This is a genomic window from Pseudidiomarina piscicola (assembly GCF_902806985.1).
Taxonomy (GTDB): Bacteria; Pseudomonadota; Gammaproteobacteria; order Enterobacterales; family Alteromonadaceae; genus Pseudidiomarina; species Pseudidiomarina piscicola.
In genome coordinates, this window is sequence record NZ_CADCXY010000003.1 from 57,672 (window position 1) to 171,686 (window position 114,015).

Sequence of the window (114,015 nt, forward strand, 5' to 3'; positions counted from 1 at the left end):
GTGCGGCCCAAGGCGATGACGGTGATCACGATTATCGCGGGCTTGTTACCGATTATGCTAACCCAAGGCACGGGTAGTGAAGTCATGCAACGCATTGCCGCACCAATGATCGGCGGCATGATTTTAGCGCCGCTATTATCGCTGTTGGTATTACCGGCGGTTTACTTGCTCTGGCACCGCCGGCACTTGCGTTAGTCGTTGCTGTGATGTACGCGCATTACCAGCGCGTACATCACTGGTACCACGATCAAGGTCAGTAGGGTCGCAAACCCAAGGCCGAACATGATCACCACTGCCATACTGACAAAGAAGTCATCAAACAACAGCGGCACCATGCCTAATATCGTGGTGACCGCTGCCATAACGACCGGGCGTACCCGCGACACCGCCGCGTCTTCGAGGGCCACTAAAGCCTCTTTGCCTGCGGCTAATTCGGCGCGTACTTGCTCTAATAACACCACCCCATTTTTGATCAGCATGCCCGACAGGCTTAAGAAGCCTAACAGAGCCATGAAGCCAAAGGGTTGCCCGGTGCTGGCAAGGCCTAAGGTGACCCCAATCACACTGAGCGGGACGGTCGTCCAGAGCACAGCCGCTTGACGAATCGAGCTAAACAGCAGCACGGTAATAACGAACATCACCACGAAGGCAAAAGGTAACGCTTGAAAGACTGCATCGGTGGCCTTTTTTGACGCTTCGTGCTCACCGCCCCAGGTAAGGTCGTAGCCTAGGGGCAGGTCGATGGCTTCAATTTCGGGTCGAATGCGAGCAAGGACCATGGCCGCGGTTTCTTCGCCAAAAATATCATGGTCGGCCATAACAGTGAGCGTACGTTTACGATCGCGCCGCAAAATTAAATTATCTTCCGCGACCAATCGCATATCGCTCACCACCTGCGCTAATGGAATATGTTGCTGCAGGGCTTGGGAGTAAATCTGTAGTTCCTGCCAATCGGAAATATCACGGCGCTCGGGCAACGGTGCTCGCACGACAATCGGCATTAAATTCGTACTATCGCGAAACACACCGACGGTTTGCCCATTGAAGTTACGCTTCAACACACTATTCACATCGGCCTTAGTGATACCAAGTCGGCGTGCCGCGGGTTCATCGAATACCGGTTGCAATACCTTGGTGCGCTGCCGCCAGTCGTTGCGAAGGTTACGAATACCTGAGTCTTGCGCCATGATGGTTTCCGCTTGCGCGGCTAATTGGTGCAGCACCAACGGATCAGGGCCACTAAAACGCGCCTCTATTTTGGCGGTTTGTGAGGGCCCCATTTCGACCGGCTTCATTTTAAATTCCACATCCGGTTGATGTTGCCTGATATAGGCTTCAAGGCCTTCGTGGACACTCGCCAGTGCTTCATTGTTGGCGGCGCGAAGAATCAGTTGGGCGTAGCTTTCGTACGATTTTTCCACCATGTAGGTGAGGGTAAAGCGCGGCGCGCCACGGCCAATGGTGCTGGCGACGTACTCTAGCTCAGGGTAATTTTGCTGTAGATAATCTTCCAACTCGGTGAGCTGAGTCGAGGTGGCGCGAATATCCGTTCCTTGTGGGTACCAAACATCGACAAATAGCATCGGCGTGGTTGATGGTGGAAAGAACGACTGCTTAATAGTGGTGAAGCCACCGACTGCGACCACCAGTAATACCAACATGCCGAGCATTGTGGTTTTGCGCCAATGTAAAAAACGCCGCAAAAGCTTACGGTAGCCACGAAACACCCAGTGGTGGTAAACGTGATCGTCGTCTTCGGGCTGTTCTTTGGCGCTTTTCGCTCGCGCATCACGACGATAAAGTATGTTACCGAGGAAGGGGGTTAAGGTAATAGCCGTAAACCAGCTCAAGAACAGTGAAATAAACAACACCCAGAACAGCGAGTTGGCATACTCACCACTGGCATCTTTCGATAGGCCAATAGGGGCAAAGGCGATGACCGCAACGGCCGTCGCACCAAGTAGTGGCCAGATATTTTGTTGTACGATGACACTCGCTGCTTGCAAGCGCGACAAACCTCGTCGCACACCAACCAGCATACCTTCGGCAATTACAATGGCGTTGTCGACCAGCATACCCAAGGCAATAATCAGTGCACCTAGCGACACCCGTTGCAGTTGAATATCCATCAGGTACATGAAAATAAAGCTGCCGAGTACAGTAACTAACAGTACGCTGCCAATCAGCACGCCACTGCGCAGGCCCATGGTTAGCAACAATGCCACCACTACAATAGCAACGGCTTCGGCGAGGTTCAGCAGAAAGCTCTGCACCGATGTCTCAACTTCAGCGGGCTGGTTATAAATATAATCGACATTGATACCCACCGGCTGCGCGTACTTAAGTTCAGCAAGTCGTTGTTCGACCTTTTGACCTACTTCGACCACATTCACATCTGAGCCAAAAGAAACCCCTAGCCACAGCGAGCGTTGACCGTTGAAGCGTACTTTGTGATCAGGTATTTCTTGGTAGTCGCGACGGACGGAAGCGACATCGCGCAATAAAATTCGCTCATCGGCACCCGGGTTACTGATCATTAAATTGGCAAGGTCTTCGACCTTTTCAAATTCACCCGTGGTATGCATCCGAATGCGTTGCGTACCACTGATGACACGGCCCGCATCGGCGACGGTATTTTGCGTTTGCAGCAAATTGATGACTTGTTGCGGCGGAATACCGACGTTGGCAAGTTTATTCCGTGAGATCTCAACGATGACTTGTTCCTGTTGTTCACCGTCTACCAAAACCTTACCCACGCCCTCGACCAACACCAGCTCGCGCCTTAGAAAGTCAGTGTAGTCTTTAATGTCTTCATAGCTGTAGCCGTCACCTGTGATGGCCAACATGATGCCGTACACGTCGGCAAAATCGTCGCGCACGATAGGTTGCTGTGCACCAGGTGGCAGGCGCCTTGTCACATCGTTGACTTTACGTCGTAGCTCATCCCAGATCTGGGGCATATCTGCAGCCCGCAAAGTGGTCTTCATATCGACGGTGACTTGGCTCAAGCCGGGTTGTGAAATAGAACTAATATGATCGATGTTACCGAGCTCTTGAATCGCATTTTCTAGCCGATAGGTGACTTCTTCTTCGACTTGTTGTGCGGTGGCACCTGGGTATGCGGTGATCACCATGGCTTTTTTCAGGGTAAACTCGGGGTCTTCTAGGCGGCCAATGTTAGTAAGCGCCAACACACCGCCAATCATTAATATGACAAGTAACAACCAACTGGTGGTACTACGACGAATACTATAACGAGCGATATCCATTACAGACCTCGCTCTTTCGTCCATGGGCGTACGGTTTGACCGTCGTGTAACGAATGCACGCCGGCAACGACAATTTGCTCACCATTAGCTAAGCCTGACGTGATTTCGATACTGCTATCAGTGACACGGCCTACGGTTATTTCGCGTTGGCTTACCGTACCTTGGTTTACCGTACCTCGGCTACCAGTACTTTGGCTACCAGTGCCGTTTGGCTCTGGCGTAAAGACCCACACGCGGTGTGCGTCGGTAACGGCGGTGGTTGTTTCGGAGAACACCGCCGCGGTTGGAATCAATACGCCTGCAGCAGGCCCAGTTGACACGGCTAAGGTGTCGACACGGACGGTTGCCGACATGCCCGGAAGCACATTAAATTGCTTGGGCGTGGGCATGGTAAACACGACTTTGTAGGTGTTGGTTGCCGGGTCTGCGGTGGTATCCCATTCTTTTAACTTGGCGCGAAAGCTTTGTTCAGGAGCTGAGGCGAAGATAACTTCCGGCTGGTAGTCGAGCTGGCGCTGTACCCGGGCAAACAGCTGCTCCGGCACACGGATACTGATATCTATGGCATCGTCCATCTGCAAGGTGGCAATGGGGCGTTGCGGTTGCACTGTTTCAAAGGCTTCAACAAATTTATGGGCAACAGTGCCAGCAAAAGGCGCGCGTAGCTCGGTGTAACGCAAGTTGGCCTTCGCGGTTTCTAAATTTGCCCGCGCGACGTCTAAATTGGCCTTCGTTTCATCAAACTGTTGTTGCGAAATAACGCCTTGCTCGACCAAGCTTTCGGTTCGTTCGAATTGCGCTTGGGCGAGTTCGTAGCGCGCTTGTGCTTGATCCAGCACCAACTGATAGTCGGTCGGATCTAATTTAGCGATCAGTTCACCTTGCTCGACAGCGGTGCCCGGTTTAATGGGAAAGGCACTGATCTCGCCGCCAACCCGAAATGCCAGTTGTGCCACCTGCGCCGCTTCAATGACAGCGGGAAATTGTCGATAGCGTTGTGTCGCCAGACTGCCCACCGTATGTAGCTTAACTGGCTGAACTGCGGTGTGCGCCGTGGTTCGCTGGGCAGGTGCGCTATCGCATCCCGTTAGCAGTACTATCAAACATGCGAGCCCTAAAGTTTGCCACTTAAACATCTCGACCCCTTGAATTGAACAACTGAAATAGTGTGTAGCCTATTATTGTAAGAGTAAAATATATAAAGTAATACTGAATTAAAATGAAAAACAACATAAGTAAAGCTAATCGTTATTCGTGCGTGCTGCGCACTTTTCGTACGCTGTGCTGTTCGTACGTGCTCCGCACTGCTCGAGCAGGAAGCAAAGCGACCGTACGAATAACGCGTAACGAACAACGAATTTGGCGTTAATATGAAACTAAATCAGTTGGAAATGCTCGTGCATCTTGCCGAGACAGGTTCCGTACAGGGCGTTGCCGAGCGTATGCACAGGACTCAGGCGGCGGTGAGCATGGGCTTAAAGCAACTCGAAGAGAACACCGGATTTGAGCTGTTCGATCGTAGTGGCTATCGCTTAACGCTGTCGGCCCGTGGCCGTCAATTTTTGCGGCAGGCGCGTGAGGTGATTCGTCAACAGCAACGGCTGCAGTCGCTAGTACAGCAGCTACAGACCGGCGCTGAGCCACAGTTGCGGATTGCCTATGACTACACCTGCGCCCCCTCGGCGTTATTTCCGGCCATGCATGAGGTGCAACAGCAGTACCCAGCGACGGAGTTGTTGCTGAGCGGCGATTCGCAACTGCGGGTGTTGCGCAAAGTAAGTAGCGGCGAAGCTGAATTGGCGCTCTCGCCCTGGTTACCGATATTCCGCCAGCACGGCGATTTCGAGACCATACGCGTGCGACCGTTCGAACTGTTGGTGGTATGTGCCCCAGCATTACTGGCAGGGCGCAATTTAAAGCAGTTACAGCGGCATGACTTACTTGAGTTGCCTATGCTGATCCCACAAAATCAGGACGTCGGAATCGATCTGGACAGTATTATTCGAATGCCAAGTAAACAGCGTATCCGAGTGAATGACTCGATTACGCAGCGTGAGTTATTGTTGGCTGGCATGGGCTGGGGCATTATCCCCAGTGATTTAGTCGGGGATGCTCTGCAACGCAAAGCGCTACAACGCATCGACATCCCCGGCTTCATCAATAATGTGAACTTAGAGGTGCACTTGGTACGATCGGCTGAACGGATAGCTGGCCCGGCCGAAGAGTTGATCTGGCGCTCGTTCACTGCGACCAGCTGAAGTGGTTTGCGCGAATTGCGTTAAGCCACTCAGTTGGTTGGCACTCGTTGCCAGTGCTTGCTCTGCATTGCGCACATTTTCGGCACTCACGTTTGCCATGAGTGATTGCTGCATTAATTGCATTTCGTGCTCGATGCTACCGTTGAAGTTATCCGGTTGATAGGTGTAGCGGTAGACCTGCATCGCCTGCACCTTCGCCGTTGCCTCTGTTTCAACTTGCGCCGCTGCTGGCGCGCTGATGGCGGCTAAAACAATAACCGCCGATAGTGCTGTTACAGTTTTCAATGTTGCAGTTTTCATAATAAGGCCCCCCAGTTGGCCTATCTATTAAGATAGAAGCTAGGTGTAAAAGGTTTATTGCTGGCAGGTGTTTTTAAGCAACCAAGTGTAACCAGATGTGAATGACAGAGGGCCGTTGTTCGTTATTCGCTGTTCGTACGCTCACTTCGTTCGCTGTTGGTAACGACGAAAAACGAGAAACGAACAGCGAGGCAACGCCGAGCGTACGAATAACGAATCTGTATTCACCGGATTTATGCTAAAGATTACCTTTTATGCGGTCAGATGAATTTTAATTAGCACCTAAACCCCCTATAATTGCGCCACATTTTTCACCCGTATAGCAAAGTAGAGGTAATCTGTGCTGCAAGACTATCGTAAGCATGTTGAAGAACGCGCTGCTGAAGGCATTCCACCTAAACCACTCACCGCAGATCAAGTTGCTGATCTTGTCGAGTTACTGAAAAACCCGCCCGCCGGAGAAGAAGACTTCTTGGTCGAGCTACTAACTGAACGTGTACCTCCAGGTGTCGACGAAGCGGCTTACGTTAAAGCTGGCTTTTTATCAGCGATCGTCAAAGGCGAAGTTGCCTGCCCTGTGATCAGTAAAGATGCGGCTGTGGCGTTGCTTGGCAACATGCACGGCGGTTACAACATCGTTACCTTGGTCGAGTTGTTAGACGACGCTGAGTTGGGTGAGCTTGCCGCTGAAGAACTGAAACACACGCTGTTGATGTTCGATGCCTTCCACGACGTCGAAGAAAAAATGAAAGCTGGCAACGCGCTGGCGAAAGAAGTTGTTGAGTCTTGGGCCGATGCAGAATGGTTCACTAGCCGTAACGAAATGCCTGAGCAAATTAAAGCGACGGTCTTCAAAGTAACTGGCGAAACCAACACCGATGACTTGTCACCAGCACCAGATGCTTGGTCACGCCCTGACATTCCATTGCATGCCAAAGCCATGTATAAAATGCCGCGTGAAGGCGTTACTGATGCAGCCAAGCAAATCGAAGAACTGAAAGAAAAGGGCCATCCGGTCGCCTTTGTTGGCGACGTTGTGGGTACCGGTTCTTCACGCAAATCAGCCACCAACTCAGTATTGTGGTTCATCGGTGAAGACATGCCAGGCACGCCAAACAAACGTGCTGGCGGTATCTGTATTGGTGGCAAAGTAGCACCGATTTTCTTCAACACCATGAAAGATGCTGGCGCTTTGGTATTTGAAGCCGATGTCGAAAAAATGGACATGGGTGATGTAATCACTATCTACCCGTATGCCGGTAAAATCGAAAATGAAGCGGGTGACGTGTTAGCACAGTACGACTACGCTTCACGCGTGATCCTTGATGAAGTACGCGCCGGTGGCCGTATTAACTTGATCATCGGTCGTGGCTTAACAGAAAAAGCCCGTGAATCACTAGGTATGGGCCCGTCAGACCTGTTCTTGACCCCAGAGCAACCGAGCGATAGCGGTAAAGGCTTTACCTTAGCGCAAAAAATGGTGGGTAAAGCCTGTGGCATCGACGGCGTTCGCCCCGGTACCTATTGCGAGCCGAAAATGACCACCGTAGGTTCACAAGACACCACCGGACCGATGACGCGTGACGAACTGAAAGACCTTGCTTGCCTTGGCTTCACCGCCGATTTAACCATGCAGTCGTTCTGTCACACTGCGGCGTATCCAAAGCCGGTCGACATCGACACTCAGCACACCCTGCCGGACTTCATTATGAACCGTGGCGGTGTGTCGTTGCGTCCAGGCGACGGCATCATTCACAGCTGGTTGAACCGTATGTTGTTACCAGACACAGTTGGTACCGGCGGTGACTCGCACACGCGTTTCCCATTAGGCATCTCATTCCCAGCGGGTTCAGGCTTAGTTGCTTTCGCTGCTGCCACAGGCGTCATGCCGTTGGATATGCCGGAATCAGTCTTGGTGCGTTTCAAAGGTGAAATGCAGCCGGGTATCACCTTGCGCGACCTAGTACACGCGATTCCAGCCTTTGCCATCAAAGAAGGCCTGTTGACCGTTGAGAAGCGTGGTAAGAAAAACGCCTTCTCTGGCCGTATCTTAGAAATCGAAGGTCTTGATCACCTTACCGTTGAGCAAGCATTTGAGCTTTCTGATGCTTCAGCCGAGCGTTCAGCTGCCGGTTGTACCATCAACTTGTCGGAAGACTCAGTCGGCGAATACCTACGTTCGAACATCACCATGTTGCGTTGGATGATCAACGAAGGCTATGGCGACGTGCGTACCCTTGAGCGTCGTGCTCAGAAAATGGAAGAGTGGTTGGCCAACCCATCGTTGATGCGTGCCGATGCTGACGCCGAATACGCCGAAGTGATCGAAATCGACCTGAACGATATTAAAGAGCCAATCGTTTGTTGCCCGAACGACCCAGACGACGCCAAGTTCTTGAGCGAAGTCGCCGGCGATAAAGTCGACGAAGTATTCATCGGCTCGTGCATGACCAACATCGGCCACTTCCGTGCCGCAGGTAAGTTGCTCGAGAAAAACACCGACGAGCTCAACACCCGCTTGTGGATTGCACCACCGACCAAAATGGACGAAGCGCAATTACGTGAAGAAGGGTACTACAACATCTACGCCAACAGCGGTGTGCGTACTGAAATGCCAGGTTGTTCACTGTGCATGGGTAACCAAGCCCGCGTTGAGCCAGGTGCAACAGTACTGTCGACCTCAACCCGTAACTTCCCGAACCGCCTTGGTGACGGCGCCAACGTCTACCTCACCTCAGCGGAACTTGCTGCGGTAGGTGCGATTTTAGGTAAGTTACCAACGCCAGCAGAGTACCTTGACTACGCCGCCGACATTAACGCAATGGCCGGCGAAGTGTACAAGTACCTCAACTTCGACCAGATCGACGCTTTCCGCGACGCAGAAAAAGCCGCCAAAGCAAACATCATCCCGAGCATCGAAGTGGCCTAATATATCTATTCCAATATAGATATATCACTTTAAATATAAAGCGCGACCCAGTCGCGCTTTTTTTATATCCCCACCCACCAGAGGGGGCAGCCCTTACAATGTAAAGACCCTTTTCGCAGAGGGGGCAGCCCCCCTGTTAGAAATCATCTTTACATTGTAAGGGCTGCCCCCTCTGGTTATGGGGTGGTGGCGAGTGTGGGGGTGGCGGCGGTGGGGCGTTTTAGTGGTACGCCGGCGCGTGATGGTGGTGCGCAAAGGCCGCAAACGAATTGGTCGTTGAGGGAGTAGCTGAGTACCACAAAGGGTAACTGGCAGTTCGAACAAGTACAGAGTTCTAGCTGCTTGGACTCGATAAAGCGGGTTAGCATCCAGGCTCGGGTAAACGACAACACAACGCCGTCGTCTTCGTCTTCGATCATCAGTACCTGTTCGCTGTAAAGCTTGTAAGCTGAGGCCAAGGCACGTGAGTAGGTGATGTCTGGCAGGTTTTTAATTCGGTTAAAGAACGATAAAAACAAGGTGGAATGATAGTTGGGTTTCCACGTTGCGTACCAATCGGTCGAGTAGGGCAGCTGCCCTTTGGCGGGTGCTTCACCACGTACTTCTTTGTACAAACGCACCAATCGGCAACGATTAATTTCCGTGACATCTTCCAGGGTTTGCACACGGGCGCCAAGCTCGATGAGTTCAATCGCGGTTTGTACTTGCTGATATTCACTTAATAAATCAAGGCGAGACATGAGTTAAACAGCCTCTTTATTCAAGAGTGCAATCGAAAGATGCGCGGCTTTAGTCATTGAGTTACTGCCACGCCCGGTCGATAGCGAACGCTCAACTTCGTCGCCGGAAAGCTCGAAGGAAAACAAAAATTGGTTGCGTTTCGACAGTGCAATGATGTCTGAGGCTGACAATTTCTCGATGACGTTACATTGCTCATCGGTGATATTCATTTTCGCAATGGCGGCAAAACGATCATCAGCGATGAGGCGTTGGGCAAGCATGAGAAATGTCATGTTTAACTCTTGGACTTCCTCAAGTAGGGACTTCAACTGCTTTCTCCAATGACTAATTTTGTCTAACAAATGCTATTGTTATACAGATCTTAACATTGAAAAGCAAAGTAAAGATATGACATGTCTCATATATTAATAGTTATTAACAAATGGGTAGAAAGAAGGGGTTTTAAGCTGACAACAGGTTGAATTTCACTCTAAAAAACACTAAGCACTGGAGTTTAATCGCCGCACTTGTGCGGTTTGATCGCCTTTCTCTGAATAGGTGGGCGCGAACTTCGCAGAACTTTCGCGCAGCATATTAAGCATTTGCTGATTGTGACGCAAGCGATGATTGATAAGCTCGCCATTTAATTCGTTAAGTTGCTTCACTCGTTGCGCAAGACTGCGCATTTGTAACCAAGCGTTAAGGCAACCTTGCTGCTGTGCAATGCGTTGCATGGTTTGTGGTGAGTCGGTTAGCTGTTGCGCCGTTAGGCTAGCTATTCGCTGGTTTTCAAGCGCTTCAATTTGTTGGTAAATAGGCAATTTGGCTTGGGCATGTGCTTGTAACTGCTCACCGTCGATTTGGCCTTGGCTAAGAGCGCCTTGCTCACGTTTGAGCACCTCGAGTAATTGCGCTAACAAATCAGTTTCTTGCTGCACTATTGACTGCACTGGTTGCTGCACGGTTCCCCCTAAGGTCATTAGAGTTCGCCCTCATCGGTCATTTCACTCAGCAGCGCATCGGCAATTTTATCGGCACGCACAGCCAACTTTCCTTCGCGAATCGCTTCGCGCAGTTCGTCGACGCGAACTTGATTAATATCCATGCTGTCGTTGGTCGGCATCGCCTCAAGATGAGTCACCACCTCGGCACTCGTCGACGCCTTTGTGTCAGCCGCTTTACTCGGCTGCGCATCGCGCTTTTGGTCAACCTGGTTGAGGTTGTTAGGAGTGTTCAAACCGTTAATTTTCACAGCAGTTACCTTTTAAATCTGGCGTTCATAGTGTTTTATCGGCCGCAGCTCAATTATCTTTAGTACGAAAAGCTATTTTATAACTTCCGCGATGCCATGCCCAACTATTTTCACTTCAACGCGATGTCGATTCTGCATTTGTACTGTCAGCGTATCGCCGATATAGCCGCGGCCCAGTGCTGCCCCTATTTGCTCAACCTGAAAGCCATTGCCCTGATAGAGCACCCGCACTTCGTCACCGTGTTGCACCGCATAAGCCCGTCGCAAGGCATGCTCGGGTACCGGCGTGTTGGCGGTCAGCGAGCGTGTCACCACTGCATCGGTAAGTATGGCTTCGCGCTGTTGTGATGGGTTCAGTAGGAGCGTTTGTCGCGGCAATTCCGATAACTTGGCGGTGCGCACCTTAAAGTCAGCAGTGGCGACCGCCGTGCCGGGCAATAGGTCGCGGGTTGCAGTTAAATAGCGCACTGTGGCGTCAACCTCTACCTGCACAAACAGCGGCCGCTGCCGTGTCGCCAAACAGTTAGCTCGCACCACCACTCGACCAGTAAGCCGGCGCGAACTCTGCGGTACGGTAAATTGATAGTCCGAACAGCCTTGCAGCCATTTTTCCACCGCTGCTGGGTTCAGGTAGTGGGTTTCGATGGCGCTATAAGTTGCCGCTGTTTGCGTTGCGATCAGGTCATCAACTTTGCCTTGCCAAGTGGCCGCAAAAGCATTGTTCGAGGCAAGCACCATCAGGCTTGCAAGCAAGATCATTACGCTACTAGCTGGGTTCATAACCTGAGTTCATAAGCCGACCACTCCATTTTTGCATTGCGGATTATGCGTTAATCCAAGGTCAATGAAACCCATGAAATACCGAAAAAAAATAGCCCTATTCTTAGCTTTGTCTTTCGTTGAATGCGATTACTCTCCATTGTGTGATGGAGGGTTTATTGATGATTGATAAATTAAGTAGTGCGTTGCAGTTCCAACAACAAGTGATTTCGCTTCGCGAGCAACGCCAACAGGTACTGACCAATAATATCGCAAATGCGGATACGCCGAACTATCGCGCCAAAGACATCGACTTTAGCGCTCAACTGCAGCAAGCCAGTATGCAAATGAGTGCTCCGCTGGGTGTTGCCCAAACTCATCAAGGGCATCAATCACTGCCGGGCTCGGCGGCGCAAAACGCGCCAGTTCAGTACCGTGTTGCAAGCCAAAATTCGTTGGATGGCAACACCGTTGATATGGACCTCGAGCGCGCTGAGTTTTTAAAGAACTCGCTGCGCTATCAAGCTGATATTCAATTCATCGATGACAAAATTAGTGGCTTACGCAAAGCCATGCAACCGGAACAATAGGACTAACCTATGGCTGACTTTTCGCTCCTTGATATTTCCGCTTCCGCACTTCGTGCCCAGTCACAGCGCATGAATGCAAGTGCCAGTAACCTAGCGAACGCAAATAGCGTGGCTGGGCCAGACGGTGAACCATACAAAGCAAAGCAGGTCATTTTTGAACAACAGCTCGCCAGTGGCGGTGTGCGTGTCAAAGAAGTGGTTGAGTCGCAAGCCGAGGCACGAATGGAATACAACCCCGGACACCCGCTGGCAAACGCCGAAGGTTATGTCGCCAAGCCGAACGTTGACCCCGTTGCCGAAATGGTCGATATGATTGCCGCGAGTCGTTCGTATCAAGCCAACATTGAGGTCATGAACACCAGCAAAGACCTGCTGCAACGTACTTTAAGCATTGGTAAAGGATCGTAACCGCTATGGCTAACGCAATAAGTCCAAATGTACTCAATCAGCTCAATCAGACGTCAGCCGCAGCGCAACCGGCTTCAAATAGTGAAGAAATGCGCAACAACTTCATGACGCTGTTGGTGACGCAGTTGCAAAATCAAGACCCGTTAAATCCGATGGAAAATAACGAGATGACGTCGCAGCTGGCACAGATTAACACCGTCAGCGGCATTGAGTCACTCAATGACACCATGCAGAACATCAATGGCCAAATTGAAGCGAATAAGGCTATGCAGGCGTCTAACATGATCGGCCGTGCGGTATTAGTACCGGGCCAACGTATTTTGGTGGGCGGTGAAGGTACTGAGATCACGCCTTATGGCTTCTCGCTCGATCAACCTGCTGACGATGTCAAAGTGAACGTGTTCAATGCCAGCGGCATGCTGGTGCGCCAAATTGATCTAGGTAGTGTTGGTACGGGAACCCAAACCTTCACATGGGACGGCCAAATGCTTGACGGCAACGCCGCGCCCGAAGGTATGTACACCTTCGCCGTAGAAGCCAAACAAGGTGACCAAGCGGTGACCTCAGAAACATTTAATTACGCGCAAGTTATCGCCGTCAGCACCAGTGCTGAAAACGGCGTACGTCTCGACTTGGGCGGCATTTTTGAACCTGTGCGTCTTGAAGACGTGCGGCAAATTATTTAAGGAGTTTTACCATGGGATTTTCTCAAGCATTATCAGGGTTACGCGCTGCGGCCACCAATTTAGATGTTGTGAGCAATAACATTGCTAACTCTCAAGTGGCCGGTTTTAAATCTGCACGCGCACAATTTGCCGATGTCTACGCCAGTGCCGAAGTTGGCTTAGGAACGCGTGTTGCCGGTATTTTTCAAGACTTCAGCGAAGGCAACCTTGAATCAACTGGGCGCAACATGGACCTGGCCATTTCCGGCAAAGGTTTCTTTCGTTTTGAACAACAAGACCAGATCACTTACTCGCGGAACGGCCAACTGACCATTGATAAAAACGGTTATATCGTCAATTCCAGCGGTGCGCGTTTAACAGGCTATGACGGTAATGCCGAACTTGGCGGTCAGCCACAAGTGCTGCAAGTACCTTCAACTGCGATGGCGGCGAACGCCACCACTGGCGTCGAAGGTATCTATAATCTCGATGCCAATACGCCAATTCTTCCAGCGGGTGGGTTCGATAGAACGAACCCAGATACCTATTCGTATGCCAACTCCATCACCATGTATGACTCGCTTGGCAACCCGCACCCGAGCACGATGTACTTTACCAAAACTGCAGATAATGCTTGGGAAGTGCGCGTCGCACGTGGCGACGATGTAGCGCCTGAAGTGGGCACCCTCGAGTTTGATACAAATGGTCTGTTAGTGAATCAAACCGCGATGGATAGCTTCACGTTAACGCCAGGAGCGGGCGCTGCGCCAATGGACATCGGCCTTGACCTAAGTGGTACAACGCAATTTGCAAGTGCCTTTGAGCAAACCCAAATTGCTCAAGACGGCTACGTTTCTGGCTCACTAATGCAAGTCAGTGTTGATGAAAATGGCGGAGTTATCGGTACCTATTCGAACGAGCAAAAAGTAACGCTTGGTACCATCGCACTTGCGAATTTCAATAGCCTTGAAGGGCTGAAGCCTGCCGGCGGCAATGGTTGGGCTGAAACCCAGGAATCAGGTATTGCGATTCTATCGCGCCCTGGTGAAGGACAGTTCGGTTCATTGATGTCCGGTACCATTGAGTCGTCAAACGTCGACTTAACTCAAGAACTGGTGTCGATGATCATTGCGCAGCGTAACTATCAAGCCAATGCACAAAGCATTAAGTCACAAGACGAAGCGCTACAGACAACCATGCAGTTGAAGTAGGCTTTAGGGAGCTAGAGCAATGGACTCAATGATCTATACCGCACTCAATGGCGCCCGCCAGACGCTAGATGAGCAAACGGTGGTCACCCATAACTTGAGCAATGTATCGACCACGGGCTTTCGCGCACAGTTTGCCGCGGCACGTGCGGTGCCGGTCAATGGCCCGGCCGAGAACGCCACCAATGTGGCAACTGTTGCTGTTGCTGGGGCATTTGATAATGCCTCTGGCGCCTTACAAACCACCGGCCGCACCCTTGACGTTGCCCTTGGGCAGCAAAACTGGCTTGCGGTGCAAACTCCAGCAGGCGAAGCCTATACCAAACGCGGCGACTTACAGGTTGATGCCAATGGGCAGGTAACGGTAAATGGTATGCCGGTGCTTGGTGAAGGCGGGCCTTTAGTGGTTCCTATGGGCTCTGAACTCAGCATTGGTGACGATGGCACCATTAGCGGTATTAATTTAGGAAGCTCATCCAACGAGTTAGTCCCGTTAGACCGAATGAAACTGGTACGGGTTGAGCAGCCAACGGAGTTGGTACGCCGTGATGATGGGCTGTTCGAGGCCGCCAATGGAGGCGCCTTGGCCCAAGACGAAAACGCAAGTTTACGTTCCGGTGTCCTTGAAGGCAGTAACGTGAATGCCGTGGATGCGATGGTGGCAATGATTGATACCCAGCGCCGTTACGAACTCAATATGAGCGTGATTAAAAAAGCAGACGAATCTGCACAGCGAGCCAATAGCTTGCTGTCTATGAAAGGATAATTAGCACCATGATTAAGTCTTTATGGACCGCGAAAACGGGCTTAACCGCCCAACAGCAACAACTCGATGTGATCACCAACAACTTGTCGAACGTCAATACCTCTGGCTTTAAGCGTTCGCGGGCGGTGTTTGAAGACCTGCTGTATCAAAACATGCGTCAGCCTGGGGCCATGAACAATGCCCAAGACACGCTACCTTCTGGGCTGCAGGTTGGCTCGGGTGTACGGGCTGTGGCCACCGAGCGTTTACATACCCAAGGCGCTTTAAATAATACCGGCAACTCACGTGACCTTGCGATTAACGGTAAAGGCTATTTTCAAGTGTTACAGGCCGATGGCTCACGCGCTTATACCCGCGACGGTAGTTTTCAGGTGAATCAAGACGGACAAATGGTCACGGCCAATGGGTTACCCCTCGAACCGGCTATTTTCCTGCCGGCCAATGCCTTGAGCGTGACTATCGGTGAAGACGGTATTGTTACTGTGACCCAGCCTGGCAACACTCAGGGCAACCAAGTGGGACAAATCACCCTGTCTACCTTTATGAATGACGCTGGTTTAGAGTCACGCGGCGGTAATTTATACGTTGAGACTCAAGCTTCTGGGTCACCCGTTGAAGCTCTGCCTGGCAATAACGGTGCCGGCACTTTATATCAGGGGTATGTTGAGGCCTCCAACGTGAATGTGGTTGAAGAAATGGTCAATATGATTCAGACCCAGCGCGCTTACGAAATTAACAGCCGTGCAATTTCAACCAGCGACGAAATGCTGGCGCGTCTTGGCCAACTATAATATTTAAGGTTGTTAAAATGCTTCGCGTCGCTCTTCTAGCTATCAGTATCGGCCTTTTTCTCAGCGGGTGTGCAGGTGCGCCTGCGCCAATTGTGGTTGAGCCTTATACACCAATTGAAGTGCCACAACGGCCTGAAGGCCAAGCCAATGGTGCTATTTTTCAGGCGCAGCAAGGCTATATTCCGTTGTTTGAAGACCAGCGTCCGCGCCTAGTTGGCGATGTGATCACCATAGTGCTAGATGAACAGGTTAATGCCACCAAATCGTCGTCGTCGAATGCAAGCCGTATCAGCAACGTCGGTGTCGACCTCGAGGGCTTACCCGATGCGCTCGATGAACTTGCCAAATATGGTTTCTCGGTTGGTAGCGCCAACGACTTTAACGGCTCTGGAGGCTCCAGTGCATCGAATCAGTTTTCGGGCATCATCACGGTGCAGGTGACGCAGGTGCTACCCAACGGCAACTTGCGAGTGCGCGGCGAAAAGCAAATGGCGATTAACCAAGGAACGGAATTCATTCGCTTCTCGGGCATTGTCAATTCACGCATGATTAGCGGACAAAATACCGTGCTCTCCACTCACGTAGCAGAAGCACGGCTCGAGTACATCGGCGATGGTTACATCGCTGGCACGCAACGCATGGGTTGGTTGCAGCGCTTTTTTAACTACATTTCACCACTTTAACGGAAGCTAGCATGCAGCGTTTTCTGACTCATTTGGTTTTTATCAGCGCACTGCTCTTCGGTTCGAGCACTGCAGAGCCCATTAAGCAGCTCGCTGACTTCGCCGGCGTGCGCGATAATAGTTTGGTGGGCTACGGCTTAGTGGTCGGCCTCGATGGCTCGGGTGACCAAACCATGCAAGCCCCCTTTACCGGACAGAGCATGGTCAACATGTTGTCACAGCTGGGTGTCAGCATACCGCCGGGCACCAATATGCAATTGCGAAACGTGGCCGCGGTGGTGGTCACCACTGATCTACCCGCGTTCGCTCGCCCCGGACAACGTCTTGACGTGGTGGTGTCATCGATTGGTAACGCCAGAAGCCTGCGCGGTGGAACCTTGCTCATGACGCCACTTAAAGGCGCCGATGGCAACGTTTATGCGTTGGCCCAAGGCAACCTGCTGATCAATGGCGTAAGTGCCGAATCACAAGGCTCATCGGCCAGTATTAACCAACAGGCTGGCGGACGTATTAGCGGCGGTGCCACGGTTGAACGTTCTGTTGGGCTAGAGTTAGGCCGCGATAACGGCATGCTGCAATTGAATTTGCGTCAGCCCGACTTTGCCACCGCGCAAAATGTTACCGACGCCATCAACCTTGAGTTTGGCTTGCAAACCGCCGAAGCACTCGACGGCGGTACCATCGCCATTCGCGGCCCAGAAGAGGCGCGCGACAGAGTTCGTTTCATGGCACAAATTCAACAACTTGAGGTGACGCCTGCAACTGCATCGCCGCGCGTGGTGCTTAACTCGCGTAGTGGCTCTGTGGTGATAAGCGGACCGGTTACCTTGCAACCGGCGGCAGTGGCCCACGGTAATCTTTCAGTTACGATCAGTAGTCGCCCCTTTGTCAGTCAGCCTGGGCCGCTAAGCGACGGTGACACCGTGGCCGGACAAACAGCCGATATTTCCATAGAGCAACAGCAGGGCACGTTGCGCACCGTGCAGGGTGTTGATCTACTCGATGTGGTAGATGCGCTCAATAGTCTCGGCGCTACCCCCAACGACTTAATGGCAATTTTGCAGGCGCTACATTCATCCGGTGCGTTACGCGCCGAGCTGGAGATCATTTAATGAGTGATTTACCGCCCTTACAAGGCGTGGCGATGGACGGTCGCCACCTGAGCCAACTAAAAAACTTAGAGCGTGAAGCGCCCGATCAAGCTGCCGCTGAAGCGGCCAAACAGTTTGAAGCCTTGTTTATTCAACAGATGATGAAAACCATGCGAGAAGCCGGCGGCAGCTCAGAGTTTTTTGATAGTAACGCCATGCGCACCTATACCGAGATGCTCGATCAGCAATTCTCAAGTGACCTAGCGCAGCGTGGTATCGGGCTTGCCGAGCAACTGCTTGGCGAATTGCAGTATGGTGCGAAATAACCTTCAAGTTTTCTTACTTGCAGCCGATAGTAAAGCCAGCTGCAGAGGAATTTAACAATGAGCATATTTTCAATTGGGTTGAGCGGAATACGAGCTGCGCAAGCCGGACTTTATACCACGAGTAACAACATTAGTAATGTCGGTACCCCAGGGTATAACCGCGAAATTCTTCAACTATCTGAAAATAAAGCGCAAGGTGTGCAAGTTGATGGTATGCAACGGCAGTTTAATCAACTGGTTGCCAACCGTCTCAATGCCGCCAGCGGCAGCCTTGAGTCCCTCGATACCTATTTCACGCAGTTGCAGCAAATCGATAATGTGCTTGCCGATGAGCGCTCCGGCTTAAACGTTGTGATGGAGAAGTTTTTCGCCTCGTTAAGCCAAGTGGCCGGCAACCCAGCTGATTCCGCCGCACGTGAAGGCGCAATGGGCTCTGCCAAGGTTCTCACCGCACAGTTTCGCTCGTTTGATAGCTACCTAAGCGACATCGGCGCTAGCGTTGATCGTCAATTAGCCTTTGAAGTAAACAGCGTGAATACCTTGACGGAACAAGTAGCAGCCTTAAATAAAGAAATTTTAATGGCGAAAGCAACCGTCGATGGCGCCCCCAACAGCCTGCTTAATCAGCGCGACCAACTGGTGCATGAGCTGAGCCAAAAAGTCGATATCCGTGTGAATCAGCAAGACTCAGGATCCTACAGCATCGCCCTAAGTGATGGCTCACAACTTGTGGCGGGTGATCTTGCTTCGCAGTTAAAGGTGGTGACCGACAAAGCCGATCCGTCGCAGGTGAGCATTGTACATACCGACATTACTGGCGCCGAGAAGCCGTTGGCCGAATCGGTCTTTAATCGTGGTGCGGTAGCAGGGCTACTGGAGTTTCGCAGTGATAGTTTAAGTAAACTAGAGAACCAAGTAGGGCAAATGGTGGTGGCCTTCACCGCCGCCTTCAATGAGTTGCATAGCACGGGCGTTGACCTCAATCGTCAGCCGGGACAAGCAATGTTCTCAGCGGGCCAGACGGTAACCTATCCCCACGCCGACAACCAAAGCGCAACCACTGCAACCACCACCATCAGCGATGCGAGTGCCGTGTTAGCGACCGATTATCAAGTTCGCCAAACCGCAAGTGGCTTGCAAGTAACCCGGCTCGATACGGGTAAAGTGGTTGCCGCGAATTATGATGCCGCTACCTCGACACTTGCCTTTAACGGGTTAGAAGTCACCTTTGACGGCGCTCTAGCCGAGGGCGATAGCTTCAAGTTAAAGCCTCTTGCAGAACAAGCGGCAAATTTTGAATTGCTGCTGTCTGATGGCGACCAAATTGCAGCTTCAGAATCAGGCGCCAGTGGCGATAACCGAATTGCGTTGGCGTTGACCCAATTACAGAGCGAACCTTTGGTGCAAGGCAACCGCAGTTTGAGCCAAGCCTACGGTGCCATTATCAATGGGGTTGGTAATCAAATGAACATTGTGCAGGCAAATAAGGCCGCGCAACAGGGGCTCACCGAGCAGTTGCAAGGGCTGCAGCAATCAGAGTCGGGGGTTAACCTAGACGAAGAAGCAGCAAACCTTATTCGCTATCAACAGTATTACCAAGCAAATGCCAAGGTCATTGAAACCGGCACCACCTTGCTTGATACCATTCTTTCACTAAGGTAGGGGCTGACGCATGCGTATTAGCACTATGAGTATGTACAATCAGAGCGTTGCATCGATGAACCGTCAACAATCTGATTTCGCCGATATCAGCCAAAAGATCGCCAGCGGTAAACGCGTGGTATCCATTGCCGATGATCCGCAGGCAATGACTAAAGCCATTGATGTGCGTCAATCACAGGCGCTCAACGAACAGTTTTCCGCAGCGCGTGTCGGTGTACGCAATAATCTGTCGCAAGAAGAAAGCCTGTTGAACTCTGTGACGGATACCTATAGCCGCGCCAAAACCTTATTAGTGCAAGCGGCCAGTGATTCGTTGTCTGATCTTGACCGTGCCTCGGTCGCCAGTGAATTGAAAGGGTTGTATCAATCCCTTGAGGGGCTGGCAAATACTCGTGATGCCAATGGTCAGTACCTATTCGCCGGCTATGCCGACGACACCGCACCTTTTGCCAAAGACGCCAACGGCTCGTTGAATTATATTGGCAGTACCGACGTGCGCGAGCAACAGGTCGATAGTGAGCGACGCATGGCGGTTGGCCATAGCGGTGACGAGATTTTTGCCGCGGTACACCCAAGCGCGAGTTATGGCTTTCAAGCCGCGCAAGATAATCAAGGTTCGCTGAAAGTTGGTAACCTAGCGATTATCGACCCAAACCATGTAAATTTCGGTCAAAAATATGATATTAGCTTTGAAACGAATGCCGGTCAGCTGCAGTACCGTGTCAATAATGGCCAAGCCCAAGACTATGCCTCACCTATGACGCTGGCGCTTGATGGCGTTGAAGTTGAACTTACCGGCACACCAACGGCGGGTGATAGCTTAAGTGTTGGCCGCGGAGCCGACTTACCCACCAACATTTTCAAAACGATGGAAAATGTCATTGCAGTTCTCGACAAACCAGCAGCAGATGATGCCAGTAAAGCGCAGCGCGCGAACCAGATCCGTTCGGCCATGCAGCAGTTTGATAATGGCCTCGATAATGTGTTGACCAAGCGCGCTGAATTAGGGGCGCGGTTAAACGAACTTGATAGCCTGGATGTGATCAGCGGCAACCAAACCTTGGCGAATGCACAAACCACCTCTGATTTGACGGACCTTAACTATGTTGAGGCAAGTGCTGAATACAGTCTGCGCATTGTTGGTTTGCAAGCAGCACAACAGACCTTTGCCTCAATGAAAGATATGAGCTTATTCAAATTTCTCTAGGCGCTAGACTAAGAATAAACTATCAAGAAACTGAAAACCGAGCTGGAACAGGGCTTGTAAATAAGCCCCTAGCTCGGTCATTAACACCACCAACAACACCATTCCCAGCGTTAGTGACATCGGAAAACCGACCGAGAACACGGTTAGCTGCGGCGCTGAGCGATTCAGTATGCCTAAGGTTAAATTGACGATAAGCAGCGCGCCAAACACCGGCAACGCCAGCAATATACCTGAACTAAAGACCACGCTACCAAAGCGTACGATGGCCATGAAAATATCACTGGGTAAACTTGCCACACTGGCAATCGGTAGCCACGCGAACGAGCGAACGAGGGTTTCAATGAGTAGTAAATGACCATCGATAGTGACAAACATTAAGCTCGAGAAGACAAAGAAAAAGCGCGATAAAATCATCGTGTTGGTGCCACTGTCGGGCGAGAAAAAGCTCGCAAAGGCAAGCCCCATCTGTAAGCCAATGTACTCACCAGCAGCTTGAATCGCAGCAAAAATAATCTGCATCACCACACCGATAGCAGCGCCTATCACTAGTTGCTCAACGATAATGCCAAAGCTGGCCCATGAGAACAGCGGTACCTCGGGCATCGGTGGTAACAACGGGCCAACCAGAATGCTAAGAATAGCGACCACCGCTAGTTTGACGCGATTAGGAATGCTGGAGTGGCTAAGAATGGGCGCACTGATAAAAAGTCCAGTAAAGCGACAGAAGGGCCAAAAAAATAGGCTTATCCAGCTTTCAAGTTCGGCGAAAGTGACCGTTACCATACCCGCACCTACTGAATCATATTAGGAATATTGGTAAATAAACGAGTGGTAAAGTCGATAATAAGCTGCAACAGGTAGGGGCCAAGTATTACCAGAACCGTCAGTACGCCAAGAATTTTCGGAATAAAAGACAGGGTCATTTCGTTGATTTGCGTTGCCGCTTGAAACAAGCTTATCAGCAACCCCAGCCCCAACGCGGTAAGCAATAGCGGGCCGGCTAAATGCAATGAGACGAGCATGCCTTGATAAGCGATGGTCATTACGGTTTCGGGCGTCATAGGCGGCTCTAAAAGTAGAAACTGTTAGCAAGTGAACCGATCAGCAACTGCCAGCCATCGACCAACACGAATAACATGAGTTTAAAGGGTAGCGAAATAGTCGCTGGCGGTACCATCATCATACCTAGCGCCATCAGTACACTGGCGACCACTAAGTCGATAATTAGAAACGGAATAAAAATAGTGAAGCCGATTTGAAAGGCGGTTTTTAGCTCACTGGTGACAAACGAGGGCACCAGCACCTGAAAAGGCACATCTTCAGGGCCAGCAAGGGGCCCGACCGCCGCCAGTTCGGTAAACATGGCTAAATCAGATTCACGGGTTTGGGCCAACATGAACTCACGCAGTGGGCCGCCGGCTGTTTCCAGAAACTGTTGAAAGCCAATGGTGTCTTGACTAAATGGCAGCCAAGCGAGCTCATAAATCTCAGTAAATACCGGGCCCATAATAAAGAACGTAAGAAACAGCGCTAACCCCAAAAGGACTTGATTCGGCGGCGCCGATTGGGTGCCCATCGCGGTACGCAGCAGGCTAAAAACAATGACGATTCGAACAAAGCAGGTCATCATTAACAGCACTGCAGGCAGAAAGGTTAGGCTGGTTAAAAATAATAGGGTTTGCAGCGGTAACGACCATTGCTGTCCGTCGGCCGTTTGTTCGATGCTGGGGCCGGGAATACTTTGTGCCCATAATGTTTCAGGCATCAGCAACGCAAGTAACGCTAGCAGAATAATGACACTTCTAATCACCGCAAATCCTTACTTACTTGAGTTACTTAGTTGCTGTTTAAAGGCCGTTTGAAAGCGTTCCGCAAACGAGCCTGAGGGCTTAGCGGGGCGCTCTTGTGGCGCCATTTCATGTACTTTTGAAATACTCTGAGGGGTAACGCCAAGGACGATCCATTTATCGTCAATTTCCACCACCAACAAGCGCTCTTTCGCGCCAAGATGGGTGGTACTCACCACTTTCGCGACACGATGGGCACCTTGCGGTGACAGCGCGAGCTTACGAAACAGCCAGCCGCAGATAAAAATCACCGCCACGATCAAAATTAATACGCCGGCCACTTGGCCAAACATGGCTAAGCCGCTGGAAAGTTCAAGCGCAGGGGCCTGTGTCGCGTTGGTGGTCATCGGTTTAGCTTCTGCACACGCTCTGCTGGAGTTACAATTTCGGTAATACGAATGCCGTATTTGTCGTCCAGCACCACTACTTCGCCTTGGGCAATAAGGTAACCATTAATATGGATGTCCATTGGCTCACCGGCGAGTCCGTCTAATTCAACCACTGAGCCTTGCGCAAGCTCAAGCAACTGTTTAATGGTCACCTGGGTGCGACCCAGCTCAACGCTCAGTTTTACCGGAATATCCATGATCATATCGAGATCGTTGGCCGCTGCGTCGGTAGCCGAGCCTTGCTTGTCGTTGTCTTGCATTTCTTGCAACGCATCATCCCATGGGTTCTGGTTCTCATTACTCATTATCTGATTCCTTCGCTTTTAGTGGGGAAAACCCAGATTGCGTTCTTGCTTGTAAAATAGCTTCGGGCACGCGATGGTTATTTAGTATGCGCTGTACCTTCAGTGCCCGTTTGTGTTCGGTATTACCAAATTCACACTCGAGCATCGGCAAATTGTTGACCGTGGCGACGACCTTTTCTGGTAAGTCAATCGGCACCACATCTCCGGGCTTGAGCGACATCACCTGCGGTATGCGTAAGTTGAGTTCGACAAAGTTCGCCACCAGCTCAACCTGTGACTGCTGGACTTCTTCTTTGATGCGGTTATGCCAGATTTTATCGTTGCCACTACCACCTAGGTCGGCGCGCAAGTTGGAAAGCTTCTCGCGTAGCGGCTCTACCATCGCGTATGGCATACAAATGGTGAAATCGCTTTCAAGCTGGCCAATTTCAACATGAAAGCTGGTGGCAACCACGATCTCGCTCGGTGAGCTGGTTATGGTGGCAAATTTGGAATGCATTTCCGAGCGAATATAGCGGATCTCAATGGGGTGCACCGCACGCCAAGATTCTTGGTACGCGTCTATGGCAAGGTTGAGCACTCGATTGATAATGCGTTGCTCGGTGGCCGTGAATTCGCGCACTTCATGCCGTGTTACAAAGCGCCCGTCGCCGCCAAACAAGTTCTCAACGATCACCGAAACCAAGCTATGTGGAAAGGTGATAAGTGCCGTTCCACGCAAGGGCTTCATTGATACCATGTTGATGTTGGCCATCGCAGGGGCTTCTTTGGCAAACTCGCTATAGCGCTGATAGCGTACCGATTGCACACTAATATCTGCGTTGCGCCGCAACAAATTGAAAAGGTTCATGCGGAACTGACGCGCAAAGCGCTCGTTAATGACCTCGAGCGTATGCAAGCGATCGCGCACGATGCGTGCTTGCGTCGCCGGGTCAAAAAACTGACTGTCGCTGCCTTTCAGGCTCGTGCTTGAACCCTCATCGGCTTCAGTTGATTCCTCTGAAGCATCCGAGAGCAAGGCGTCGAGCTCTTCTTTTGAAAGTTCATTGCCGTCGCTCATGTTGCTACCTTACTGCACAATAAATTCGGTAAACAAAACTTTGTTAATTTCAATCGACTCGTCACCATTGTAAGGCTCGCTCAGGGTGTTAGCGATGCTCTGGGCCAGCAGCTGTTTACCTTCTGATTGCGCAATTTGTTCGGCATTCTTACCCGACAGTAGCACTAACAAACGGTTACGTACCTGTGGCATGTTTTTATCAAGTAACGCCCGAACATCGTCATTGGGTAGTTCGAGGGTTAAACCTGCATAAAGTAGACGTGGGCCAAATTGATCGTTTTCTAAATTAACCGTAAAGGGCTTAATGGTCAGGAACACCGGCTCATAAGGCTCTTTCTCCTCGACTTCAGCCGTGCCTTCAGGGTTCGCTGTGACCGCCGTATTGGCGCGCGTGTCCCATAGCAGCCAAGTATTAATGGCTATCAAACCAAGCATGAGAAACATCAATACATACATTAGCTTAGAGGTTGAAGCAGGTTTCTTTTCGTCGGCGTTCTTGGCCATTTATTGATTCCTTTATTGGTTGTCTTGACGCTAGGCGTACAAATCGACTCTAGTATTTTGCGGCTGTGGTTCGCTAGGTGGTTGGTCTTGCACCGGTGTCTCGGCAAGCTCGTCAGTTCGGCGCTCTGTGCCTGAACCTTGTTCGCCACCCTTAGAGTGTTGAGATGTGCCTTGCTGAAATTCTTGTCGTGTTTCATTTTGCTGATGAAATTCGGCATCGGCAAGGGTTAGCCCTTGCGCATTCATCGCTTCACGCAACTGTGGCAGTGCCGCCTCCAATGCCGCACGTACATGATGGCTATGGGTAAAAATGGCCAATTGTGTTTTGCCGTCGTCTTGATTCATTTGAATCTGAATTGGACCAAGCTCGGCGGGCCGCACCTTAAGTACTAATTCATTTTGATTGCGTGTCACCATTTGGAACATGGCATCGTTCATTTGCTTCTGCCAGGCTTGTGAGCCCACGCTTGCGGGTAGCGTCATGCTAGGCGCTGAAGTTGCTACCGGTGCTGGCGTTGGCGCGGTGTTTAAAGGCCGAGCGCTATCCTGTATCGATTGTTGCAGTAGCGCATCTGCCGTGTGCCGCATAGGTTCAGCGTGCTCTATTGGTAAACCAGTAGTAAGTGACGTTCGCTTGGTCTGCCATACCGTTAACTGAACTTCTGGGGCCGCTTTTAACTGTACCTTCGGCTGCAACTGCACCGGTTGTGTCGCTACTGGCGGCGCCACTTGGCTGGCTTGCTTGCTCGCCTGTTTGCTGGCTTGTTGGCTGGCCTCAGTTATCACGGCCGTCAGCATCGGCTGCGCCGTCACCTGAGTTTTACTGTCAAGGTTGGTAACTGGCTGCGGTGGGCGAGTTTTCGGTTGATTGTAGTGTTGAATGAGTTCATTGGCCGCCGGCTTGGTGGCTGCCGCAGTTGTTTGTAACGGTGGCTGCAGTGCCGCCATATTTAGGCCCAAAGTATTTGCAACCGTATCGGCCACAGTATCAACAACCGTATCGGCCACAGTATCAACAACCGTATCGGCCACAGTATCAACAACCGTATCGGCCTCATCGTTTTTCCGAAAAACCGACGCAAGTTTGATTTCAGCCGTCTTGTCTGTGCTGTCATCAGCCGTTAATGCGTCATTTAAGGTCGTCGGCAACGCTGGGTTTGCGCCTTGCTTGATGTGGGAACTGGTCGCTGCAGTCAGGCGAGCAAACATCTCCGTGAACCCGCCGCCGATAGCATTAGGTGCAGATTGTTCATTGCTCGGCGTTGCCGCAAGAGCGGTCACAGCTTTAAAGTTCGCCACATTCATCATCGCTGTTTAAGCCTTTTTTTGCTGACGTAAATACGACGCCATCGATAACTCGTCTGTTAGGTTTTGCTCGCGTCGTTCTGCGCGTTGCCGAATTTGTTGCTGCTGTCGTGTTTGCAATAAATCAAACGATTGCCAACGCTGTTGTTTGTCGCGCCATGTTTGCTGGCTCGATGACACTTTCTGCTGATGCTGAGCAAGGGTTTGTTGAGCTTGCAAAATCGCATTATCCAGACTTACTAAAAAGCTTCGATAGGTGCTTAACATCGAAGGTTTCATGCCCGCCATGAGTTGCAACTGTAATTGCTGTGCATACTCGTTGCGGTAGTCTTTAAGCACCTTTAGCTGCTGTTCAATTTTTTGTGTATTGTTGCGATCGTCGGCCAGCACTTTGGCGGCCTGCGTGCGCGCCTGCTCTGCTTGTTCAGTTAAATGCGCTAAAGTACCATTGTTCATTATGCCAATCCTTATAGCGATCCTAAGCCTTCAATAGCGGCATCAAAATGGGCTTGTTCATCCATTTGCTGCTGCAAGAAGTGTTCAATTTTTGGGTACTTCTGTACCGCTTGATCAAGTAACGGGTCGTGCCCGGGGCTGTACGCACCCACGCTCACTAAGTCACGATTACGCTGATACACCGAAAACAGTTTTTTCATGCGCCGCGCGGCTTGCAGTTGCTCGCTGCTAACTACCGATGACATGACGCGACTTATCGATGCTTCAACATCAATTGCGGGGTAATGCCCACTCTCTGCTAGCTCCCGCGAAAGCACGATATGTCCATCGAGAATGGCGCGCGCTGAATCGGCGATGGGATCTTGTTGATCGTCACCCTCGGTAAGTACTGTGTAGAACGCCGTGATAGCACCACCATTGCGTGGCCCATTGCCAGCCCGCTCAACCAAAGCGGGTATTTTCGCAAACACACTCGGCGGATAACCTTTGGTCACCGGCGGCTCGCCAATGGCCAAGGCTATTTCTCGTTGCGCCATGGCGTAACGCGTTAGTGAGTCCATTAGTAGCAGTACATGCTTGCCTTCGTCGCGAAAGGACTCTGCTAGCCGGGTCGCGTACGAGGCACCCTGTAAACGCTCCAGCGGTGAAGCATCCGCCGGAGAGGCCACCACCACAGAGCGTTGACGGCCACTTTCACCGAGTATATTTTCAATAAATTCTTGCACTTCGCGTCCGCGTTCGCCGATTAAACCCACCACTATGACATCGGCTTTGGTGTAGCGGGCCATCATGCCCAGCAGTACCGACTTACCCACACCAGAGCCGGCAAATAAGCCGATGCGTTGCCCTCGACCTATGGTTAACAGGGCATTAATGGCGCGAATGCCGACATCAAGTGGCTGCTGGATAGGGGCCCGTGACAGCGGATTTAAAGCTTTGCTGGTGAGCTCACCATAGGGGGTGTCTTTACTGATTTTACGACCATCGATAGGGTTACCAGCGCCATCGATAACGCGCCCAAGAAGTTGTTCGCCTAACGGGAAACGACGCTGTTGAGCTTGCCCTGCCAGAGGCATCACTAGGGCCCCAGGGGCGAGATTACGTACTGAGTCGAGGGGCATGAGGTAGGTCACATTATCGGCAAAACCTACCACCTCAGCTTCTGTTTTGCTTGCGCCGTTGGCAATCAAGCAGGCACTGCCAACGGGCAATTGAATGCCTACCGCTTCGAGCACCATGCCGGTGGCGCGCACAAGTTTGCCGCACAGGGTCCATTTGGGTTGCTGTTGAACATCACCGTTCACGCGGTCAATGGCGGTTTGCCAGTTGGCTAGGTGGCTATTAGTTGCCTCCATGTGAACCTCGCAGCTGTTCCGTGATACGTTGCCAACGAGTTTCTAGGGTGGCATCAAGTTCACCATGCTCACTCACCAACCGACAGCCACCACGACCAACACGTTCGTCGTGACGAAGCTTCCAACCGGCCTGTTGTAGTTCTGTGGCAAGGTGTTCTGCCACCAACGTATGATCGTCGGGGTGCAACAGCAGGGTCGGGCGATCTTTAATAAAGGGGTCTTCATGTAAGATCTCGCGCACTAGGGTAAGAATCTGCTCCGGATGTACCTCTAACGCCTCACCGGCAAGTTGCTTGCCGACGGTTAAGGCCAGTTGTACTAGGCTTTCGGCAAACTGTTCGTCGAGTTTGGCAACCGCTTGGTTAAAGTGTTCGACCATGCTGCTCAGTGGTGTCAAAGTTTTGCTGCAGCGTTCTGTAAAGGCCTCTTCAGTGGCTTTTTGAGCTTGCTCTTGGCCGTCTTTGTAGCCTTCCGTAAAGCCTTGCTCTCGGCCTTGCTCGAGCCCTTGTTGAAACGCTTCCGCGCGGGCTTTTTCGCGTAGCTGCTTGAGCTCACTTTGCGGTTCAAAGGAGGCGCTCTCTTGCGCATTCGCAGCCTCATCGGTTGCCGCTGTTGAACGTTTTGGCAAACGCTGGAAGTCCCATGAGGTCCACTCCTGATCAGCGGTGGCTGCGGTCTCGTGGTTGTTTGCGTTTAGCTCAAAGGGTTTAAATGTAGGCATCTTCACCACTGCTTAAAACAATTTCGCCAGAGTCCGCTAATTTACGCACCACCTGTAGAATGGCTTTCTGCTCAGACTCAACCTGAGATACCCGCGTAGGGCCACGTGTTTCCATATCATCACGCAACATTTGTGCGGCGCGTTGCGACATGTTTTTAAGAAACTTATCGACCAGTTCTGCTGGCGCACCTTTAAGGGCAACCACCAATGAAGGCGTTTCAATTTGCCGCATGAGCACTTGTATGCTGCGGTCATCCAGATCAAGCAAGTTCTCGAATAAGAACATTTCATCGATAATCTTTTGTGCCAGCTCATCATTAAAGGCGCGAATGTTTTCCAGTGCCGTATCTTCATGGCCGGCACTGAGCAGGTTAAGAATTTCAGCGGCGGTACGTACACCACCCATTTTGCTGCGCTTCAACGACTGCCCGTCGAGCATGCCACCGAGAACTTCGGTAAGTTCCTGCAACGCAGCAGGTTGTACGCCAGAAAACGATGCGACTCGCAATACCACATCGTTACGCAAGCGCTCTTCGAATAACTCGAGCACACCGGCGGCTTGGGCGCGATCTAAGTGGATCAAAATAGTGGCAATAATTTGCGGATGCTCGTCTTTAATCATTTCTGCGACTTCTGACACTTCCATCAGGTTCAGTGCGTCCATACCAGCGCCGCCCACCTTGTGCTCTAGGATGTCTTCGATCAGGGTATTGGCGCGGTCTTCGCCCAGAGCCTTGGTGAGCACCGAACGCACGTAGTCGTCGTTTTTGTCTAAGCTAGGGGTTTGGCTGAAGTCGTTATGAAAGTTGTTAAGTACTGATTCGATTTCCGCCTGGGTGATGCCATTTAACTTAGACATTTCTTTACTGATCTTTTGAATCATATTGGCGGGAAAATGCTTCAGCACCTCGGCCGCGGCCTCTTCTTCAAGCACCAAAAGAATGAGCGCGGCTTGTCTGATACCCGCGGCGTTTGCATGAGACATGGTGCCAGTATTATTGGTCATTGTGTTCCTCAGCGATCCAGTTCTGCAAAACTTGTGCAACTTGACGAGGGTGCTGCTGCGCGGCCGTTTTCGCTTTCGTTAAGGCGGCGTCATAATTGTTATGCGAAGGGCTTAAGTTGGCGGTACTGTTAGCCGCACTGTTGGCCACAGTAGTGGCCTCGGCAGAGGACGTGCCGTATGGCATGTTGTCGTCTTCGTCGCCGACAACTGCGCGCAATTGGCCTTTTGAGGTGCTAGGCTCTTGTCTCCCTTGGGTCGGAACAGCATCACGTCGGCGCTTCAGTAACGGGCGCAAAATAAGCCAATAGAACATCAGTCCTACGATACCAACCACCGCATATTTCAGCAGCTGTGAAATTAGGTCAATGATATGTTGTTGCTCATACCAAGGGCTTTCAACCACTTCATGGGTCTCGGTAACAAAGGGCGCATTGACAATCTCAAGCTGATCGCCGCGCGCATCAGAATACCCCATCGCTTGTCGGACTAAGCGATTAATATGATCAAGCTCTTCGGGGCTGCGCGGTTCAAGCTGTGGCTCACCGTTTGCATCGAGGGTCACGCGATGATTGACCACCACTGCCACCGACAAACGCTGCAGCACACCTTGTTGGTGCTGGATATGTTCGACGGTGCGGTCGACTTCATAGTTCACAACTTGGTCTTGCTGCATTTGCAGGTTTGCCGTGGGTTCGGTATCGGCATCGTTGTTCGCAGGGTCAACAATCGGTGAGGCAGCGACCCCAGGTGGGGTGTTGCTAACGGCACCAGGAATTCCTTCGGCCGCTGCGCCATTACCGTTAACATTCAGATTACGCTGAATGCTGCGCACCGCTGCAGTATCACTGGTTTGGTTTGGGGTATAGCGTTCGGCCGTGGCTTCTCGAATGGCGAAGTCGACGTCGGCAACCACTTGTGCTTGAACGTTCTCGGGCCCTAAAAAGGGCGTTAAAATCGATTTGATACGTTTTTCGTAGGTGCTTTCAACTTGCTTTACGTAGTCAAGTTTACTGCCGTTGAGTGACTCATTGTCAGACTGGCTTGAAAGTAGGCTGCCGTGTTGGTCAACCACGGTCACGTTGTCAGGGCTGAGGTTGGCAACACTACTTGAAATCATATGTACCACCGACTGCACCTGACCTTCGGTAAGCGTGCGGCCGGGGTGTAAGGTGGCAACGACCGATGCTTTGGCTGGCTGCCGGTCACGCACAAATACTGAGTCTTTGGCCATGGCTAAATGAATACGGGCCTTTTGCACCGGCCCTAAGGCTTCAATCGAGCTTGCCAACTCACCTTCAAGGGCGCGCTGGAAGTTGACTTTTTCGGTGAACTGGCTAATACCAAAGGCTTGGTTGTCTAACAGTGAGAAACCGACATTGCCCGCGTTGGGCAAGCCTTGCTCGGCCATTTGCAAACGAAGCCGATGTACCTGATCGCTAGGCACCGAAATAGCACCGCTAGCGCTCAGTTGATAAGGAATTTGGCGAGCGTCCAGCTCGGCAATAATTTCGCCACCGTCGGCTTCAGACAAATTGCTGTAAAGTACGCGATAATCGGGGGTCGACGCCCACAACGCGAGCGCAATCATCAAACCGATGAAAGCCGCGCCGCCCAGTAGCAAGGGTACGAGACCATTTTCTTTTACCGACACCAGCCAGCTAATAACGCCACTCTGGTTAGTGGCGTTTGCGCTGTTTTGTTTCGTTGCGTGCCCAGCGTTCGTCGCTGGTGCTTGGGATGCTGCCATGTCGCGAATCAACTCTTAGGTTTAGACGGAATTTTCTAGAGCACATTATGCAAACAACCAGGCAAGCGGAAACCGAAGAAAAGAGCAGTTTTTTATCCCTTAATAAGTCTTTCGACGTTCGTGCACAGTGATACCTTATGTCGTAACCATGTTTTCGGCTGTAAAAGGAAAGAAAAATGAGCGTGCCAGCCATTCAAACTGCATTAAACAAGATGCAGGCGATGCAAGAACAGGTGCAAACGAATAGCGTCAATGCGAGCCAAGCGCCGCAGAATCAAGGTTTCGCTGCTGAGCTCAAGCAGTCCGTCGAAAAAATCAATGAACTGCAACAGACCTCAGGTGCCAAAACCACCGCGTTTCAACTGGGCGATCCTAATGTTTCGCTGAGCGAGGTGATGGTGGCAAAACAAAAAGCCGGTCTTGCGTTTGATATGGGAGTGCAGATGCGGAATAAGTTGGTCGGTGCTTATAAAGAAATTATGAGTATGCAGGTTTAACGCTTACATAGATAAATTGAAGTGCGCGGCGATTTTGTCCACTTTTTGATAGAGTCGCCAAGCGGCGTCTATGGCGATGGCCTCGTCGGCCGTCAACGCTAATTCAGTTTCATCGGTCTCAATTCTTTGCAGATCATACTGGCCCTGCGTTCGTTCGAGTAAGTGACGGATGTTACTTTTTATCATCACCAGCTCTAGCTCGAACTCACTTTTTAGTTCAAGAATACGCTCGCGTTGTGCGGGTGCTTTCCAGACCAAGTCGTCAACCTTGTCGATAATCACGCGCTCAATAATTTGTAACTTGGGCAGCAGCTCAGTTATCAACTCGTTTGCTTTAATGCTTTTGCTTGCCATAGTACCCGCCGATAGAAATAGTAGAGGCGCCCACGAGGCGCCTCTGCTTTAACGCTTGTCAGGTGTTATTAACCTAGTAGCGATAACACTGATTGTGGCAGCTGGTTCGCTTGCGCTAACACAGATGTACCTGCTTGTTGCAAGATCTGTGAACGCGTCATGCTCGCAACTTCAACCGCATAGTCAGCATCTTCGATGCGTGAACGTGCTGCTGCCAGGTTGGTTTCGTTGGTTTGCAAGTTAGTAATTGCAGACTCGAAACGGTTTTGGATAGCACCTAAGTCTGAACGCAAGGTATCAACGTCGCTTAATGCTGAGTCGATTGCCGCTAATGGAGAGGCTGAACGCTCAGAAAGAATTGTTGCTGTGTCAGAGTTAAAGTTCACCGTTAGGGTACCGTCGTCGGTGCCTGCGCCTGCAGTACCGTCACCGATGGTAAAGGTAGAAGAGTCTACAGCGATAAAGGCATTGTTACCATCTGCATCAGTACCAGAGACATACCATTGGCCGCTGTCGTCTTGTGATAATCCTGCAGCAGTGAATGATGAGCCGGCGTCAGTCAGCGTTAAGTTACCTGCTGGAACGTCGTCACCGTCGCCGTCGACAAAGTCGCCAGTTTGTAAAGCAGTCAAGCCGCTTGATTCAAGACCATTGACGTTGAATGTATCCATATTCAGGGTGGTAGAATTCATTTCTTTCAAGTTAACGTCGATCTTCTCGCCGTCATTTGCACCAACTTGAATTGAAAGCGCTTGGTCAGCGGCAAGTACTTTAGTGCCGTTGAAGCTGGTTTCAGAAGAGATACGGTCGATTTCGCTTAAACGCTGAGTGATTTCAGCTTGAATCGAGTTCAAGTCGTCTTGTGAGTTGGTGCCGTTTTGCGCTTGTACACTCAATTCACGAATACGCTGCAAGTTATCGTTAACTTGGTTTAATGCGCCTTCTGCTGTTTGTGCAACAGAGATACCATCGTTCGCGTTACGTTGTGCTTGCGAAAGACCGGTGATCTGTGAAGACATACGGTTGGCAATTGCTTGACCAGCAGCGTCGTCTTTAGCGCTGTTGATACGCAGGCCAGATGAAAGACGCTCCATTGAAGTTTGCAATGCAGATTGCGACTTCATCAGGTTTTGCTGACCAATCATCGAAGTAATGTTGGTATTAATTACTGACATAGTCCTATTCCTTATTTGATTTCAAATTGGGCCGCCGATTTGGCCTGCCGTCAACCTAGTTATCGGTCACGTTTCTGAAATCTTTAGCACTTTTTATTTTTTATTTGTAAGGCGTAAATCTCGTGCATTAATAACTAAAGAATTACCCGCAGTGGCCGATACTGACGCAAAGGATCTGTGAGGACGTTGAATTGGCCAAGCAAGAAGACAGTCAGGATGAGCTGCAATCGGTGACGAACACCCCGCAAATTGCTGCCTATTTAGAGAAGCTCGCGCAACGCGGTACGGCTTCCGTTTGTCTTAAAAACGGCAGCAATGAAGAGTACCCAGCGCTGTTTCACGAGATAACGCCAGAAGAAGAGATCATCTTAGACTTCACCGGTATTCGTGACTTTGTACCTCCACTTCGTGGCGGCGCGAATTTTCTTATTTACGGTTACACCCCAACGGGTTTTGTGAGAACCGCACCGGTAAAAGTCGAGCGCTTTGAAAACCTCGATGGTCGTTTGCTGGGCAAAGTTACTTGGCCTAACCGCGTTGAAGTACGGCAACGTCGTGCAAGTTTTCGGGCAACATTGCGCGTTGGCATGGAAGCCTTAGTGACCCTCAAAAGTTCAAGTTTAGACTCTGGTGAAACCATTAGTCTGGTAGGCGATTTGCGGGACCTGTCGGCCGATGGCTGTTTAGCTGAATTTAGTATTTATTCAAGCGCATCGAAACTCCTACCTGACTTTGTTGCCATGTGCGAATTAACCTTCCCCAATGGTACGCAACTGGAGCTTATGGCGGATATTCGCCACATACAAACCGACTACGATCGTAAAGTGATTGCCGCCGGTGTTAGGTTTCAGAATGTCGAACAGGAACGGCAAATATGGAACCTGGTGCAAGAAATCGAGCGAGAGGCCAGCCGCAACGCGCATGAGGGAAGTCATAGATCGCCGACGGATCTATTTACCTATAAAGATGGTGGTCAGGCGCTATTGGGGCGCCGACAGTCGCGTAATCACCCCACCCCCATGGCTAATTTGCTGGCGAATCTTGCCGGATACCTTGATAGTCAAATGCTATTACTACAACAGGAAGGGCGATTCGATAGCTATCAGCTGTCGAAGCAAACAGACCATCTATTGCAGTTGCTCAAAGAAGACCGTGAAGCCGTTCTATTTGCCACCCAGTGCCTGCATCATGAGTCGCTATGGGTGCAACACTGCATCGCGGTAGCAAGCCGTTTAGGTGACCTACTGCTCGCCCTTAAAACCCCGCAAGATGTGTTGAAGTCAGCGACGGCAGCCGCGTTAATTCATGATCTTGGCAAGGTTCTAATCAACCCTACGCTTTGGCGCTCGACCTCGCTGAGTCACTTGGGGTATCAACAAATTCAAGAACACGCCAAGAAAACCTACCATGCAGCACTTGGCATCAAGTGGATTCCACCAGCGATTTCTGAAAACGTCGTGCTACAGGTAAATGAGCGGTTAGATGGTAAAGGGTACCCTAACCGTCTGTCTGGCGACGCCATTGGTCAACTAGCCCGGGCCGCTATGGTCATTGATGTGATGGACGCTTTACAGCGCCCACGGCCTGATCGAAACCCACTGAATAGCGCAACAGCATGGCAGTTAATCAACGGGGTACATGGGGTTTTTGATGACCGCTGGAAAGCGCGCTATCTGGAGCGCTTTGGTAAAATTGCAGTAGGGAGTTTAATTCGATTCGACTCGGGGCAATTAGCATGGGTGACCGGGCTTGATGCTGACAACAAGATCCGCGAAGTACGGCTGACACCCCATGCCAACCCACCGGATCATGAGCTTGGTGAAACACTACAAGACTCGAAGCTACGGGTACTCGGTGGCATACGAGAAATTGTTGCGGTGCAAAACTAAAGTTTATGGCAGTTATGACGATAATGTAATAAGCGTCGCTTTTTAGGCTTTATTAAAAGGTTTAAAAGTCGATAAATAAGGCACACTGGCCGGGGTTTCAGACGAGGTTTAAAGTTATGGCATCAATTGCGTCACTAGGTGTCGGTTCAGGACTCGACTTAAATGGATTACTAAATCAATTAGAGTCGGCAGAGCGTCAACGCCTGCAACCGCTAGCTGTGCAAAAAGCGAGTTTTCAGTCACAAATTTCGGCGTACGGTAAGCTTGAGGGCACACTGTCGCAATTTCAAAATTCATTGGCGCAACTGGGCAAAGCAGAAACCTTTGCTGCGGTTAAAAGCAACGTTTTTGGTGACGCCTTCTCGGCGGCAGCAAATTCTGAAGCGGTACCAGGGCGCTATTCGATTGCGGTGGAAGCCTTAGCTAAATCCTATAGCAGCGCCACCATCGGGCTCGACGATAAAGCCCGAGAATTAGGCGCAGGCGATATCGATATCACTCTTGCCAACGGTGATACACACACGATTAGTATTGCCGCTGACGCATCGTCGCTCGATCAAGTTCGTGACGGTATTAATGCCGCCCAAAACGACGTGGTTGCAAGTGTCATCAATGACGGTGATGCAACTTCGCCTTATCGGCTGGTTATTCATTCGGCAAAAACCGGTGAACAAGCGAGTGTCTCGAATCTCAGTTTTAATGGATTTGGTGGTGAATTAACGAGTGACTCAGCGACCGTGCAAGCAGGCACTAACGCCCGCTTTACAGTCAATGGACTCACCGTTGAAAGCGCATCGAACCAAGTAGAAGAAGCGATTCAAGGGGTCACACTTAACTTGAGCAAAGCCGGTGAAACGTCGGAACTGGCGATTACACGCGATAGCAATGCGATTGAGAAGTCAGTGAAAGACTTTATTAAGTCGTATAACAGCCTGAACTCGACGGTTCGAGATCTCGGTTCTTACAACGCGGAAACGCAAAGTGGCGGGCGCCTACTCGGCGATAGCAGCCTGCGCATGGTGCAGTCTGAATTGCGTTCTATTTTCTCGGAAACGGTCGTGGAAAGCTCTAGTTTCACCTTCTTGTCTGAGTTAGGAATTGCCCGAGAATTGGACGGCTCACTTACCGTCGACGATGAAAAACTGGCGACGGTTACCAACGAGCAACTGGGCGATTTAACCACCTTTTTCACCGGCCAAAACGAACAGCCCGGCTTTAGTAGCCAAGCAAAAACAGTTATTGACCGTTTACTGGATGAAAATGGTGTTATTTCAACCAGTACCGAGGGTATGAAGAGTGCGATCACCCGTATTGATGAACGCATCGCCCGTGAAGAAATCTCTATTGGCCAAACGGTGGAACGCTATCGCACTCAGTTTGCCCAACTCGATAGCATGATCGCCAATATGAACTCGACCAGTTCTTATTTGACACAGCAATTTGATTCACTCAACGCCCAGTTAGGCCGGAAATAAAGGACAGTCGCTATGTATGGAATGAAGGGAGCCGCGGCCTACGGTCGTGTTGATGTTGAAACCGAGGTACTGAGTGCTAGTAGTCACAAACTTATTGCCTTGCTTTTTGCCAAGTGTTTAAGCCACCTCAAGGCGGCAAAAATCCATTTAGATGCCGGCAACACCGCCCTTAAAGGCGAAGCCATTGGTAAAGCCTTGCGCATTGTTACCGAAGGGCTGCAGGTCTCGTTAGATCAAGAGCAGGGCGGCGCCATTGCCGCACAGCTCGATGCGCTCTATGACTATGCCGCGAATGAATTAATTCAGGCGAATTTACACAATGATCGGCAACGGCTCGTTGCGGTCGAAAAAGTGCTAACTGAGCTTGCCGAAGCTTGGAATGGAATTGCAAAAGAAACAGTAGGCGGATAGCTATCGTGAGTTATTCGCCTAAACTTAAAGATACTAAGCCAGCAATGACTGCGAAAGAGGTGATAATGTCTTACCAAACTCTTCTGGAACACTCGAATAAAATGCTTGCCAGCGTCCGTCAAGGCGACTGGAATAGTTTGATTGAATATGAACTTGATTATATTTGTGAAGTTGAGCGTTTACAGAGTATGGAACACGAGGCTCCACTAGATGCTGCGGAGCAAGAGCAAAAGCGGTCATTGCTTGAAGTGATTATCGACCAAGATCACGAGATCAAAAACCACTTGCTGAATTATCGCAAGTCACTTGAGAAGACCATTCTCAGTATGCATAACAAGCAAACCCTAGAGAGTAGTTATCGCAATTGAGTAGTATAACCCCGCTTCTTGATACCTTAGTGCATCAGGTCGCTGCGCAGAAAGGCACCGTGCCTTTAAACTCTCGCGGCGCAGCACCGGTGGCGCCTATTCAAGCAGCGGGGTCAGCAACACAGTTTAGCCAAGCAGGTCAACAGCTTGCTCGGCTGGTGCAATTGGTCACAAGCTTCCAAGCTGAATTAAGTTCGCAAAGCGCGGCGCCGCGCCCCGGTGGCGTACGTGAAGCGCCGTTTTTTAGCCAGCGCGAGAGCATCCAAATTGACGCTTTAATTAAGCACCTGCACGGTAAAACTCAGCTCTCGGGCCTGTTTTACGAACATGCGCTAAAGCGTTGGACAGAATTACAGTTACCTTTCAGTAGAATTCAACAGCAGCCGCAAAATAGTGCTAGCCACCTGCGCAATGTGTTGGCCAAGCAACAACTAGAAATGGTCAGCTCTGGGTTGTTTCGCTTCGAATTTAATGTGTCCCCAGAACTGCAGTTGTTTGGTGTCGTGCAGCCCGATATTCACCCTTTAGTTCGGCGCTGGCGCGACCAACGTTCACCCAGTGGTGAGCATGAATTTGACGACGGTTGGACCAGCGAAATAGAACTTAAAATGCAAACCTTGGGGCGCTTGCGTGCTCGTATTCGTATGCAATCGGAACGTTTGCATTTAGAGCTGCAAACCCAGGACCAGTGGCACGCCTTGCTCGAGGCAGCGGCGCCAAAGTTGCGCGAGGGTCTGTTCCAGCGGCATCAAATCACCCTTGAGTCGCTCGTGGTTCGAGGTGGATTATGAGTGACTCAGGACCGCTTAACAAAAAAGCCGTGGCACTCAAGTATCAAGCGTTTGACCCCGCCCCCAAAGTGGTAGCGAAAGGTGACCATGAACTTGCCCAACGTATTATTGAAAAAGCCCGCGCCCATGGTGTTTTTGTGCACGAGTCAGAAGACCTAGTAATGTTGCTTGCGAAGCTTGAAGTGGGGGACTTTGTTCCGGCCCAGTTGTGGGAAATTGTAGCGGAATTATTGGTTTGGTTGCAGTCGGTGGAAGCGACTCAAAAAGAATGACCTGAACTGGCCCTAAATCACCTCGAAGTATTGGAACTTTTACTCAAGTTTTCTCCCCCTCAGCCGATATATCCTTAACTGATGCGACAAAAAGGGCCGTGTAGTGCTTATTCTAATTGGTTTCGTAGTTGTTATTGTCTGTGTGTTCGGCGGCTATGCCTTAGCTGGCGGTGCGCTAGGTCCCTTATTTCAGCCACTTGAGTTTTTGATTATCGGTGGTGCCGCGATAGGCGCTTTTATCTCTGCGAACAACGGCAAAGCCATCAAAGCGACCTTTAGTATTACCAAAAAACTGAAAGCGTCGACGCGTCACGACGAAGAAACCTACTTGTCGTTATTGGCGGTGATTTACGAGTTACTGAACAAAATGCGTCGTGAAGGTATGCTTGCCGCCGAAGCAGATGTCGAGAACCCCAACGAAAGTCCGATATTTGCCGCGCACCCGCGCGTGATGGAAGACCCTATGTTGGTTGATTTTATCACTGACTATATGCGTTTGATGATCAGTGGCAACATGAATCCCCATGAGCTTGATGAATTGATGCTGCACGAAATAGAGGTGTTTGAGCAAGAGGGTGAAATTCCAGCAGATGCACTCACCAAAGTAGGTGATGCCATGCCGGCTTTTGGTATCGTTGCAGCAGTATTAGGAGTGGTACGGGCGTTAAGCACTGCAGATGTGCCACCCGATGTGATGGGGAACATGATCGCCCACGCACTCGTGGGAACTTTTTTAGGTATTTTGCTGGGCTATGGCTTTATTAACCCGCTTGCTAGTCGCGTTGAACGGCAGGTAGCGGAAGTGGTGAAAAGCTTGCAAGTGATTCGAGTCACGTTATTGGCGAGTATGCATGGCTACGCGCCGCAATTAGCTGTCGAGTTCGGTCGTAAAGCGCTACACACTCGCGAGCGGCCCTCGTTCTCAACCCTTGAAAACCATGTGCGTGGTACTGGAACGGAATCGTCGTAATGGATGAGCAACGCCAGCCGATTATCATTCGCCGGCGCAAAGGCAAAAAGCATAAGCATCATGGTGGCAGTTGGAAAATAGCCTTGGCAGATTTCATGACCGCCCTGATGGCACTATTTTTGGTGATGTGGATTCTGTCGATGTCGAGCGAAGAGCAGCGGCAAAGTATCTCCGAGTACTTTAAAACTCCGCTTGCAGTAGCCCTGGCCGGGGGCGATAAAAACTCAGCCAGTACCAGCCCGGTTAAGGGTGGTGGCGACGACCCTGTGCATCAAAAAGGTGAGCAGGCTCGCATCGATATGCGGCAACATACGCGGCCGTCAGACGTGCGGCGTCATTTTGCTGATTTGCAGCAACGCATCCAGCAGGCAGTCCAGGCCGATCCGTTATTGAAAGATCTGCAGTCGCAATTGCGCTTTGATATTACCCGTGAAGGTTTGCGGATCATGATGCTAGATACGGAAAGCCGACCGATGTTTGAGCTCGGTAGTGACGTGATCGCTTCTTATATGGAACGACTATTGAAAACCATGGCACCGCTACTGAATGATATTCCGAATCAAATAACTATTAGCGGCCATACCGACTCACTACCTTATGCCGGGGGCGAGTCGGGCTATAGTAATTGGGAGCTTTCAACGGATCGCGCCCATGCTTCTCGTAAAGCTTTATTAGAGGGTGGTTTCAGCTCAGACCAGCTACTTCTGGTAATGGGGGCTGCCGATCGCATACCGCTCGAAAACGCGGCACCGGATGACCCGCGCAATCGTCGAATTACACTGGTGGTGCATACCTTTGAGTCGGCGAGTTTTATCCGAGAACAGGGCTTCTTCCCCCGCGAGTATTCGGAAAGTGAGTTAAACCTACTGCCCGAAGCACTCTCAACTTTGACCCAATAATTTCAATTAACGGATATTTTTCACCGTTTTTCATGCCTTCGAAATGCCGCGAAGTTTGCATAATGATGCTATCGATAGTCTCACCGAAAATTTTCGGTAACGAATCATATGGGTCATGGCCGAAGATAGCTCGAGCGATCAGGAAAAAACCGAAGACCCCACGGCGCGACGAATACAAAAATCGCGCGATGAGGGGCAAGTTGCACGCTCTCGAGAACTGACAACCTTTGTCATGCTTCTTGGGGGTGTGGCTTTGCTGTGGCTGATGAGTTCACCTTTGTTTTATAGCTTAGGTTCGATCATGGAACAATCGTTTGTGTTCGATCGGCAACGGGTGACCGACACGGGACCCATGTTACAAGCGGTATTGAGTTTGGGCGAGCGAGCCTTGTGGGCGATACTGCCGATGTTTGCGGTGCTACTGGTGTTGGCACTCGTGGCGCCGGCGTTGTTAGGCGGCTGGGTGATGTCGGCGAAGTCGTTACAGCCGAAATTCGAAAAACTGAACCCTATCAAAGGCGTAAAACGTATTTTTTCCACCCAGGCACTGGCGGAACTTGGCAAAGCGATTGCCAAGACGGTCTTGGTCGGTGGGGTGCTGTGCTTGTTTTTGTGGGCCGAGCGCTTTTCGTTTATGGAACTACTACGACAGCCAGTACGTGAAGCCTTAATGGGAGCGCTGGAGCTTGCGGCGACGGCCTGCTTACTGATGGCGCTGACCTTAATAGTGGTGGCCTTATTCGACGTTCCCTTCCAATTGATGACCCACACCAAAAAACTTCGAATGACCAAAGATGAGGTCAAACGCGAGAACAAAGAAACCGACGGTGACCCACAAATCAAAGCGAAAATTCGCCAACAGCAACAAGCAATGGCCAAGCAACGCATGATGAACGATGTACCTACGGCAGACGTGATTGTCACCAACCCAAGCCATTATGCTGTGGCGCTCAAATATGACGATAGCAACATGGGCGCACCGCGGGTGGTGGCAAAAGGGGTCGAGCTGATCGCTGAAAAAATTAAGTCACTCGGCAGTGAGCACCGGGTACCCCAGCTGGAGGCGCCGCCCCTAGCTCGAGCTCTCAATAAACATGTTGATATTGGTCATGAAATTCCGGTTGAGCTTTACAGCGCCGTTGCCGAAGTTTTGGCATGGGCGTTCCAAGTCAAAAAGTTTTCCGCTGGTGAAGCGCCGCAACCGCCGCAACCAACGACGATAGACATTCCGCAAGATTATGAGGTAGCGCCGTCGTGAGTGTGGCAATGAAAGACGTAATGAATGGCATCAAACTTGACCGCATGCAGGTATTTGTCGGGCCAGTCTTGATCTTAATGATTTTGGCGATGATGGTATTGCCGTTACCGCCGTTTATTCTCGACTTCTTATTTACCTTTAATATCGCGCTGTCGTTAATGGTGTTATTGGTCAGCATGTTTTCTCAAAAGCCGTTAGAGTTCGCAGCCTTTCCAGCGGTATTGCTGTTCTCAACCTTATTGCGCTTGTCACTCAACGTGGCGAGCACCCGCGTGGTGCTGATGGAAGGCCACCAAGGGGGCGATGCGGCGGGGAAAGTCATCGAGGCTTTTGGTCAGTTTCTCGTTGGTGGTAACTTTGCGGTTGGCTTAGTGGTGTTTGCCATTCTCGTTATTATCAATTTCATGGTGATCACCAAGGGCGCTGGGCGAATCGCAGAAGTTGGTGCGCGCTTTACCCTTGATGCCATGCCAGGTAAACAGATGGCCATCGATGCCGACTTGAATGCCGGCTTGATTGGCGAGGAAGAAGCTCGCCTGCGGCGCCAGGAAGTAGCTCAAGAGGCCGAGTTTTATGGCTCGATGGACGGCGCCAGTAAGTTTGTACGTGGCGATGCAGTCGCGGGCATGGTGATCATGGTGGTCAATATTATTGGCGGCTTAATGATTGGCGTTATGCAACACGATATGAGTATGAGTAATGCGGCCCATACCTATGTGTTGTTAACCATCGGCGATGGCTTGGTTGCACAAATTCCGGCACTAATAATCTCCACAGCGGCAGGTGTTACGGTGTCTCGGGTGAATACCGAGCAGGACGTTGGGCAGCAGTTAATCAAGCAACTGTTTGTGAATCCGAAAGTGTTAATGCTGGCCGGTGGTGTGATTGGTCTTCTGGGCTTAGTGCCGGGCATGCCTAATTTCATCTTTTTACTTTTTACAGCCATTCTTGGTGGTTTAGCTTGGTTCCTGCAAAAGCGTCAAAAAGAGCAAGCCGCAAGCGCAGCCCAGGCGGCCGCAACCAGTGAACCTATTGAAGCTTACAGTGCCCCGGAAGCCAGTTGGCAAGACGTCAACCTAGTCGACACCTTAGGTATGGAAGTCGGCCATCGGCTGATTCCGTTGGTGGATAATAATCAACAAGGCGAGCTTCTAACCCGTATCAAAAGTGTGCGCAAGAAGTTTGCCCAAGAAGTCGGTTTCTTGCCGCCGGTGGTACATATACGCGACAACTTGGAGTTGACCCCACAGACCTATATTTTTACGCTCAAAGGCAGTGAAATAGGGCGCTCGGAAATTTACCCCGAGCAATGGCTAGCGATTAACCCAGGCGAAGTTACTAACGAAGTAGAAGGGGTGGCAACGTCGGACCCAGCCTTTGGCTTACCGGCGATTTGGATCGCTGCGGACCAACGCGAACATGCGCAAATTTATGGCTATACCGTGGTTGACGCAAGCACTGTGGTCGCCACCCACCTAAATCACTTATTGCAACAACATTCGTCTGAGCTGTTAGGCCGTGAAGAAGTGCAAAAACTGGTCGACAAACTGGCAGAAGAAAATAAACTACTGGTCGACGATGTGGTACCGAAATGTATTAGCTTGACCAACCTGCAGCGTATTTTGCAAAAGCTCCTCGAAGAAGACGTTTCGATTCGCGATTTACGCACCATTTTCGATAAACTTGCCGAGTTTGAAGGGCAGCAGGCCGATGTGCAGCAAATGCTAGCCGATGTGCGCGTGGCGCTGGGCCGAATGATTACCCAAAAATGGTTTGGCAGTGCCACTGAACTCGAAGTGATAGGGCTCGATGCCAGCTTAGAGCAAATGCTGATGCAAGCACTGCAACAAAATAGCGCGATCGAACCTGGTATGGCAGCAACCATGCAGCAGCAAGCGCAAACTGCGGTACAAAATGCGATGACCATGGGGCAGCCACCGGTATTGGTTGTTCCCCATGCACTACGTGACTTAATGACGCATTTCTTGCGTCGACAAATTAATGACCTAGTGGTGATGTCGCAAGCGGAAATTCCCCATGATCGAACAATTAAAGTCGTACAAATTATTGGAGAACGTTCATGAGCTTAAAGCGGTTTCAAGCTCGTAGCCACAAAGATGCGATGCGGCAAGTTCGCGAAGCACTAGGTGCTGACGCGATCATTGTGATGTCGCGCAATAATGATGCAGGCAACGAAATTTTTGCGGTACGCGAAGAAGAACTGGATAGCCTGGCCGCACCGTCAACGGTCACCTCGCAGCCGGACGATCTTACCCGGCAATTATTGCATGACGTGCAAGAAATGCGCCTGTTGTTACAGCAGCAGGTGGCGACCAGCGAGCCTCTTGATCAGCGCAAGTGGTGCTATCTTAAACTGCGTTCAGCGGGCTATTCAGATACCTTAGCGCGCGAGTTGGTAGCACTACTACCGGCCCATTTAAATGCGGCAAAAGCAACCCAAGAAGAACTTCAAGCGTGGTTAACCGAGCAGCTACAAATGCGCTTAAAGGGGGCCCAGCGAGACTGGGAGTTGTTGCATCATGAAGGGGTGGTGGCGCTGGTAGGGCCAACGGGCGTTGGCAAAACCACCACAACGGCGAAACTTGCCGCGCACTACGTGATGCAAATGGGCGCTGAGAGCCTATTGCTAGTGACCACCGATAGTTTCCGGATTGGTGCGCAACAGCAACTGGCGACCTATGCCGAGCTGCTTAATGTCGATATCTTTGCGCTGCACGATGACGCCGATTTAGCTGAACTACAAGGGAAAATGCAGAACAAGCGGTTAGTGTTGGTCGATACCGTGGGTATGAGTCAACGAGATCATCGGCTGACCCAACGTGTGGCCGCACTGGCCACACCAGAGCTAGGCGCACAGCCGCGCTTAGCGTTGTTACTCAATACCGCGGCGCAGCAAGCGACATTAAACGAAGTGGCGAGCATTTATCATGGCATCGCCAAGCAACTTAACATGCCACTTAACGATTGTATTCTCACGAAAGTCGACGAAGCGTCTTGTGTGGGAGGCGCACTGGATACTGCCATTCGCCATCACCTGAGTGTGCAGGCGGTCTCAAGTGGTCAGCAAGTACCAGAAGATATTTTAGCTCCCGACTTTCAAGCCTTGGTCAGTAGCTCAATGGCAGTGAGTGACGCCGCGAAAGATGCCTATGAAGACACCGATATCGACCTGCCGGAAAGCCTTTCAGCGCGCTCACAAACGGCGATTCAGCATGCTCATATGCTACGCGATTGCGTTGAAGGTTTAGCCGCAGCCTTACCAGATTTCGCGGCGGTACAACAGCAACTGCTCAACGTCAGCCGAGTCGACACGGCCGTTGCAACCTTGCCTGCGACGACCGCCTTTGCGCGTTGGGCAACGGCTAAGCCGGCCGCTAATTTTCATCATTCAACGCCGCATTTTGGTTTTTCCCAAGCCGGTCAGCTTGAATTGCAACCGCTGCTACAACAGCACGCAGCCCCTTGGTATGAGCAGACGCACTTGCGTGGCCATTTGTTTGACTTTTTACCTACGGGCGAAGAGCTGGATGCACTGAACGAACAGTCGTTGGCCTGGCTGGCGCGGGTGAATCGTCAGCATCGCTTTTACCACCAAGGGAAAAAAGCGTCAGCGGCAGATATCCTGCGCCGTCATGGCATTAAACTAGATTCCTATAGTCGGACCTATCGCGCCGAAGTGCACCGTCTGAGCATAAGCCTTGCCGCAGTTGCCCGCGCTGAAGGTAGCGAAGAGTACCTGCAATTGGCCTGCGTGAAGCTACAGCCGAGCAGCTCAAAAAAACGTGCTGTAGAGCGCTATTTTCTGGTTTATCCGGGCTGTACTGCTGAGCAGCTCTATGACTTTATTGGCATGATGCTAAGCACCGATGAGCTTGATCGTTTAACGCGCAGCGCATGGCCGTTGGTCGAACAACACGTCGATAATGCCGATGCCAGCAGCTTGTTGTACTTAAGTGCTTTACTTGCCAGTAGTGCCGCAAGTTTGGCGCACTCAGCAGCGCCAACGGCGGCTACCCTTAGGGCGCAACTGATGGCGCTAACTCAGCGTACGGGTAAAGCCGATGCGCATAAACTTTTGCCGGCGGTGTGGCAGTGTGTGTTGGCTTATGATGCCTTTCATTTGGGGGCACGAGCACATGAGGCGCCGGCATGAGCGATCAAGCGGCAAGCTTACGCGCTTGGGCGGCATCGCAAGAGCGCGATAAGGCACCCGAAGCAGCGCCGACAGCGCCCTCGTGCAAGCAGCAACTGGTGGTGATCGGCTTGCCGTCACCCACCTATGACGAGTGCCAACGGTTATGTGCACCGGTGTTGCAACGCTGGCAAGCCAATGGCCGGCGTTGGGTTGGTGATGCTGCGGAATGGGGCTTCATTGCGGCGAGCCTAGAAGGCCATGATTGGTCTGAACTCGCCAGTGAGCATGCGCGATGGGCGCTGTGGATAGACAACGATATGCAAAGTTTTCGTCGTGCCTATAGCCATCTTAAGCATCTGGCTAAAACTCAGAAAGTTCAGCAGATCATTGCGCTGCACCCACCGATGCAGTCGCGCCGTGGGCTGTTGAGTAATTTGCAAAGTGCAGCGAAACAGTTTTTGGGTATTCAATTGTTGGTCTTTGCGGAGTAACTGCTATGTACACTGCAGATGGAAGAATTTCTAAACAACAACTGGTTGAGCAGTATTATCCGTTGGTGCGAAAGACCGCGCTTAAGTTAAAGGTTCGTGTTCCTGAAAGCATAGAGCTAGACGACTTGATACAGTCTGGAATGATTGGCCTGTTGAGCAGTTTTGAGCGCTATGATGCCTCAGCCGGCGTCGCATTTTCGAGTTTTGCCCACGCGCGGATTCAAGGTGCGATGATCGATGAGCTGCGCACGCGCGATTGGTTGCCACGACGTGTGCGTCGCTCCAGTCGTGAACTTGAGGCGTGCATTAGAGACTTAGAACAAAAGCTTGGGCGCGCGCCCGAGGATCAAGAAATAGCCACGGCGATGGACCTTGATCTAGAAACCTATCGAAAATTACTGGGTGATACCAATGCCGGTTTAGTGCTGTCGCTGGATGAGGTCGCCAGCGATATCGATAGTATTTCGGAAACCCTACAAGGAGCTTTTGAGACCCCCGCCGAAGCCTTTGATCAAACCCAGCTACGTGAGAACTTAGTCGCGGCCATTCAAAGCCTGCCTGAACGCGAGATGCTGGCACTTACGCTGTATTACCAAGAGGGCCTGAACCTTAAGGAAATCGCCAAAGTGCTTGAGGTTTCCGAGTCGCGCGTTTCGCAACTTCATAGCCAGGCAATTAAGCGTATTCAAAGTAAAGTACGATAACGGCAACGAGGCTTTTAGCTGTTTGATGTTGACAACTTGTGACAATGCCGTAATTCTAATGGGCGGATAACTCAAACAAAAAAGGAATAAAAGAATGGAACCTGTTCAGGAAACCACAGTTATTAGCGGTCCAAGTAAAGAAGATCGTACCTACGCGATGCTGCTCCACTTGTCACAATTTGCGGGTTACCTTATCCCCTTTGCCGGCCTTATTGTGCCGTTGGTGATGTGGTTGCTGAAAAAAGATGAAAACCCATACATCGACGCCCAAGGTAAAGTCGTATTCAACTGGATCATCTCAGCGTTCATTTGGGGCGTGATCTGCGTCATCCTCAGCTTTATTGTGATTGGTATCTTCCTGCTGATCGCGCTCGGCATCTGTCATGTGGTGTTTGCTATTATCGGTGCGATACGCGCCAACGACGGCGTCATCCAAGACTACCCGCTCACCATCAAATTCTTCAAAGTCTAATACAAATGTTAAGGGGGGGCAGCCCCCCCTTAAAAAAACGTCTTTACAATGTAAGGGCTGCCCCCTCTTATACTTGCGAGTCGATCCAGTTGCGGATTTCGGTTTCCAGTACGTCAAGGGGGATGCTGCCGTTCTTGAGTACTTGGTGGTGGAATTCGCGTAGGTCGAACTCGGCGCCTAGGGTTTCTTCTGCTTCGATGCGTAGCGAGCGAATCAACATTTCGCCAAGTTTGTACGACAAGGCTTGGCCTGGCCACGTGATGTAGCGGTCAATTTCGGTGCGCACGTTATGCAAGCTAAGCGCGGTGTTCGAGGCCATAAAGTCCATGGCTTTTTCGCGGCTCCAACCCATGGAGTGCATTCCTGTATCAACCACCAAGCGTGCTGCGCGCCACATTTCATAGCTCAAGCGGCCGAAGTTACTGTAAGGGTCTTGATAAAAACCTGCTTCCAAACCAAGCCACTCTGAATACAAGCCCCAGCCTTCACCAAAGGCTGAAATATAAGTGTGCTGACGATAGGAGGGCACGCCTTCCATTTCGCGGGCTAAGGCGCCCTGTAAATGGTGACCGGGTACGGCTTCATGTAAGGTTAAGGCTTCCAACTGATACAGCGGTCGGCGATCTAGCGCGTAGGTATTGACCCAATAGAAACTGGCGCGGTCGTCACGAGAGGTGCCGGCATAGCGTCCGGTGGTGTACTTTGGTGCGATTTCCGCCGGCACTGGGGCAACACCGTAGGGCTGGCGCGGTAAGTGCTTAAAGAACTTGGGTAGCTCGCCGTCCATACGTTTCGCAATGTAGGCAGCTTCTTTCAGTAGTTCTTCGGCAGAGGTCGGGTAAAACTGTGGGTCTGAGCGCAAGAATTCAACGAACTCGTCGAAGCTTCCGGTAAAACCTGTCTGCGCGATAACACGATCCATTTCATTGCGAATGCGGGCCACTTCGGCCAAGCCGCGCTGATGAATTTCTTCCGGGCTTAAGGCCAACGTAGTGAAGTGCTCGATGCGATTTTGATAATAAGCGTCGCCGTTGGGTAGGTTCGAAGCGCCGATGCTCTTGCGGCTGTTTGGTAAATATTCCATCACCATGAAATCAAAATAGGCTTGATAGGCAGGGATCACCTGCGCGTCGATGATGCGTGCCGCTTCTGCTTGTAGCTCGGCCCACTGTGAGTCGGTCACGAAGTTAGGCTGTTGTTGCAGCGGTGCATAGAACACGCTGTTTTGTGGCGATTGCACAATAAAAGCAGCAATGCTGTCTTCAAAACCGACCATCGAGGCTTGGGGTTGGGTGTAGCCTTCAGCCATGCCACGCTGCAACCATTGCGTTTGTTCTTTCATGTAACGTGGAACGGTGGCCAATTTCGCAACGTAGTTTTGGTAGTCTTCATAGCTACGCAACGACGTGTTACGCACCATAAACGACAGTGAACTGTGGAAACCGCCTTCGGCATTAAGCGGCATATAGTGTTCTTTGAAATCAAATGCATCAACGTTATTTTGCAAGCGGTAGGTCAGCATACGCCAGTTAATGTATTCTTGGCGCGACAAAGCGTCGGTATTGATGGCCATCAATTGATTGAGCCAGTTGCGTTGCTGCTCAGCGCGTGCCGCGACCGCTTCGGGCGTCATGCTTGGCAAGGCGGAGTCAGAATTTTCACTGCCGACGGGATTTTGCATTCCTTGCCAAACCTGCTCGGCTAAGTCAGTGAAACGTTGGTCTTCGGTTGCCGCTACCTTGGTTACCGCTGTCGAGTCGGCCGCCGGAGAGCTCGTAGTCGTACTGCAACCGCCTAACACCATGGCAAGTGATGCTGCCACTAAAGTTGTGGTAAAACGCTGTGAAAGTCCCATAATAACTCCGCTTAAAGTCTCATTTTTTTGAATAGTTTTGCTAAACTGACAAGCATTGTATGTGAGTGGGGCGTTAGCGCAAGTTTGATGCGACCAAGTTGCACAGATTTTCGAGCAAGTAACGCAACCCAAGTAAAAGCACCAGTGAGGAACGCATGGCCAAAGCTCAAAAAGGTATTTATGCCGAGCCTAATTTGCATGGCTTAACATTATCGTTGAATGTTATGACCGACGATGTGGAAAGTGTACGCCGTAAATTGGCACGCGTTCCGGCGATGCTGGACGAACTCGACGAACGCTTCTCGGAAGCCTTGCTCAGCGGTTACATCGCCGTCGGCAGCGATTACTGGGACATTCTTTACCCGCAACAGCGGCCCTCGCAGCTTGGCAACTTCCCCGATCTACGTGACGGCGACAGGCAAGCGCCGCGCGAACCGGTTGATCTGTTATTAACGGTGCGCTCCGATCGCTTCGACGTGAACTATCACTGTGCTCGGGCCTTACTTGAATGGTTAGGGCATGACGTGGAAATGATTGAACAAGTGCCCACTTTTCGGTTTATGGATGGTCGAGATTTGACCGGTTTTATCGACGCCCCGGAAAACCCGCGCGGTTTGCGCCGCCGTCAGTTGGCACTCATTCACGCTGATGACGACCCGGTATTTGCCGGCGGAAGCTATTTGTTCGTGCAAAAATTCCGCCATGATTTACGGCGCTGGGAGCAGTTAAGCCAAGAGCTGCAAGAGTTTGTGGTGGGTCGCAAAAAACTCACCGGCGAGCGCATCAGCGAAGCAATACTGCAAATGGTATCGCACACCCAAAAAGCCAAGCTGCAAGACGACAACGAACAGCCCATTAATATGTTGCGGCAGAATATGCCGTGGGGCGATATGCGCGAGCAAGGGTTGCTCGCCATGTATTTCAGCGGTCAATCGCGCGATGTACTCACCTGGCTAAAACAGCGTTATATCGCAGATGAGAACGACGACTATGACCCTCTACTGGACTACACCGAAGCAGTCCACAACGCGGCGTTTTTTGTACCTTCCGTCGACTTTATGAACCGCTAAACCAGCGAAACGCCACCACGTTAGCTGGCGTTTTCAAATAATTCTGTGACTTTCTGTAGCGTGAAATCGATATCAGCGACTTTCACTGGCGCAATAAAAATAGTGTCATCGCCGGCAATGGTGCCGAGTACACCTTCCTTTTTACCAACCGAGTCGAGTAGCCGTGCAATCAACTGTGCCGCGCCCGGAGAGGTGTTAATAATCACCATCACATCGTTATGTTGAATATCCAAAACTAACTGCGACAAAGGAGCTCGGGTAGAGGGGATACCAAGTTCCGCCGGCAAACAATACACCATCTCTTGACGGGCATTGCGGGTACGTACCGCGCCATATTTGCTCAGCAAACGCGATACTTTCGACTGGCTAATATTGTCAAAGCCAAGTGCTTTCATGGCATCAACAATCTCACTCTGCGAGCCGTAACGCTCTTCTTTAAGGAGCCCTTTAAAAGTGTCGATCATTACTTCCGGTTTCGCTTGCGTCATAGTGCAAAGTCGCCTCTTCAATAGGTGTCTAGGGGGCTGGTAGATGACAGTCAACCCACTGAGCGGTCAGTCTATCGTAAAAGCTGTAAAACGCCTAGCCAGCCGCCTTTCGGTTGTAATTTGGACGCTTTTGGAGTAGTCTTTCGGCACGAAAATTTCCCCAACAAATGGATGGAGTCTGAGATGAAAGTTGCAGTTTTAGGTGCAGCTGGCGGTATCGGCCAAGCACTATCATTACTTTTGAAAACCCAATTACCTGCTGGTTCTAAACTAGCATTGTATGATGTTGCGCCAGTTGTTCCAGGCGTTGCTGTTGATCTCAGCCACATCCCAACTGCGGTCGAGGTAAAAGGCTACGGTAAAGAAGACTTAGCCTCAGCGCTGGTCGGTGCTGATATCGTATTGATTCCAGCGGGCGTGCCACGTAAGCCGGGCATGGACCGTTCAGATCTATTCAATATTAATGCAGGTATCGTCGCCAACTTGATTGAAGCGGTTGCGGACAACTGTCCTGATGCATGTGTGGGCGTGATCACCAACCCAGTGAACACCACCGTTGCGATTGCTAAGCGCGTACTTGAGAAAAAAGGCGTTTACAACAAAAACAAATTGTTCGGTGTGACCACGCTTGACGTGATCCGTGCTGAAACCTTCGTCGCTGAAATTCACGGTATGAACCCATCAGAAGTTCAAGTACCAGTGATTGGTGGCCACAGCGGCACAACTATTTTACCACTGTTGTCGCAAACCGGTCTTACCTTTAGCGATGAGCAAATTGAACAACTAACCCACCGCATTCAAAATGCCGGTACTGAAGTTGTTGAAGCGAAAGCCGGCGGTGGCTCAGCAACACTTTCGATGGGCCAAGCGGCAGCACGCTTCTGCTTGTCGCTAGTGAAAGCCTTACAGGGCGACGACAGTGTGGTTGAATGCACTTACGTTGAAACTGATGGCCAAGACGCATTGTTCTTTGCTCACCCGGTTCGCCTGGGGCCAAAAGGTGTTGAAGAAATCTTGTCGTACGGCGAGCTAAGCGCGTTTGAAGAAAAAGCAAAAGCGTCCATGCTTGACGGCCTTAAAGGCGATATCCAGTCAGGGTTAGACTTCGTTAAGTAAGCCTTTTAATGGCGCATTGAACCAGCAAACGCCGGGTATGCTACGTGCAGCACCCGGCGTTTTTTAGTTGAGAACCACTATGGAAAAGCTTGGCCTGAAAATTCCGACGTCGGGTGATGCATTGCTACCCACGCTGAGCCTTATCGGTGTATTGGTCGCATTCATGTGCTTACCGCACAGCTGGCAAGATGCACTCAAGCTCAATAGTCATGCCGTACGTGAAGGGCAACACATCTGGCAGTTGTTCAGTGCTCAGCTGATTCACCACAATTGGTTGCACTTGACGATGAACGTATTGGGCATCGTGGTCTGTTGGATGTTATTTATTGATCATCAGCAAGGCTGGCGGCGTTGGGCTTGGCTACCGGTTATCATGCTGACGAGCAGTTTGGCGCAGATCTACTTTGATCCTGAGGTACGCTTTTACGCCGGTTTTTCGGGTACTTTGTACGGCATTTTTGCCTACTGCGCCCTCAGCGACGTGCTCAACAGGCGTTGGCTAGGGGGCCTGATACTCATTGGTTTACTAGGCAAGGTCGGCTACGACTTACTTTACTTGCCGGAATTAAGCGGCCTCGCATTTGCCGCTCACACGGGCGGAGTTGTTGCTGGACTTGTGCTAGCATTTCTTTGTAAAATCTTAACCTTAAATCATAGCTAGCGTTGCAGAATGAAGTTATCTGAAATAAATACGTTAATGGCTGCAGATATGCAGGGTGTCAATCAACTTATTGGCGCCGAACTACAATCAGATGTCGCCCTGATTAATCAGCTTGGTCTGTATATCGTCAATAGCGGTGGCAAGCGGTTACGTCCGTTGTTGGCTGTTACTGCGGCGCGTGCTGCGGGCTATCAAGGCCAGGGCCACTTGACGTTGGCGACGATCATCGAATTTATTCATACAGCGACCCTGTTGCATGACGATGTGGTTGACGCCTCTGAACTGCGCCGCGGTAAAGAAACCGCCAATGCCGTATTCGGCAATGAAGCAAGTGTCTTGGTTGGTGACTTTCTTTACACTCGGGCCTTCCAATTGATGGTGACGCTAGAGTCGATGCCGGTGATGAAAATATTGGCCGACGCAACCAACATTATTTCTGAAGGTGAAGTCTTGCAGTTGATGAACTGCAACGACCCAGACACCACCGAAGCCAGCTATTTTGAAGTGATTTACGGCAAAACCGGTAAGCTGTTCGAAGCTGCCACCCAACTTGGCGCAGTGTTAGCCGATCAACCTGCAGCCGTGGCAGATGCTTTAGCCGCCTATGGCCGACATCTTGGCACCGCGTTTCAGTTAGTCGATGACTTACTTGATTACACCGCCGATAGTGAAGTGATGGGCAAACAAGCCGGCGACGACCTTGCTGAGGGCAAACCGACGCTACCGTTGCTGTATGCTATGTGGCACGGCAATGATATCGAATCGAGCTTGATTCGCCGTGCGATTGAGCAAGGTGATGGCCGTGATCATTTACAAACCATACTGCAAGCGATGAAGCGCACCGGCGCACTGGATTACACCCGTGATCGGGCACTGGCTGAAGCGGAGCTGGCGAAGCAACAGTTGGCGGTATTGCCGCAGTCACAGCATCGTGAGGCGCTGGATGCGCTAGCGGACATAGCCGTAGACCGGATAGCCTAAACCCAACAACAAAAGCGATGTTTGATGTTCGCTGTTTGCTGTTGGTTTAAATGATTAATAACAAAAGCGATGTTTGCTGTTCGCTGTTGGTTTAAACATCTAACATCAAACAGCGAACATCTAACAACGAATTTGATCTTTGCTGTTGGTTTAAACATCTAACATCAAACAGCGAACATCTAACATCGAATTTGATCTTTACTCCCTAGGGTGGTTTGTATATAATTCGCGCCCTGATTTAAATCTAACGTGCCCATAAGGGCGAATCGGAGAAAACTATGTACGCAGTATTCCAAAGTGGCGGTAAGCAGCACCGTGTGACTGAAGGCCAAATCGTCCGCCTGGAAAAGCTGGAAGCAGCCACCGGTGAAGTGGTTGAGTTCGACGAAGTATTAATGATGTCGAACGGCGATGACGTGAAAATCGGCGCGCCTTTTGTTTCTGGTGGATCCGTTAAAGCGGAAGTCGTCAACCATGGTCGTGCTGACAAAGTGAACATTATTAAGTTCCGCCGTCGTAAGCACCACATGAAACGTCAAGGTCATCGTCAGTGGTTCACTGAAGTGAAGATCACTGGTATTAACGGTTAATTAAGGAGTAACGACACATGGCACACAAAAAAGCTGGTGGTTCAACCAAAAACGGTCGTGACTCAGAAAGTAAACGTCTGGGTGTAAAGCGCTTCGGTGGTGAGTCAGTATTGGCTGGCAGCATCATCGTTCGTCAACGTGGTACTCGTTTCCACGCTGGTGATAACGTCGGTATCGGTCGTGACCACACTTTGTTCGCCCTGAGCGACGGTAAAGTTTCTTTTGCGGAGAAAGGTCCAAAGAACCGCAAATACGTTAGCATCGTAACTGACTAATTTCAGGCGAGTTAACGGAAGACATAGAAACCCCGTCCTGTGTGGCGGGGTTTTTTTATAGTGGCAGGTAAAAAATATGAAGTTTGTAGATGAAGTCGAAATTCGCGTTGAAGCAGGTGACGGCGGTAATGGTGTCGTAAGCTTTCGACGTGAAAAATATATCCCCAAAGGCGGCCCCGACGGTGGTGACGGTGGCGATGGCGGTGACGTATATCTGGAAGCCGATGAAAACCTGAACACCTTAATTGATTATCAATTCGAGCGTATCCACCGTGCGCAACGCGGCCAAAACGGTATGGGTAAAAACTGTACCGGTAAACGCGGCGAAGATATTGTTTTGAAGGTGCCGGTAGGCACTCGCGCGACCGACCAAGAAACCGGCGAAGTGCTGGGTGACTTAACGCGTCACGGTCTGCGTCGTATGGTCGCCAAAGGTGGCTTTCATGGCCTTGGTAACGCTCGTTTTAAGAGTAGCACCAACCGAGCGCCGCGGCAGAAAACCATGGGTACCCCAGGCGAAATTCGCAGCCTCAAGCTTGAATTGATGCTGTTGGCAGACGTTGGCCTATTGGGCATGCCAAATGCCGGTAAGTCGACCTTTATTCGTTCGGTATCCGCGGCAAAACCAAAAGTTGCCGACTATCCGTTTACCACCTTGGTACCAAACCTTGGTGTGGTTCGTCCGGTCCATCACGCGAGCTTCGTGATAGCTGATATTCCGGGTCTTATTGAGGGCGCGGCGGATGGCGCAGGCTTAGGCATACAATTCCTTAAACACCTTGAACGCTGCGGGTTACTATTGCACTTGGTTGATTTAGCGCCTTATGATGGCACTGACCCTGCGGTACAAGCGGTCACTATTGTCAATGAACTGCAACAGTACAGCCCTAAACTGGCCGACAAGCCTCGCTGGTTAGTGGTCAACAAGGTTGACTTATTGACCGACGAAGAAGTAGAAGAACGTTTAGCTGAAGTGACCGAAGCGCTTGAGTGGGAAGGCCCGATATACCAAATTTCAGCGCTTAGCAAAAAAGGCACGGAACAGCTTTGCAAAGAAATCATGACTTATCTTGAGCAGTTACCGAAACCGTCAGAGGTTGAGGAGGAAGATGCTCAAGCCACCACGGAATTTAAGTGGGACAGTTATCATCAAGAGCAGTTAGATGCCCATGATGATGACGACGATGATGATGATTTCGACGACGATGACTACGACGTAGAAGTGGTTTACCAAAAATAAAAGGCGATGTTCGCTATTAGCTGTTTGATGTTTGTTCAAACATCGAACATCGAACATCAAACATCGCACTTTTGGTTACGAACAACGAGGTGGTTTTTATGCGAATTGCTTTGATTGCGGCGATGGCCCATGACCGCGTAATTGGGAAAGACGGCGACATGCCGTGGCACCTGCCCGCTGAGCTACAACATTTCAAACGCATTACCCTAGGCAAACCCATAGTGATGGGGCGAACCACCTACGAAACCATTGGTCGCCCTTTGCCGGGGCGTACCAACATTGTCATGAGCCGCAAGTATCAACAGCCGTACACCGACGAGCAGGGCGTGATCTGGGTCAGCGATACCGAGCAAGCGGTCGCAGCCGCCGGTGAGTGCGAAGAACTAATGGTGATTGGTGGCGGGCAGTTGTATCGAGAGTTTTTACCTCATGCTGTACGTTTGTACTTAACCCAAATCGATGTTGTCGTTGCCGGAGATACGTGGTTCCCTGATTTTCAAGCTGTCGCTGACTGGCAGTTACGAGAGCAGGTGGAGCACACGGCGGACGAAAAAAATCCACACAACTTCAAAACACAGGTTTTTGAACGGGTAAATAATTTGTAAAGGCGCTTGCCCTGTTAACATTTTAATCCGTTGTAAGCCCTATTGGAGCAAGGTAGGATAAGTTTCAGTTGAAGCATTTGGGACTTACGTAATGTTGAAAACGGTGACCACATGGCTTGCTATTATAGCAACTGCCACTGTCTTCCTGCCGCTTTTGCAGCCTGCCAAAGCGCAGTCGATTTTTGAGTCTGACGAGGTTGCTTTGGTGTTCTGTGCCTATGTGCGCGACAATCAAACCCAACGTCTTCAACGAAAGCTCCGCGATCTACGCATTCGCCTTCGCGATATCTATAGTCATATTCGTTGTAACAACGCCACGTTAATTCAATTTGCCGTGAAAAACCGAGCTAATGATATCGGTCGATTCATTGCGCGCAGTGTTAATCTGAACGACCTTAAAGAGGTTGGCGATTATCAATGGATGCATGAACAAAACCTACTCGATTCCCCCATTGGCGAAACCATCAGCGCGCGCTTTAATCCTTAATTAGTTCCACCTTTGCGTTTGCCACATTTCTTTACAGTTTTCCCTCTTTCAGAAGCGAATCTGAAGGGGTAGACTGTTAGCATTCGTTACAATTGGATAACAATGCATGAAAATCGTCATTGCGCCTCTGGTTCTGGCTCTTAGTTTGGTGAGCGGTTTCGCTTACGGACAAGAGCCATCGTCAAGCGGATCAGAGCTTGAGCTTGAATCTTGCTATTTGAAGGGGATTTCCGAACAGCTTCGTTGTGGAACCCTCGATGTTCCAGAAAATTATCAGCAGCCCGATGGCAAAACCATCGGTATTCACTTTGCCGTTCTGCCAGCGATACGCGAGAGCAAACAGAATGACCCGTTATTGATTTTGGCCGGCGGGCCAGGGCAAGCAGCGACTGAGCTAGCTAATATGATCGACCGCATGTTCCAAAGTGTGCGGCAGCAGCGCGATATTGTGTTGATTGACCAACGCGGTACCGGTAAGTCGAACCCATTAAGCTGTGCTATGAGCCACGTGGAAGAGCTGGTGAAAACCGATGACGCCATTGATTTAGCTGAAGTTGCCAAACAGTGTCTGGCCAAATTTGAGGACACAGATCTCACCCAATATCACAGTGTGAATGCCATACGTGACTTCGAAGCGGTACGTGAAGCCCTCGGCTACGAACAGTTCAATTTGTATGGTGGCTCGTATGGTTCAAGAGCAGGGCTTGTCTATTTACGTGAGGCACCGGAATCGGTCCGCGCCGCGGTGCTCGACGCGGTTGCTCCGGTGCAAGTTGTGGTCGGTCCCTTTGGTCGTCACGGCGCTGCATCATTTGCGCTAATGCTAGAGCGTTGTGCTGATTCTGCGGCTTGTAATGACGCTTTTCCTGACTTAGATACCACTTACAGTCAGTTGATGGCCGATCTGGAAACCGACCCAGTTCCGTTAACGGTACGCGACCCGTTAACCAACGAGCCGATTGATATTCTCGTAACTGCTGGGCGCTTTAGCTCAGTGATGCGGGTCGGGCTGTACCATCCGACCACTCGGCAAATGTTGCCGTATGTGATTCAGCAAACGGCGCAGGGCGACTACACCCCGTTAACCGGTCTATTCGGCAGTACCATGGCACAGTCAGAGCTTTATATGGGCTTAACTTTAAGTGTTTTGTGTAGCGAAGACCTGTTAAGAGCTACCCCAGAGCTGCTTCGTGAAGATGGCAACAATACCTTTATTGGTAGCCGTACCGGTGATGCCTTTGTGGATATGTGTTCGGTATGGCCGCAACAACAGCGACCAGAAGCGTGGTTTGAGCCGGTTGAAAGCGCAACTCCAACCTTGCTGTTGTCGGGCCAGCTTGACCCAGTTACACCGCCAAGTTGGGGTGAGATGGCGGCAGCAACCCTCAGCCAAAGCCGCCACTTGATCGCCCCTCAGGGCGCACACACGATAGTCGGCCATACCTGTGCCAATAAGCTGGCGGCGCAGTTCATTGACGATTTGGACCTTGAAGCATTGGATGCCAGCTGTTTGGCTGAACAACGTCCACAACCTTTTATTTTAAACAGTAACGGCAAAGGATTATAAGAGAGCCCCCATGATCGAAGTAAAATCATTAAAAAAATCCTTCGGTAAAGTGACGGCTCTAAATGGTCTTACATTTAGTGCGCCAGAAGGGCAGATAACCGGACTGCTAGGTCCGAACGGTGCAGGTAAAACGACCTGCTTACGAACTATCTATGGATTATTGAAAGCCGACACCGGTGAAGCGCTGATCGATGGCGTCGATGCGAACGTCGACCCACTTGAAGTGCGCCGTAAAATAGGTATTTTCCCGGACAAGTTTGGTCTTTATGAGCGCCTGACGGCGCGCGAACAAATTGCTTACTTTGCGACCTTACATGGGCTTGATGGCGAATCAGGCGACGCGGCGGTGCAACAGGTGATTTCGCGTTTAGACATGGGTGCGATTGCCGATCGACGTGCCACTGGCTTCTCGCAGGGTCAGCGCATGAAAGTTGCATTGGCGCAAGCCATTGTGCACCGGCCGAAACACCTGATACTTGATGAACCCAGCCGCGGCCTCGATGTAATGAGTACGCGTATTTTGCGCGACTTACTGCGCGAGTTGCGTGACCAAGGTACCAGTATTTTATTTTCTAGCCATGTGATGCAAGAAGTGGCCGCACTATGCGATCAAGTCGTGGTGGTGGCTGCCGGGAAAGTTGCGGCGCAGGGCACGCCGACGGAACTTTGTCAGCAAACCGGTGAAGAAGCATTAGAGGAAGCCTTCGTGAAAATCATTGGTACTGATGAGGGAATTGCCGCATGAAGTCTCCAATAAAAATTGTTTTCGGTAAAGAATTAAAAGATGCCTTGCGTGATAAACGCTCGGTAATGGCGGCAATGTCTTATGCCTTTTTTGGCCCCTTGTTGATGGCGGTCGCGTTTTACGTATTGATCAGCCAACTGACCGATACCAGTGATGTAAAGATCAACATTGAAGGCGCGGAACATGCACCGGCATTTGTTGCGCACCTTAACACCCAAGGTGTGGTTCAACGTGAGGAAGACTGGCCGGCAGGTCAGCAGCCGATCACCTTAGCCATCAGTCCAGAATGGGCGGAAAATGTCGCCACTGCGCAGCCAGCACGCGTCACTTTGACCGCAGACTTTTCGTCGCAAAAACAACGCACCGACCTCCGCCGAGTGGAACGTGCTGTGGAAACCTACACCGCGCAACTGAGTTATATTCGTCTGCAGATGCGTGGGATTGATCCTAAGATCACCCAAGGGGTGAATTTGGTCAAACATGATACCGCCACTAAAGGTTCAAAAGCCGCGATATTGTTAGGAAGCGTGCTGATATTTATTCTTTTATCGGTGTTCTTCTCGGGCATGAATGTGGCCATTGATATTAGTGCGGGCGAACGTGAGCGCAACTCACTTGAGTTGTTATTGTCGCAGCCATTAACCACTCACCAACTGGTTTGGGGTAAGGCTCTGGCGGCATCGGCTTTTGCCATGTTCGGTGGTGTTTTAAGTGCGGTATTGATTCCGTTTATCTTTAAGTTGTTACCGCTGCACGAAATAGGTATCAGTATTGCGTTAGCTTGGCCTATGATCTTGCTAATTATGGCATTACTGATCCCCTTGGCATTGCTGGCAACGGCCTTACAACTTTTTGTTTCGTTTCGCGCGAAAAGCTTTAAAGAAGCCCAAACCTATATTTCATTGCTGCTCATGGCGCCGATGTTAGTGGTGTTTGGCGTTGAGTTCGCACGAGTGAAAAACCAAATTCTCTATTACCTGCCTTTAACCGGCCAGCATCAAGCGTTGCTCGATATTATCAAAGGTGAGTCATTGCAATGGGGAGCTATGGCGGTCAGTGCAGTCGCCACAGTGGTACTTTCAATGCTGTTGCTGCGGTTAATAAGCCGTATGTTAAGTAGTGAAAAAGTGGTGTTCGGGCTGTAATACAAAGGTCTTACATGCTTCGCCAACGGGCTAATTGATAAAACGCCCATTGGCCGAAGCGACGAAAATGGGGCAGAGGAAATTTGGGCAGCGGTGATTGATAAAACGGAAGTGGTGGTAACTCTTCTCCCATCGCCAATTCCGCCAGTCGTTGCCCAGCTATTTGAGTGAAGGTCACACCAGCACCGCAATACCCCATACTGGTGTAGACCCCTTGCTCGGGGCTATAAATACGAGGGTAGTCGTCTAACGCGACACTTACCCAACCACTCCAGTAATAATCAACCGGTTCATGCGTCAAGCGCTCTAGCGCAGGGAAACTGCTGCGCACGGCTTCCAGTAAATGCTTCGCATAACGCGGATGCTGAGCGTCTTTGCCGCGAATGGCACCACGCCCACCGAATAATAAACGGCCATCAGGCAGCAAGCGATAGTAGTATTTTAAGGTGCGAGTATCCATCACTAGCTCTGTGCTATTGATGCCAATAGCGAGCCGCTCAGCCGTTGTTAGGGGTCGCGTTACAATGACACTCGACAGCACCGGTAACGAACGACCATGAATGCTGGGGTGTAAATGGTTCGGTGTGTAGCCATTGGTGGCAATAATTACTTTTCGAGCTGAGATTTGGCCTTTACTCGTGTGCAGTCGATGCTGATCGCCGACCTTTTCCCAATGCTGTACTGGCGCATCTTCAATCAGTGTGACACCAGCGTTCGTCGCTTGGCGTGCCAGGCTCGCAGTCAATAGCAGCGGGTTTAAACCAAAGCTTTGTGGGTAGTGAATCGCGGCATGTGCTTGGGGGCTATGCACGCGCTTCGAAATCGCTTCGGCGTCGAGCCACTGGGTATCTGGCTCAAATTGCTTAAGGTTTTCATAGTTTGCCCGCAGGCCCGCTACTGCATTCGGTTGGTGGGCGATTTTTAAGTAGCCCCCGCGCTGTACTTGAAGCTGCTGTGGGCAGTGTTGCAGGTGTTGCTCGAGGCGTGCAAAGGCACGTTGGTATTCGGTTCGAATGGCGAAGGCGGTTTCAGTGCCTAAGCGCTTTTGCCAATCGGCATAGCCTCTACGACCCGTACCTGGCATGGCAAAGCCCGCATTGCGGGTTGAGCAACCCCAGCCGATGCTATTGGCCTCCACCACGACCACCTGCTGCTGATAGCGTTCGGCCAGCTCCAAAGCCGCATTAAGTCCGGTGTAGCCGGCCCCGATCACAATACAGTCGGCACGCTCAGGCAGAGCCGTTGCGCTACTTGGCAAGTCGGTGTCGGTATGGGCTTGCCAGTAACTGCGTGCATGGGGCCGCTGAGGGCCAGGATAACTATCAACTAGCGGATCGTACATAAATGTGCCCGTCGCTATTTGCGATCAAAGCGCAATACCATTTCTCCAGCTGTGCAATGACACACACCGTCGCACACGGGGCAATGGTAGCCACCATGAATCGAGAGTTCGTACCAACGGCCAGGATGTTCTTGAATCATCTCTCCACCGCAGCGAGTAAAATACGAGTAAGCGCTATTATTGGGGCTTTGCATCCAAATGTGTGCCAACCCAGCCTTACAACCTAGGCGCTGAGCTGCTGCCGATGAGCGTTCAAGCAAGCCCCGGCCAATACCTAGCCCGCGACTTATTTCTGCAACCGCAGAACACTTAAAATAGCACATTTGTGCCTGGTCCACCGGCCATTGGTCGGGAGTGCAATAGTCGTCGAGCGGCCACTGGCCTGGCGCAAAAGTCAATCGAATACCGGCAAGTTCATCATCGACAAAGGCCAACCAATTCAGGTTAACGCCGTCTTGATTCCCTCGCTGAACGTAGTCAGCGAGGCTTGCTTCGGTCAAATAATTGTCACCGTGAACGCGGTTACCTAATTCGATAACGGCTGCATGATCGGCAGCCGTTAGTTCGCGGTAGGTTACTTTCGGTGTTGTTTGGCCCATAGCTACAACCTTTTTTTGGTAGCAATTAGTAACGGTAATCGTCGGTCTTAAACGGCCCATTTACATCAACGTGAATGTAATCGGCTTGCTGTTCCGTTAATTGTGTCACGACGCCACCAAAACCTTGCACCATGTAACGAGCGACTTCTTCATCGAGTTGCTTAGGTAGCACTTCAACGCGCAGGTTAGAGGCTTTTTCAGCCGCTGGCAAGTCACCAAACTTGGCGTCAAATAAGTGTAACTGAGCGAGTACTTGGTTGGCGAACGAGCCATCCATGATACGGCTTGGGTGACCCGTGGCATTGCCAAGGTTCACTAAGCGCCCCTCAGATAGTAACAGCAGGTAGTCGTTGTCGTCATCACTACGGAAAATTTGATGTACCTGAGGTTTAATTTCGTCCCAGCGCCAGTTTTCACGCATAAAGGCGGTATCGATTTCGTTATCGAAGTGACCGATGTTGCACACCACCGCAGTTGATTTCAACGCGGCAAGCATATGCCGATCACAGACATTCACGTTACCAGTGGTGGTAACAATCAGGTCGGTGGTTTGCAATAACTCGCGATTGACGCCTTCGGCAGTGCCAGTGTTAACGCCGTTGAGGTAAGGAGAAACCACTTCGTAGCCGTCCATGCATGCTTGCATGGCGCAAATAGGGTCAATTTCTGCGATACGTACAATCATGCCTTCTTGGCGTAGACTCGCAGCAGAGCCTTTACCGACATCACCATAGCCGATGACGAGAGCTTTCTTACCGGACAGTAGATGATCCGTTGCACGCTTAATGGCATCATTGAGCGAGTGGCGACAGCCATATTTGTTATCGTTCTTCGACTTGGTGACCGAGTCGTTGACATTAATGGCAGGCACTTTCAGAGTTCCATGCTTCAACATTTCAAGCAGACGATGAACACCGGTTGTAGTTTCTTCAGTGATCCCGTGAACCTTATCAAGCATCTGTGGATACTTCTCATGAATAAGCAGGGTTAAGTCGCCACCGTCATCAAGGATCATGTTGGCATCCCAAAGCTCGCCATCTTGGTGACAGGTTTGCTCTAAGCACCACTCATATTCTTCCTCGGTTTCACCTTTCCAGGCAAAAATCGGAACGCCGGCAGCGGCCATCGCGGCTGCCGCATGGTCTTGTGTTGAGAAGATATTACACGAGGACCAACGTACTTCAGCACCTAGCTCGATGAGGGTCTCAATTAATACGGCGGTTTGAATGGTCATATGGATACAACCAATAATACGCGCGCCTTTGAGTGGCTTTTGTGCGGCGTATTTGCGGCGAATGGTCATTAATGCCGGCATTTCAGATTCGGCAATGGAAATTTCTTTGCGGCCCCAATCGGCCAAGCTGATATCCGCAACTTTGTAGTCTGACATAAAAGAACTCCGTGGTTCATGCACTAAAAACGATTCGTGCGCTTCGCTGATCGTACGCTTTGCTGTTCGTTGTTCGTTGTTTGTTTAAACCAACAGCGAAGCGTACGAAAAACGAATAGAGAGCGAAGCGAACGTACGGTCAACGCCGTTTATATTCGTTTAGTTAAATTCTGGTTCGTGTTGTAGCTTGATGAGCAGTTGCTGCTGCTGATCAAGACTCAATCGTGGCCCGAAACTCGCCACCACAGCCGCCGCCGCGTGGCTTGCTAATAACCCACAGGCCGCCAATGAATACTTCCGCGTTAAGCCGAACATCATGGCGCCCGCGAACATATCACCGGCGCCGTTGGTATCAATCGCTTTGACCGGAATACCTGGTACCGCTACTTGGCGCTTGCCATCACCAATCAGTGCGCCGTCTTTACCTTGGGTAATGGCGACAAGTTTGGCGTGTCGTTGCAATTGCTGCAAGGCGGCTTGCACATCTTCAGTGCCTGCCAGGTAACCAGCTTCCTCTTGGTTACAGAATAATACATCGACGCCTCCCGAAAGGATCTCGTCGATGCCTTCACGGAAGTACTTAACCATTGCTGGGTCAGAGCAAGTAACAGCGATTTTAGTGTCGTTGGCGCGCGCAATTTCTTTGGCTTTGGCTATCGCCTCACGTGCCACAGGAGAGGTCACTAGGTAGCCTTCAATGTACAGGTATTCGGCGCGCGCAATCGCTTCTTCATCTAGCTCTGCGCAGCTTAAATCGGCAGTAATACCAAGATAGGTACGCATGGTTCGCTCAGCATCAGGCGTCACCATGACCAAACAACGACCGGTTTTGCCTTTATGTTTTTGCTTACCGGTATTGGTGGTAATGCCAATACGCTCCATGTCTTCACAGTAAAATTCACCAGCGTGGTCGTCGGCGACTTTGCAACAGTAAAAGGCGTTACCGCCAAACTGGCTGAAGCCGACTAACGAGTTTGCTGCAGAGCCTCCGCCTGACTGTTTTTTCAACTCGCCACGTTTTGCCAATTCAGCGATCAGTTTTTCTTGCTCACTGTCTTCGATCAAGGTCATCATGCCTTTCTCGATATTATGCTGCTGTAAAAATTGGTCCGTGACTTCAAACTCTTGGTCAACAAGGGCGTTACCGATGCCGACGATATCTAGTGAATCCATGCGTTACTCAGGTATAAGGTCTAAAAACAAAAAAATCCGGCCGCTAAGTATACAGCAGCCGGATCTTGAGGTCGACAAGTTAGGCTTTAAAGCCGCCAGGCACCCCTTTGGTGGTAATACTGACAGCATCATGGGCATGTAGTGATTCGTAATGATTCACTCTAACCCAGAAGTCTGAAAAGGCGGGCTGGTGGTTCAGCGCATGCTGCAAACGACGCGCTGCGTCTTCGCAGAACATCAGATTCTGACCATTTAACCGTGCAAACTCTTGCTCGTCTTCGCGTTTCACAGCCGCCTGCACAGGGGTCTGTAACGCGTCTTCGATGGAATCAATCAGATCAATGATTGGCAGCTCATCAATTTGCTCGCCCATCACCACTTTCACTTCAGCGATGGAGCGCTGGCTGTGAGGGGTCGCAACAATACCTTGTGTGGTACCTAGCCAGCGGTGAATCATTTCGGCATCAACATCTGCATCGGTACCGAACTGATCGGCGAAGGCATCTTGAATCAACTGGCGAGCCAAGGCTGCTGAGCACGGGCAAGTTGACGAGTAAGGCACCTCTACTGCAAGCTGCAAATACAGTTTGCCATGATCATAGCGACCAATTACAGTAACAGGGTAGGCTTTCCAGCCTGGCTTCTTACTAATCAATGCCTTGCGGCGTAAGTGATAGTCAAAGCTAAACTTTACGTAGGCTTGATCTGACAACCCTTCATGACTATCAATAAAGTCATGCAGTAACTTGCTCAATGACTGGTGTGATAACACATTGTTGTTCGATAAGTCTTCTAACAACAAGTACAGCCGAGACATGTGGATGCCTTTGGCTTCCGGGTCTTTGAGATTCACAAAGGCGTCGACCAATGCGCTGACTGGACGCTCGGGTTCATTGGCTGCACCAACAACCAATGGCATTTCGATGTTGCTCATGCCGACCCAATCAAGAGCGCCTTCAGTTTGCGCTTTTGTTTGATTGGCGATATCTGGCATCATTGTCGGTGTAGCTGTTGGTGTAGGTATGCTCATACTGCTCCAAACGTTACAAAGTTTCAGAAGTACCCAAAATTGGGGCGATAGTATACAAGATTTAACCTGATTACGGTAGTTTGCCATAATGGGTTCATTTAAAAAGCAAAGTTTTCCGATTGCGGCAAACGACTTAACACAAGGAACGTTGGTAATGTTAGACAAACAGCTATTGGAGCAATATGCCGAACTTATGGGCGACGATGGCGTACAAGATATGTACGCGGCGTTTGCCGATAATATCGGTGGGTACTTGAATCACTTGCAGTGGTTAGTAAAGCAACGTCAAGAACAGGAACTACGCAATCAGGCGCACAAAATTAAAGGTGCATGTCGTTCAGTAGGGTTAAGGCAACTGGCACAGACGATGGAGAAATTAGAACGTGCTGAGTGGCAATGGCAAGACGTTGAACACGAGCTGGCGAAATGGGAAGCAGAACTCCCCATTCACCAACATCAAATCGAGGCTTGGTTAAAGGCTCGGCGAATTGAGTGACGGTTGGTCGAGGTGACGAACCTGTACTTCGCCGACAAACCGATAGCCTTCACCGTGAATCGTGGTAATCAAATTCGGTGACTGACTATCTGCTTCAAAATGACGACGAATACGACGAATCGCAACATCAACGGTGCGGTCATTCGGGCGTAGGTCACGGTCGAGCATTTTTTTCACTAAGGTTTCGCGATCGAGGATCTTACCTGGATTAGTTAAGAACAATTCCATTGCACGATATTCACTTTTCGGTAAGCGGAACATCTTACCATCAGGTGAAAACAGGCAACGGCTGTCACTTTCAAGGCGCCAGTCGTTAAATTCATAAACGATACTGTCGTGGCCAATCGCTTTCTGTTGATTCTTAATCGCTTCAATGCGGCGATAAAGGTTGCGCACACGCATCAACAGCTCTTTCGGGTTGTAAGGCTTAATGATGTAATCGTCCGCACCTAGTTCAAGCGCTAACAGGCGATCATCTTCAGCATCACGACCGGTTAGAAAGACTAAGCCCACATTTTCGTTTTCACGAAAGTTCTCGGCCAGTTCAATACCGCTTTTGCCCGGCAGGTTCACATCCATAATCACCAAGTCGACTTGTTGACGTGCCATGATGCGTTGCATTTGCATACCATCGGCAGCATCGTAGACATCGTAACCCTCTTCTTGAAATAACCGAGTCAGGGTATTTCGAGTGACGACTTCATCTTCTACGATTAATAATCTTGCGCTCATATTGATAGATCCGTTCATCGTTAACATTTGTTGAAATCTGGTGTAGTTGCAATTGTAGCACGAGATTCTAATTAGTGCGTAGGTTTCCTGCAACAGTTCTATACAGCTTTTTACATTAGGCGACGATGGTGATCACAAACTCGGTGTAACGACCTGCTTTTGAGTTCACTTCGATGCTGCCGCTAAGTGCTTGAGTGACTAGGTTATAGACCAAGTGTAGCCCAAGCCCGGTAGAGCCCTGTCGGCGTCGCTGTGTTACAAAAGGCTCGAAAACACGCCGGCCAAGCTCTTCTGGGATACCGCTGCCATTGTCTCGATAAATAAGTTTGACGTGATGGGTATCAATTCGTTCCACGGTCAGTGTAATTTGACCGCGGGCACGTTCGACAAAACCATGTTCGATTGAATTCTGTAATAGCTGTGATAACACATGTTGCAGCGGCCCTGATCGGCAACTTATGTGTAAATCGTGCGGACACTCAAGACGAATATCGATAGCCGCCAGTTCCGGCATTTTGGCGGTGACAGTGTCGATAGCTGTTTGACAGAAGTCGTAGATGCGGATATCGCGCGGGTCTTCCGCAAACTGGTCCATGGCTAACTGACGAAATTGATTAATCAACTCAGCAGTGCGCTCGATATTACGCTGGATCAGACCTAAATTATCGCTACTTGCTTCCATGAAACGCTCAAAGTCAGACCGACTCATGGTGTTGTTATCGAATTTCTGCTGCATGAATTCAAGCTTGTCTTGCAGAATCGATGTAGACGTCAGAACGAGCCCTACGGGCGTGTTAATTTCATGTGCCACCCCAGCAATCAAGTCACCTAATGAGGACATTTTTTCGGTTTCTATCATTTGTCGCTGAAATTGATGCAGTTTTTCGAGGGTATTCATCAATTCAGCGTTGGCCTCGCGCAGGGCATTCGTGCGCTGCTGTACTTGGCGCTCAAGTTCAGCGTTCAAATCGTTGGCTTGGCGTTCTGCGCGTTGCTGGCGCTCAAGATGTTGTTCGACACGGCCTAACATGGTGTTAAAGGCACTTCCCAGCCGTTGGAGCTCAAGCAAGTTTAATTCCGGTAAGCGGGTCGAATAGTCCCGGTTGCGGCTAATGCGCTGAATAATACCGACGGTTTGGTCAAGTGGTCGCATTAGCCGGCTGCGAACTCTGGCTGCTACGATCCAGGTAAACAATGCCGCAACCACGGTACTAATGCTGGCGGTAACTACGGTTCGCCAAGTGGTGGCAGTAATGCTGTCGCGGCTCACCCGCAGGTACACAAAACCTAGTTGTTCATCTTCAATGGTGATCGGTTGGGCAACTTCAATATAATTTGAGTGGCTACGAACACCACTAAAGCCAGGCAGTAACTCCGTTTGTACGGGAATGGGGGCAAGCCCTTCGCGGTTATAACTCGCGTAGTAGTGCAACTGTGGTTGGTCACCAACTAAGGAGCTTTCGTAAACGTGTAAGTGCTCTAAAAAAGGCGTGACCGCAAAGTGGCCAAGGTAGCTGTTTAGCCCCTCAACATCATCGAACAGTAAGTAGCGACTGGTGACTTCGGCCACCACAGATGCTATTTCCTGCGCACGAACTTCGGCATCTTGGTTAAGCTGTTTGATGTGAGTAAGGCTCAAAATCAACGCAGTAAATACACACATCAAGACACTCAGGCCCACCACCAGCCAAGAAATACCTTGCCGGATAGAGCCTGCCCGAATCATTTTCGGCGTCCTTTGTTGCGCTGTGATGCAGGTTTATTGACGGCGCGGTAAATAGCAAATTTGGTGTCGGCGGCAACCCGCTCACATTCCCCAAAGCTTGCTTCAATAAGTTCGGGCCATGGTAAGAAGCGATTGGCGACCAGCCAAATTTCCCCACCATGGGTTAGGTGCTCGCGTGCATGGCGCAGAAACTGTTGGCCAATACTGTAGTCTGTTGCTTGCCCCGTGTGAAACGGCGGGTGGCTGATAATATAATCGTACTTGGGTAAACGACTGGCCAGGTGGTCTTCGGCAATAAGTTGTCCGTCGAGCTCGTTGAGTTCAAGTGTTGCAGCACAGGCAGCCAGAGCCATCGCACTGACATCGAGATAGGTCATTTTAAGCTGTGGTTGCTGCATCTGTAATGCCGCCCCCAACACACCATTACCGCAGGCGAAATCAAGCACTGATCCCGACTTAAAGTTAGGTAAGTGAGCAAGTAGTTTGGTGCTGCCAAGGTCGATACCGGGGTAGGAAAACACCCCAGGGTAAGTCACGATTTTAGGTAACGCGCCCGGTGGCTCGAACTCGTGGCGATAGTCGTCGAGCTGACAGCTAGCTCGTGGCTCGGTGATGGTGGTTACCACCAACGTCGAGTGATTCCCGTTAGCGACTTTTTGCACCGCACTAAAGTGCTGATTGAGTTGTTTGGCAATGCTTTTAATGCCACTGCGATTCTCGCCCACCAGCCAAATAGGGGTACCCGCCGGCAATACGCTCGCCAGCTGATGCAGTAGATAATCGGTTAACTTCTTCTCTTTGGGGAGCCATAACAACGCCCCGTCAAACTCACCTGCGGGCGGCGTGGTGCCAAATAGGTGTTGGTCACCGAGGTTCTGCCAAGCACGGAACCAACCTGCATGCAGGTGCCAACTGCCAGTGACGGGCAACATCTCGCGCCAATCAGCATCCGGTGGGTTAATTGCCAACAATGCTTGTGCGTTGATCTGCTGTGCCTGACGCACCACTAATTGTGAAGGCGGACTTAAAGACTTTAATGCGTTCATCTATACCGGTTTTCCATCATAAGCTTCACTAAAAACATCGACACTCGAAGAGGCCTCACCAAACACATCTTCGTCAAATTGCGCCACATTAAAAAGTGCTTCACCCTCATTCGCTACCGGAATGTTACTAATGCCGATAATGATGCCGTTGAAAGGGCTACGCAACGGGTGCAAATCGTCACCGTGGGGGTTCACGGTAAACGCAATCACTTGGCCTTTTTGAATGGTCTGGCCGAGCTCAACATGAGGTACTACCAAACCGTCGTGGTCGTTGCGGATCCAAGCACTGCGGTGTGCCACCACCGGGGTTACTTTCTTGCGCTTGCGGCGACCTTTCAGCATTTTAAGGCTTTTCATCACGTTTTGAACACCGATCACGCCAGCTTTGATGGCGGCATAATCAAACCGCAAGGCCTCACCGGCTTCATATAAAATCAGCGGAATACCCAGTTCAGAGGCAAGCGAGCGCAGCGAGCCATCGCGTTCTTTCGAATGCAGTATTACCGGCGAGTTAAAGGCATGGCCCATGGCCAACGCATCACTGTTGTCGGTATCAACACGAATTTGTGGCAGGTTACTGCGGTGCACTGCGCCCGTATGAAGGTCGATAATATGTGTCGCACTTTGCACTAGTGTTTCGTTAAACAAGTGCGCTAAACGACTACCTAAGGCACCGCGCTCAGAGCCTGGAAAGCAACGGTTCAAATCACGACGGTCGGGCAGGTAACGCGACTGCTGAATAAAACCAAAGACGTTCACAACGGGCACCACAATCAGGGTGCCGGAAAGCTCGAGGGGATCGGTTTCACTAATCACTCGGCGACAAATTTCGATGCCGTTAAGTTCGTCGCCGTGAATCGCTGCACATACCAATAACACCGGTCCGGGCTTCACCCCGTGAAAAACTTCGGCGTGTAAATCCATCGGCGTATCGTTATAGAGCCGCGCTGCAGGAATGCGAATACTGTGACGCGAGCCGGGTACAATGCGTTGCCCGGCGAGTTTAAACGAGGCTGGTTTTTTCACCCTTAACCTTTTCCTTTGGTGCGCGTGCGATGCGCTTTCGCGTTGTTTTCAATAAACTTAATAATTTGTCCGGCGACATCTTTTTCGGTGGCCACTTCAATTCCTTCCAGCCCCGGCGATGAATTCACTTCCATCACTAATGGACCATGCTTGGAGCGTAAAATATCGACCCCAGCCACATTTAAGCCCATAGTTTTTGCTGCTTTAACGGCAGTAGAGCGTTCGGCCGGAGTCAGTTTCACAAGTTGTGCCGAGCCGCCGCGATGCAGGTTCGAGCGAAATTCGCCTGCGCGTGCCTGGCGCTTCATGGCCGCAATGACCTTATCGCCAATCACCAAGCAGCGAATATCTGCGCCACCGGCTTCTTTGATAAATTCTTGTACCATAATGTGCGATTTCAGCCCCATAAAGGCTTCAATCACGCTTTCTGCCGCTTGTCGTGTTTCGGCTAGAACCACCCCAATACCTTGGGTGCCTTCAAGTAACTTGATCACTAAAGGTGCACCACCGACCATATCAATAAGGTCTGGAATATCATGCGGTTGGCTGGCAAATCCCGTGACTGGTAAACCAATCCCTTTACGGCTGAGGAGCTGCAATGAGCGAAGTTTATCGCGGCTACGCGAGATCGCCACCGACTCATTCAGCGGATAAGTACCAATCATCTCAAATTGACGCAGAACCGCAGTTCCGAAGAACGTAATAGAGGCGCCGATACGCGGAATAATGGCGTCGTAATAGGGCAGAATGTCACCCTTCATATGAACCAAAGGTTCGCGCGCGTTGATGTCCATGTAGCAACGCAGTGGGTCTAACACATCGACTTCGTGCCCGTTGGCCTTAGCTGCTTCAATAAGCCGGCGAGTAGAATAAAGTTTTGCATTGCGTGAGAGTATCGCAATTCTCATGCGCGGACTCCTTTTGATTCAGGGGTTAGGTTACCCAGCAGATAAGACGCATCAGGGTCGACGTGGAAGTGACCACGCATGGCTTGACGACCAAGGAGCATACGAAACTTCATGCTATCACGATTCGTCAAGGTTAACTCGACAGCTTGCGCGAAGTCGCCCATGGTGAGGGTGGTTTTAATGACATAACGTCGCTCTTTATGGCCACCTGAGTCAGTAACATCTCGTTGGTCGTGGATCGGCGCTTCGCAACAATGTTCTCTGGTTGAACCCTGTTCCGGATGGATCCAAATACGTAACCAAGCCTCGCCGTCGCGCTCAAATGGCTGCAGTTTATAGGCGTGCAGGCAGGACGTTCGGGCGCCGGTGTCAACTTTCATTTTTATGGCATCAATGCCTAGATCGGGGAGAGCTCCCCATTCGCGCCAACCAAGAATTTGCATACCCTATTCGGCTCCAGTTCAGTAAAGGTGAGACTGTTCAAGAATATAGCCGCAGCTGTGAAACAGCAAGCGTTACTCAGGGTCGACCTGATGTCGGTGTTGTTGCACTTGCTGTAACCAACGGCAAAACTCATCGAGTGGGCGGTCGAGGGCACTGGATGGCACGTATAGGTCATAACCGAGCAGCTCGCGTAGTTGCTGACAGCGCACCGCAAACAGAGCTTGCACGCCTCGGTAAACCTGACCATTGGCCGACTTATAATAGCTGGGAATATCGTAATATGGGGTGTAGTCGGTGCCAGCGGGCAGCTCACGGCGCAGGGCTGCTGCCAACAGGTGCCGTTGCTCGCTCACCAAGTACACTGCTAAACGCGGTGAGATGCTATCAAGTACCGGCTCGATGTTGTTCAGCCGAAAGCCAATATAAGGCAACTCTTCTACCTCGCCGCCACGTTGGGTACGCGGGATATCAAACCGGATCAGGTTGTCCCAGTTGAAGTGCCAGGTGCCGCGGCGATGCTCATAGCGAACCTCTGTGGGTGACAGCACTAAGCTCACTTGAGGCTCTACTAGCTTGGCAATGCCGAGGAAAAAAAGCGCGGCACTAGCAATGTACATCAGCCCCCAAGCGGCCTGCGGCAATTCGAAACCTGCAAGATAGAAAAATAATGTGACCGCGAACACCAGCACGCCGAATACGCAAAAAGTTAACGCATCACGGCGGGCCGTGGGTTCGACGGTAAGTTCGGGATCGGTCATGGGGTCCTCGTTGTTACAGATGGTTCAGTAAGGGAAAAAATGCGCCGAATAATTTGCCAAGTGAACTGAGTTTTCAAATAAAAGCCGCGCGGTAAGGTTTGAATGGGTTCACCATTGGGCCCAATCGCATCGGTGAGTACGCGACTGTTGGCAGCTTTAGGGCGAAGTTGCAGTACCTCACCTTGGTGCGCGGTAATTTGCTCCACTTCACCCATGGCTATTTTGTCCATATGTTCGGTCCAGTCGCGCTTTAATTGAGCCTCCTCGGTGGCATCGGGCTGCCAAAAGAAGGCGGTGCCGACCGTCCGCTCGGCCAGCGGGATCTCACGGCGGCCATCAATGGGTACCCACAGCACGCATTGCAGTTTATTACGCACGTTACTGTTTTCCCAACTCAAGCCAGTAATATTGACCAGCGGCGTGGTGCAAACGAAGGTGGTTTCTAAAGGTTTGCCCTTGGCATCAAGGGGAATGGTTTTCAGCTCGACGCCTAATTCGGGAAAGTCTTGTAACGCTTGCGAACCCGCGGTGGCTCCGAGCGCCGCTTCCAGGAGTTGACCGACCCAACCTTTGTGACGTGTCAGATCCGCCGGCACGGCCATGCCTTGCTGGGCAGCAAGCTCGGCAAAACTCTGGCCCGCGAGGGCACTAGCGGCTTCAAAAAGTGTACGCAAGTCGCTCATGAAACTCCTTATCTGGTGGACAATACTTTCTTTCAGGCGTCGATTATGGAAAAATCGAAGTCAGAAGTCGAATTTAAGAGGATGCCCGCGTGATAGACGCAGAAGGATTCCGAGCAAACGTAGGAATCATTATCTGTAATGATCAGGGACAAGTATTTTGGGCGCGCAGATTTGGACAACATAGCTGGCAATTTCCCCAAGGCGGTATTGATGATGGTGAAACGCCAGAACAAACCATGTACCGAGAGTTATGGGAAGAAGTTGGACTGAGACCAGAGCAGGTTGAAATCGTTTATACGAGTCGCCACTGGTACCGTTACCGTTTGCCTAAACGACTTGTTCGGCGTGAACAACGCCCTATGTGTATTGGTCAGAAGCAGAAATGGTTTTTACTACGCTTAACCTGTAAAGAACAAGACGTGAACGTTCTTTGCTCGTCCCACCCGGAGTTTGATGATTGGCGTTGGGTCAGTTATTGGTACCCGGTAAGACAAGTCGTGTCGTTTAAAAAAGATGTTTATCGGCGCGTCATGAAAGAGTTTGCACCGATTTTAATGTCACCATCGACACCGCAAGGAAGGTCAGGAGGCCGACGCCAACGCGGACCACGACGGAAACGCTAATATGCTCAGAGTTTTGCAACGTATTGTTGAAGCTGTGAATCAGGCGCCAGACTTCGAGCTGGCGCTGCAAACCATGGTGCGACAAGTAAAAGAAGCGTTGCAAACAGATTCTTGTACGGTGTACTTAGCTGATCACGAACAACAACAGTTTGCGCTCGCCGCCACCGACGGGCTTGAGCTGGCGTCAGACCAGCCAATACACGTCCCGTTTGGTGAAGGGGTGATTTCACTCGCTGCCCAACGGGAAGAACCCCTGAACTTTGCCAACGCCTTCGATCATCCCAAGTTCCTGCAACTTGATGAAGTTGATGAGAAACCCTACAAAGCAATGCTCGCAGCACCGGTGATTCATCGTCGCCGGGTATTGGGTGTATTGGCCGTGCAGCAACGCGAGGCAAGAGCATTTACCGGCGACGAAGAAGCCTTCGTGGTAACCCTTGCGGCGCAGTTGGCGGTGGTGATCGCCCACGCTGAAGCCAAAGGCTTTTTGCGAACTGCCAAGCAATCACCCTGGCTGCAAACCATTAAGGGCCTTGCTGCGGCGCCTGGGGTGGCAATCGGGCAAGCGTACGTGGTGAAGCCGCGCGCTAAGTTAAGCGAAGTTACGCCGCGAAAATCAGACAAACCTGAACATGAAATTCGGCGTTTTCGCTCGGCCGTGGCACGCACTCGTCAAGAGCTGCTTGAGTTAAGCGAGAGCATGAGAGGCCAAATTGCCGACGAAACCTTGGCCATTTTTGATGTTTATCATGCCATGCTCGACTCGGCCAATTTAGGCCAAGAAGTCGAGAAAACCATTAATGATGGCTGGCGTGCGCAAACCGCCTTGAAGCTAGTGGTTGAGAATCTTGTGAATCAATTTGAGAACCTCGACGACGACTACATTCGTGAACGTGCCAGTGATGTTCGCGATCTAGGCCAGCGCATTCTTTCGCATCTGAAAGAGAAAACCCTGCGCCAATTAGAGCCCCCTCCGCAATGTATTTTGGTTGCTCATGAGGTGACCGCGACCATGCTAGCTGAGCTGCCACATACAGATATTTTAGGCATGGTATCGATTCGTGGCTCGGGTAACTCCCATGCCGCGATCATGGCGCGCAGTATGGGAATTCCCGCGGTACTTGGCGCCGACGATATTGAGCTGAACGAGCTCAATGGCGAGACCATGATTGTCGACGGCTATAACGGTGATGTGTTTGTTGATCCACCGCTGCAAGTCGAAAATGAATACCGCCAGCTCGCCGACGAAGAGCTTGAGTTACGCGAAAAGGTCGAGCAAGCCCGCGGCAAACCGGTGGCAACGGAAGACGGTGTTAAAGTAACTCTGCAACTTAACGTAGGGCTAAACACCGAGCGCGACTGGCTGAAAGAACTCGATATTCAAAGTGTCGGGCTGTATCGAACTGAAATCCCTTTTATGATGCGCGAACGGCTGCCCACCGAAGACGAGCAAGTTGAGTTGTATGGGCAAATTCTGCAGCAATTTAAAGCCGGCACGGTGGTGATGCGAACCCTCGATGTGGGCGGCGATAAACCGCTACCCTACTTGCCACTCTCTGAAGAGAATCCATTCCTTGGCTGGCGCGGCATCCGTATGACGTTAGACCACCCGGAAATTTTCCTGGTGCAAATACGAGCGATGTTGCGGGCTGCCGTAGGGCGCAATAACCTGAATATTCTACTGCCGATGATCACCAGCGCAGAAGAAGTCGATGAAGCTGCCAGAATGGTGAAACAGGCGTACCATGAGGTTGCCGAAGAGTCGTATGATGCCAATGCGTCACAGTTGGTAATGCCAAAGCTTGGCGTGATGATAGAAGTACCGGCGATGGTCTATCATATGCATACCATGGTCGACAAAGTCGATTTCTTCTCGGTTGGCAGTAACGACTTAACGCAATATATGCTGGCGGTCGATCGCAATAATCAGCGCGTTGCGGGCTTATACGATGCGTTTCATCCGGCGGTGTTGCACGCGTTAAAGCAAATTATCGAGCGCGCCAACGAATTGAATAAGCCAGTGTCAGTATGCGGCGAGCTGGCCGGTGAACCTGGTGGGGCGCTGTTATTAATAGCCATGGGTTATCGTACGCTGAGCATGAACAGTTATAACATCGACCGCATTCGTTGGATTATCAGGCATAGTAAAGCAGCTGATTTGGATGTGATGCTTGAACGAGCTCTGGCAGCGCGTTCACCACAAGAAGTACGTAAAATAGTAACGATGACGTTAGAAGAAGCTGGGTTAGGTGGTTTCGTGCGCGCTGGGGGCTAAACTTCACGCTTTTAAGGTAGATACGACTAAGGAGTAATGGTGCTCATCACAGGCTGGTTATGGTGTTTAGCCGGGGGCGTGATTGCTGGTTTGTTGGCCGGTATGCTGGGTATTGGCGGCGGCTTGGTGATTGTGCCGTTACTTATCTACTTACTGCCGCTACTTGGCGTACCGCCTGAGCTGGTGGTGCAAATGGCGGTGGCGACCAGTTTAGCAACCATCGTAATGACCACACTCAGCTCGGCGCGCTCCCATTACCGGCATGGCCAAATCAGTTGGTTCTGGGTGCGTCGGCTAATACCCGGGCTGATGGCTGGCGCTGTGTTTGGCGCATGGCTGGCGACACAACTTAAACCTGAATGGTTACAGCGAATTTTTTCCGCGGTACTGCTGATACTCTCGATTCGAATGTTGATTCCACAACGCACGGGCGAGCCGGTAACGAATGTCTCAAAGCGTTTGATGGCATTGCTGAGTGCAGCGGTAGGTAGCCTGTCGGCGCTGGTGGGTATTGGTGGCGGTTCGTTAACGGTGCCACTATTGCAACGGCTGCGGGTGCCCATTCGGCAAGCGATTGCGGTGTCGTCGGTGGGCAGTTTGAGTATTGGTTTAAGTGCGGTACTGGCCTTTATTGTGTTAGGGCAACAAATGGAAGCAGGTGAGGGGCTGTTGGGATATGTTCATGGCCCGGCCTGGCTTGCCATTTCAATTACTTCGGTGCTTTGTGCACCCTTAGGCGCGGCGCTTACGCAGCGCATTCCGGTAAAACGATTACAACAGGGCTTTGCTGGCTTTTTAGTGCTGGTGGCTCTGGAACTCTTCATAGGATAAAACATGCAAACTGAGTTTATGATGCATCCAAGCATCGACCCGGTGATTTTTAGTATTGGTCCACTAGCACTGCGTTGGTATGGCTTGATGTATCTATTTGGGCTGGCTTTTGCTTACTTTTGGGGCAAGCGTCAATGCCAAATGCCACATTATGCGGCCCAAGGTTGGACCGAAAAGCGTTTTAGCGACTTGCTATTTTGGGCCTTCATGGGGGTGATTGCCGGTGGGCGCATTGGCTATGTGGTGTTTTATCAATTCTCTTATTTTATCGAAAATCCTTTGTATCTATTCGATATCACCAGCGGTGGGATGTCGTTCCACGGTGGTTTGCTAGGGGTGATCACGGTATTGGCGATTTTCTCGCGTTCGACCAAGATCAATTTCCTACAGGTGGGTGACTTTGTCGCACCTTTGGTTCCTATGGGGCTGGGTTTTGGGCGTATTGGTAACTTTCTAAATGGCGAGCTTTGGGGCCGTGTGACGGATGTGCCCTGGGCGATGATTTTCCCAGTTGCGGGGCCTGAGCCGCGTCATCCGTCGCAGCTTTATCAGGCGGCGCTTGAGGGGCTATTGTTATTTATTCTATTGGCCTGGTTTAGTCGCAAACCGCGGCCAGTGGGTGCGGTTGCAGGGCTGTTCTTGGTTGGCTACGGGGTGGCACGCTTTGTGGTTGAGTTTTATCGGCAGCCTGATGCGCATCTAGGGTTACTTGAAATGGGCTGGTCGATGGGCCAGTGGTTGTCGGCGCCGATGATTCTTGGTGGTATTGGCTTAATGGTTTGGGCGTATAAAATGAATCCGGTAGCAAAAGGAACGAAGTCATGAGGCAATATCTAGATCTTTGTCGGCGTATTGTTGATGAGGGTGTTTGGGTGAGCAATGAGCGTACGGGCAAGCGTTGTCTGACGGTGATCAATGCTGACTTGGAATACGATGTGGCGGGCAATGAGTTTCCTTTGATTACAACGCGTAAGAGTTTCTGGAAGGCGGCTATTGCGGAGTTTCTTGGTTACATTCGTGGCTATGATAATGCGGCTGATTTTCGTGCGTTAGGTTGCAAGACGTGGGACGCGAATGCCAATGTAAATGAGGCTTGGCTAGCGAATGCGCATCGTAAGGGCGACGATGATATGGGTCGTGTTTACGGGGTGCAGGGGCGTGCCTGGTCGAAGCCTGATGGTGGTTCGGTCGATCAGTTGCGTAAGGTGGTCGACAATTTGAGTCGCGGTGTTGATGACCGTGGTGAAATTATCAGTTTTTACAATCCTGGTGAGTTCCATATGGGTTGTTTGCGGCCCTGTATGCATACGCATAATTTTTCGTTGTTGGGCGATACGTTATATTTGACGAGTTATCAGCGTTCGTGTGATGTGCCGCTGGGGTTGAATTTTAATCAGGTGCAGGTGTTTACGTTTTTGGCATTAATGGCACAAATTACGGGACACAAAGCAGGCACGGCGTATCACAAGATAGTGAATGCTCACATTTATGAAGATCAGCTGGCGCTAATGCGTGATGTTCAATTGCAGCGTGAGCCTTTTCCGGCGCCAAAATTAGAAATAAATCCAGACATCAAGTCCTTAAAAGATCTAGAAACCTGGGTCACTCTAGAAGACTTCAAAGTCCACGACTACCAACACCACGATCCAATAGCTTACCCCTTTAGCGTCTAGGCTGCGGCTTCGAGTGCGGGCGGGGCCCTGCAATCACGGGCCGCCGTGAACCCATCCGTGGGGGCTTGGCGGCCGCATCCCTGCGGCCGACACCCGTGCTCGCAGCGCCCAACCCACGCTCACGCCTGCGCTTCCGCTGTGCCTGCGGCTTTGAGTGCGGGCGGGGCCCTGCAATCACGGGCCGCCGTAAACCCATCCGTGGGGGCTTGGCGGCCGCATCCCTGCGGCCGACACCCGTGCTTGAAGCGCCCAACCCACGCTCACGCCTGCGCTTCCGTTGTGCCTGCGGCTTCGAGTGCGGGCAGGGCCCTGCAATCACGGGCCGCCGTAAACCCATCCGTGGGGGCTTGGCGGCCGCATCCCTGCGGCCGACACCCGTGCTCGCAGCGCCCAACCCACGCTCATGCCTGGCTGTGGCTACGGCTTTGAGTGCGGGCAGGGCCCTGCAATCACGGGCCGCCGTAAACCCATCCGTGGGGGCTTGGCGGCCGCATCCCTGCGGCCGACACCCGTGCTCGCAGCGCCCAACCCACGCTCATGCCTGGCTGTGGCTACGGCTTTGAGTGCGGGCAGGGCCCTGCAATCACGGGCCGCCGTAAACCCATCCGTGGGGGCTTGGCGGCCGCATCCCTGCGGCCGACACCCGTGCTCGCAGCGCCCAACCCTCACTCACGGCCCGGCTGTGGCTGCGGCTTCGAGTGCGGGCAGGGCCCTGCAATCACGGGCCGCCGTGAACCCATCCGTGGGGGCTTGGCGGCCGCATCCCTGCGGCCGACACCCGTGCTTGCAGCGCCCAACCCACACTCACGCCTGAGCTTCCGTTGTGCCTGCGGCTTTGAGTGCGGGCGGGGCCCTGCAATCACGGGCCGCCGTAAACCCATCCGTGGGAGCTTGGCGGCCGCATCCCTGCGGCCGACACCCGTGCTCGCAGCGCCCAACCCACGCTCACGCCTGCGCTTCCGTTGTGCCTGCGGCTTTGAGTGCGGGCGGGGCCCTGCAATCACGGGCCGCCGTGAACCCATCCTTGGGGGCTTGGCGGCCGCATCCCTGCGGCCGACACCCGTGCTCGCAGCGCCCAACCCACGCTCACGCCTGCGCTTCCGTTGTGCCTGCGGCTTTGAGTGCGGGCGGGGCCCTGCAATCACGGGCCGCCGTAAACCCATCCGTGGGGGCTTGGCGGCCGCATCCCTGCGGCCGACACCCGTGCTTGCAGCGCCCAACCCACACTCACGCCTGAGCTTCCGCTGTGGCTTCGGCTTCGAGTGCGGGCGGGGCCCTGCAATCACGGGCCGCCGTAACCCCATCCGTGGGGGCTTGGCGGCCGCATCCCTGCGGCCGACACCCGTGCTCGCAGCGCCCAACCCGCGCTCACGCCTGCGTCTCGGCTTGGGCTACGGCTTCGAGTGCGGGCAGGGCCCTGCAATCACGAGCCGCCGTGAACCCATCCGTGGGGGCTTGGCGGCCGCATCCCTGCGGCCGACACCCGTGCTTGCAGCGCCCAACCCACGCTCACGCCTGCGCTTCCGTTGTGCCTGCGGCTTTGTGTCGCGCTGGTGTGGAAATTTTGCGATAATGTGGGTAACTTTTTTAACTTGGCTAGGGTCATGGCAGACGAACGGTTTTCGGGTATTGAGCGGGTTTATGGCGCCGCGGAATTTGGTCGGTTTCAGCAGCATCATGTTGCTGTGATCGGGCTTGGTGGTGTGGGCTCGTGGGCGGCGGAGGCGCTGGCGCGGAGTGGTGTTGGTGGTGTGACGTTGATCGACTTGGATGATGTTTGTGTGACCAATATCAATCGGCAATTGCCGGCGTTAACGAGTACGGTCGGTGAATTGAAGGCTGAGGTGCTGGCGCGGCGGGTACGCGACATTAATCCGGACTGTGAGGTGCGGGTGATTGATGATTTTTTGGCGGCAGATAACCTGGATGAGTATTTGGGGGCGCCGGTGACGGCGGTGCTGGATGCGATTGACAGTGTGCAGGTGAAGGCGGCGTTGATTGCTTGGTGCAAGCGTCGCAAGTTGCCGCTGGTTACTTGTGGTGGTGCGGGCGGTCAGGTGGAGCCGGGGAAGGTGACGTCGGCTGACTTGGCGAAGGCGACGCAAGATCCTTTGCTGGCGAAGGTGCGTTCGATGCTGCGGCGAGACTTTAATTTTTCGCGGAATCCGAGTCGGAACTTTGGGGTTAAGGCGGTGTATTCGACGGAGCAATTGCGTTATCCGCAGGGTGATGGTGCTTGGTCGCATGCGAAACCGGGGGCGGGTTCTATGCGAATGGATTGTAGTACGGGGTTTGGTGCGGCGATGCCGGTCACTTGTACGTTTGCGATGCACGCGGTGGCGTTGTTGCTAGAAAAATTGGAGCGCAAATGAAGCTTTATATGTTTTATATCGGTGGTTCTGCGCCTGGCGCGAACATTGAGGTTCATGATGTGCGGTTTGTTGCGGGCGAGAGTGTGGAAGGGTGTTACCCAGCGTTGCGCAAACATTGGTATGGCACGTTGAAAGGTCTACACCTTGATAGTTATGTGCAGGTGCATCATGTGGATGGTTACCGCGTGGAGTTACAGCAAACGGCTAGCGACCAAGCGGAAAAGTTATGGTTCGTAAACTTCGGTGGCTATTATCCGAATCGGCTGGCGGAGTTTCACGACTTTACTTTGGTGGTGGCTAAATCGGCGGATGAGGCGAAGCGTGTCGGTTATCAGCGTTTATTAACGGATAGTGTTGAGCAACATAAAGATGATTTGTACGACGTTGATAACTGTCTCAACGTGGATTTGTTGGAAGGTTGGCACGTGAAACTAGTGAAAGACGGTGAGCAACAACCGCTGGTGCCGGACTGGTCGGGCTACGAGGTTATTGCTTAACGGTTCTGGGTGCTTTCGTTTTGGATAGCGCTTACCACGGCGCGCAGGCCGTTGCGACGCGATACGCTGACCAGATCTTGCAAACCAAGGGCTTTGAGCAAGGCATCTAAATCAAAGTTTTCTACTTGTGTGACTGTTGCCTGGTGTAGGGCGAAAAAGATAAGGGCCAGCAGGCCTTTGACGACTCTCGAGGCGGAGTCTAGCTGCAGCTCTAAATGGTCATTTTGCCTCTGCTGTACGAGCCATACTTTGGCTTCACAACCCTGTATTTCGTTTTCTGGGATGCGTTGCTCGAGTGGAAACGACGGCAATTTACTAGCTTGCATGATCAGAAACTTGAGTCGCTGTGGGTGGCGCTGAGCTTCCAATTGTAGGGCTGATAGATCACTTTCGTTTAATTTGCCGTACACATGAACTCCATAAAAAATGCGTTACATCACAGGAAAAGATAGCCGAAGAGTACCATTTTTGTCGTGAAAAATGTTAATCTTGAGCGGTCTAAGATATAACGTGAACCCATATAACGTAACAGGAACGACAACATGAAAGTATTAGTGGCGGTCAAACGCGTCATTGATTACAACGTCAAAGTACGGGTCAAAGCTGACCAGTCGGACGTTGATCTGGCCAACGTTAAAATGGCCCTGAATCCGTTCTGTGAAATCGCAGTTGAGGAAGCAGTACGACTGAAAGAAAAAGGTATCGCTGAAGAAGTTGTGGTGGTGTCGATTGGTCCAAAAGCGGTGCAAGAGCAACTGCGTACGGCCTTGGCATTAGGCGCAGACCGAGCGATTCAAGTCGAAACTGACGATATGCCTGATTCATTGGCAGTCGCCAAGTTATTGCAAGGTGTGGTTGATAAAGAGCAGCCGCAGCTGGTTATTCTTGGCAAGCAAGCCATCGACTCAGATAACAACCAAACTGGGCAAATGCTTGGTGCGTTGACTGGCATGCCGCAAGGTACTTTTGCCTCTAAAGTCGATATGGCAGAAGGCAGTGTCAACGTGACACGTGAAGTCGACGGCGGCCTGCAAACCGTTAAGCTTAGCCTGCCTGCGATAGTGACCACTGACTTACGCTTGAACGAGCCACGTTATGCGTCGCTGCCAAACATCATGAAAGCGAAGCGTAAACCGCTTGATGTGATGAGCGCCGATGACTTAAGCGTAGCTGTTAACCGTACCGTGAAGCTGCTGAAAGTTGAGCCGCCTGCCGAGCGCAGTGCCGGCGTGAAAGTTGCAGACGTTGCGGAGTTGGTCGAGAAATTGAAAAACGAGGCAAAAGTAATATGAGTATTTTAGTTATTGCCGAACACGACAACCAAGAATTAAGTCCAGCAACGCTGAAAACCCTAGCTGCTGCGCAGCAAATGGGCGGCGATGTTGAGGTGTTAGTTGCGGGTCACGACTGCCAAGCGGTTGCAGACGCGGTGGCTAACGTTGAAGGCGTGAGTAAAGTGCGAGTGGCGGACAATGCTGCGTACGGGCACTTCCTGGCTGAGAACCTAGGCGCTTTAGTGGCTGAGCTAGGCAAGGATTATAGCCATGTGGTAGCGCCGGCCACCACAACAGGTAAAAACTTCATGCCGCGTGTGGCTGCATTGTTAGATGTCGCGCAAGTGTCAGACATTATTGCGGTCGAGAGTGCGGATACATTTAAGCGCCCGATTTATGCCGGAAATGCGATCGCGACGGTGCAATCTGAGGACGCAATTAAAGTCATCACGGTGCGCGCGACGGCGTTTGATGCGGTAGCTGCTGAAGGCGGCAACGCTTCTGTCGAAGCTGTCGACACAGTGATCGATAACGACAAGTCAGAGTTTGTCGGCGAAGAGTTAGCTGAATCTGAACGTCCAGACTTAACGTCTGCCAGCGTGGTGATTTCGGGTGGCCGCGGCATGCAAAATGGCGAAAATTTCCACTTACTGGAAAAGGTTGCGGATAAACTAGGTGCTGCTGTAGGCGCTTCACGCGCTGCGGTCGACGCGGGCTTTGTGCCAAACGATATGCAAGTTGGGCAAACAGGTAAAATCGTCGCACCTGAACTGTATATCGCGGTTGGCATTAGCGGTGCGATTCAACACTTGGCGGGTATGAAAGACTCGAAAGTGATTGTCGCCATCAACAAAGATGAAGAAGCGCCCATTTTCCAAGTCGCTGACTACGGCTTAGTGGCGGATTTGTTTGATGTGTTACCGGAGCTCGAGCAAGCTCTATAACAAACCTATTGGTTGTAAGCGCATCTCTGCCAGGGGCTGCGCATCAAAGTAAGTCGCTAAACTCCAGTGATAGTAAAGAATCACTGGAGTTTTTTATGCCCCATCCAACGCGAAGAATGCTCTCAGTCACGAGCGTTCACGTTACCATTTGTGATATGTAGTTTGTCTTATTGTTTTAATTTTATAATGCTGTAGGTTTGTATAAAATTTATACAAATTTAGGCACTCGCAAGATAGCAAGGACAAACCAATGAACACAAAACAAATAGCCACTTTAGGCGTCGTTCTTATCGCCTGCGTCGGCGGAATCTCATTCGCCCATGCCCAAGTTGCAACCGGCGAGACCAATGTCAAGGTTGAGGGCTTTTTCACCGGTAGCTATAACGACAATACCCTACCTGATGGTATTACCACAGAGATGCTTCCGTTAGCGTTCGAGCTTACGATCGAGCAAGATCTTATTGCGCCTACTATTGTCGAGACGATAGATACAATTGACCGTTATGAGGGGGTTGAGCAGACCGTTTCAGTGAAAGTTTTTGATGAGCTTGGTAACGTACTCTATGAGGAAACCCGAAGCTCACTGGATGCCGAGCCAGACTTCTTCAGGGTTGCAACTAGTTTAACGGTACCACAAGGGCCTGAACTTGCAGATCGAGAGGGATTTTCAACGCAAATTCACTTTGCTGATGAAGTTGGCATCCGTCGCCTTGACTTATATTTAGGTGCGGTATCAGAGTTCTACTTTTGGGATGGCGGTCCATTTTCGCAAATAGAAGAGGCTGCCTTCATGCAGCCGGAACCGTTGTTCGCCAGTTACGGTGGTTTCCCTACCTTCTTGGTTGGGGATAACCTGCAGCCGATCGATCTGTACGTCGATCAGAGCACTGCGCCGGTTTTCGACGACAACCCTACCAACGAACTTCCTGACGATAATCCAAATGACTACGAGGCGGTATTCTATGGCTACACCACAACTATCAGTGCTCTTATTCAAGATAGTGATGGTGACGGAGTACCAGATGAAGCCGACAACTGCGCAGCGTCGCAGCTCGATGAAACCGTGATATTTGATGGCTGGCTGAATTCATGGGTCACCAACTATGTTGATGAAAGCGGTTGTTCGATCATGGACCACTACGCTGCCTGCAATGCCGAAGAGGAAGAACAGTCAAGCTCACCTTGGGGCTGGTTCCAGCCGGTATATAGCGGTCCTAACTACTGTGAGACACAGGTGGTTTATCAACTGCAGTCTAGCGGCCTTATCGACGCCAACGAGGGACGTATGCTGCGTAGAGCTTTGAGCCGTTCATACAGTACCGATGAACCAAGGTATCAATAAAATTGAACCCGGGGTTCTATTTTTTATCGCTTAATAAGCTGGATATACTGGCGAATTACTACAAACATGAGCATAAACCAATGAAAAACATTAAAAAGATAACAAGTACAACGCTACTAGCAGCTCCTTTTTTGCTTGCTACATCAGTGGCACAGGCAGAAATTCAGACCTATGTTATTAACGGTAATCTAAGCTCTTTTGATTCGACTTTTTTTAGTGAGCAAACAAACTCAGAACTAAGTGACTTTACGTTAACAATCGAAGTTGAGTCGAATGCAGTCTTAGTTTATTCAGATCCCGAAACAGAAGTGTACACCAATGCAGTGATGACATTTACTACCCGAAGTGAGGGTAATAACGGTGTTGACTGGGTCGAGACGTTCCCCGCTCCTGCAGGGGGCGGTACCGTAAACGAAATTTCATTCACAAAATTTGGTGGCGTAACCGATGAAATGGAGCTTAGCCTAGATTTTACATCCGGAAGTTATCGCTTTGTCGAGACCGCAACGATAACACAAATCGCTCAACCCTTTATCGACTTGTCGGGTAACTTTGTAGGCATTCTGACTGGGGCTTATGCAGCCGATGTGGTGTATGAAGCAATCGGTTATAACTCCGGGGGAGATCAAACCTGGCGTGTCTATGGCGAAGGGGTAACGACCAGTATTGTTGGTACCTTAGATGACTTCGATACTGATGGCGACGGCGTTTCTGATAGCAACGATCTTTGTTCAGTATCGATACTTGATGAAACCGTAATGTTTGATGGCTGGTTAAATTCAGGGGTCACCAACCATGTTGATGAAAGCGGTTGTTCGATTATGGACCATTACGCTGCGTGTGCAGTTGAAGAAGACGAGCAGCCTAGTTCACCTTGGGGCTGGTTCCAGCCGGTATCGAGTGGGCCAAGCTACTGTGAAACGCAAGTGGTTTACGGACTGCAGTCTGACGGTGTTATTGATCACATGGAAGGTCGCATGCTGCGCAATGCGTTGAGACTTTCTTACGATTCTGACGTGCCAAGATAGAAAATAGCTTGTCTATCAAACAGCCAAACCCCTCTTCGGAGGGGTTTTTTATTGCTAAGCGCAAAATAACAAATACATATAACTATAATATTTATTACATTGCCGGTTCGACATTGCTCTTCTAGCTTAAGTTATCGGCTTCAATTTTTATCGGCACAGATTGGCAGTAGGTCGTTGGATACTTATTTATAACTATAATGAGAGCAAGCCAATGAAAAAGTTTAAAAAAATAACAAATGCGACGCTACTAGCTGCGCCTCTTTTGCTTGCCACATCGGTGGCGAACGCAGAAGTACAGACCTATATCATAGAAGGGGATTTAAGCTATTTTGATTCGACTTTCTATGATGAACAGGGCAATGCCGCGATGACAAACTTTAGATTAACAATAGACGTAGAGACGACGGCAGTCTTAGTTTATTCAGATCCCGAAACAGAAGTGTACCACAATGTGGTGATGACCTTCGTTACTAATAGTTCGGGCCCCAGCGGTGGCATAACGAGCTTTCCAGTGCCTGGCGGCGGTGGCACCGTGAACGAAATCACCTACACAAAAAGTGGGGGGATCGATCAACTAGACTTGAGCTTAGATTTTGTGTGGTCAGAGTACAGGTTTGTTGAAACAGCAACGATAACTCAAATTCAGCAACCGTTTATTGGGTTGATGGGTGGTTTTCCAGGTGTCCTGACCGGAACGTACGCGGCAGATGTAGTGTATGAGGGCACTGCCTATAATGCTCAGGAAACGCAAGTTTGGCATATATACGGCGAAGGTATTGCAACCAGTATTGTTGGTACGCTTGATGTCTTTGACACCGATGGTGATGGAATTGCAGATGATGTCGATGTTTGCTCGGTGTCGATACTTGATGAAACCGTGATGTTCGACGGCTGGTTAAACTCAGGCGTAACCAACTACGTTGATGAAAGCGGTTGTTCGATTATGGACCATTACGCTGCATGTGAAGCTGAAGAAGAAGAGCAGCCTAGTTCACCTTGGGGTTGGTTCCAGCCGGTTTCGAGTGGGCCAAGCTACTGTGAAACGCAAGTGGTTTACGGACTGCAGTCTGACGGTGTTATTGATCACATGGAAGGTCGCATGCTGCGCAATGCGTTGAGACTTTCTTACGATTCTGAAGGGCCAAGATAAAAGAAGTGTTTGTCTATCAGAAACACAAACCCCTCCTCGGAGGGGTTTTTTTATGATCTTTGACATATTGCTGAACGGGCCTTTTCGACTAGGTTTTAAGCTACCAGCCAAAAGCGTTGACGCAGGTGATCACCCCTTCTAGGGAAACTAAGGACTCAATATGAAAAATACAGCGATAGCTCTACTTGTAACTGTGGTTGTGCTGCTTATACCCGGTACGACACAAGCTCAAACATTAACCGACACTGTCACCATAGAGGGGCAGTTGACCCAGCTCGAAAATAGTTTTCAGGGGCCGACAGCTCTGGATCCGGGCGCTCGTTTTGTGGCCACTATTTTGCAAGACCGTACTACACCACTCAGTTCTTCGACCGCTTCCATGAAACTCTATGAAACTGCGATGCTAGAAATGGAGGTGGTCTTCTATGATGAACTAGGAACGCCAATAGGAACTCCTATTGTAACGAGTTATTCCGCTGCAACGTTACCTTCACTGATCCGTCGAGATGCAGAGTTTACATTTGACCCTGCTGCGCTCGATCAAGCCTCTTACGCTATCGAAGGCACTGATATTAATGGCCGCAATATGGAGAGCTGGATTGATATCGATGAAACGACGCAGGCATTATTCACCGACACCAGCGCTTATCCGGCTCTCGTTGAGGGAGTGGTCGACGCATCATTCTCATTTTATGCCATGAATGGCGACCAAGGCCGTGGCATCTCGGTGACTGCGGCTGGCACAGTTGAAAGTATCACTATTGTTTTCATCGACACTGATAATGATGGCGTAGCCGACTACTTGGATCAGTGCGGCAACTCAGTAGCCAGCGAAACCGTAATGTTCGATTGGCTCGATTCGGGAGTCAGTAATTACGTTGATGAAGCGGGCTGCACCATCATGGATGTCTATGCTGCGTGCGAAGTTGAAGAAGAAGAGCAGCCTAGTTCACCTTGGGGCTGGTTCCAGCCGGTTTATAGTGGTCCAAGCCACTGCGAAACCCAAGTGGTCTACCAACTGCAAGCTGACGGTGTGATCGATTACACCGAAGGTCGCATGTTGCGCAATGCACTGAGCCTCTCGTATAGCTCGAATGAACCGGGTTAATGCGTGAATAAATGTTGATTGAATAACGACAGCCCCTCTGCGGAGGGGCTTTTTTATGAGTTAGTGCTTAGTTCAGCCGCGTGCGAAGTTGAAGTGGCGTAACGGAGATCACATAAAATAAACATTTAGATACATCACAAAACAAATTGTTTAAAAAGTGTTCAGGCGCTAGTTTCACAGTGAACTTGACGTGTCCGCAACTCATTAAAACTAGAAAGGTGGTGTTATGCGTTCCTTATATTCGACAATCGCATCAATTGCTTTAGCGCTCTTCGCTGTAAGCTTTAGTGCTCCAGCAGCAGCTCAGCAGGCAGGCCAACAAACGGTCATTATCGAAGGTGATATTTTTGAAAGTAATATTCCTGCCTTACAACCCTATCAAGAGGACTTCCCTCTGTCTTTCATTGCCTCGGTGAAAGAAAACTTAGACACCGCTCAGCAAGATTGGGCCCCCTTTGGTGGAAAGGCGTACTTTGACGCTACCTATGAAATATCAATGCAAATATTTGGCCCAGAGCAACAATTATTGTACTCCCAAACGTTAAGTTCCGAGGGCCCTGAGGGCGAGTTTTTCTCCGACAATATCGCTTTTTTTGGATTTGATTCGGGCGAAGAACAAGAACTAATGATGATGGAAGGAGCATTTTGGGGGCTTATGACAGGCGGTGAATTTGGCTTTTTCACCAGCGAAATCGGGCTAGGTTATACGCCGTTTTTAAGTGGGCCGGAAGGTCCGCAAGGCGAAATGGTACCATTGCTTATTCCAGAGCTAGGCTCGCTATTTGCCGACACCTCGGGGTATCCGGTGCTGACCACAGGACCAACCTTTGTTCCCTTTGACTATCGTTCGTCTAGTGATGTGGGAGGCCCTCAAATACGTGTAGAAGAGGAGCGAGAAGACATTGCCTCAGGCGTTGCTCTGTTGATCACTTATGGCGACTTAGACTCTGATGGCGATGGTGTGCCTGATCTCGTAGACAGTTGCCCCGCGTCCATCCTCGATGGAAACGTTGTGCTAAGCGCATTGGACTCTGGCGTAAGTAACTATGTAGGTGAAGATGGCTGTAGCTTGATGGACCGTTTTGCCGCCTGTGAAGCCGAAGCGGAAGAGCAACCTAGCTCACCATGGGGCTGGTTCCAGCCGGTGTTTAGCGGCCCAAGCCAGTGCGAACGCGATGTAATCTATGACGCGCAAAACGAGCAGCTTATTGACTATACCGAAGGCCGGATGTTGCGCAACATATTGTCTAACAACGATTAAGGAGATGGGTCAATGCTTGGTAATGATTCGAAAAAAATAGCACCAGCGGCGGCGCTGCTGGTGCTACTCACAGCCAGCGGCTGCAGTGAGCTGCATGAGTATGTGATTGAAGGTGAAGTAACATCGTTTGAGTATAGCGAGTTTAGTTCAGTAGAAAATGATGCCGTGTCAGATTTCAAGCTTGAAGCACAAGTTGATTTCTTTCCTTTTCCTGGACCTTATATCGATGATGGCACGACAAAGGCCTATAACGACATTATTGAGTACTTTAACCTAGTCAGTAGCGGGGCCCAACTGGATATCGTGATGGATTTTCCAGAATTCCCCGACAACGTCAGTATCAATAATAGTTTCTATAGTAAAGCCAATGGTGTGGATGTGTTCCTGATGGAGCTTGACTATGAGCAATCGGGCTTGCGTACATACCATCGTTTTGAGATGTCGCAACTAGGTTCACCTTTTATTGACTTAGTGACGGCTTATCCGGAGCTATTTTCTGGCAGCTATGCCACCGAGGTAGCTTACGAGTCGCAAACGACGGATGTTGCGACCACTGCAGTCGTCAGTACGATTTCCGCAGCAGGTACTACAACCAGCGTTATCGACCGAGTGATATCTGAACTAGACCTCGATGGTGACGGTATTGACGATGCTCTGGACCAATGCCCATCTTCTGATTTAGCTGAAACCGTGAGCTTTAATTGGCTTGAAACGGGTGTTGCGAACCCAGTGGGAGCGAACGGCTGTAGCTTGATGGACCGTTTTGCCGCTTGTGAAGCCGAAGCAGAAGAGCAGCCAAGCTCACCTTGGGGCTGGTTCCAGCCGGTGGTTAGTGGACCAACGCAGTGTGAACGCGATGTGATTTATGGCGCGCAAAATGAGGGGCTGATTGACTATACCGAAGGCCGCATGTTGCGACGTGCGTTAAGCACCTACTACAACGCCGAGAATGGCGAAGATTAGCCTGACTATTTAGGTGTTACTTCAAACAAAACCTAGACCAAGCAGCCTGCTGAGCAGGCTGCTTTTTTGTGTCTGTAAAGCTGGCATTATTGTGTAATGACTTATTTTCAATTATGTTGGATGTAAGCATGCGAGAATCACCTCGTATGATAAAATAAAACAAAGGAAACGAAGCATGCGCGCTAACCTCCGTCCACTAATGCTCGGTAGTATTTTCATTGGCTCTTTGTTTACCACCTCAACAGCTTTTACCGCAGAAGAAACTATTCGTATTGAAGGTGAATTGCTGTTTTCAAGTTTACCCACATTAGTTGACCACCAAGGCCCGTTGACGACCCCGTTAAACTTTATTGCTACGGTGGTACAGAATCCGGACGAAGGCATTCCCGCTGGTTTTTTCGGCCTCAGCAAAGACTACACTGATGCAACTCAAACCTTGCGTATGGAAATCATGGGCCCCGACGGCGGATTGCTTTATGATCGCACATTAGATGTAAGTGACTTACCTTCTTCTGCAACTGTTGACGCGCTCTCTTGGTTTCTTTTTAATAGCGATGCGCAAGCGACGAGTGAACCATCGGGGAGTGCGTTCTGGGGAATTATCGCTGCTTCCCAGGAACAGTTTCTGCGCCGCGAAATCAGCTTAGGTGAGAGTTTATTTAACCGTAACTTGGGCGGATTACCTGAGGTTGTGGTTGAAATAGGCTCGTTATTTGCTGAAGTTTCAGGTTATCCGGTGTTGACAGAGGGCAGCTACACCTACAGTTTCCTTTATTATGATCAAACCGTGGATAACCTCAGTGGTATCGCTGACACAGGTCTGGTGCAAGGGTACGCCACCCGAATCTCTTATGGTTCTGACGATGCTGATGGCGATGGCATAGCCGACGATATTGATAGTTGTCCCGCTTCAGATAAACGCGCCACGGTCGTTTTTGACTGGAATGACTCAGGGGTCACCAACTATACCTTCGCCAATGGCTGTACGTTAAGCGATGAGTTCGCACGCTGCAGCACAGCAGCAAATTGCACAATGAAATTGGTACACTCCCTTGAAAAGGGCGGTTCAATTAACTTAGAAGAAGCAAACAGATTACGGAACGCATCGCAGGTTGGCTATCATTCGCGTCGACCGCGGTAGGCTCTATTTTTCTCAATACACCACTTGCATATTTGCAACTCATCGGACATGATTGAGCTTATAACATCCTAAGGGGATTAGGTGGCTAACATGAAAAGAAGAACAACTATGCTAAAAAAATTACCTCTAGCTACAGCTATAGCGCTGGCATTCGCAGGAACAGCAGGCGCCCATGCCGCAGAATTTGAAGTGGGTGACTTCCGCGTTAAGTTCGATTCCATCATTTCATATGGCGCCGCATGGCGTATGGAAGAGCGTGATATGCGCTTTATCCATCCTGGCAACATGGAAGGTGGACTAGGTCAGTCGGGTGTTGCTGATGACGGCAACCTCAACTTCGATAAAGGCGACTTGGTCTCCTCGGTGGTCAAAGGGGTACATGACCTCAGCATCGACGGCGGCGATTACGGCGCATTTGTTCGCTTCAAATATTGGTACGATGACGTCATCAAAAATAATGAGATGGCCCACGGTCACGCGGCCACCAATTTTTATCCTAACGTTACCTTAGATAACGATGGCCTAGATGATTACTCAACCGGTTCAGGTTTTGAATTACTTGATGCCTTTGCTTATGTCTATTTTGACCTCGGTGATATGCCTGCCAACTTGCGTGTCGGTCGCCAAGTTCTAAGCTGGGGTGAAAGCACATTCATCTTCAACGGTGTGAATGCCATCAACCCAATCGACGTGAACGCAGTGCGTCGTCCGGGTGTTGAAATTAAAGAAGCCTTGTTACCTGTTGGAATGGTGAACTTAAACCTTGGTTTAACAGACGAAACAAGCTTAGACATGTTCTATCAATACGAGTGGGACAACACCAAGCTAGATGGTTGTGGTACCTTCTTCTCGACCGTTGATATTCTCGGCGGCCCTGGTTGTAACAAAGTGACCTTGAACCCAACCTTAGTGCCTGGTGTGCCGTCAAGCAGTCTCAGTGACCGCGAATCAGTTGAGTTTGGTACTTACCTTGACCGAGCGCCGAATATCGAGCCAGATGATGGTGGCCAATACGGTTTTGCGTTGCGCCATTACAACATGGACCTCGACGTAGAGTTTGGTTTGTACTACATGAATATTCATAACCAGACGCCAATTATTTCAGCGTACAACTGGGAACAACAACCTAGCCCATCGTTGAGCCACCCTGACGGTATTCCAATTGCGGGTCCAAACTATGTACTGCAATACCCAGAAGACCAAGAAATCATGGGTGCCAGCTTTAGTACCAACTTTGGCTTATGGTCAGTTGGCGGTGAGTACAGCTTCCGTCCAGACCTCGCGGTACAAATCAATACCACAGAAATCTTGACTGCCGGCCTTCGCGCGGGCGTACCAAGTACCTTTGGTGACCGCATTCGTACCGATGAAACAGGCGCGTTTACCAACCTTGGCGAACTCCAGCAAGGTTACGATGAGCTCGACGTCAGCCAGTTCCAGTTAACAGGTATTCGCTTTCTCGATAACGTGCTCGGCGCGAGCCGGTTGACCTTTATCGGTGAAGTCGCGATGAACAAAGTTCATTCTTTGCCAAGCCTTGATGAGCAGCGTTACGGTCGTAACCCAGTATTTGGTAAGTGTTTAACCATGGCCGACCAGCAAGCTTTGGGTAACCCATCGCCAGCGGCAGACATTAACTGTGAAGGTTTTGTCACGGCTTCATCATGGGGCTATCGCACCCGCTTCGTTGCTGAATATAACAACGTTATATCGGGCTGGAATATGACACCAACCCTAGCCTTTGGCCATGACGTAAAAGGTTACTCGCCAAACAGTAACTTTATCGAAGGTCGCAAAACCATCGGTTTGAGTGTGGATGCGAGCTACTTGTCGTCTTATAAAATCGGCGTTGGCTATAACATCAACACCGGTGGCGATTACGAAGCCGCAAGTGACCGCGATTTCGCATCGATTAGCTTCAGCTACAGCTTCTAATCGTTGATGATAGATTTAAAAACCCGCTTCGGCGGGTTTTTTTATGCCATTCATCCCACAAGGCTTGCGTAAAACCCTTACAGGTCGTAGTTATAACTTGAACGACGGGTTAACTAGGAGTCGAAAATGAAAAGACTAATTACTTTGGCGCTGACCTTAGCAACAACCTCGGCCATCGCCACCGAGCAAGAGCAAGCGACATTTCAACCGCAAGACGTATTCCAACTTGAATACGCCAGCTCACCCACCATTCACCCAAAAGGTGATTACACGGTGTTTGTTCGCAATTACATGGACATCATGACCGACCGTAAATATGGCACCTTATGGCGAGTCGATAACAAAGGTGAGGTGCGGCCCTTAATTGGTGGTGATGCAAACGATCATTCACAAACGTGGTCGCCCGATGGTAGCAAGCTGGCGTTTGTTTCTAATCGCAGTGGTAGCAATCAGATCCATATGTATTGGACGGACACCCGAGATCATGCGCCAGTGACCCGCCTGACAGGGTCACCAAGTAATTTAAGCTGGTCGCCAGATGGCAAGTGGTTAGCATTCACCATGTTTACGCCAGCGCCTGAAAAAGCACCCGTGTCCTTGCCAAAGGCACCAAAGGGTGCAACCTGGGCTGAAGCGCCCAAATACATTGATAAAGACAATTACCGCTATGACGGTGGCGGCTATGCCAAAGACGGCTACAGCCAAATCTATGTGATGCCGGCAAGCGGTGGCACGCCGCGTCAATTGACCAGCGAAGAGTACAATCATGGTGGCCAATTGGCGTGGACCCATGACAACCAGAGTATTATCTTCTCGGCCAATTTACGTGAGGACGCTTTCGATCAGCCAGCAAACTCAGAGCTCTACAGCGTAAGTGTTGCCGACGGCGAGGTGGCGCAACTCACTGATCGCTTTGGTCCCGATGGCTCACCTAGTGTTAGTCCTGATGGCAAGAAATTGGCATGGTTAGGTTATGACGATGAAATGATGAGCCATCAACTGACCCAGCTGTATGTGATGGACCTAGGCGGTGACGAGCCGCAATTACTCACCAGTGACTTAGACTATAGCGTGAGTGATGTGAAGTGGTCGGCCGACAGCCGCGGTGTTTATTTTTCCTACGATCGCCATGGGCAAGGCACCATCGTTTATCAAAATTTAAATGGCAAACGTAACCAGCTGACCGACGAAATGGGTGGTTTGAGTTATGGACGCCCATACAGTGGCGGTGCTTTTGATGTGCATGGCGCAGGGCAATTAGTCTACACCTTGGCCGACGCGCAGCGCCCTGCCGACTTAGTTTTAAAAGACGGCAAAACCCGTCGACAACTAACCCAGTTAAACGAAGACTTATTTGCTCACAAAGAGCTCGGCCGAGTTGAAGAAATTTGGTATGACTCTAAGCACGGTGACTATAAGATCCAAGGCTGGATTGTTTACCCGCCAAACTTTGACCCAGACGAAAAATACCCGCTGATACTTGAAATTCATGGCGGCCCGCATACAGCCTATGCCGAGAGCTTCTCAGCAGAAGTACAACTAATGGCTGCGGCAGGTAACGTCGTGCTTTACACCAACCCACGCGGCAGTACCAGTTATGGCGAAGAGTTTGCCCAGGAAATTCATCATAACTACCCAAGCCAAGACTACGACGACCTGATGGACGGCGTGGACGCAGTTATCGACAAAGGCTTTATTGATGAAGACAAGCTTTACGTCACCGGCGGCAGTGGTGGTGGTGTCCTTACCGCATGGATCGTGGGCCATACCGACCGTTTCGCCGCCGCAGTAGTCGCCAAGCCGGTTATTAATTGGTACAGCTTCGTGCTTACCGCCGACATGTACAACTATTTCACGAAGTATTGGTTCCCTGGCTTGCCATGGGAGAACCTTGATCACTACATGAAGTATTCACCGATCAGCTACGTTGGCAACGTCACCACACCAACCATGCTACTTACCGGTGAAGCCGACTACCGTACGCCGATCTCTGAGTCGGAACAGTACTATCAGGCATTGAAACTTGCCGGCGTAGAAACCGCCATGGTGCGCGTCCCCGATGCCCCACACGGCATCTACAGCCGCCCATCGAACCTGATCGGCAAAGTCGCCTACATCCTCCACTGGTTCGAAACCCACTAGAGGGGGCAGCCCTTACAATGTAAAGATGATTTCCGAAGGGGGGCTGCCCCCCCTTATTTTTTCTGTTGCTGTTTGCGGCGGTAAGCAATCTCGTAGAGCTTGGCTTCAGTGAGGAAAAAATGGAACGCATCAATGTTGGCCTTGATAAAGCCACGCCAGCCGGACCAAATCATTTGTCGGCCTAAGTAGAACTTCAAAAACATCAATGGAAATATCAGTAACAGCCGCGGCAGGCTGCACGGGCGCCCCTGCTGTTCACGCTGTTCTGCTTTTAGTAGTGAGTAGGTGTTGAGCTTGTCCATATAGCCATGGGCCGAGTCGTAGCCGTAATGCTTTAGATAAATCGGCAAGTAGGCCAACGGCGGCTCAACTTCAATATGTTCGTGAACTAATACATCAGTGTTCATGTGACACTTGTCTTTACGGTACACACGACGGTACTTGTGATGGCGTGCTTTGCGTAAGCTGTGCCCCATGAAAATATCATCGTGGTGGATCCAAATCCCATTCACATCACCTTCGGCGATGCGTTCGCGGATCATTTTCAGGCCACCTGCAGGCATCACTTCATCGCCATCAAGGTTAAGCACCCAATTGTGTGTGCATTGCGCGATGCCGAACTCCTTTTGTTTGGCATAACCTGGCCAGTCATTGTGCACAATGCGGGCCCCATGTTTTTCAGCGATTTCCAGCGTGCGGTCCGTTGAACCAGAGTCGATGATAACGATCTCTTCGACCCCGCGAACGCTTTCGAGCACTTCATCAAGATGTGCCTCTTCATTCAAGGTAATGACAAAAACGCTCATTGCCGGATAATCGTTTTTTGCTGACATGCAAAGCCTCACATTGTTACCATAAAGACGCTAATATCATACCGTAAAATACGTGAATAGAGATAGTTACCATGGAGCAGGGCATGACCGAACTCACTTGGAGCGATGTAATCGCGCAAGAAAAGGAACAAGCGTACTTCCAGCAGCTATTGCATAAAGTACAAAGCGAGCGCGACGCCGGAAAGGTTATCTACCCACCTAAAGAGCAGGTGTTCAATGCCTTTAAACTGACGCCGTTGGCACAGCTGAAGGTCGTTATTCTCGGGCAAGACCCTTATCACGGCCCTGGTCAGGCCCATGGATTGAGTTTCTCAGTGCCGGATGGAATCAAAGTACCGCCGTCGCTGAAGAATATATTTAAGGCGCTACAACACGACTTTGATGACTATCAGCCGCCGGTTCATGGCAACCTAACGCACTGGGCTGAACAAGGCGTATTACTACTCAATACGGTACTGACGGTAGAGCAGGGCCAGGCTGGCTCGCACGCGAAATGGGGCTGGGAAAAGTTTACAGATCGAGTGATCACGCAAATTAACACGCACTGCGAAGGCGTTGTGTTTTTACTTTGGGGCGCTCACGCACAGAAAAAAGCCGCTTTGGTAGACGCCGACCGACATCATGTGTTGACGGCAGTACATCCGTCACCATTATCGGCGCATCGAGGCTTTCTGACCTGTGGTCATTTCCGCCGCACCAATGAGTTACTAAAGCACCCAATCAACTGGTAGCGGATAAGCAAAAACCGATGTTCGCTGTTCGATGTTTGATGTTTGAAAAAGCAGTCAACTAACAGCGAACAGCAAACATCAAACATCGATTTTGTTTCTTAAAAATCGAATTCGTCTAGCTCGAGATCGAAATCGTTATCCATCTCTTTCAACTCTTCTCGCAGACGATATTTTTCCTTGAGGGTTTCAATTTCTCGCCATTTACGTTTACTACGACGAGACTTGCTCTGTTTTGCTTCAACACCGTTTAGCTCTTGCGAATGATCCATGGGATCCTCCTAGCTTATAGTTGTTATTTTAGGTATAGCGCAACACTTAAATAACACTTGGAGAAATAAAATACAAGAGCGCTGTTAGCTATTTGCTGTTTGCTGTTAGACAAACCAACAGACATTTAATGCTTATTTTCGTGTTTGGATTTTGGCAAAAAGCGAACGTAGTGAGCGTGCGAACATCGAATAGCAAACATCGAATTCTTGCGCTATTCGCAAGAAAGACGTATAATCCGCCGCCACAAAATCGTTCTTTTACAGCACAGGTATATTGGTATGCATCCCATGTTAAACATCGCGGTGCGCGCTGCGCGTGCGGCGGGTAAAATCTTAACTAAAAATTTCGGCGTCGAAGCCGACTTTAATGTTCAAGCGAAAAGCCAAAATGATTTCGTTAGCGAAATTGATCAGGCCGCTGAACAAGCGATCATTCGTACAATTCAGAAAACCTATCCTGATCACAGCATCTTAGCTGAGGAAAGTGGTGCGATTGAGGGAGCTACGCCTGAACATCAGTGGATCATTGACCCACTTGACGGCACCACCAATTACCTGCGCGGTATTCCTCATTTCGCGATTTCTATCGCTTATCTCCACAAAGGCTCTGTGCAAGCGTCGGTCATTTATGATCCGCTACGCGAAGAACTGTTCACTGCCACCAAAGGCGCAGGCGCGCAACTCAACGGTAAACGTTTACGCGTTAAAGCGCAGCGCGACCTCAATGGTTCATTGCTGGCAACAGGCTTCCCGTTCAAGCGCAAAGACTTACAAGAAAACTACCAAGCGGTATTTGGCGCACTATTTGAGCACACCGCGGATATGCGCCGTGCGGGCGCCGCAGCGCTCGACCTGGCCTATGTGGCCGCAGGCCGTTTTGATGGTTTCTGGGAATTCAGCCTTGAGCCATGGGATATCGCAGCAGGCGGGCTTATTGTTCGCGAAGCGGGCGGACTGGTAACCGACTTTGCGGGCGGTCATGGCTTTATGCAAAGTGGCCACTTGGTCGCCGGTAACCCGAAAGTGGTGCAGCACTTGTTAACCAAAGCGCGCCCACATTTACCAGCCAGCATGAAGTAACGGGCCACAGGCTAGGGTGACGCTATGTTAGATAAAATCCGTATTGTTTTGGTCAACACCTCGCATACCGGCAACATCGGCTCGGTCGCCCGAGCCATGAAAACCATGGGCTTGAGCCAATTGACGCTAGTGGATCCGGTGCAACCGCCCGATAGTCATGCCTCGGCTCTTGCGGCCGGGGCCACGGACGTCTTACATAGCGCCCAAATTGTTGATGACCTGCCAAGCGCCATTGGCGACTGCGGGCTTGTTATCGGCACTAGCGCGCGCAATCGCACCCTCGATTGGCCGCTGCTAGGCCCGCGCGAAGCTGCCGGCAAACTGCTCGAAGAATGCCCAAATTATAACGTAGCACTGGTGTTTGGGCGCGAAAATAGCGGCCTGACCAACGAAGAACTGCAACAGTGCACCCACCATGTTCATATCCCCTCCAACCCCGATTATAGCTCGTTGAATTTGGCCATGGCCGTGCAAACGCTCGCCTATGAGGTTCGCATGCAATGGCTCGAAGCCAACGAACATCCTGCAGGAACTGAAAGTGAGTATCCACTTACTGAAGATCTCGAGCGTTTTTACGGTCATCTTGAACAGACGTTCACTGACACGGGTTTTATCATTAAACAACACCCAGGTCAGGTGATGGCGAAGTTACGCCGCTTGTTCTCGCGCGCCCGCCCAGAGGCGAATGAGTTGAATATTCTTCGCGGAATGTTGGCGTCGGTGGATAAAACACAAAACCGTTGATCGTACGCTGCGCTGTTCGTTGCTCGTACGCTGCGCTGTTCGATCGCTGCGCTCTCTAAACAACGAACAGTGAGGCGCGAGCCGAACGTACGACCAACGAACAGTGAGGCGCAGCCGAACATACGACCAACGCCTTTCGCTCTCCATAATACTTGACTAAAATAGTCGGGAATGCGAAAATTACGGTATCAACGTGGAGGAAGAACAGCTATGCGCTTAACCTCAAAAGGACGATACGCCGTAACCGCAATGTTAGACGTAGCGCTGCATACAGAACAAGGTCCTGTGCCGTTGGCCGATATCTCGGAACGGCAGGGAATTTCATTGAGCTATCTTGAACAATTATTCGCGCGCTTGCGTAAGCATGGACTGGTAAACAGTGTTCGTGGTCCTGGTGGCGGTTATCGCCTCGGGTTTACGCCGCACGAAATTTCAATTAGCGCAGTGATTCAAGCCGTCGATGAAACGATCGACGCGACCCGGTGCGGTGGCAAAGGCGGGTGCCAAGGTGGCAGTCGTTGTTTAACGCACTCACTGTGGTCGAATTTAAGTGACCGAATTGAAGATTTTCTCGCGAACATTAGCTTAGCCGAGTTGGTACAGCAGCAAGACGTGAACGAAGTTGCTGAACGTCAGAACGCCACAATAGCCGAGCAAAAGAAACGCGAACAACAAATTGCATTGAATTGTCAGCTCTAAACCGACTGACAAGTTAAGGAGTAGCACTGAATGAAACTACCAATTTACTTTGATTATGCAGCCACTACGCCAGTTGACCCACGGGTTGCTGAGAAGATGATGCAGTTCTTAACGCCAGACGGACAGTTTGGTAACCCAGCATCACGCTCGCACCGATTTGGTTGGCAAGCGGAAGAAGCTGTCGATATCGCTCGTAACCAAATCGCTGATCTGGTGAACGCCGATCCGCGTGAAATCGTTTTCACCTCAGGTGCGACCGAGTCAGACAACCTTGCGATTAAAGGTGCGGCAGAGTTTTATCAGAAAAAAGGTAAGCACATCATTACCCTAAAAACTGAGCACAAAGCCGTATTGGATACCTGCCGTCAGCTTGAGCGCGAAGGTTTCGAAGTGACCTACCTTGACGTACAAGAAGACGGTTTGCTTGACCTGGAAGTGTTTAAGCAAGCCTTGCGCGAAGACACAGTGCTTGTCAGCGTGATGCACGTGAACAACGAAATTGGTGTGATTCAGGATATCGAAGCGATTGGTAACCTGTGCCGTGAAAACAAAACCATTTTTCATGTCGATGGCGCACAAAGTGCCGGTAAAATCGATATCGACCTGCAAAACTTACCGGTCGACTTAATGAGCTTCTCAGGCCACAAAATGTATGGCCCTAAAGGTATTGGCGCGATGTTCGTACGTCGTCGCCCACGGGTGCGTTTGAATGCTCAAATGCATGGTGGCGGCCACGAGCGTGGCATGCGTTCAGGTACGCTTGCAACCCACCAAATTGTTGGCATGGGTGAAGCTGCTCGTATCGCCAAAGAAGAAATGGCTGCCGAGCGCGAGCGTTTCCGTGCCTTGCGCGACCGTTTATGGAACGGCGTTAAAGACATCGAAGAAGTTTACATTAACGGTAACCTTGAACAGGGCGTACCGCATATTTTCAATATCAGCTTCAACTTCGTCGAAGGTGAAAGCTTGATTATGGCCTTGAAAGACTTAGCAGTATCTTCAGGTTCAGCCTGTACCTCTGCAAGCCTTGAGCCATCGTACGTATTACGTGCCATTGGCCGTAACGACGAACTTGCACATAGTTCAATTCGCTTTAGCTTCGGTCGCTTTACGACAGAAGAAGAAGTCGACTATGCAGTGGAACAAATTCAGCAATCAATTGGTCGCTTGCGCGACATGTCGCCCCTATGGGAAATGTTCAAAGACGGCGTTGATTTAGACAGCGTTGAATGGGCGGCACACTAAGAGAGGTAAAGAGTTATGGCATACAGTGAAAAAGTAATCGACCATTATGAAAACCCACGTAACGTAGGTGCATTCGATAAGAATGACCACTCTATCGCAACCGGTATGGTTGGCGCACCAGCGTGTGGTGACGTAATGAAGTTACAATTAAAAATCAGCGATGCAGGCATTATTGAAGATGCCAAGTTCAAAACCTATGGCTGCGGTTCAGCCATTGCCTCTAGCTCACTCGTTACTGAATGGGTAAAAGGTAAGTCGGTTGAAGAAGCTTCTCAACTGAAGAACACCCAAATCGCCGAAGAACTTGCATTGCCACCGGTAAAAATCCACTGCTCAATTTTGGCAGAAGACGCCATCAAAGCAGCACTGGAAGATTACAAGAAAAAACACGCAAGTTAAGATTTCATAAGCGGAAGGGTAAGTAATGGCAATTACCATGACCGAAGCAGCGGCACAGCGTGCTCGCTCGTTTTTGGAACAGCGCGGTAAAGGTGAGGGCATCCGGTTAGGTATCAAAACCACTGGGTGCTCGGGCCTTGCCTACGTGATGGAATTCGTCGATCACGTTGACGACACCGACACGGTTTTTGAAGAACGTGGTGTTAAGATCATCATCGACGGCAAGAGCTTATTGTACCTTGACGGTACCGAGCTCGATTTCGTTAAAGAAGGCCTCAATGAGGGCTTTGAGTTTAATAACCCGAACGCCAAAGGCGAGTGCGGGTGTGGCGAGAGCTTTAACGTTTAAGCATGAATCATTTCGAGCTGTTCGCAATAGAACCAGAGTACGCAGTCGACTTAGCCGACTTGCAGGTGCGTTATCGCAAGCTGCAACAAGCGATGCATCCAGATCGATTCGCCAATGCAAGTGAACGCGATAAGTTGTTGGCGGTGCAGCGCACCTCTCAACTGAACGACGCGTACCACACATTGCGTGATCCCCTAGGGCGAGCTGAGTACATTCTCGGCTTGCGCGGGGTCGATATGCAGCATGAACAGAAAACCCTGCAGGATCCCGAGTTCCTGATGGCGCAAATGGAGTGGCGCGAGCGCGTTGAAGAACTTAACGCCGGCGACTTCACTGCTATTGACCAAGCCTACAGTGATCTCGAACGCGAAACCAAAGTGTTGCAGGAGCAGCTTGAGCAGCAAATAGCGGAGGCCGACAACGATGAAGCGGCAAACAGCATCCGCAAGCTTAAGTTTATGCATAAACTAGGGCGCGAACTCGAGGCGCTAGAAGACGCGTAACTCGTCTTAACAGCACAAGTTACCTGATACCACTAAGATGATTCAGACGCGGCTCGTCCGCGGCATTCAATTTGAAAGAGGTTTTCAATGGCATTACTGCAAATCGCCGAGCCGGGGCAGAGCACTGCGCCGCATCAACATCGTCTAGCTGCAGGTATTGACCTTGGCACGACCAACTCGTTGGTGGCGACCGTTCGTAGTGGCGAATCGCAAGTATTAGCTGACGAGCAAGGGCGTGAAATTTTACCTTCTGTCGTCTATTACGGCGCCGACGAAATTCTCACGGGATACGACGCCAGCGCAAAACACGCCGACGCGTCCATCGATACTGAAAACACTATCGTGTCAGTGAAACGCTTCATTGGCCGTACCGTTGCCGATGTGCAACGCAATTTCTCCAATCTTCCTTATCGCATGAGCGAAACCGACAACGGCGTACCGGTATTTCACACCGCCGGTGGCGACAAAAACGCGGTTGAAGTTTCAGCTGATATCTTGCGCACCTTGTCAGCTCGAGCGCAAGCCGCACTTGGTGGCGAGCTTACGGGCGTCGTTATCACTGTACCCGCGTACTTTGATGACGCGCAGCGTCAAAGCACCAAAGATGCCGCGCAGCTTGCAGGGCTCAACGTGTTGCGTTTGCTCAACGAACCCACAGCTGCGGCAGTGGCCTATGGGCTCGACTCAGGTCGCGAAGGCTTAATCGGCGTTTATGACCTTGGTGGCGGTACCTTTGACTTATCGCTCCTGCGTTTGCAAGGTGGCGTGTTTGAAGTGTTAGCCACAGGCGGCGATAGCGCCCTTGGTGGCGACGACTTCGACCAAGCCATCGTCAATTTCTTAAAAGCAGAATGGGATCTTCCAAGCGATGTCCCTGCGCGCTTAGAGCGTGATCTTATCAACGCTGCGAAAACCGCCAAAGAAGCTCTAACCGACGCTAATGAAACCGAAATTTTGGTGGCAGAGCTCGATAAAAAAATGCGCTTCACGCGCGCCAAACTCGATGAATTAATCGAACCTTTTGTGCGTCGCACCTTGGTCAACTGCCGCCGCGCACTTAAGGACGCTGGCGTGAGCGCTGACGAAGTGCTCGACGTAGTGATGGTCGGCGGTTCAACACGCGTGCCGCGTGTCCGTGAAGCGGTCGGCGAGTTCTTTGGCCGCGAGCCATTAACCTCCATCGACCCAGACCAAGTGGTCGCTATCGGCGCTGCGGTACAAGCCGACATTCTGGCCGGCAATAAACCCGATTCCGATATGTTGTTGCTCGACGTAATTCCACTGTCCCTTGGTCTTGAAACCATGGGCGGGCTGGTCGAAAAAGTCGTGGCACGCAACACCACAATTCCGGTTGCCAAAGCGCAAGAATTCACCACCTTCAAAGACGGCCAAACCGCGATGATGATTCACGTGGTGCAAGGTGAACGCGAATTAGTCGACGACTGTCGCTCACTCGCACGCTTTGTGCTGAGCGATATTCCGCCTATGGCCGCCGGCGCAGCACACATCCGTGTGACCTTCCAAGTCGATGCCGATGGCTTGTTGAGCGTCACCGCAATGGAAAAATCCAGCGGCGTGACTGCGTCAATTCAAGTCAAGCCTTCTTACGGCTTGAACGACGACGACATCACCACCATGCTGCAAGCGTCGATGAGTAACGCCCAAGAAGACATGGCCGCGCGCATGTTGCGCGAACAGCAAGTAGAAGCCGACCGCGTGCTTGAAGCCCTAAGTAGTGCACTTGCCGCCGACGGCGACTTGCTTGATGAACAAGAACGTCAGCGCTTAGACGACACCATGGCAGCCCTACGCGAAGCCCGCGGCGGCACCAGCGCCGAGGCCATCGAGAAAGCGATTGAAGCGGTTGACACAGCCAGTGAAGACTTCGCTGCACGCCGCATGGATGCAGGGATTCGTAAAGCGCTATCCGGCAGCAATGTAAACGAGCTGTAGGCTACGACCCAGCGCGCATAAACCAGTTTTTAACGAGGATGAGTAATGTCAAAAATCGTATTCTTACCCCATGAAGAGCTTTGCCCAGAGGGCGCAGCTATTGAAGCCAAAGACGGCGAAAGCGTGCTGGACGTAGCACTGCGCAATGGCATCGGCATCGAACATGCCTGCGAAAAAGTGTGCGCGTGCACCACCTGCCACGTGTACGTTCGTGAAGGCTACGACTCACTTGAAGAAATTGACGACAACGAAGACGACATGCTCGACAAAGCCTGGGGCCTCGACCCAGACTCACGCCTAAGCTGCCAAGCCCGCGTCAACGGCGAAGACCTCGTCGTCGAAATCCCCAAATACACCGTCAACATGGTCAAAGAAAACCACTAGAGGGGGCAGCCCTTACAATGTAAAGGCACTTCCCGCAGAAGGGGCAGCCCTTACAATGTAAAGATGGTTTTCAGAGGGGGGGCTGCCCCCCTCAGTCTTATTCCAACTTTTCAGCAAAAGTTCTCTTAAATTTAGCGAGTTTTGGGCTTATCACTGCCTGGCAATAGGCATTTTGTGGATTACGCTCCACAAAGTTGTCATGGTAGTTCCCAGCCGACCAAAATTTCTCAAGCGGTTGCAGCTCGGTGACGATCTCATCGTCCCATGTTTTATCGTCACGCATTTCAGCAATGATCTCTTCTGCCGCCGCGCGTTGCTCTTCGCTTTGGTAAAAAATCGCCGAGCGATAATGCGGGCCGATATCATTGCCTTGCCGATTCAACTGGGTTGGATCATGCAACGCAAAGAAGATTTCCAATACCTCACGGATAGAAAGGGCGGTCGGTTCAAAGGTCAGTTGTACCGCTTCAGCGTGCCCGGTATCGCCCGCACACACTTGCTCATAAGTTGGGTTTTCTAAGTGCCCGCCAGCAAAACCTGACTCTGCTTTTAACACCCCGCGGACCTGTTTGAAGGCACCTTCAATGCACCAAAAACAGCCACCGGCCAAAGTAATTTGTTGGGTCATACGCTACTCCTTATAGACGTTTAGACATCTATATCATAATTCGGATAGTAGATGAAGACAAACGCTCATTTTCTCTATAACAATCCTCAAGGGGGGGCAGCCCCCCCTGCGGGAAACGTCTTTACATTGTAAGGGCTGCCCCCTCTGGGGTGGTGGCGTGCGGGTGGTGGAACGTGTATAATCCGCGCGACTTTAAATCTAAGCATCCAAACTTAAAGCACAGCGGAGAAAATCATGGCTTTAGAACGTACTTTATCTATTATCAAACCAGACGCAGTTGGCAAAAACGTTATCGGCGCTATCTATAACCGTTTCGAATCAACTGGTCTGCGTATCGTTGCAGCGAAAATGATGCACTTGAGCAAAGAACAAGCTGAAGGCTTCTATGCAGAACACAAAGAGCGTCCTTTCTTTGGCGCCTTGGTTGAATTCATGACGTCTGGCCCAATCATGGTGAGCGTATTGGAAGGCGAAAATGCGGTTTTACGTCACCGTGAAATCATGGGCGCAACTAACCCATCAGAAGCACTGGCGGGAACTTTACGCGCTGACTATGCTGAAACTATCGACGAGAACGCGGTACATGGTTCTGACGCGGTAGAATCTGCGGCACGTGAAATTGCTTACTTCTTCTCTGACGAAGAAATCTGCTCACGTACACGCTAAAAATACAAAGCGTAGTTCGAACGCTACGCTTTTCGTACGCTTCGCTGTCCGTACGCGGTGCTGCTCGTGAAAACGACTAGCGCAGCGTACGAGCAGAGAGCGAAGCGAACGCACGAACAACGAGTAACGGTCCTTAAATGAATGCAGTTGATAAAAAAGTGAATCTTCTCGACTTGAATCGTCAAGGTATGCGCGAGTTCTTCAAAGAGCTCGGAGAAAAGTCATTCCGTGCCGATCAAGTAATGAAATGGTTGTATCACTATTGTGTCGACAACTTCGATGACATGACTAACCTCAATAAGGGCTTGCGCGAAAAATTGAAGCAAATTGCTGAAATACGCGCGCCAGAAGTTCGTGTGCAACAGCAATCCAGTGATGGCACTATTAAATTTGCCATGACGTTATTCGACGGCCAAGACGTCGAAACTGTATGGATTCCAGATGGCGATCGCGCCACCTTGTGTGTTAGTTCGCAGGTGGGTTGTGCGCTCGAATGCACTTTCTGTAGTACCGCGCAACAAGGCTTCAACCGAAACCTACGCGTGGCAGAAATCATTGGCCAAGTTTGGCGAGTGAATAAACTGCTTGGCCCTTACGGCGAAACAGGTATTAAAGCGGTAACAAACGTGGTGATGATGGGCATGGGTGAGCCTTTGCTGAATCTGAAAAACGTTGTTCCGGCAATGGACTTAATGCTCGACGACAATGCCTTCGGCTTATCGAAACGGCGCGTCACCTTAAGTACCTCAGGGGTGGTTCCAGCCCTGTATAAACTGAAAGAAGAAATCGACGTAGCATTGGCGATCAGCTTACATGCGCCGAACGACGAGTTGCGCAATCAAATTGTACCGGTCAATAAAAAGTACAATATCGAAGAGTTTTTGAAAGCTAGCCGTCATTATATTGATGGTTCGAAAGCAAATAAGAACATCACTATTGAGTATGTTATGCTCGATCACGTGAATGACTCAATGGACCAAGCTGCAGAGCTGGCGCGTACGCTAAAAGACACACCGTGCAAAATTAACTTGATTCCATTTAATCCATTCCCCGGAAACGATCACGGTCGTTCCAGTAATTCTCGCATTGACCGCTTTGCTAAAGTTCTGATAGAAAAGGGTTATATTGTGACGGTACGGAAAACACGCGGCGATGATATTGATGCCGCATGTGGCCAATTGGTGGGCGATGTCATCGACCGAACCAAGCGTATCCTGAAGAAGCAGCAAGCACAGCGTGGTGGTAGCGGAATCGACGTCAAGGTTTCGTAAATCTCCAATAGCAGCGTAGGCATGCGGGACACTTCAGGGTAGCATTGCGATTAACCGAAGAGGACCTGTAATGCGACGACTCCAGCAAATTTTACTTGTGACCAGTGTTGCGCTGCTGGTGACAGGTTGTGTCAGTCAACGTACCGTTGATGGCAAAAATCAGCCAGCCCAAAAATTTAACACCCAAGAAGCGGCCTCCACACGGCTAGCATTGGGGCTGCAGTACCTGCAATCAGGCAACTACCAACAGGCGCGCGCCAACCTAGAACGTGCGCGCGAATACACGCCGAATAATCCGGCAGTGCTGACGGGGCTGGCCTTTTATTATCAACGAGTCAAAGAATACCAAAGCGCTGAACGCTATTATCGTCAGGCCATTGACTTACAACCGACCAACGGTGATACCTACAACAATTTAGGCGCCTTGCTGTGCAGCATCGGTCGTTATGACGAAGCCGATCGTTATTTCCAACAAGCTTTGCAAATTCCCGATTACATTAAAGTTGCATCAACCTACGAGAATGCGGCGCGTTGTGCTGCGAAAGCCGGAAAAATGCAACAGTCAGATCAGTACTTTCGGCGCGCCATGAATCACAGTGCCGGCAGTAGCTCTATTCTTGAAAGCTATGCTGCGGTATTGTTAGAGCAGCAACGTACTGAAAAGGCCGCGCAAGTACTGAGACAGCGAGCGAATTTACCGCAACTCTCAGCACAATATTTGTGGTTAGAAATACAGCTAGCCAAACAACAGAATAATAAAGTTCGGCAAATCAGTTTCGCCGAATTACTTTTGTCGCGCTTTCCAAACTCACGCCAAGCACGTGAGTATCAAGCGCAAACTTCAGAACCCAATTCATAATGAAGTAGCCCATGACCACGGATAATGACGAATTAAATGAAACTACGCCTGAGCAGGAGCCGACGACCTCGGTAACACCTGGGCAATTGATTAAACAGGCGCGCGAAGCCAAGGGCCTCAGCGCGCAACAAGTCGCCGATAGCCTGCGCTTACGATTAGCAGTCGTGCAGATGATCGAGGCGAATGAGTTCGACAAGCTGGCCTCGCCTACATTTGTGCGTGGCTACCTCCGTAACCTTGCGAAAAACCTTGAGCTGGACGTTGATGAAGTGTTCGCGGCGTATCACGCTCATGGTCACGAACAGGCCACTCCGGCGAACGTCAAGATGCAAAGCTTCTCGCGAAGGAAATTGAAAGATCGTAACGAGAGTCGACTGAGCCTCATCAGCTACGCAATTATCATCATCACCTTGGCCTTAGTGCTGATTTGGTGGTGGCAGCAAAGCGAATTTAGTTTAAGTACCATTACTGGCAGTGAAAATGCGCCAACGGAACAAGAAGCTGAGCAATTACGCGAACAAACGGCAACGCTACCCGAGGTGGTACGCCAGGCCGACTCACGCAGTAATCAACCGTTAACCGAAGCACAAGTAAGAGCGGGGGACACCTCGACGGTGTCGGTGGAGTCGTCAGAAACACCTGATGTACCGCCAACGCTCGGCGAGCCGCAAAACACAGACTCTGACGCAGAAGCGACGAGCGCTGAAGGCAGTGCGGATGATGCGGTGGAAACCTCTGCGGCAGACACCAACGAAACAACGACCACGGACCCCGACGCCACCGAGCCCGAAGTTACCGAGCCAGAAACCACCGAACCCGAAACCACGACGCCAGAGCCCACCGAGCAGCCAACCGCCGAGTCGGCGAGCGCGCAGTTAGTGTTCGAGTTTAACGACGAGTGCTGGGTTAAAGTGGCCGATGCCACCGGCGAAGACATCGCCATAGGCGTTAAAACTGCAGGTTATCGCATGCCGCTGACGGGAGAGCCGCCTTTTGCTATCATCCTGTGCAGACCAGAAGCAGTTTCCATCACCTACAACGGTGATGCGGTAAACTTAGATAATTATGTACGCGATCGCAGTGTGCAACTGACGCTCGACTGATAACAACGAAGTACCCAAAATGATGCATGAGAACCCAATTAAACGTCGTCCATCACGACGCATTTACGTCGGTAATGTTCCTATTGGCGATGGCGCACCTATAGCTGTGCAATCGATGACCAATACTGAAACCACCGATGTCGCCGCAACGGTCAAACAGATCCAAGCGATTGCCGCGGCGGGAGCCGATATCGTGCGGGTCTCGGTGCCGACCATGGACGCCGCTGAGGCCTTTAAATTTATCAAACAACAAAGCCCAGTGCCGTTAGTAGCCGATATTCACTTCGACTATCGCATTGCGTTAAAAGTAGCTGAGTATGGCGTTGATTGTTTGCGAATTAACCCAGGCAACATCGGCAACGAACAACGTATTCGTTCGGTGGTTGACGCTGCGCGCGACAGAAATATACCCATCCGTATTGGCGTGAACGGCGGCTCACTGGAAAAAGATCTGCAAGAAAAATACGGTGAACCAAATCCGCAAGCCTTGGTTGAGTCGGCCATGCGTCATGTCGATATTCTTGATCGGCTTGATTTCCAAGACTTCAAAGTCAGTGTTAAAGCGTCTGACGTGTTTCTAGCCGTTGAGTCGTATCGGTTGCTGGCAAAGCAAATCGAGCAGCCGTTGCACCTCGGTATCACTGAAGCTGGCGGCTTGCGTAGTGGCTCGGTGAAGTCGTCGATCGGTCTTGGCATGCTCTTGGCTGAAGGTATCGGCGACACGCTGCGTATCTCATTAGCGGCCGACCCTGTTGAAGAAATTAAAGTGGGCTTTGATATTTTGAAATCGCTGCGTATTCGTAGCCGCGGTATCAACTTTATTGCCTGCCCAAGTTGTTCGCGCCAAGAGTTCGATGTTATTAACACCGTCAATGCCCTTGAGCAGCGTTTAGAAGACGTCACCACCGCCATGGACGTGTCGATTATCGGCTGTGTGGTCAATGGTCCGGGCGAAGCGCTCATCGCTGAAGTCGGTTTAGCCGGGGCTAAAAATAAGAGTGGTTTTTACGTAAACGGCGAGCGCCAAAAAGAACGCTTAGATAACAACGACTTGGTTGACCAACTTGAGCGCCACATTCGCGCTCGGGTAAAACAGCTCGAAGCTGAACAGATTCCTGTGAAGCAAGCGTAAAGCTGCGGTATACTACCCGCCATTTTTAGACATTAAACGAAACGGTAAGTAAGCTCGTGGCCAAAACAATTCAAGCAATTCGTGGAATGAACGACATCCTGCCAACGCAAAGTGCTGCGTGGCAGTATGTCGAAAGCGTGCTGCGCGACGTCGCAGCCGCCTATACCTACCAAGAAATTCGCATGCCAGTGCTGGAAAGCACCGACCTATTCAAACGCTCGATCGGTGAAGTTACCGATATCGTTGAAAAAGAAATGTATACCTTCGACGACCGCAATGGCGATAGCTTAACCTTGCGCCCAGAAGGTACAGCGAGCTGTGTGCGCGCTGGCAACGAGCACGGTTTGTTATTCAACCAAACCCAGCGCTTGTGGTACTTAGGGCCGATGTTCCGCCATGAACGTCCGCAAAAAGGCCGTTATCGCCAGTTTAACCAGTTTGGTCTGGAAGCCTTTGGCATGGAAGGGCCAGACATCGACGCCGAGGTGATCTTATTCTCAGCGCGGTTATGGCAAGCGTTTGGTATTAGCGAACAAGTTGAGTTGCAATTGAACTCGCTTGCGTCAAATGAAGCGCGCGCGAACTACCGTGATGCATTACGCGAATTCTTACGGGCTCACGAAGCGCAACTTGATGAAGACTCGAAGCGTCGCCTCGACACCAATGTACTGCGCGTACTTGATAGCAAGTCGCCAGAAACCCAAGCGGTGCTAGCAAATGCGCCAAAGTTATCCGATTATTGGGATGATGCGTCACGGGCGCACTTCGATGGGCTGTGTAAGCGTCTTGACGCAGCCGGAGTTCGTTACACCCTCAATGAACGTTTGGTGCGTGGGCTTGATTACTACAACCGTACGGTTTTTGAGTGGGTCACCACCGAGTTAGGGGCCCAAGGTACCGTGTGTGCCGGTGGTCGTTACGATGGTCTCGTCGAACAACTAGGCGGTAAAGCGACGCCTGCTGTTGGCTTCGCCATGGGCATGGAGCGCCTCGTATTACTGCTCGAAGCGCAAGACAAAATACCTGCTCAGCAACCCGTTGATGTTTACGTGATAGCGTTGAACGACGATGCGGAACTAATTGCCCCGGCTGTTGCCGAAAATCTCCGTAGCCAAGTGACGGGATTGAAAGTACAGTTGCACAGTGGCAGTCAGAATATGAAGAAGAAACTCGCCAAAGCCGATAAATCCGGTGCCGATTACGCTGTAATCGTGCGTGAGAGTGATTTTGAAATTAAATACCTACGTGATCGCGAGCAAACTGATCGGATCGCGCAAACCGCGACGGACGTGGCTACCATTGTTAGCGGTCATTGAACCGCCAGCTAACGCCGCCGCCCGAAAAATTTAGTAGTTAATACAGAGGTCGAAATGGAAACAGAAGAACAACAAATTGAGCAGATAAAAACCTTCTGGAAAGAACATGGTAAAGGTATTGTCGGTGGCTTGGTCATCGGCTTTGCGCTGTTTTATGGCTGGCGCTATTACGACGCCCAAGCATTGGCCTCACAAGAAGCTCAATCAGAGCAATATCAACAAATTATCGCGCAACTAGAAGCTGATAACGGCGATGCCGTAAGCACCGCCAAACAGTTCGTTGAAAGTGAAAAGGGCAGTACTTATGCCACTTTAACGGCATTTGAGCTGGCGCAAAACGCTATCGATAACGGCGACTTAGAAACCGCGATTACCGCGCTTCAAACCGCCCGCGACAATGCCTCTGGTGCACTAAAGTATGTCGCCGATTTACGCCAAGCGCGCCTGTTACTGGCCCAAGAACGCTTCGACGATGCGCTTGCAGCATTAACTGACGTTGGCTCAGCCAAAGGTTTTGCCAGCAAAGCCGCAGAACTACGTGGCGATGTGTTATTGGCAAAAGGCGATAGCCAAGGTGCCCGCGAAGCTTACCAAGCGGCGTTAGCGGCAGCAGAAGACGACGGCTCAACAGTTCTTGTCGAGACGAAACTCAACAGCATACCGGCGGCATCATGAAACCAATTAAGTACTTGCAGAGTGGCCTCGTTGCAGCTTTGGCGCTGAGCCTCAGCGGCTGTTCACTATTTAGCGACGACGAGCTCACCTACAAAGAACTGCAACCGTTCAATGCGACAGTGAACCCAACTGTGGTTTGGGAAGAATCTGCTGGGGGCGGTATTGATGATTTCTTTTCACGCTTGAACCCAGTGGTCGTAGACGATTTAGTGATCGCCGCAGACCGCCAAGGCTACGTTGTTGCTTACTCGGCAGCATCAGGTGAACGTGTTTGGCAGCGTGACTTGCAAAGTGAGTATGCTGAACAGGGCGAGGGCTGGTTAAGCGGTGCAGAATCGTTGCGTATCAGCGGTGGCTTAAGTGCCTATAATGGTAAGGTGGTGCTGGGCTCGGAGAATGGCGATGTGTTTGTCATGAATGCGAGCGACGGCAGCGTACTTTGGCACCAGCAAGTGAACGCCGAAATTCTTTCAGACCCGGCCGTTGATGGCACCCATGTAGTGGTTGCTGCAGGGAATGGCGAAATCTTCGCCTTTGCCATTGAAGACGGCGAACAGTTGTGGAGCTTACCAACCGACGTACCAGCGTTAAGCTTGCGTGGTACTGCATCACCAACCTTAGCTTCTGGTGGTGCTATCTTTGGCACCGCAACCGGTAAGCTTAGCGTGGTCGTAACCA

120 protein-coding genes (2 of these 120 running past the window's edge) are annotated in these 114,015 nt (G+C 50.8%); 78 read left to right on the plus strand and 42 right to left on the minus strand.

The features are described 5' to 3' along the window. Positions 1-195 carry the final stretch of an efflux RND transporter permease subunit gene (locus tag PSI9734_RS07135; protein ID WP_173920427.1) on the plus strand. 2,922 nt of this gene lie to the left of the window's left edge, so the window shows 195 of its 3,117 coding nt (coding positions 2,923-3,117); its start codon lies off the left edge, out of view; the stop codon is at positions 193-195. Here PSI9734_RS07135 and PSI9734_RS07140 read toward each other — a convergent pair. After that, positions 192-3,269: an efflux RND transporter permease subunit gene (locus PSI9734_RS07140; RefSeq protein ID WP_173920428.1), complete on the minus strand. Its 3,078-nt coding sequence runs from the start codon at positions 3,267-3,269 to the stop codon at positions 192-194. The genes PSI9734_RS07135 and PSI9734_RS07140 overlap by 4 nt on opposite strands. Beyond that, entirely contained in the window at positions 3,269-4,405 is a 1,137-nt protein-coding gene (locus PSI9734_RS07145; RefSeq protein ID WP_173920429.1) for an efflux RND transporter periplasmic adaptor subunit, read from the minus strand. The genes PSI9734_RS07140 and PSI9734_RS07145 overlap by 1 nt, the downstream gene beginning before the upstream one ends. 234 nt (positions 4,406-4,639) lie before the next feature. Here PSI9734_RS07145 and PSI9734_RS07150 point away from each other — a divergent pair, with 234 nt between their 5' ends. Next, complete coding sequence (locus tag PSI9734_RS07150; RefSeq protein WP_173920430.1) at positions 4,640-5,527, plus strand: LysR family transcriptional regulator; 888 nt, start codon at positions 4,640-4,642, stop codon at positions 5,525-5,527. Here the strand turns inward: PSI9734_RS07150 and PSI9734_RS07155 are convergent. After that, complete coding sequence (locus tag PSI9734_RS07155; RefSeq protein ID WP_173920431.1) at positions 5,441-5,827, minus strand: hypothetical protein; 387 nt, start codon at positions 5,825-5,827, stop codon at positions 5,441-5,443. The two genes, PSI9734_RS07150 and PSI9734_RS07155, sit on opposite strands and share 87 nt — an antisense overlap. A 340-nt stretch (positions 5,828-6,167) precedes the next feature. Here PSI9734_RS07155 and acnB point away from each other — a divergent pair, with 340 nt between their 5' ends. Continuing rightward, on the plus strand, positions 6,168-8,756 hold the full coding sequence (gene acnB / locus PSI9734_RS07160) for a bifunctional aconitate hydratase 2/2-methylisocitrate dehydratase (RefSeq protein ID WP_173920432.1): 2,589 nt from the start codon (positions 6,168-6,170) through the stop codon (positions 8,754-8,756). A gap of 176 nt (positions 8,757-8,932) precedes the next feature. Here the strand turns inward: acnB and PSI9734_RS07165 are convergent, their stop codons facing one another. The 5 genes from PSI9734_RS07165 to flgA form a co-directional block, all read right to left on the minus strand. Then, complete coding sequence (locus PSI9734_RS07165; protein WP_173920433.1) at positions 8,933-9,496, minus strand: flagellar transcriptional regulator FlhC; 564 nt, start codon at positions 9,494-9,496, stop codon at positions 8,933-8,935. A 3-nt stretch (positions 9,497-9,499) separates the two neighbouring features. Next, positions 9,500-9,838, minus strand: coding sequence for a flagellar transcriptional regulator FlhD (locus tag PSI9734_RS07170; RefSeq protein ID WP_343039788.1), 339 nt, complete (start codon positions 9,836-9,838; stop codon positions 9,500-9,502). 138 nt (positions 9,839-9,976) lie between these two features. Further along, positions 9,977-10,456 (minus strand): flagella synthesis protein FlgN, encoded by a 480-nt coding sequence (locus tag PSI9734_RS07175; protein WP_173920435.1) that lies wholly within the window; start codon positions 10,454-10,456, stop codon positions 9,977-9,979. Further along, positions 10,456-10,728, minus strand: a complete 273-nt coding sequence (gene flgM / locus PSI9734_RS07180) for a flagellar biosynthesis anti-sigma factor FlgM (protein WP_246194813.1) — start codon at positions 10,726-10,728, stop codon at positions 10,456-10,458. The genes PSI9734_RS07175 and flgM overlap by 1 nt, the downstream gene beginning before the upstream one ends. A 72-nt stretch (positions 10,729-10,800) precedes the next feature. After that, positions 10,801-11,508 (minus strand): flagellar basal body P-ring formation chaperone FlgA, encoded by a 708-nt coding sequence (gene flgA, locus PSI9734_RS07185; RefSeq protein WP_173920436.1) that lies wholly within the window; start codon positions 11,506-11,508, stop codon positions 10,801-10,803. 161 nt (positions 11,509-11,669) lie between these two features. Here flgA and flgB point away from each other — a divergent pair, with 161 nt between their 5' ends. From flgB to flgL, 11 genes are read left to right on the plus strand one after another with little or no spacing between them, the layout of a single operon-like run. Next, entirely contained in the window at positions 11,670-12,077 is a 408-nt protein-coding gene (flgB, locus tag PSI9734_RS07190) for a flagellar basal body rod protein FlgB (protein WP_173920437.1), read from the plus strand. Positions 12,078-12,086: 9 nt separating this feature from the next. Then, positions 12,087-12,485: a flagellar basal body rod protein FlgC gene (gene flgC / locus PSI9734_RS07195; protein ID WP_173920438.1), complete on the plus strand. Its 399-nt coding sequence runs from the start codon at positions 12,087-12,089 to the stop codon at positions 12,483-12,485. A 5-nt stretch (positions 12,486-12,490) separates the two neighbouring features. Further along, positions 12,491-13,171 (plus strand): flagellar hook assembly protein FlgD, encoded by a 681-nt coding sequence (locus PSI9734_RS07200; protein WP_173920439.1) that lies wholly within the window; start codon positions 12,491-12,493, stop codon positions 13,169-13,171. An 11-nt stretch (positions 13,172-13,182) separates the two neighbouring features. Further along, positions 13,183-14,361 carry a flagellar hook protein FlgE gene (gene flgE, locus PSI9734_RS07205; protein ID WP_173920440.1) on the plus strand — a complete coding sequence of 393 codons (1,179 nt, stop codon included), beginning with the start codon at positions 13,183-13,185 and terminating at the stop codon, positions 14,359-14,361. A gap of 19 nt (positions 14,362-14,380) precedes the next feature. Continuing rightward, complete coding sequence (locus PSI9734_RS07210; RefSeq protein ID WP_173920441.1) at positions 14,381-15,124, plus strand: flagellar basal body rod protein FlgF; 744 nt, start codon at positions 14,381-14,383, stop codon at positions 15,122-15,124. 8 nt (positions 15,125-15,132) lie between these two features. After that, positions 15,133-15,915: a flagellar basal-body rod protein FlgG gene (gene flgG, locus PSI9734_RS07215; RefSeq protein WP_173920442.1), complete on the plus strand. Its 783-nt coding sequence runs from the start codon at positions 15,133-15,135 to the stop codon at positions 15,913-15,915. Between the two features lie 17 nt (positions 15,916-15,932). Next, entirely contained in the window at positions 15,933-16,598 is a 666-nt protein-coding gene (locus PSI9734_RS07220) for a flagellar basal body L-ring protein FlgH (RefSeq protein ID WP_173920443.1), read from the plus strand. Positions 16,599-16,609: 11 nt separating this feature from the next. After that, positions 16,610-17,710: a flagellar basal body P-ring protein FlgI gene (locus PSI9734_RS07225; protein ID WP_173920444.1), complete on the plus strand. Its 1,101-nt coding sequence runs from the start codon at positions 16,610-16,612 to the stop codon at positions 17,708-17,710. Continuing rightward, the gene (locus PSI9734_RS07230; protein WP_173920445.1) at positions 17,710-18,015 is read left to right on the plus strand and encodes a rod-binding protein; all 306 of its coding nucleotides are present in this window, start codon (positions 17,710-17,712) and stop codon (positions 18,013-18,015) included. Before PSI9734_RS07225 ends, PSI9734_RS07230 begins: the two co-directional genes overlap by 1 nt. A gap of 57 nt (positions 18,016-18,072) precedes the next feature. Next, positions 18,073-19,677, plus strand: a complete 1,605-nt coding sequence (gene flgK, locus PSI9734_RS07235) for a flagellar hook-associated protein FlgK (RefSeq protein WP_173920446.1) — start codon at positions 18,073-18,075, stop codon at positions 19,675-19,677. Between the two features lie 10 nt (positions 19,678-19,687). Continuing rightward, on the plus strand, positions 19,688-20,884 hold the full coding sequence (gene flgL / locus PSI9734_RS07240; protein ID WP_173920447.1) for a flagellar hook-associated protein FlgL: 1,197 nt from the start codon (positions 19,688-19,690) through the stop codon (positions 20,882-20,884). 3 nt (positions 20,885-20,887) lie between these two features. Here the strand turns inward: flgL and fliR are convergent, their stop codons facing one another. Genes fliR through fliF form a run of 13 tightly spaced genes read right to left on the minus strand, consistent with a single transcriptional unit; the run spans position 20,888 to position 31,579 of the window. After that, positions 20,888-21,667: a flagellar biosynthetic protein FliR gene (gene fliR / locus PSI9734_RS07245; protein ID WP_173920448.1), complete on the minus strand. Its 780-nt coding sequence runs from the start codon at positions 21,665-21,667 to the stop codon at positions 20,888-20,890. Between the two features lie 8 nt (positions 21,668-21,675). Next, on the minus strand, positions 21,676-21,945 hold the full coding sequence (gene fliQ, locus PSI9734_RS07250; RefSeq protein WP_173920449.1) for a flagellar biosynthesis protein FliQ: 270 nt from the start codon (positions 21,943-21,945) through the stop codon (positions 21,676-21,678). An 8-nt stretch (positions 21,946-21,953) separates the two neighbouring features. Beyond that, positions 21,954-22,649 (minus strand): flagellar type III secretion system pore protein FliP, encoded by a 696-nt coding sequence (gene fliP / locus PSI9734_RS07255; RefSeq protein ID WP_425500056.1) that lies wholly within the window; start codon positions 22,647-22,649, stop codon positions 21,954-21,956. A 54-nt stretch (positions 22,650-22,703) separates the two neighbouring features. Continuing rightward, a complete protein-coding gene (gene fliO / locus PSI9734_RS07260; protein ID WP_173920451.1) occupies positions 22,704-23,078 on the minus strand; it encodes a flagellar biosynthetic protein FliO in 375 nt (124 codons plus the stop codon). Then, complete coding sequence (fliN, locus tag PSI9734_RS07265; protein ID WP_217420768.1) at positions 23,075-23,425, minus strand: flagellar motor switch protein FliN; 351 nt, start codon at positions 23,423-23,425, stop codon at positions 23,075-23,077. The genes fliO and fliN overlap by 4 nt, the downstream gene beginning before the upstream one ends. After that, the gene (gene fliM / locus PSI9734_RS07270; RefSeq protein WP_173920452.1) at positions 23,418-24,485 is read right to left on the minus strand and encodes a flagellar motor switch protein FliM; all 1,068 of its coding nucleotides are present in this window, start codon (positions 24,483-24,485) and stop codon (positions 23,418-23,420) included. The genes fliN and fliM overlap by 8 nt, the downstream gene beginning before the upstream one ends. A gap of 9 nt (positions 24,486-24,494) precedes the next feature. Then, the gene (locus PSI9734_RS07275; RefSeq protein WP_173920453.1) at positions 24,495-24,989 is read right to left on the minus strand and encodes a flagellar basal body-associated FliL family protein; all 495 of its coding nucleotides are present in this window, start codon (positions 24,987-24,989) and stop codon (positions 24,495-24,497) included. 30 nt (positions 24,990-25,019) lie between these two features. Beyond that, complete coding sequence (locus PSI9734_RS07280; protein WP_173920454.1) at positions 25,020-26,297, minus strand: flagellar hook-length control protein FliK; 1,278 nt, start codon at positions 26,295-26,297, stop codon at positions 25,020-25,022. A gap of 6 nt (positions 26,298-26,303) precedes the next feature. Then, positions 26,304-26,750, minus strand: a complete 447-nt coding sequence (gene fliJ, locus PSI9734_RS07285) for a flagellar export protein FliJ (protein ID WP_173920455.1) — start codon at positions 26,748-26,750, stop codon at positions 26,304-26,306. Between the two features lie 11 nt (positions 26,751-26,761). Next, positions 26,762-28,105 carry a flagellar protein export ATPase FliI gene (fliI, locus tag PSI9734_RS07290; protein WP_173920456.1) on the minus strand — a complete coding sequence of 448 codons (1,344 nt, stop codon included), beginning with the start codon at positions 28,103-28,105 and terminating at the stop codon, positions 26,762-26,764. Then, positions 28,092-28,826, minus strand: a complete 735-nt coding sequence (locus PSI9734_RS07295) for a flagellar assembly protein FliH (protein WP_173920457.1) — start codon at positions 28,824-28,826, stop codon at positions 28,092-28,094. The genes fliI and PSI9734_RS07295 overlap by 14 nt, the downstream gene beginning before the upstream one ends. Continuing rightward, on the minus strand, positions 28,813-29,832 hold the full coding sequence (fliG, locus tag PSI9734_RS07300; RefSeq protein ID WP_217420769.1) for a flagellar motor switch protein FliG: 1,020 nt from the start codon (positions 29,830-29,832) through the stop codon (positions 28,813-28,815). Before fliG ends, PSI9734_RS07295 begins: the two co-directional genes overlap by 14 nt. Further along, positions 29,822-31,579: a flagellar basal-body MS-ring/collar protein FliF gene (fliF, locus tag PSI9734_RS07305; RefSeq protein WP_173920458.1), complete on the minus strand. Its 1,758-nt coding sequence runs from the start codon at positions 31,577-31,579 to the stop codon at positions 29,822-29,824. The genes fliG and fliF overlap by 11 nt, the downstream gene beginning before the upstream one ends. Positions 31,580-31,755: 176 nt before the next feature. Here fliF and fliE point away from each other — a divergent pair, with 176 nt between their 5' ends. Then, positions 31,756-32,076 (plus strand): flagellar hook-basal body complex protein FliE, encoded by a 321-nt coding sequence (fliE, locus tag PSI9734_RS07310; protein ID WP_173920459.1) that lies wholly within the window; start codon positions 31,756-31,758, stop codon positions 32,074-32,076. A 3-nt stretch (positions 32,077-32,079) separates the two neighbouring features. On the opposite strand, the gene PSI9734_RS07315 is transcribed toward fliE, so the two are convergent. Beyond that, entirely contained in the window at positions 32,080-32,430 is a 351-nt protein-coding gene (locus tag PSI9734_RS07315; RefSeq protein ID WP_173920460.1) for a hypothetical protein, read from the minus strand. A 68-nt stretch (positions 32,431-32,498) separates the two neighbouring features. Then, positions 32,499-33,605, minus strand: a complete 1,107-nt coding sequence (locus PSI9734_RS07320; protein WP_173920461.1) for a FliC/FljB family flagellin — start codon at positions 33,603-33,605, stop codon at positions 32,499-32,501. Positions 33,606-33,796: 191 nt separating this feature from the next. Here PSI9734_RS07320 and PSI9734_RS07325 point away from each other — a divergent pair, with 191 nt between their 5' ends. The 14 genes from PSI9734_RS07325 (at position 33,797) to PSI9734_RS07390 (ending at position 47,761) form a co-directional block, all read left to right on the plus strand. Beyond that, entirely contained in the window at positions 33,797-35,494 is a 1,698-nt protein-coding gene (locus tag PSI9734_RS07325) for an HD domain-containing phosphohydrolase (RefSeq protein ID WP_173920462.1), read from the plus strand. Between the two features lie 116 nt (positions 35,495-35,610). Continuing rightward, entirely contained in the window at positions 35,611-36,969 is a 1,359-nt protein-coding gene (fliD, locus tag PSI9734_RS07330; protein ID WP_173920463.1) for a flagellar filament capping protein FliD, read from the plus strand. Between the two features lie 12 nt (positions 36,970-36,981). Further along, complete coding sequence (gene fliS, locus PSI9734_RS07335) at positions 36,982-37,380, plus strand: flagellar export chaperone FliS (RefSeq protein WP_173920464.1); 399 nt, start codon at positions 36,982-36,984, stop codon at positions 37,378-37,380. A 65-nt stretch (positions 37,381-37,445) separates the two neighbouring features. Beyond that, positions 37,446-37,748 (plus strand): flagellar protein FliT, encoded by a 303-nt coding sequence (locus PSI9734_RS07340; protein ID WP_173920465.1) that lies wholly within the window; start codon positions 37,446-37,448, stop codon positions 37,746-37,748. Continuing rightward, on the plus strand, positions 37,745-38,539 hold the full coding sequence (gene fliK / locus PSI9734_RS07345) for a flagellar hook-length control protein FliK (RefSeq protein ID WP_173920466.1): 795 nt from the start codon (positions 37,745-37,747) through the stop codon (positions 38,537-38,539). The genes PSI9734_RS07340 and fliK overlap by 4 nt, the downstream gene beginning before the upstream one ends. Beyond that, positions 38,536-38,811, plus strand: a complete 276-nt coding sequence (locus tag PSI9734_RS07350; protein ID WP_173920467.1) for an EscU/YscU/HrcU family type III secretion system export apparatus switch protein — start codon at positions 38,536-38,538, stop codon at positions 38,809-38,811. Before fliK ends, PSI9734_RS07350 begins: the two co-directional genes overlap by 4 nt. 103 nt (positions 38,812-38,914) lie before the next feature. Beyond that, the gene (gene motA, locus PSI9734_RS07355; RefSeq protein WP_173920468.1) at positions 38,915-39,781 is read left to right on the plus strand and encodes a flagellar motor stator protein MotA; all 867 of its coding nucleotides are present in this window, start codon (positions 38,915-38,917) and stop codon (positions 39,779-39,781) included. After that, on the plus strand, positions 39,781-40,680 hold the full coding sequence (motB, locus tag PSI9734_RS07360) for a flagellar motor protein MotB (protein ID WP_173920469.1): 900 nt from the start codon (positions 39,781-39,783) through the stop codon (positions 40,678-40,680). Before motA ends, motB begins: the two co-directional genes overlap by 1 nt. A gap of 115 nt (positions 40,681-40,795) precedes the next feature. Beyond that, the gene (flhB, locus tag PSI9734_RS07365) at positions 40,796-41,938 is read left to right on the plus strand and encodes a flagellar biosynthesis protein FlhB (protein ID WP_173920470.1); all 1,143 of its coding nucleotides are present in this window, start codon (positions 40,796-40,798) and stop codon (positions 41,936-41,938) included. 8 nt (positions 41,939-41,946) lie between these two features. Continuing rightward, a complete protein-coding gene (flhA, locus tag PSI9734_RS07370; protein ID WP_173920661.1) occupies positions 41,947-44,022 on the plus strand; it encodes a flagellar biosynthesis protein FlhA in 2,076 nt (691 codons plus the stop codon). Then, the gene (gene flhF / locus PSI9734_RS07375) at positions 44,019-46,112 is read left to right on the plus strand and encodes a flagellar biosynthesis GTPase FlhF (RefSeq protein ID WP_173920471.1); all 2,094 of its coding nucleotides are present in this window, start codon (positions 44,019-44,021) and stop codon (positions 46,110-46,112) included. The genes flhA and flhF overlap by 4 nt, the downstream gene beginning before the upstream one ends. Next, on the plus strand, positions 46,109-46,585 hold the full coding sequence (locus PSI9734_RS07380; RefSeq protein ID WP_173920472.1) for a hypothetical protein: 477 nt from the start codon (positions 46,109-46,111) through the stop codon (positions 46,583-46,585). The genes flhF and PSI9734_RS07380 overlap by 4 nt, the downstream gene beginning before the upstream one ends. A 5-nt stretch (positions 46,586-46,590) precedes the next feature. After that, positions 46,591-47,289 (plus strand): RNA polymerase sigma factor FliA, encoded by a 699-nt coding sequence (locus PSI9734_RS07385; RefSeq protein WP_173920473.1) that lies wholly within the window; start codon positions 46,591-46,593, stop codon positions 47,287-47,289. A gap of 94 nt (positions 47,290-47,383) precedes the next feature. Then, positions 47,384-47,761, plus strand: coding sequence for a DUF4870 domain-containing protein (locus PSI9734_RS07390; RefSeq protein ID WP_173920474.1), 378 nt, complete (start codon positions 47,384-47,386; stop codon positions 47,759-47,761). A gap of 67 nt (positions 47,762-47,828) precedes the next feature. Here PSI9734_RS07390 and PSI9734_RS07395 read toward each other — a convergent pair whose 3' ends face one another. After that, positions 47,829-49,616 carry a DUF885 domain-containing protein gene (locus PSI9734_RS07395; protein WP_246194817.1) on the minus strand — a complete coding sequence of 596 codons (1,788 nt, stop codon included), beginning with the start codon at positions 49,614-49,616 and terminating at the stop codon, positions 47,829-47,831. A gap of 155 nt (positions 49,617-49,771) precedes the next feature. On the opposite strand from PSI9734_RS07395, the gene PSI9734_RS07400 reads away from it, so the two are divergent. Next, positions 49,772-50,686, plus strand: a complete 915-nt coding sequence (locus PSI9734_RS07400; RefSeq protein WP_173920475.1) for a Dyp-type peroxidase — start codon at positions 49,772-49,774, stop codon at positions 50,684-50,686. A gap of 20 nt (positions 50,687-50,706) precedes the next feature. Here the strand turns inward: PSI9734_RS07400 and argR are convergent, their stop codons facing one another. After that, positions 50,707-51,174, minus strand: coding sequence for a transcriptional regulator ArgR (gene argR, locus PSI9734_RS07405; protein ID WP_173920476.1), 468 nt, complete (start codon positions 51,172-51,174; stop codon positions 50,707-50,709). A 183-nt stretch (positions 51,175-51,357) separates the two neighbouring features. Between argR and mdh the strand changes: the two genes are divergently transcribed. From mdh to PSI9734_RS07460, 11 genes are all read left to right on the plus strand, one after another. Continuing rightward, positions 51,358-52,290: a malate dehydrogenase gene (gene mdh, locus PSI9734_RS07410; protein ID WP_173920477.1), complete on the plus strand. Its 933-nt coding sequence runs from the start codon at positions 51,358-51,360 to the stop codon at positions 52,288-52,290. Positions 52,291-52,369: 79 nt separating this feature from the next. After that, positions 52,370-52,951 carry a rhombosortase gene (gene rrtA, locus PSI9734_RS07415; RefSeq protein WP_173920478.1) on the plus strand — a complete coding sequence of 194 codons (582 nt, stop codon included), beginning with the start codon at positions 52,370-52,372 and terminating at the stop codon, positions 52,949-52,951. Positions 52,952-52,960: 9 nt separating this feature from the next. Beyond that, positions 52,961-53,932: an octaprenyl diphosphate synthase gene (gene ispB, locus PSI9734_RS07420; RefSeq protein WP_173920479.1), complete on the plus strand. Its 972-nt coding sequence runs from the start codon at positions 52,961-52,963 to the stop codon at positions 53,930-53,932. A gap of 278 nt (positions 53,933-54,210) precedes the next feature. Further along, a complete protein-coding gene (rplU, locus tag PSI9734_RS07425) occupies positions 54,211-54,522 on the plus strand; it encodes a 50S ribosomal protein L21 (protein WP_173920480.1) in 312 nt (103 codons plus the stop codon). A gap of 17 nt (positions 54,523-54,539) precedes the next feature. Beyond that, a complete protein-coding gene (gene rpmA, locus PSI9734_RS07430) occupies positions 54,540-54,797 on the plus strand; it encodes a 50S ribosomal protein L27 (RefSeq protein ID WP_126763782.1) in 258 nt (85 codons plus the stop codon). Positions 54,798-54,873: 76 nt separating this feature from the next. Beyond that, complete coding sequence (cgtA, locus tag PSI9734_RS07435; protein WP_173920481.1) at positions 54,874-56,037, plus strand: Obg family GTPase CgtA; 1,164 nt, start codon at positions 54,874-54,876, stop codon at positions 56,035-56,037. Positions 56,038-56,135: 98 nt separating this feature from the next. After that, positions 56,136-56,642, plus strand: coding sequence for a type 3 dihydrofolate reductase (gene folA, locus PSI9734_RS07440; protein ID WP_173920482.1), 507 nt, complete (start codon positions 56,136-56,138; stop codon positions 56,640-56,642). Positions 56,643-56,733: 91 nt separating this feature from the next. Continuing rightward, positions 56,734-57,129, plus strand: a complete 396-nt coding sequence (locus PSI9734_RS07445; RefSeq protein ID WP_173920483.1) for a DUF3718 domain-containing protein — start codon at positions 56,734-56,736, stop codon at positions 57,127-57,129. A 106-nt stretch (positions 57,130-57,235) separates the two neighbouring features. After that, on the plus strand, positions 57,236-58,696 hold the full coding sequence (locus PSI9734_RS07450; protein WP_173920484.1) for an alpha/beta hydrolase: 1,461 nt from the start codon (positions 57,236-57,238) through the stop codon (positions 58,694-58,696). Between the two features lie 10 nt (positions 58,697-58,706). Continuing rightward, complete coding sequence (locus tag PSI9734_RS07455; RefSeq protein WP_173920485.1) at positions 58,707-59,441, plus strand: ABC transporter ATP-binding protein; 735 nt, start codon at positions 58,707-58,709, stop codon at positions 59,439-59,441. After that, positions 59,438-60,586 (plus strand): ABC transporter permease, encoded by a 1,149-nt coding sequence (locus PSI9734_RS07460; RefSeq protein ID WP_173920486.1) that lies wholly within the window; start codon positions 59,438-59,440, stop codon positions 60,584-60,586. Before PSI9734_RS07455 ends, PSI9734_RS07460 begins: the two co-directional genes overlap by 4 nt. Positions 60,587-60,596: 10 nt before the next feature. Here PSI9734_RS07460 and PSI9734_RS07465 read toward each other — a convergent pair whose 3' ends face one another. The 5 genes from PSI9734_RS07465 to folE2 all read right to left on the minus strand — a co-directional run bounded on the left by PSI9734_RS07465 (position 60,597) and on the right by folE2 (position 66,120). Next, positions 60,597-61,928, minus strand: coding sequence for an NAD(P)/FAD-dependent oxidoreductase (locus PSI9734_RS07465; RefSeq protein ID WP_173920487.1), 1,332 nt, complete (start codon positions 61,926-61,928; stop codon positions 60,597-60,599). A 14-nt stretch (positions 61,929-61,942) separates the two neighbouring features. Continuing rightward, positions 61,943-62,527 carry a GNAT family N-acetyltransferase gene (locus PSI9734_RS07470; protein ID WP_173920488.1) on the minus strand — a complete coding sequence of 195 codons (585 nt, stop codon included), beginning with the start codon at positions 62,525-62,527 and terminating at the stop codon, positions 61,943-61,945. A gap of 25 nt (positions 62,528-62,552) precedes the next feature. Beyond that, complete coding sequence (gene ahcY, locus PSI9734_RS07475; RefSeq protein ID WP_173920489.1) at positions 62,553-63,917, minus strand: adenosylhomocysteinase; 1,365 nt, start codon at positions 63,915-63,917, stop codon at positions 62,553-62,555. A gap of 159 nt (positions 63,918-64,076) precedes the next feature. Continuing rightward, positions 64,077-65,090 (minus strand): adenosine kinase, encoded by a 1,014-nt coding sequence (locus PSI9734_RS07480; protein WP_173920490.1) that lies wholly within the window; start codon positions 65,088-65,090, stop codon positions 64,077-64,079. Positions 65,091-65,169: 79 nt separating this feature from the next. Then, positions 65,170-66,120, minus strand: a complete 951-nt coding sequence (folE2, locus tag PSI9734_RS07485) for a GTP cyclohydrolase FolE2 (RefSeq protein ID WP_246194819.1) — start codon at positions 66,118-66,120, stop codon at positions 65,170-65,172. A gap of 154 nt (positions 66,121-66,274) precedes the next feature. Here folE2 and PSI9734_RS07490 point away from each other — a divergent pair, with 154 nt between their 5' ends. Continuing rightward, the gene (locus PSI9734_RS07490; protein WP_173920491.1) at positions 66,275-66,616 is read left to right on the plus strand and encodes an Hpt domain-containing protein; all 342 of its coding nucleotides are present in this window, start codon (positions 66,275-66,277) and stop codon (positions 66,614-66,616) included. Here PSI9734_RS07490 and PSI9734_RS07495 read toward each other — a convergent pair. From PSI9734_RS07495 to mutH, 8 genes are all read right to left on the minus strand, one after another. Next, positions 66,593-67,348, minus strand: coding sequence for a response regulator (locus tag PSI9734_RS07495; RefSeq protein ID WP_173920492.1), 756 nt, complete (start codon positions 67,346-67,348; stop codon positions 66,593-66,595). The genes PSI9734_RS07490 and PSI9734_RS07495 overlap by 24 nt on opposite strands. A gap of 115 nt (positions 67,349-67,463) precedes the next feature. After that, on the minus strand, positions 67,464-69,074 hold the full coding sequence (locus PSI9734_RS07500; RefSeq protein WP_173920493.1) for a sensor histidine kinase: 1,611 nt from the start codon (positions 69,072-69,074) through the stop codon (positions 67,464-67,466). Further along, entirely contained in the window at positions 69,071-70,120 is a 1,050-nt protein-coding gene (locus PSI9734_RS07505; protein WP_173920494.1) for a methyltransferase, read from the minus strand. The genes PSI9734_RS07500 and PSI9734_RS07505 overlap by 4 nt, the downstream gene beginning before the upstream one ends. Beyond that, on the minus strand, positions 70,121-71,146 hold the full coding sequence (locus tag PSI9734_RS07510) for a succinylglutamate desuccinylase/aspartoacylase family protein (RefSeq protein WP_173920495.1): 1,026 nt from the start codon (positions 71,144-71,146) through the stop codon (positions 70,121-70,123). A 2-nt stretch (positions 71,147-71,148) separates the two neighbouring features. Next, complete coding sequence (gene rimK / locus PSI9734_RS07515; RefSeq protein WP_173920496.1) at positions 71,149-72,054, minus strand: 30S ribosomal protein S6--L-glutamate ligase; 906 nt, start codon at positions 72,052-72,054, stop codon at positions 71,149-71,151. After that, positions 72,051-72,497, minus strand: coding sequence for an ATP-dependent zinc protease family protein (locus tag PSI9734_RS07520; protein ID WP_173920497.1), 447 nt, complete (start codon positions 72,495-72,497; stop codon positions 72,051-72,053). The genes rimK and PSI9734_RS07520 overlap by 4 nt, the downstream gene beginning before the upstream one ends. Positions 72,498-72,569: 72 nt before the next feature. After that, entirely contained in the window at positions 72,570-73,256 is a 687-nt protein-coding gene (locus PSI9734_RS07525; protein WP_173920498.1) for a DUF2982 domain-containing protein, read from the minus strand. After that, positions 73,253-73,939, minus strand: a complete 687-nt coding sequence (gene mutH / locus PSI9734_RS07530; protein WP_173920499.1) for a DNA mismatch repair endonuclease MutH — start codon at positions 73,937-73,939, stop codon at positions 73,253-73,255. Before mutH ends, PSI9734_RS07525 begins: the two co-directional genes overlap by 4 nt. A gap of 89 nt (positions 73,940-74,028) precedes the next feature. On the opposite strand from mutH, the gene rppH reads away from it, so the two are divergent. The 7 genes from rppH to PSI9734_RS07565 all read left to right on the plus strand — a co-directional run bounded on the left by rppH (position 74,029) and on the right by PSI9734_RS07565 (position 82,210). Further along, positions 74,029-74,562, plus strand: coding sequence for an RNA pyrophosphohydrolase (gene rppH, locus PSI9734_RS07535; RefSeq protein ID WP_173920500.1), 534 nt, complete (start codon positions 74,029-74,031; stop codon positions 74,560-74,562). A gap of 1 nt (position 74,563) precedes the next feature. Then, a complete protein-coding gene (ptsP, locus tag PSI9734_RS07540; protein WP_173920501.1) occupies positions 74,564-76,837 on the plus strand; it encodes a phosphoenolpyruvate--protein phosphotransferase in 2,274 nt (757 codons plus the stop codon). Positions 76,838-76,873: 36 nt separating this feature from the next. After that, complete coding sequence (locus PSI9734_RS07545; RefSeq protein WP_246194821.1) at positions 76,874-77,668, plus strand: sulfite exporter TauE/SafE family protein; 795 nt, start codon at positions 76,874-76,876, stop codon at positions 77,666-77,668. A 3-nt stretch (positions 77,669-77,671) separates the two neighbouring features. Continuing rightward, entirely contained in the window at positions 77,672-78,493 is an 822-nt protein-coding gene (gene lgt, locus PSI9734_RS07550; RefSeq protein ID WP_173920502.1) for a prolipoprotein diacylglyceryl transferase, read from the plus strand. After that, positions 78,490-79,341 (plus strand): thymidylate synthase, encoded by an 852-nt coding sequence (locus PSI9734_RS07555; RefSeq protein ID WP_173920503.1) that lies wholly within the window; start codon positions 78,490-78,492, stop codon positions 79,339-79,341. The genes lgt and PSI9734_RS07555 overlap by 4 nt, the downstream gene beginning before the upstream one ends. Before the next feature lie 1,604 nt (positions 79,342-80,945). Further along, positions 80,946-81,713, plus strand: coding sequence for a tRNA cyclic N6-threonylcarbamoyladenosine(37) synthase TcdA (gene tcdA, locus PSI9734_RS07560; RefSeq protein ID WP_173920504.1), 768 nt, complete (start codon positions 80,946-80,948; stop codon positions 81,711-81,713). Then, on the plus strand, positions 81,710-82,210 hold the full coding sequence (locus PSI9734_RS07565; protein WP_173920505.1) for a DUF1543 domain-containing protein: 501 nt from the start codon (positions 81,710-81,712) through the stop codon (positions 82,208-82,210). Before tcdA ends, PSI9734_RS07565 begins: the two co-directional genes overlap by 4 nt. Here PSI9734_RS07565 and PSI9734_RS07570 read toward each other — a convergent pair. Next, complete coding sequence (locus PSI9734_RS07570) at positions 82,207-82,620, minus strand: SufE family protein (RefSeq protein ID WP_173920506.1); 414 nt, start codon at positions 82,618-82,620, stop codon at positions 82,207-82,209. The two genes, PSI9734_RS07565 and PSI9734_RS07570, sit on opposite strands and share 4 nt — an antisense overlap. Before the next feature lie 132 nt (positions 82,621-82,752). On the opposite strand from PSI9734_RS07570, the gene PSI9734_RS07575 reads away from it, so the two are divergent. The 11 genes from PSI9734_RS07575 (at position 82,753) to PSI9734_RS07625 (ending at position 96,498) form a co-directional block, all read left to right on the plus strand. Next, positions 82,753-83,502, plus strand: coding sequence for an electron transfer flavoprotein subunit beta/FixA family protein (locus PSI9734_RS07575; RefSeq protein ID WP_173920507.1), 750 nt, complete (start codon positions 82,753-82,755; stop codon positions 83,500-83,502). Then, positions 83,499-84,428 carry an electron transfer flavoprotein subunit alpha/FixB family protein gene (locus PSI9734_RS07580; RefSeq protein WP_173920508.1) on the plus strand — a complete coding sequence of 310 codons (930 nt, stop codon included), beginning with the start codon at positions 83,499-83,501 and terminating at the stop codon, positions 84,426-84,428. Before PSI9734_RS07575 ends, PSI9734_RS07580 begins: the two co-directional genes overlap by 4 nt. 250 nt (positions 84,429-84,678) lie before the next feature. Next, positions 84,679-85,770, plus strand: coding sequence for a hypothetical protein (locus tag PSI9734_RS07585; RefSeq protein ID WP_173920509.1), 1,092 nt, complete (start codon positions 84,679-84,681; stop codon positions 85,768-85,770). Between the two features lie 131 nt (positions 85,771-85,901). Further along, positions 85,902-86,798 carry a hypothetical protein gene (locus tag PSI9734_RS07590; protein WP_173920510.1) on the plus strand — a complete coding sequence of 299 codons (897 nt, stop codon included), beginning with the start codon at positions 85,902-85,904 and terminating at the stop codon, positions 86,796-86,798. A 211-nt stretch (positions 86,799-87,009) separates the two neighbouring features. Next, the gene (locus PSI9734_RS07595; RefSeq protein WP_173920511.1) at positions 87,010-87,948 is read left to right on the plus strand and encodes a hypothetical protein; all 939 of its coding nucleotides are present in this window, start codon (positions 87,010-87,012) and stop codon (positions 87,946-87,948) included. Between the two features lie 160 nt (positions 87,949-88,108). Then, positions 88,109-89,056, plus strand: a complete 948-nt coding sequence (locus PSI9734_RS07600; RefSeq protein WP_173920512.1) for a hypothetical protein — start codon at positions 88,109-88,111, stop codon at positions 89,054-89,056. Positions 89,057-89,282: 226 nt separating this feature from the next. Next, positions 89,283-90,317 (plus strand): thrombospondin type 3 repeat-containing protein, encoded by a 1,035-nt coding sequence (locus PSI9734_RS07605; RefSeq protein WP_173920513.1) that lies wholly within the window; start codon positions 89,283-89,285, stop codon positions 90,315-90,317. A gap of 12 nt (positions 90,318-90,329) precedes the next feature. Beyond that, complete coding sequence (locus tag PSI9734_RS07610) at positions 90,330-91,280, plus strand: hypothetical protein (RefSeq protein ID WP_173920514.1); 951 nt, start codon at positions 90,330-90,332, stop codon at positions 91,278-91,280. Between the two features lie 175 nt (positions 91,281-91,455). Further along, on the plus strand, positions 91,456-92,421 hold the full coding sequence (locus PSI9734_RS07615; RefSeq protein ID WP_173920515.1) for a hypothetical protein: 966 nt from the start codon (positions 91,456-91,458) through the stop codon (positions 92,419-92,421). Between the two features lie 108 nt (positions 92,422-92,529). Further along, entirely contained in the window at positions 92,530-94,356 is a 1,827-nt protein-coding gene (locus tag PSI9734_RS07620) for a DUF1302 domain-containing protein (RefSeq protein ID WP_173920516.1), read from the plus strand. A 126-nt stretch (positions 94,357-94,482) separates the two neighbouring features. After that, on the plus strand, positions 94,483-96,498 hold the full coding sequence (locus PSI9734_RS07625) for a S9 family peptidase (protein WP_173920517.1): 2,016 nt from the start codon (positions 94,483-94,485) through the stop codon (positions 96,496-96,498). 53 nt (positions 96,499-96,551) lie between these two features. Here PSI9734_RS07625 and PSI9734_RS07630 read toward each other — a convergent pair whose 3' ends face one another. After that, on the minus strand, positions 96,552-97,331 hold the full coding sequence (locus PSI9734_RS07630) for a glycosyltransferase family 2 protein (protein ID WP_173920518.1): 780 nt from the start codon (positions 97,329-97,331) through the stop codon (positions 96,552-96,554). Between the two features lie 83 nt (positions 97,332-97,414). Between PSI9734_RS07630 and ung the strand changes: the two genes are divergently transcribed. Then, positions 97,415-98,062: a uracil-DNA glycosylase gene (gene ung, locus PSI9734_RS07635; RefSeq protein WP_173920519.1), complete on the plus strand. Its 648-nt coding sequence runs from the start codon at positions 97,415-97,417 to the stop codon at positions 98,060-98,062. Between the two features lie 98 nt (positions 98,063-98,160). Here ung and PSI9734_RS07640 read toward each other — a convergent pair whose 3' ends face one another. Then, positions 98,161-98,331 carry a DUF3545 family protein gene (locus tag PSI9734_RS07640; protein ID WP_173920520.1) on the minus strand — a complete coding sequence of 57 codons (171 nt, stop codon included), beginning with the start codon at positions 98,329-98,331 and terminating at the stop codon, positions 98,161-98,163. A gap of 279 nt (positions 98,332-98,610) precedes the next feature. On the opposite strand from PSI9734_RS07640, the gene suhB reads away from it, so the two are divergent. The 9 genes from suhB (at position 98,611) to fdx (ending at position 105,687) form a co-directional block, all read left to right on the plus strand. Next, the gene (gene suhB, locus PSI9734_RS07645) at positions 98,611-99,411 is read left to right on the plus strand and encodes an inositol-1-monophosphatase (protein WP_173920521.1); all 801 of its coding nucleotides are present in this window, start codon (positions 98,611-98,613) and stop codon (positions 99,409-99,411) included. A 24-nt stretch (positions 99,412-99,435) separates the two neighbouring features. Continuing rightward, positions 99,436-100,155 (plus strand): tRNA (cytosine(32)/uridine(32)-2'-O)-methyltransferase TrmJ, encoded by a 720-nt coding sequence (gene trmJ, locus PSI9734_RS07650; RefSeq protein WP_173920522.1) that lies wholly within the window; start codon positions 99,436-99,438, stop codon positions 100,153-100,155. Positions 100,156-100,365: 210 nt separating this feature from the next. After that, positions 100,366-100,854, plus strand: a complete 489-nt coding sequence (gene iscR / locus PSI9734_RS07655) for a Fe-S cluster assembly transcriptional regulator IscR (RefSeq protein ID WP_173920523.1) — start codon at positions 100,366-100,368, stop codon at positions 100,852-100,854. Between the two features lie 30 nt (positions 100,855-100,884). Further along, complete coding sequence (locus tag PSI9734_RS07660) at positions 100,885-102,099, plus strand: IscS subfamily cysteine desulfurase (protein ID WP_173920524.1); 1,215 nt, start codon at positions 100,885-100,887, stop codon at positions 102,097-102,099. A gap of 15 nt (positions 102,100-102,114) precedes the next feature. After that, positions 102,115-102,498, plus strand: a complete 384-nt coding sequence (iscU, locus tag PSI9734_RS07665; RefSeq protein WP_173920525.1) for a Fe-S cluster assembly scaffold IscU — start codon at positions 102,115-102,117, stop codon at positions 102,496-102,498. A gap of 25 nt (positions 102,499-102,523) precedes the next feature. Then, a complete protein-coding gene (gene iscA, locus PSI9734_RS07670; RefSeq protein WP_173920526.1) occupies positions 102,524-102,847 on the plus strand; it encodes an iron-sulfur cluster assembly protein IscA in 324 nt (107 codons plus the stop codon). A gap of 2 nt (positions 102,848-102,849) precedes the next feature. Continuing rightward, positions 102,850-103,350 carry a co-chaperone HscB gene (gene hscB / locus PSI9734_RS07675; RefSeq protein ID WP_173920527.1) on the plus strand — a complete coding sequence of 167 codons (501 nt, stop codon included), beginning with the start codon at positions 102,850-102,852 and terminating at the stop codon, positions 103,348-103,350. An 87-nt stretch (positions 103,351-103,437) separates the two neighbouring features. After that, the gene (hscA, locus tag PSI9734_RS07680; protein ID WP_173920528.1) at positions 103,438-105,303 is read left to right on the plus strand and encodes a Fe-S protein assembly chaperone HscA; all 1,866 of its coding nucleotides are present in this window, start codon (positions 103,438-103,440) and stop codon (positions 105,301-105,303) included. 45 nt (positions 105,304-105,348) lie between these two features. Then, positions 105,349-105,687 carry an ISC system 2Fe-2S type ferredoxin gene (fdx, locus tag PSI9734_RS07685; protein ID WP_173920529.1) on the plus strand — a complete coding sequence of 113 codons (339 nt, stop codon included), beginning with the start codon at positions 105,349-105,351 and terminating at the stop codon, positions 105,685-105,687. A 97-nt stretch (positions 105,688-105,784) separates the two neighbouring features. On the opposite strand, the gene msrA is transcribed toward fdx, so the two are convergent. Next, on the minus strand, positions 105,785-106,315 hold the full coding sequence (gene msrA, locus PSI9734_RS07690) for a peptide-methionine (S)-S-oxide reductase MsrA (protein WP_173920530.1): 531 nt from the start codon (positions 106,313-106,315) through the stop codon (positions 105,785-105,787). A 234-nt stretch (positions 106,316-106,549) separates the two neighbouring features. Here msrA and ndk point away from each other — a divergent pair, with 234 nt between their 5' ends. The 8 genes from ndk to bamB all read left to right on the plus strand — a co-directional run. Next, positions 106,550-106,981 (plus strand): nucleoside-diphosphate kinase, encoded by a 432-nt coding sequence (ndk, locus tag PSI9734_RS07695; protein ID WP_173920531.1) that lies wholly within the window; start codon positions 106,550-106,552, stop codon positions 106,979-106,981. A gap of 137 nt (positions 106,982-107,118) precedes the next feature. Then, on the plus strand, positions 107,119-108,252 hold the full coding sequence (rlmN, locus tag PSI9734_RS07700) for a dual-specificity RNA methyltransferase RlmN (RefSeq protein WP_173920532.1): 1,134 nt from the start codon (positions 107,119-107,121) through the stop codon (positions 108,250-108,252). Positions 108,253-108,322: 70 nt separating this feature from the next. Then, positions 108,323-109,111 (plus strand): type IV pilus biogenesis/stability protein PilW, encoded by a 789-nt coding sequence (gene pilW, locus PSI9734_RS07705; protein ID WP_173920533.1) that lies wholly within the window; start codon positions 108,323-108,325, stop codon positions 109,109-109,111. Between the two features lie 11 nt (positions 109,112-109,122). Continuing rightward, positions 109,123-110,214, plus strand: coding sequence for a RodZ domain-containing protein (locus tag PSI9734_RS07710; RefSeq protein WP_173920534.1), 1,092 nt, complete (start codon positions 109,123-109,125; stop codon positions 110,212-110,214). A gap of 19 nt (positions 110,215-110,233) precedes the next feature. Beyond that, on the plus strand, positions 110,234-111,346 hold the full coding sequence (gene ispG, locus PSI9734_RS07715) for a flavodoxin-dependent (E)-4-hydroxy-3-methylbut-2-enyl-diphosphate synthase (protein WP_173920535.1): 1,113 nt from the start codon (positions 110,234-110,236) through the stop codon (positions 111,344-111,346). A 56-nt stretch (positions 111,347-111,402) separates the two neighbouring features. Further along, positions 111,403-112,662 (plus strand): histidine--tRNA ligase, encoded by a 1,260-nt coding sequence (hisS, locus tag PSI9734_RS07720; protein WP_173920536.1) that lies wholly within the window; start codon positions 111,403-111,405, stop codon positions 112,660-112,662. A 54-nt stretch (positions 112,663-112,716) separates the two neighbouring features. Then, positions 112,717-113,337, plus strand: a complete 621-nt coding sequence (locus PSI9734_RS07725) for a YfgM family protein (RefSeq protein ID WP_173920537.1) — start codon at positions 112,717-112,719, stop codon at positions 113,335-113,337. Beyond that, a protein-coding gene (bamB, locus tag PSI9734_RS07730; protein ID WP_173920538.1) for an outer membrane protein assembly factor BamB crosses the window boundary here: on the plus strand, positions 113,334-114,015 show its 5' portion. 515 nt of this gene lie beyond the right edge of the window; only the first 682 of its 1,197 coding nucleotides appear in the window; it begins with the start codon at positions 113,334-113,336; its stop codon lies beyond the right edge, outside the window. The genes PSI9734_RS07725 and bamB overlap by 4 nt, the downstream gene beginning before the upstream one ends.

Bases quoted from the DNA above. Each gene is read 5' to 3' on its own strand.
- PSI9734_RS07140 (WP_173920428.1), bottom strand. From the start codon at position 3,269: ATGGATATCGCTCGTTATAGTATTCGTCGTAGTACCACCAGTTGGTTG.
- PSI9734_RS07145 (WP_173920429.1), bottom strand. From the start codon at position 4,405: ATGTTTAAGTGGCAAACTTTAGGGCTCGCATGTTTGATAGTACTGCTA.
- PSI9734_RS07150 (WP_173920430.1), top strand. From the start codon at position 4,640: ATGAAACTAAATCAGTTGGAAATGCTCGTGCATCTTGCCGAGACAGGT.
- PSI9734_RS07155 (WP_173920431.1), bottom strand. From the start codon at position 5,827: ATGAAAACTGCAACATTGAAAACTGTAACAGCACTATCGGCGGTTATT.
- PSI9734_RS07165 (WP_173920433.1), bottom strand. From the start codon at position 9,496: ATGTCTCGCCTTGATTTATTAAGTGAATATCAGCAAGTACAAACCGCG.
- PSI9734_RS07175 (WP_173920435.1), bottom strand. From the start codon at position 10,456: ATGACCTTAGGGGGAACCGTGCAGCAACCAGTGCAGTCAATAGTGCAG.
- flgA (WP_173920436.1), bottom strand. From the start codon at position 11,508: ATGAACCCAGCTAGTAGCGTAATGATCTTGCTTGCAAGCCTGATGGTG.
- flgB (WP_173920437.1), top strand. From the start codon at position 11,670: ATGATTGATAAATTAAGTAGTGCGTTGCAGTTCCAACAACAAGTGATT.
- flgC (WP_173920438.1), top strand. From the start codon at position 12,087: ATGGCTGACTTTTCGCTCCTTGATATTTCCGCTTCCGCACTTCGTGCC.
- PSI9734_RS07200 (WP_173920439.1), top strand. From the start codon at position 12,491: ATGGCTAACGCAATAAGTCCAAATGTACTCAATCAGCTCAATCAGACG.
- flgE (WP_173920440.1), top strand. From the start codon at position 13,183: ATGGGATTTTCTCAAGCATTATCAGGGTTACGCGCTGCGGCCACCAAT.
- PSI9734_RS07210 (WP_173920441.1), top strand. From the start codon at position 14,381: ATGGACTCAATGATCTATACCGCACTCAATGGCGCCCGCCAGACGCTA.
- flgG (WP_173920442.1), top strand. From the start codon at position 15,133: ATGATTAAGTCTTTATGGACCGCGAAAACGGGCTTAACCGCCCAACAG.
- PSI9734_RS07220 (WP_173920443.1), top strand. From the start codon at position 15,933: ATGCTTCGCGTCGCTCTTCTAGCTATCAGTATCGGCCTTTTTCTCAGC.
- PSI9734_RS07225 (WP_173920444.1), top strand. From the start codon at position 16,610: ATGCAGCGTTTTCTGACTCATTTGGTTTTTATCAGCGCACTGCTCTTC.
- PSI9734_RS07230 (WP_173920445.1), top strand. From the start codon at position 17,710: ATGAGTGATTTACCGCCCTTACAAGGCGTGGCGATGGACGGTCGCCAC.
- flgK (WP_173920446.1), top strand. From the start codon at position 18,073: ATGAGCATATTTTCAATTGGGTTGAGCGGAATACGAGCTGCGCAAGCC.
- flgL (WP_173920447.1), top strand. From the start codon at position 19,688: ATGCGTATTAGCACTATGAGTATGTACAATCAGAGCGTTGCATCGATG.
- fliR (WP_173920448.1), bottom strand. From the start codon at position 21,667: ATGGTAACGGTCACTTTCGCCGAACTTGAAAGCTGGATAAGCCTATTT.
- fliQ (WP_173920449.1), bottom strand. From the start codon at position 21,945: ATGACGCCCGAAACCGTAATGACCATCGCTTATCAAGGCATGCTCGTC.
- fliP (WP_425500056.1), bottom strand. From the start codon at position 22,649: ATGCCTGAAACATTATGGGCACAAAGTATTCCCGGCCCCAGCATCGAA.
- fliO (WP_173920451.1), bottom strand. From the start codon at position 23,078: ATGACCACCAACGCGACACAGGCCCCTGCGCTTGAACTTTCCAGCGGC.
- fliN (WP_217420768.1), bottom strand. From the start codon at position 23,425: ATGAGTAATGAGAACCAGAACCCATGGGATGATGCGTTGCAAGAAATG.
- fliM (WP_173920452.1), bottom strand. From the start codon at position 24,485: ATGAGCGACGGCAATGAACTTTCAAAAGAAGAGCTCGACGCCTTGCTC.
- PSI9734_RS07275 (WP_173920453.1), bottom strand. From the start codon at position 24,989: ATGGCCAAGAACGCCGACGAAAAGAAACCTGCTTCAACCTCTAAGCTA.
- PSI9734_RS07280 (WP_173920454.1), bottom strand. From the start codon at position 26,297: ATGATGAATGTGGCGAACTTTAAAGCTGTGACCGCTCTTGCGGCAACG.
- fliJ (WP_173920455.1), bottom strand. From the start codon at position 26,750: ATGAACAATGGTACTTTAGCGCATTTAACTGAACAAGCAGAGCAGGCG.
- fliI (WP_173920456.1), bottom strand. From the start codon at position 28,105: ATGGAGGCAACTAATAGCCACCTAGCCAACTGGCAAACCGCCATTGAC.
- PSI9734_RS07295 (WP_173920457.1), bottom strand. From the start codon at position 28,826: ATGCCTACATTTAAACCCTTTGAGCTAAACGCAAACAACCACGAGACC.
- fliG (WP_217420769.1), bottom strand. From the start codon at position 29,832: ATGACCAATAATACTGGCACCATGTCTCATGCAAACGCCGCGGGTATC.
- fliF (WP_173920458.1), bottom strand. From the start codon at position 31,579: ATGGCAGCATCCCAAGCACCAGCGACGAACGCTGGGCACGCAACGAAA.
- fliE (WP_173920459.1), top strand. From the start codon at position 31,756: ATGAGCGTGCCAGCCATTCAAACTGCATTAAACAAGATGCAGGCGATG.
- PSI9734_RS07315 (WP_173920460.1), bottom strand. From the start codon at position 32,430: ATGGCAAGCAAAAGCATTAAAGCAAACGAGTTGATAACTGAGCTGCTG.
- PSI9734_RS07320 (WP_173920461.1), bottom strand. From the start codon at position 33,605: ATGTCAGTAATTAATACCAACATTACTTCGATGATTGGTCAGCAAAAC.
- fliD (WP_173920463.1), top strand. From the start codon at position 35,611: ATGGCATCAATTGCGTCACTAGGTGTCGGTTCAGGACTCGACTTAAAT.
- fliS (WP_173920464.1), top strand. From the start codon at position 36,982: ATGTATGGAATGAAGGGAGCCGCGGCCTACGGTCGTGTTGATGTTGAA.
- PSI9734_RS07340 (WP_173920465.1), top strand. From the start codon at position 37,446: ATGTCTTACCAAACTCTTCTGGAACACTCGAATAAAATGCTTGCCAGC.
- PSI9734_RS07350 (WP_173920467.1), top strand. From the start codon at position 38,536: ATGAGTGACTCAGGACCGCTTAACAAAAAAGCCGTGGCACTCAAGTAT.
- motB (WP_173920469.1), top strand. From the start codon at position 39,781: ATGGATGAGCAACGCCAGCCGATTATCATTCGCCGGCGCAAAGGCAAA.
- flhB (WP_173920470.1), top strand. From the start codon at position 40,796: ATGGCCGAAGATAGCTCGAGCGATCAGGAAAAAACCGAAGACCCCACG.
- flhA (WP_173920661.1), top strand. From the start codon at position 41,947: ATGAAAGACGTAATGAATGGCATCAAACTTGACCGCATGCAGGTATTT.
- flhF (WP_173920471.1), top strand. From the start codon at position 44,019: ATGAGCTTAAAGCGGTTTCAAGCTCGTAGCCACAAAGATGCGATGCGG.
- PSI9734_RS07380 (WP_173920472.1), top strand. From the start codon at position 46,109: ATGAGCGATCAAGCGGCAAGCTTACGCGCTTGGGCGGCATCGCAAGAG.
- PSI9734_RS07385 (WP_173920473.1), top strand. From the start codon at position 46,591: ATGTACACTGCAGATGGAAGAATTTCTAAACAACAACTGGTTGAGCAG.
- PSI9734_RS07390 (WP_173920474.1), top strand. From the start codon at position 47,384: ATGGAACCTGTTCAGGAAACCACAGTTATTAGCGGTCCAAGTAAAGAA.
- PSI9734_RS07395 (WP_246194817.1), bottom strand. From the start codon at position 49,616: ATGGGACTTTCACAGCGTTTTACCACAACTTTAGTGGCAGCATCACTT.
- PSI9734_RS07400 (WP_173920475.1), top strand. From the start codon at position 49,772: ATGGCCAAAGCTCAAAAAGGTATTTATGCCGAGCCTAATTTGCATGGC.
- argR (WP_173920476.1), bottom strand. From the start codon at position 51,174: ATGACGCAAGCGAAACCGGAAGTAATGATCGACACTTTTAAAGGGCTC.
- mdh (WP_173920477.1), top strand. From the start codon at position 51,358: ATGAAAGTTGCAGTTTTAGGTGCAGCTGGCGGTATCGGCCAAGCACTA.
- rrtA (WP_173920478.1), top strand. From the start codon at position 52,370: ATGGAAAAGCTTGGCCTGAAAATTCCGACGTCGGGTGATGCATTGCTA.
- ispB (WP_173920479.1), top strand. From the start codon at position 52,961: ATGAAGTTATCTGAAATAAATACGTTAATGGCTGCAGATATGCAGGGT.
- rplU (WP_173920480.1), top strand. From the start codon at position 54,211: ATGTACGCAGTATTCCAAAGTGGCGGTAAGCAGCACCGTGTGACTGAA.
- rpmA (WP_126763782.1), top strand. From the start codon at position 54,540: ATGGCACACAAAAAAGCTGGTGGTTCAACCAAAAACGGTCGTGACTCA.
- cgtA (WP_173920481.1), top strand. From the start codon at position 54,874: ATGAAGTTTGTAGATGAAGTCGAAATTCGCGTTGAAGCAGGTGACGGC.
- folA (WP_173920482.1), top strand. From the start codon at position 56,136: ATGCGAATTGCTTTGATTGCGGCGATGGCCCATGACCGCGTAATTGGG.
- PSI9734_RS07445 (WP_173920483.1), top strand. From the start codon at position 56,734: ATGTTGAAAACGGTGACCACATGGCTTGCTATTATAGCAACTGCCACT.
- PSI9734_RS07450 (WP_173920484.1), top strand. From the start codon at position 57,236: ATGAAAATCGTCATTGCGCCTCTGGTTCTGGCTCTTAGTTTGGTGAGC.
- PSI9734_RS07455 (WP_173920485.1), top strand. From the start codon at position 58,707: ATGATCGAAGTAAAATCATTAAAAAAATCCTTCGGTAAAGTGACGGCT.
- PSI9734_RS07460 (WP_173920486.1), top strand. From the start codon at position 59,438: ATGAAGTCTCCAATAAAAATTGTTTTCGGTAAAGAATTAAAAGATGCC.
- PSI9734_RS07465 (WP_173920487.1), bottom strand. From the start codon at position 61,928: ATGTACGATCCGCTAGTTGATAGTTATCCTGGCCCTCAGCGGCCCCAT.
- PSI9734_RS07470 (WP_173920488.1), bottom strand. From the start codon at position 62,527: ATGGGCCAAACAACACCGAAAGTAACCTACCGCGAACTAACGGCTGCC.
- ahcY (WP_173920489.1), bottom strand. From the start codon at position 63,917: ATGTCAGACTACAAAGTTGCGGATATCAGCTTGGCCGATTGGGGCCGC.
- PSI9734_RS07480 (WP_173920490.1), bottom strand. From the start codon at position 65,090: ATGGATTCACTAGATATCGTCGGCATCGGTAACGCCCTTGTTGACCAA.
- folE2 (WP_246194819.1), bottom strand. From the start codon at position 66,120: ATGAGCATACCTACACCAACAGCTACACCGACAATGATGCCAGATATC.
- PSI9734_RS07490 (WP_173920491.1), top strand. From the start codon at position 66,275: ATGTTAGACAAACAGCTATTGGAGCAATATGCCGAACTTATGGGCGAC.
- PSI9734_RS07495 (WP_173920492.1), bottom strand. From the start codon at position 67,348: ATGAGCGCAAGATTATTAATCGTAGAAGATGAAGTCGTCACTCGAAAT.
- PSI9734_RS07500 (WP_173920493.1), bottom strand. From the start codon at position 69,074: ATGATTCGGGCAGGCTCTATCCGGCAAGGTATTTCTTGGCTGGTGGTG.
- PSI9734_RS07505 (WP_173920494.1), bottom strand. From the start codon at position 70,120: ATGAACGCATTAAAGTCTTTAAGTCCGCCTTCACAATTAGTGGTGCGT.
- rimK (WP_173920496.1), bottom strand. From the start codon at position 72,054: ATGAGAATTGCGATACTCTCACGCAATGCAAAACTTTATTCTACTCGC.
- PSI9734_RS07520 (WP_173920497.1), bottom strand. From the start codon at position 72,497: ATGCAAATTCTTGGTTGGCGCGAATGGGGAGCTCTCCCCGATCTAGGC.
- PSI9734_RS07525 (WP_173920498.1), bottom strand. From the start codon at position 73,256: ATGACCGATCCCGAACTTACCGTCGAACCCACGGCCCGCCGTGATGCG.
- mutH (WP_173920499.1), bottom strand. From the start codon at position 73,939: ATGAGCGACTTGCGTACACTTTTTGAAGCCGCTAGTGCCCTCGCGGGC.
- ptsP (WP_173920501.1), top strand. From the start codon at position 74,564: ATGCTCAGAGTTTTGCAACGTATTGTTGAAGCTGTGAATCAGGCGCCA.
- PSI9734_RS07545 (WP_246194821.1), top strand. From the start codon at position 76,874: ATGGTGCTCATCACAGGCTGGTTATGGTGTTTAGCCGGGGGCGTGATT.
- lgt (WP_173920502.1), top strand. From the start codon at position 77,672: ATGCAAACTGAGTTTATGATGCATCCAAGCATCGACCCGGTGATTTTT.
- PSI9734_RS07555 (WP_173920503.1), top strand. From the start codon at position 78,490: ATGAGGCAATATCTAGATCTTTGTCGGCGTATTGTTGATGAGGGTGTT.
- tcdA (WP_173920504.1), top strand. From the start codon at position 80,946: ATGGCAGACGAACGGTTTTCGGGTATTGAGCGGGTTTATGGCGCCGCG.
- PSI9734_RS07565 (WP_173920505.1), top strand. From the start codon at position 81,710: ATGAAGCTTTATATGTTTTATATCGGTGGTTCTGCGCCTGGCGCGAAC.
- PSI9734_RS07575 (WP_173920507.1), top strand. From the start codon at position 82,753: ATGAAAGTATTAGTGGCGGTCAAACGCGTCATTGATTACAACGTCAAA.
- PSI9734_RS07580 (WP_173920508.1), top strand. From the start codon at position 83,499: ATGAGTATTTTAGTTATTGCCGAACACGACAACCAAGAATTAAGTCCA.
- PSI9734_RS07585 (WP_173920509.1), top strand. From the start codon at position 84,679: ATGAACACAAAACAAATAGCCACTTTAGGCGTCGTTCTTATCGCCTGC.
- PSI9734_RS07595 (WP_173920511.1), top strand. From the start codon at position 87,010: ATGAAAAAGTTTAAAAAAATAACAAATGCGACGCTACTAGCTGCGCCT.
- PSI9734_RS07600 (WP_173920512.1), top strand. From the start codon at position 88,109: ATGAAAAATACAGCGATAGCTCTACTTGTAACTGTGGTTGTGCTGCTT.
- PSI9734_RS07605 (WP_173920513.1), top strand. From the start codon at position 89,283: ATGCGTTCCTTATATTCGACAATCGCATCAATTGCTTTAGCGCTCTTC.
- PSI9734_RS07610 (WP_173920514.1), top strand. From the start codon at position 90,330: ATGCTTGGTAATGATTCGAAAAAAATAGCACCAGCGGCGGCGCTGCTG.
- PSI9734_RS07615 (WP_173920515.1), top strand. From the start codon at position 91,456: ATGCGCGCTAACCTCCGTCCACTAATGCTCGGTAGTATTTTCATTGGC.
- PSI9734_RS07620 (WP_173920516.1), top strand. From the start codon at position 92,530: ATGCTAAAAAAATTACCTCTAGCTACAGCTATAGCGCTGGCATTCGCA.
- PSI9734_RS07625 (WP_173920517.1), top strand. From the start codon at position 94,483: ATGAAAAGACTAATTACTTTGGCGCTGACCTTAGCAACAACCTCGGCC.
- PSI9734_RS07630 (WP_173920518.1), bottom strand. From the start codon at position 97,331: ATGTCAGCAAAAAACGATTATCCGGCAATGAGCGTTTTTGTCATTACC.
- ung (WP_173920519.1), top strand. From the start codon at position 97,415: ATGACCGAACTCACTTGGAGCGATGTAATCGCGCAAGAAAAGGAACAA.
- PSI9734_RS07640 (WP_173920520.1), bottom strand. From the start codon at position 98,331: ATGGATCATTCGCAAGAGCTAAACGGTGTTGAAGCAAAACAGAGCAAG.
- suhB (WP_173920521.1), top strand. From the start codon at position 98,611: ATGCATCCCATGTTAAACATCGCGGTGCGCGCTGCGCGTGCGGCGGGT.
- trmJ (WP_173920522.1), top strand. From the start codon at position 99,436: ATGTTAGATAAAATCCGTATTGTTTTGGTCAACACCTCGCATACCGGC.
- iscR (WP_173920523.1), top strand. From the start codon at position 100,366: ATGCGCTTAACCTCAAAAGGACGATACGCCGTAACCGCAATGTTAGAC.
- PSI9734_RS07660 (WP_173920524.1), top strand. From the start codon at position 100,885: ATGAAACTACCAATTTACTTTGATTATGCAGCCACTACGCCAGTTGAC.
- iscU (WP_173920525.1), top strand. From the start codon at position 102,115: ATGGCATACAGTGAAAAAGTAATCGACCATTATGAAAACCCACGTAAC.
- iscA (WP_173920526.1), top strand. From the start codon at position 102,524: ATGGCAATTACCATGACCGAAGCAGCGGCACAGCGTGCTCGCTCGTTT.
- hscB (WP_173920527.1), top strand. From the start codon at position 102,850: ATGAATCATTTCGAGCTGTTCGCAATAGAACCAGAGTACGCAGTCGAC.
- hscA (WP_173920528.1), top strand. From the start codon at position 103,438: ATGGCATTACTGCAAATCGCCGAGCCGGGGCAGAGCACTGCGCCGCAT.
- fdx (WP_173920529.1), top strand. From the start codon at position 105,349: ATGTCAAAAATCGTATTCTTACCCCATGAAGAGCTTTGCCCAGAGGGC.
- msrA (WP_173920530.1), bottom strand. From the start codon at position 106,315: ATGACCCAACAAATTACTTTGGCCGGTGGCTGTTTTTGGTGCATTGAA.
- ndk (WP_173920531.1), top strand. From the start codon at position 106,550: ATGGCTTTAGAACGTACTTTATCTATTATCAAACCAGACGCAGTTGGC.
- rlmN (WP_173920532.1), top strand. From the start codon at position 107,119: ATGAATGCAGTTGATAAAAAAGTGAATCTTCTCGACTTGAATCGTCAA.
- pilW (WP_173920533.1), top strand. From the start codon at position 108,323: ATGCGACGACTCCAGCAAATTTTACTTGTGACCAGTGTTGCGCTGCTG.
- PSI9734_RS07710 (WP_173920534.1), top strand. From the start codon at position 109,123: ATGACCACGGATAATGACGAATTAAATGAAACTACGCCTGAGCAGGAG.
- ispG (WP_173920535.1), top strand. From the start codon at position 110,234: ATGATGCATGAGAACCCAATTAAACGTCGTCCATCACGACGCATTTAC.
- PSI9734_RS07725 (WP_173920537.1), top strand. From the start codon at position 112,717: ATGGAAACAGAAGAACAACAAATTGAGCAGATAAAAACCTTCTGGAAA.